Annotated in this window: 107 protein-coding genes, 1 tRNA gene, 2 pseudogenes and 1 riboswitch (1 of these 111 running past the window's edge); of the genes and pseudogenes, 95 read left to right on the forward strand and 15 right to left on the reverse strand. The window is 67.2% G+C overall.

Features of this window, described 5'->3' with window-relative positions:
* On the forward strand, positions 1-132 hold a 132-nt coding region (locus EDL96_RS09570; protein ID WP_148079893.1), incomplete at its 5' end, for an integrase core domain-containing protein.
* On the opposite strand, the gene EDL96_RS09575 is transcribed toward EDL96_RS09570, so the two are convergent.
* Positions 129-821, reverse strand: a complete 693-nt coding sequence (locus EDL96_RS09575; protein WP_123825590.1) for a hypothetical protein — start codon at positions 819-821, stop codon at positions 129-131. The two genes, EDL96_RS09570 and EDL96_RS09575, sit on opposite strands and share 4 nt — an antisense overlap.
* Before the next feature lie 615 nt (positions 822-1,436).
* On the opposite strand from EDL96_RS09575, the gene EDL96_RS09580 reads away from it, so the two are divergent.
* The gene (locus tag EDL96_RS09580) at positions 1,437-3,023 is read left to right on the forward strand and encodes an arylsulfotransferase family protein (RefSeq protein WP_123825592.1); all 1,587 of its coding nucleotides are present in this window, start codon (positions 1,437-1,439) and stop codon (positions 3,021-3,023) included.
* Between the two features lie 16 nt (positions 3,024-3,039).
* On the opposite strand, the gene EDL96_RS09585 is transcribed toward EDL96_RS09580, so the two are convergent.
* The 3 genes from EDL96_RS09585 to EDL96_RS14050 all read right to left on the reverse strand — a co-directional run bounded on the left by EDL96_RS09585 (position 3,040) and on the right by EDL96_RS14050 (position 7,766).
* A complete protein-coding gene (locus tag EDL96_RS09585; protein ID WP_123825594.1) occupies positions 3,040-4,524 on the reverse strand; it encodes an aldehyde dehydrogenase family protein in 1,485 nt (494 codons plus the stop codon).
* Between the two features lie 91 nt (positions 4,525-4,615).
* Complete coding sequence (locus EDL96_RS09590; RefSeq protein ID WP_325049552.1) at positions 4,616-5,989, reverse strand: NAD(P)/FAD-dependent oxidoreductase; 1,374 nt, start codon at positions 5,987-5,989, stop codon at positions 4,616-4,618.
* Between the two features lie 145 nt (positions 5,990-6,134).
* The gene (locus tag EDL96_RS14050) at positions 6,135-7,766 is read right to left on the reverse strand and encodes a transglycosylase family protein (RefSeq protein ID WP_407656948.1); all 1,632 of its coding nucleotides are present in this window, start codon (positions 7,764-7,766) and stop codon (positions 6,135-6,137) included.
* Between the two features lie 429 nt (positions 7,767-8,195).
* Here EDL96_RS14050 and EDL96_RS09615 point away from each other — a divergent pair, with 429 nt between their 5' ends.
* From EDL96_RS09615 to EDL96_RS09630, 4 genes are all read left to right on the forward strand, one after another.
* Positions 8,196-9,044 carry a phage holin family protein gene (locus tag EDL96_RS09615; RefSeq protein ID WP_233568817.1) on the forward strand — a complete coding sequence of 283 codons (849 nt, stop codon included), beginning with the start codon at positions 8,196-8,198 and terminating at the stop codon, positions 9,042-9,044.
* A gap of 227 nt (positions 9,045-9,271) precedes the next feature.
* Positions 9,272-10,225 (forward strand): DMT family transporter, encoded by a 954-nt coding sequence (locus EDL96_RS09620; RefSeq protein ID WP_123825596.1) that lies wholly within the window; start codon positions 9,272-9,274, stop codon positions 10,223-10,225.
* Positions 10,226-10,308: 83 nt separating this feature from the next.
* Positions 10,309-11,568 (forward strand): glycosyltransferase, encoded by a 1,260-nt coding sequence (locus tag EDL96_RS09625; RefSeq protein ID WP_123825598.1) that lies wholly within the window; start codon positions 10,309-10,311, stop codon positions 11,566-11,568.
* Between the two features lie 43 nt (positions 11,569-11,611).
* Positions 11,612-11,685, forward strand: a tRNA-Ile gene (locus EDL96_RS09630).
* Here the strand turns inward: EDL96_RS09630 and EDL96_RS13760 are convergent.
* A complete protein-coding gene (locus EDL96_RS13760; RefSeq protein ID WP_325049554.1) occupies positions 11,645-12,040 on the reverse strand; it encodes an MFS transporter in 396 nt (131 codons plus the stop codon). The two genes, EDL96_RS09630 and EDL96_RS13760, sit on opposite strands and share 41 nt — an antisense overlap.
* On the opposite strand from EDL96_RS13760, the gene EDL96_RS13765 reads away from it, so the two are divergent.
* Positions 11,979-12,134 carry a hypothetical protein gene (locus EDL96_RS13765; RefSeq protein ID WP_233568818.1) on the forward strand — a complete coding sequence of 52 codons (156 nt, stop codon included), beginning with the start codon at positions 11,979-11,981 and terminating at the stop codon, positions 12,132-12,134. The genes EDL96_RS13760 and EDL96_RS13765 overlap by 62 nt on opposite strands.
* Positions 12,135-12,178: 44 nt before the next feature.
* Here EDL96_RS13765 and EDL96_RS13770 read toward each other — a convergent pair.
* A pseudogene (locus tag EDL96_RS13770) lies at positions 12,179-12,949 on the reverse strand (MFS transporter); the annotation flags it as partial.
* A 204-nt stretch (positions 12,950-13,153) separates the two neighbouring features.
* On the opposite strand from EDL96_RS13770, the gene EDL96_RS09640 reads away from it, so the two are divergent.
* Positions 13,154-13,390, forward strand: coding sequence for a metal-sensitive transcriptional regulator (locus tag EDL96_RS09640; RefSeq protein ID WP_167739321.1), 237 nt, complete (start codon positions 13,154-13,156; stop codon positions 13,388-13,390).
* 73 nt (positions 13,391-13,463) lie between these two features.
* On the opposite strand, the gene EDL96_RS09645 is transcribed toward EDL96_RS09640, so the two are convergent.
* Positions 13,464-14,030, reverse strand: a complete 567-nt coding sequence (locus EDL96_RS09645; protein WP_123825602.1) for a M23 family metallopeptidase — start codon at positions 14,028-14,030, stop codon at positions 13,464-13,466.
* Positions 14,031-14,511: 481 nt separating this feature from the next.
* Between EDL96_RS09645 and rpsB the strand changes: the two genes are divergently transcribed.
* The 10 genes from rpsB to dxr all read left to right on the forward strand — a co-directional run bounded on the left by rpsB (position 14,512) and on the right by dxr (position 23,758).
* On the forward strand, positions 14,512-15,405 hold the full coding sequence (rpsB, locus tag EDL96_RS09650) for a 30S ribosomal protein S2 (protein WP_123825603.1): 894 nt from the start codon (positions 14,512-14,514) through the stop codon (positions 15,403-15,405).
* A gap of 171 nt (positions 15,406-15,576) precedes the next feature.
* Positions 15,577-16,407, forward strand: a complete 831-nt coding sequence (gene tsf, locus EDL96_RS09655) for a translation elongation factor Ts (RefSeq protein WP_123825605.1) — start codon at positions 15,577-15,579, stop codon at positions 16,405-16,407.
* Between the two features lie 243 nt (positions 16,408-16,650).
* Positions 16,651-17,424, forward strand: a complete 774-nt coding sequence (gene pyrH / locus EDL96_RS09660) for a UMP kinase (RefSeq protein WP_123825607.1) — start codon at positions 16,651-16,653, stop codon at positions 17,422-17,424.
* Between the two features lie 116 nt (positions 17,425-17,540).
* The gene (frr, locus tag EDL96_RS09665) at positions 17,541-18,098 is read left to right on the forward strand and encodes a ribosome recycling factor (protein WP_123825609.1); all 558 of its coding nucleotides are present in this window, start codon (positions 17,541-17,543) and stop codon (positions 18,096-18,098) included.
* Positions 18,098-18,967 carry a phosphatidate cytidylyltransferase gene (locus EDL96_RS09670; protein ID WP_123825611.1) on the forward strand — a complete coding sequence of 290 codons (870 nt, stop codon included), beginning with the start codon at positions 18,098-18,100 and terminating at the stop codon, positions 18,965-18,967. The genes frr and EDL96_RS09670 overlap by 1 nt, the downstream gene beginning before the upstream one ends.
* Before the next feature lie 32 nt (positions 18,968-18,999).
* On the forward strand, positions 19,000-19,596 hold the full coding sequence (locus EDL96_RS09675) for a DivIVA domain-containing protein (protein WP_123825613.1): 597 nt from the start codon (positions 19,000-19,002) through the stop codon (positions 19,594-19,596).
* A 195-nt stretch (positions 19,597-19,791) separates the two neighbouring features.
* Positions 19,792-20,169 carry a DUF485 domain-containing protein gene (locus EDL96_RS09680; protein ID WP_123825615.1) on the forward strand — a complete coding sequence of 126 codons (378 nt, stop codon included), beginning with the start codon at positions 19,792-19,794 and terminating at the stop codon, positions 20,167-20,169.
* Between the two features lie 12 nt (positions 20,170-20,181).
* Positions 20,182-21,801: a solute symporter family protein gene (locus tag EDL96_RS09685; protein ID WP_407656952.1), complete on the forward strand. Its 1,620-nt coding sequence runs from the start codon at positions 20,182-20,184 to the stop codon at positions 21,799-21,801.
* 236 nt (positions 21,802-22,037) lie between these two features.
* Entirely contained in the window at positions 22,038-22,322 is a 285-nt protein-coding gene (locus EDL96_RS09690) for a GlsB/YeaQ/YmgE family stress response membrane protein (protein WP_123825619.1), read from the forward strand.
* A 185-nt stretch (positions 22,323-22,507) separates the two neighbouring features.
* Entirely contained in the window at positions 22,508-23,758 is a 1,251-nt protein-coding gene (gene dxr, locus EDL96_RS09695) for a 1-deoxy-D-xylulose-5-phosphate reductoisomerase (RefSeq protein WP_123825738.1), read from the forward strand.
* Between the two features lie 95 nt (positions 23,759-23,853).
* On the opposite strand, the gene pflA is transcribed toward dxr, so the two are convergent.
* Positions 23,854-24,816, reverse strand: coding sequence for a pyruvate formate-lyase-activating protein (gene pflA, locus EDL96_RS09700; protein ID WP_123825621.1), 963 nt, complete (start codon positions 24,814-24,816; stop codon positions 23,854-23,856).
* Positions 24,817-24,830: 14 nt separating this feature from the next.
* A complete protein-coding gene (gene pflB / locus EDL96_RS09705) occupies positions 24,831-27,110 on the reverse strand; it encodes a formate C-acetyltransferase (RefSeq protein WP_123825623.1) in 2,280 nt (759 codons plus the stop codon).
* A gap of 321 nt (positions 27,111-27,431) precedes the next feature.
* Positions 27,432-27,545, forward strand: a riboswitch (SAM riboswitch).
* 96 nt (positions 27,546-27,641) lie between these two features.
* Here pflB and EDL96_RS09710 point away from each other — a divergent pair.
* The 24 genes from EDL96_RS09710 to EDL96_RS09835 all read left to right on the forward strand — a co-directional run bounded on the left by EDL96_RS09710 (position 27,642) and on the right by EDL96_RS09835 (position 52,453).
* The gene (locus EDL96_RS09710) at positions 27,642-28,517 is read left to right on the forward strand and encodes a MetQ/NlpA family ABC transporter substrate-binding protein (RefSeq protein ID WP_123825625.1); all 876 of its coding nucleotides are present in this window, start codon (positions 27,642-27,644) and stop codon (positions 28,515-28,517) included.
* On the forward strand, positions 28,514-29,596 hold the full coding sequence (locus EDL96_RS09715) for a methionine ABC transporter ATP-binding protein (RefSeq protein ID WP_233568819.1): 1,083 nt from the start codon (positions 28,514-28,516) through the stop codon (positions 29,594-29,596). The genes EDL96_RS09710 and EDL96_RS09715 overlap by 4 nt, the downstream gene beginning before the upstream one ends.
* Positions 29,593-30,249, forward strand: coding sequence for a methionine ABC transporter permease (locus EDL96_RS09720; protein WP_123825627.1), 657 nt, complete (start codon positions 29,593-29,595; stop codon positions 30,247-30,249). The genes EDL96_RS09715 and EDL96_RS09720 overlap by 4 nt, the downstream gene beginning before the upstream one ends.
* A 225-nt stretch (positions 30,250-30,474) precedes the next feature.
* Positions 30,475-31,827: a M50 family metallopeptidase gene (locus EDL96_RS09725; protein ID WP_123825629.1), complete on the forward strand. Its 1,353-nt coding sequence runs from the start codon at positions 30,475-30,477 to the stop codon at positions 31,825-31,827.
* A gap of 152 nt (positions 31,828-31,979) precedes the next feature.
* Complete coding sequence (ispG, locus tag EDL96_RS09730) at positions 31,980-33,143, forward strand: flavodoxin-dependent (E)-4-hydroxy-3-methylbut-2-enyl-diphosphate synthase (protein WP_123825631.1); 1,164 nt, start codon at positions 31,980-31,982, stop codon at positions 33,141-33,143.
* A complete protein-coding gene (locus tag EDL96_RS09735; RefSeq protein ID WP_123825633.1) occupies positions 33,140-34,021 on the forward strand; it encodes a GNAT family N-acetyltransferase in 882 nt (293 codons plus the stop codon). The genes ispG and EDL96_RS09735 overlap by 4 nt, the downstream gene beginning before the upstream one ends.
* Positions 34,022-34,232: 211 nt before the next feature.
* Positions 34,233-35,093 carry a hypothetical protein gene (locus EDL96_RS09740; RefSeq protein ID WP_123825635.1) on the forward strand — a complete coding sequence of 287 codons (861 nt, stop codon included), beginning with the start codon at positions 34,233-34,235 and terminating at the stop codon, positions 35,091-35,093.
* A gap of 139 nt (positions 35,094-35,232) precedes the next feature.
* Positions 35,233-36,105 (forward strand): hypothetical protein, encoded by an 873-nt coding sequence (locus EDL96_RS09745; protein WP_123825637.1) that lies wholly within the window; start codon positions 35,233-35,235, stop codon positions 36,103-36,105.
* A 66-nt stretch (positions 36,106-36,171) separates the two neighbouring features.
* Positions 36,172-37,044 (forward strand): hypothetical protein, encoded by an 873-nt coding sequence (locus tag EDL96_RS09750; RefSeq protein ID WP_123825639.1) that lies wholly within the window; start codon positions 36,172-36,174, stop codon positions 37,042-37,044.
* 182 nt (positions 37,045-37,226) lie between these two features.
* Complete coding sequence (locus EDL96_RS09755; protein WP_123825641.1) at positions 37,227-39,041, forward strand: proline--tRNA ligase; 1,815 nt, start codon at positions 37,227-37,229, stop codon at positions 39,039-39,041.
* A gap of 2 nt (positions 39,042-39,043) precedes the next feature.
* On the forward strand, positions 39,044-39,574 hold the full coding sequence (locus tag EDL96_RS09760) for a ribosome maturation factor RimP (RefSeq protein ID WP_123825643.1): 531 nt from the start codon (positions 39,044-39,046) through the stop codon (positions 39,572-39,574).
* Between the two features lie 237 nt (positions 39,575-39,811).
* The gene (gene nusA, locus EDL96_RS09765; RefSeq protein ID WP_123825645.1) at positions 39,812-40,786 is read left to right on the forward strand and encodes a transcription termination factor NusA; all 975 of its coding nucleotides are present in this window, start codon (positions 39,812-39,814) and stop codon (positions 40,784-40,786) included.
* Positions 40,787-40,946: 160 nt separating this feature from the next.
* Positions 40,947-41,234 carry a YlxR family protein gene (locus tag EDL96_RS09770; RefSeq protein WP_233568820.1) on the forward strand — a complete coding sequence of 96 codons (288 nt, stop codon included), beginning with the start codon at positions 40,947-40,949 and terminating at the stop codon, positions 41,232-41,234.
* Positions 41,235-41,491: 257 nt separating this feature from the next.
* A complete protein-coding gene (gene infB / locus EDL96_RS09775) occupies positions 41,492-44,386 on the forward strand; it encodes a translation initiation factor IF-2 (RefSeq protein WP_123825649.1) in 2,895 nt (964 codons plus the stop codon).
* Between the two features lie 180 nt (positions 44,387-44,566).
* On the forward strand, positions 44,567-45,070 hold the full coding sequence (gene rbfA / locus EDL96_RS09780; protein WP_123825651.1) for a 30S ribosome-binding factor RbfA: 504 nt from the start codon (positions 44,567-44,569) through the stop codon (positions 45,068-45,070).
* Complete coding sequence (gene truB, locus EDL96_RS09785) at positions 45,067-46,086, forward strand: tRNA pseudouridine(55) synthase TruB (RefSeq protein WP_407656950.1); 1,020 nt, start codon at positions 45,067-45,069, stop codon at positions 46,084-46,086. Before rbfA ends, truB begins: the two co-directional genes overlap by 4 nt.
* Before the next feature lie 52 nt (positions 46,087-46,138).
* Positions 46,139-46,510, forward strand: coding sequence for a hypothetical protein (locus EDL96_RS09790; RefSeq protein ID WP_123825653.1), 372 nt, complete (start codon positions 46,139-46,141; stop codon positions 46,508-46,510).
* A gap of 142 nt (positions 46,511-46,652) precedes the next feature.
* Positions 46,653-46,937: a hypothetical protein gene (locus EDL96_RS09795; RefSeq protein ID WP_123825655.1), complete on the forward strand. Its 285-nt coding sequence runs from the start codon at positions 46,653-46,655 to the stop codon at positions 46,935-46,937.
* 235 nt (positions 46,938-47,172) lie between these two features.
* Positions 47,173-47,889: a DUF3800 domain-containing protein gene (locus tag EDL96_RS09800; protein WP_123825657.1), complete on the forward strand. Its 717-nt coding sequence runs from the start codon at positions 47,173-47,175 to the stop codon at positions 47,887-47,889.
* A gap of 845 nt (positions 47,890-48,734) precedes the next feature.
* Positions 48,735-49,118 (forward strand): hypothetical protein, encoded by a 384-nt coding sequence (locus tag EDL96_RS09805; protein ID WP_123825659.1) that lies wholly within the window; start codon positions 48,735-48,737, stop codon positions 49,116-49,118.
* A 580-nt stretch (positions 49,119-49,698) separates the two neighbouring features.
* Entirely contained in the window at positions 49,699-50,154 is a 456-nt protein-coding gene (locus tag EDL96_RS13775) for a tyrosine-type recombinase/integrase (RefSeq protein WP_267900150.1), read from the forward strand.
* A 106-nt stretch (positions 50,155-50,260) separates the two neighbouring features.
* Positions 50,261-50,800: a hypothetical protein gene (locus tag EDL96_RS09825; protein WP_233568821.1), complete on the forward strand. Its 540-nt coding sequence runs from the start codon at positions 50,261-50,263 to the stop codon at positions 50,798-50,800.
* Positions 50,797-51,387: a GNAT family N-acetyltransferase gene (locus tag EDL96_RS09830; RefSeq protein ID WP_123825663.1), complete on the forward strand. Its 591-nt coding sequence runs from the start codon at positions 50,797-50,799 to the stop codon at positions 51,385-51,387. The genes EDL96_RS09825 and EDL96_RS09830 overlap by 4 nt, the downstream gene beginning before the upstream one ends.
* Positions 51,388-51,484: 97 nt before the next feature.
* On the forward strand, positions 51,485-52,453 hold the full coding sequence (locus tag EDL96_RS09835; protein WP_123825665.1) for a bifunctional riboflavin kinase/FAD synthetase: 969 nt from the start codon (positions 51,485-51,487) through the stop codon (positions 52,451-52,453).
* Between the two features lie 16 nt (positions 52,454-52,469).
* Here the strand turns inward: EDL96_RS09835 and EDL96_RS09840 are convergent, their stop codons facing one another.
* Positions 52,470-53,483, reverse strand: a complete 1,014-nt coding sequence (locus tag EDL96_RS09840; RefSeq protein WP_123825667.1) for an aldo/keto reductase — start codon at positions 53,481-53,483, stop codon at positions 52,470-52,472.
* Between the two features lie 343 nt (positions 53,484-53,826).
* Here EDL96_RS09840 and rpsO point away from each other — a divergent pair, with 343 nt between their 5' ends.
* The 17 genes from rpsO (at position 53,827) to dapF (ending at position 73,692) form a co-directional block, all read left to right on the forward strand.
* Complete coding sequence (gene rpsO / locus EDL96_RS09845) at positions 53,827-54,096, forward strand: 30S ribosomal protein S15 (protein ID WP_123825669.1); 270 nt, start codon at positions 53,827-53,829, stop codon at positions 54,094-54,096.
* A 361-nt stretch (positions 54,097-54,457) separates the two neighbouring features.
* A complete protein-coding gene (locus EDL96_RS09850) occupies positions 54,458-56,734 on the forward strand; it encodes a polyribonucleotide nucleotidyltransferase (RefSeq protein WP_123825671.1) in 2,277 nt (758 codons plus the stop codon).
* 156 nt (positions 56,735-56,890) lie between these two features.
* Complete coding sequence (locus EDL96_RS09855) at positions 56,891-58,288, forward strand: M16 family metallopeptidase (RefSeq protein ID WP_123825673.1); 1,398 nt, start codon at positions 56,891-56,893, stop codon at positions 58,286-58,288.
* Between the two features lie 54 nt (positions 58,289-58,342).
* The gene (gene dapB, locus EDL96_RS09860) at positions 58,343-59,101 is read left to right on the forward strand and encodes a 4-hydroxy-tetrahydrodipicolinate reductase (protein WP_233568830.1); all 759 of its coding nucleotides are present in this window, start codon (positions 58,343-58,345) and stop codon (positions 59,099-59,101) included.
* Positions 59,098-59,799, forward strand: a complete 702-nt coding sequence (locus EDL96_RS13955) for a hypothetical protein (protein WP_325049553.1) — start codon at positions 59,098-59,100, stop codon at positions 59,797-59,799. Before dapB ends, EDL96_RS13955 begins: the two co-directional genes overlap by 4 nt.
* A gap of 10 nt (positions 59,800-59,809) precedes the next feature.
* A complete protein-coding gene (gene dapA / locus EDL96_RS09870) occupies positions 59,810-60,724 on the forward strand; it encodes a 4-hydroxy-tetrahydrodipicolinate synthase (RefSeq protein ID WP_123825677.1) in 915 nt (304 codons plus the stop codon).
* 54 nt (positions 60,725-60,778) lie between these two features.
* Positions 60,779-62,479 (forward strand): ribonuclease J, encoded by a 1,701-nt coding sequence (locus tag EDL96_RS09875; protein WP_123825679.1) that lies wholly within the window; start codon positions 60,779-60,781, stop codon positions 62,477-62,479.
* 215 nt (positions 62,480-62,694) lie between these two features.
* The gene (locus EDL96_RS09880) at positions 62,695-65,697 is read left to right on the forward strand and encodes an FtsK/SpoIIIE family DNA translocase (protein ID WP_123825681.1); all 3,003 of its coding nucleotides are present in this window, start codon (positions 62,695-62,697) and stop codon (positions 65,695-65,697) included.
* A 4-nt stretch (positions 65,698-65,701) separates the two neighbouring features.
* Positions 65,702-66,343 carry a CDP-diacylglycerol--glycerol-3-phosphate 3-phosphatidyltransferase gene (gene pgsA, locus EDL96_RS09885; protein ID WP_233568822.1) on the forward strand — a complete coding sequence of 214 codons (642 nt, stop codon included), beginning with the start codon at positions 65,702-65,704 and terminating at the stop codon, positions 66,341-66,343.
* Positions 66,344-66,347: 4 nt separating this feature from the next.
* On the forward strand, positions 66,348-66,866 hold the full coding sequence (locus EDL96_RS09890; protein ID WP_123825683.1) for a CinA family protein: 519 nt from the start codon (positions 66,348-66,350) through the stop codon (positions 66,864-66,866).
* Positions 66,867-66,978: 112 nt separating this feature from the next.
* Positions 66,979-67,416: a helix-turn-helix domain-containing protein gene (locus tag EDL96_RS09895; RefSeq protein WP_123825685.1), complete on the forward strand. Its 438-nt coding sequence runs from the start codon at positions 66,979-66,981 to the stop codon at positions 67,414-67,416.
* Positions 67,417-67,555: 139 nt separating this feature from the next.
* The gene (locus EDL96_RS09900) at positions 67,556-67,777 is read left to right on the forward strand and encodes a DUF3046 domain-containing protein (RefSeq protein WP_123825687.1); all 222 of its coding nucleotides are present in this window, start codon (positions 67,556-67,558) and stop codon (positions 67,775-67,777) included.
* A 278-nt stretch (positions 67,778-68,055) separates the two neighbouring features.
* Entirely contained in the window at positions 68,056-69,156 is a 1,101-nt protein-coding gene (gene recA, locus EDL96_RS09905; RefSeq protein ID WP_123825689.1) for a recombinase RecA, read from the forward strand.
* A gap of 80 nt (positions 69,157-69,236) precedes the next feature.
* Complete coding sequence (locus EDL96_RS09910) at positions 69,237-69,884, forward strand: regulatory protein RecX (protein ID WP_233568823.1); 648 nt, start codon at positions 69,237-69,239, stop codon at positions 69,882-69,884.
* Between the two features lie 207 nt (positions 69,885-70,091).
* Positions 70,092-71,627: a tRNA (N6-isopentenyl adenosine(37)-C2)-methylthiotransferase MiaB gene (gene miaB, locus EDL96_RS09915; protein ID WP_123825748.1), complete on the forward strand. Its 1,536-nt coding sequence runs from the start codon at positions 70,092-70,094 to the stop codon at positions 71,625-71,627.
* The gene (miaA, locus tag EDL96_RS09920; RefSeq protein ID WP_123825691.1) at positions 71,620-72,585 is read left to right on the forward strand and encodes a tRNA (adenosine(37)-N6)-dimethylallyltransferase MiaA; all 966 of its coding nucleotides are present in this window, start codon (positions 71,620-71,622) and stop codon (positions 72,583-72,585) included. Before miaB ends, miaA begins: the two co-directional genes overlap by 8 nt.
* Before the next feature lie 180 nt (positions 72,586-72,765).
* Positions 72,766-73,692 carry a diaminopimelate epimerase gene (gene dapF / locus EDL96_RS09925; RefSeq protein WP_123825750.1) on the forward strand — a complete coding sequence of 309 codons (927 nt, stop codon included), beginning with the start codon at positions 72,766-72,768 and terminating at the stop codon, positions 73,690-73,692.
* Here the strand turns inward: dapF and EDL96_RS09930 are convergent.
* Complete coding sequence (locus EDL96_RS09930; RefSeq protein ID WP_233568824.1) at positions 73,673-74,311, reverse strand: class I SAM-dependent methyltransferase; 639 nt, start codon at positions 74,309-74,311, stop codon at positions 73,673-73,675. The two genes, dapF and EDL96_RS09930, sit on opposite strands and share 20 nt — an antisense overlap.
* 125 nt (positions 74,312-74,436) lie before the next feature.
* Between EDL96_RS09930 and hflX the strand changes: the two genes are divergently transcribed.
* The 5 genes from hflX to EDL96_RS09955 all read left to right on the forward strand — a co-directional run bounded on the left by hflX (position 74,437) and on the right by EDL96_RS09955 (position 80,636).
* Positions 74,437-76,095, forward strand: coding sequence for a GTPase HflX (gene hflX, locus EDL96_RS09935; RefSeq protein WP_123825693.1), 1,659 nt, complete (start codon positions 74,437-74,439; stop codon positions 76,093-76,095).
* 11 nt (positions 76,096-76,106) lie between these two features.
* Complete coding sequence (locus EDL96_RS09940; RefSeq protein WP_123825695.1) at positions 76,107-78,203, forward strand: ATP-dependent DNA helicase; 2,097 nt, start codon at positions 76,107-76,109, stop codon at positions 78,201-78,203.
* Between the two features lie 155 nt (positions 78,204-78,358).
* Positions 78,359-79,381, forward strand: coding sequence for a zinc-dependent alcohol dehydrogenase family protein (locus tag EDL96_RS09945; RefSeq protein ID WP_123825697.1), 1,023 nt, complete (start codon positions 78,359-78,361; stop codon positions 79,379-79,381).
* Positions 79,382-79,407: 26 nt separating this feature from the next.
* A complete protein-coding gene (locus EDL96_RS09950; RefSeq protein ID WP_123825699.1) occupies positions 79,408-79,836 on the forward strand; it encodes a (R)-mandelonitrile lyase in 429 nt (142 codons plus the stop codon).
* Positions 79,833-80,636 carry a carboxymuconolactone decarboxylase family protein gene (locus tag EDL96_RS09955; RefSeq protein ID WP_123825701.1) on the forward strand — a complete coding sequence of 268 codons (804 nt, stop codon included), beginning with the start codon at positions 79,833-79,835 and terminating at the stop codon, positions 80,634-80,636. The genes EDL96_RS09950 and EDL96_RS09955 overlap by 4 nt, the downstream gene beginning before the upstream one ends.
* A 97-nt stretch (positions 80,637-80,733) precedes the next feature.
* Here the strand turns inward: EDL96_RS09955 and lexA are convergent, their stop codons facing one another.
* Complete coding sequence (gene lexA / locus EDL96_RS09960; RefSeq protein WP_123825703.1) at positions 80,734-81,549, reverse strand: transcriptional repressor LexA; 816 nt, start codon at positions 81,547-81,549, stop codon at positions 80,734-80,736.
* Between the two features lie 374 nt (positions 81,550-81,923).
* On the opposite strand from lexA, the gene EDL96_RS09965 reads away from it, so the two are divergent.
* The 7 genes from EDL96_RS09965 to EDL96_RS09990 all read left to right on the forward strand — a co-directional run bounded on the left by EDL96_RS09965 (position 81,924) and on the right by EDL96_RS09990 (position 87,072).
* A complete protein-coding gene (locus EDL96_RS09965) occupies positions 81,924-82,418 on the forward strand; it encodes a LysM peptidoglycan-binding domain-containing protein (RefSeq protein ID WP_123825705.1) in 495 nt (164 codons plus the stop codon).
* A 110-nt stretch (positions 82,419-82,528) separates the two neighbouring features.
* On the forward strand, positions 82,529-83,671 hold the full coding sequence (locus EDL96_RS09970) for a histidinol-phosphate transaminase (RefSeq protein ID WP_123825707.1): 1,143 nt from the start codon (positions 82,529-82,531) through the stop codon (positions 83,669-83,671).
* Positions 83,668-84,318 carry an imidazoleglycerol-phosphate dehydratase HisB gene (gene hisB, locus EDL96_RS09975; RefSeq protein WP_123825709.1) on the forward strand — a complete coding sequence of 217 codons (651 nt, stop codon included), beginning with the start codon at positions 83,668-83,670 and terminating at the stop codon, positions 84,316-84,318. The genes EDL96_RS09970 and hisB overlap by 4 nt, the downstream gene beginning before the upstream one ends.
* Positions 84,318-85,148, forward strand: coding sequence for an imidazole glycerol phosphate synthase subunit HisH (gene hisH, locus EDL96_RS09980; protein ID WP_123825711.1), 831 nt, complete (start codon positions 84,318-84,320; stop codon positions 85,146-85,148). The genes hisB and hisH overlap by 1 nt, the downstream gene beginning before the upstream one ends.
* The gene (locus EDL96_RS13470) at positions 85,145-85,312 is read left to right on the forward strand and encodes a hypothetical protein (RefSeq protein WP_199732584.1); all 168 of its coding nucleotides are present in this window, start codon (positions 85,145-85,147) and stop codon (positions 85,310-85,312) included. Before hisH ends, EDL96_RS13470 begins: the two co-directional genes overlap by 4 nt.
* A 102-nt stretch (positions 85,313-85,414) precedes the next feature.
* The gene (gene priA, locus EDL96_RS09985) at positions 85,415-86,203 is read left to right on the forward strand and encodes a bifunctional 1-(5-phosphoribosyl)-5-((5-phosphoribosylamino)methylideneamino)imidazole-4-carboxamide isomerase/phosphoribosylanthranilate isomerase PriA (protein ID WP_123825713.1); all 789 of its coding nucleotides are present in this window, start codon (positions 85,415-85,417) and stop codon (positions 86,201-86,203) included.
* Positions 86,203-87,072 carry an SseB family protein gene (locus EDL96_RS09990; protein ID WP_123825714.1) on the forward strand — a complete coding sequence of 290 codons (870 nt, stop codon included), beginning with the start codon at positions 86,203-86,205 and terminating at the stop codon, positions 87,070-87,072. Before priA ends, EDL96_RS09990 begins: the two co-directional genes overlap by 1 nt.
* On the opposite strand, the gene EDL96_RS09995 is transcribed toward EDL96_RS09990, so the two are convergent.
* A complete protein-coding gene (locus EDL96_RS09995; protein WP_123825715.1) occupies positions 87,063-87,497 on the reverse strand; it encodes a DUF1844 domain-containing protein in 435 nt (144 codons plus the stop codon). The genes EDL96_RS09990 and EDL96_RS09995 overlap by 10 nt on opposite strands.
* Before the next feature lie 158 nt (positions 87,498-87,655).
* Between EDL96_RS09995 and EDL96_RS10000 the strand changes: the two genes are divergently transcribed.
* The 9 genes from EDL96_RS10000 (at position 87,656) to EDL96_RS10040 (ending at position 97,234) form a co-directional block, all read left to right on the forward strand.
* A complete protein-coding gene (locus EDL96_RS10000; RefSeq protein WP_233568825.1) occupies positions 87,656-88,576 on the forward strand; it encodes an SDR family NAD(P)-dependent oxidoreductase in 921 nt (306 codons plus the stop codon).
* Between the two features lie 300 nt (positions 88,577-88,876).
* Positions 88,877-90,139 (forward strand): translation initiation factor IF-3, encoded by a 1,263-nt coding sequence (infC, locus tag EDL96_RS10005; protein ID WP_267900151.1) that lies wholly within the window; start codon positions 88,877-88,879, stop codon positions 90,137-90,139.
* A gap of 153 nt (positions 90,140-90,292) precedes the next feature.
* Entirely contained in the window at positions 90,293-90,487 is a 195-nt protein-coding gene (rpmI, locus tag EDL96_RS10010; RefSeq protein WP_047692783.1) for a 50S ribosomal protein L35, read from the forward strand.
* A gap of 103 nt (positions 90,488-90,590) precedes the next feature.
* Positions 90,591-90,977, forward strand: coding sequence for a 50S ribosomal protein L20 (gene rplT / locus EDL96_RS10015; RefSeq protein ID WP_123825717.1), 387 nt, complete (start codon positions 90,591-90,593; stop codon positions 90,975-90,977).
* 23 nt (positions 90,978-91,000) lie between these two features.
* Entirely contained in the window at positions 91,001-91,936 is a 936-nt protein-coding gene (locus EDL96_RS10020; protein ID WP_123825718.1) for a TrmH family RNA methyltransferase, read from the forward strand.
* Positions 91,933-92,403, forward strand: coding sequence for an NUDIX domain-containing protein (locus EDL96_RS10025; RefSeq protein WP_233568827.1), 471 nt, complete (start codon positions 91,933-91,935; stop codon positions 92,401-92,403). The genes EDL96_RS10020 and EDL96_RS10025 overlap by 4 nt, the downstream gene beginning before the upstream one ends.
* A 258-nt stretch (positions 92,404-92,661) precedes the next feature.
* On the forward strand, positions 92,662-93,780 hold the full coding sequence (gene pheS, locus EDL96_RS10030) for a phenylalanine--tRNA ligase subunit alpha (RefSeq protein ID WP_123825719.1): 1,119 nt from the start codon (positions 92,662-92,664) through the stop codon (positions 93,778-93,780).
* 1 nt (position 93,781) lies between these two features.
* Positions 93,782-96,370: a phenylalanine--tRNA ligase subunit beta gene (gene pheT / locus EDL96_RS10035; protein WP_123825720.1), complete on the forward strand. Its 2,589-nt coding sequence runs from the start codon at positions 93,782-93,784 to the stop codon at positions 96,368-96,370.
* A gap of 138 nt (positions 96,371-96,508) precedes the next feature.
* The gene (locus EDL96_RS10040) at positions 96,509-97,234 is read left to right on the forward strand and encodes a hypothetical protein (protein ID WP_123825721.1); all 726 of its coding nucleotides are present in this window, start codon (positions 96,509-96,511) and stop codon (positions 97,232-97,234) included.
* Positions 97,235-97,306: 72 nt separating this feature from the next.
* Here the strand turns inward: EDL96_RS10040 and EDL96_RS10045 are convergent, their stop codons facing one another.
* Positions 97,307-98,266, reverse strand: a complete 960-nt coding sequence (locus EDL96_RS10045) for a quinone oxidoreductase family protein (protein WP_123825722.1) — start codon at positions 98,264-98,266, stop codon at positions 97,307-97,309.
* Positions 98,267-98,401: 135 nt separating this feature from the next.
* Here EDL96_RS10045 and argC point away from each other — a divergent pair, with 135 nt between their 5' ends.
* From argC to EDL96_RS10080, 7 genes are all read left to right on the forward strand, one after another.
* Entirely contained in the window at positions 98,402-99,454 is a 1,053-nt protein-coding gene (gene argC / locus EDL96_RS10050; protein ID WP_123825723.1) for an N-acetyl-gamma-glutamyl-phosphate reductase, read from the forward strand.
* A 56-nt stretch (positions 99,455-99,510) separates the two neighbouring features.
* A complete protein-coding gene (gene argJ, locus EDL96_RS10055) occupies positions 99,511-100,686 on the forward strand; it encodes a bifunctional glutamate N-acetyltransferase/amino-acid acetyltransferase ArgJ (RefSeq protein WP_233568833.1) in 1,176 nt (391 codons plus the stop codon).
* A 118-nt stretch (positions 100,687-100,804) separates the two neighbouring features.
* On the forward strand, positions 100,805-101,824 hold the full coding sequence (gene argB / locus EDL96_RS10060; RefSeq protein WP_123825724.1) for an acetylglutamate kinase: 1,020 nt from the start codon (positions 100,805-100,807) through the stop codon (positions 101,822-101,824).
* The gene (locus EDL96_RS10065) at positions 101,821-103,122 is read left to right on the forward strand and encodes an acetylornithine transaminase (RefSeq protein WP_123825725.1); all 1,302 of its coding nucleotides are present in this window, start codon (positions 101,821-101,823) and stop codon (positions 103,120-103,122) included. The genes argB and EDL96_RS10065 overlap by 4 nt, the downstream gene beginning before the upstream one ends.
* Before the next feature lie 52 nt (positions 103,123-103,174).
* Entirely contained in the window at positions 103,175-104,134 is a 960-nt protein-coding gene (argF, locus tag EDL96_RS10070; protein WP_123825726.1) for an ornithine carbamoyltransferase, read from the forward strand.
* Positions 104,131-104,634, forward strand: coding sequence for an arginine repressor (locus EDL96_RS10075; protein WP_123825727.1), 504 nt, complete (start codon positions 104,131-104,133; stop codon positions 104,632-104,634). Before argF ends, EDL96_RS10075 begins: the two co-directional genes overlap by 4 nt.
* Positions 104,635-104,796: 162 nt before the next feature.
* Positions 104,797-106,299 carry a long-chain-fatty-acid--CoA ligase gene (locus EDL96_RS10080; RefSeq protein ID WP_123825728.1) on the forward strand — a complete coding sequence of 501 codons (1,503 nt, stop codon included), beginning with the start codon at positions 104,797-104,799 and terminating at the stop codon, positions 106,297-106,299.
* Positions 106,300-106,319: 20 nt separating this feature from the next.
* Here the strand turns inward: EDL96_RS10080 and EDL96_RS10085 are convergent, their stop codons facing one another.
* A complete protein-coding gene (locus EDL96_RS10085; RefSeq protein WP_233568828.1) occupies positions 106,320-106,745 on the reverse strand; it encodes an ankyrin repeat domain-containing protein in 426 nt (141 codons plus the stop codon).
* 148 nt (positions 106,746-106,893) lie between these two features.
* Here EDL96_RS10085 and EDL96_RS10090 point away from each other — a divergent pair.
* From EDL96_RS10090 to tyrS, 8 genes and pseudogenes are all read left to right on the forward strand, one after another.
* Positions 106,894-107,955, forward strand: a pseudogene (locus EDL96_RS10090) (AMP-binding protein); the annotation flags it as partial.
* 123 nt (positions 107,956-108,078) lie between these two features.
* A complete protein-coding gene (locus tag EDL96_RS13960; RefSeq protein WP_325049555.1) occupies positions 108,079-108,411 on the forward strand; it encodes an AMP-binding enzyme in 333 nt (110 codons plus the stop codon).
* A gap of 62 nt (positions 108,412-108,473) precedes the next feature.
* Positions 108,474-109,685, forward strand: a complete 1,212-nt coding sequence (locus EDL96_RS10095; protein WP_123825729.1) for an argininosuccinate synthase — start codon at positions 108,474-108,476, stop codon at positions 109,683-109,685.
* Between the two features lie 153 nt (positions 109,686-109,838).
* Positions 109,839-111,287, forward strand: coding sequence for an argininosuccinate lyase (gene argH, locus EDL96_RS10100; RefSeq protein WP_123825730.1), 1,449 nt, complete (start codon positions 109,839-109,841; stop codon positions 111,285-111,287).
* 8 nt (positions 111,288-111,295) lie between these two features.
* Positions 111,296-112,000, forward strand: a complete 705-nt coding sequence (locus EDL96_RS10105; protein WP_123825731.1) for a DNA-3-methyladenine glycosylase — start codon at positions 111,296-111,298, stop codon at positions 111,998-112,000.
* 15 nt (positions 112,001-112,015) lie between these two features.
* Positions 112,016-112,576 (forward strand): adenine phosphoribosyltransferase, encoded by a 561-nt coding sequence (locus EDL96_RS10110; RefSeq protein WP_123825732.1) that lies wholly within the window; start codon positions 112,016-112,018, stop codon positions 112,574-112,576.
* Between the two features lie 100 nt (positions 112,577-112,676).
* Positions 112,677-114,998, forward strand: a complete 2,322-nt coding sequence (locus tag EDL96_RS10115) for a HelD family protein (protein WP_123825733.1) — start codon at positions 112,677-112,679, stop codon at positions 114,996-114,998.
* Positions 114,999-115,094: 96 nt separating this feature from the next.
* Positions 115,095-115,343, forward strand: the beginning of a protein-coding gene (tyrS, locus tag EDL96_RS10120) for a tyrosine--tRNA ligase (RefSeq protein ID WP_123825734.1). Its footprint extends 1,062 nt past the window's final position; 249 of the gene's 1,311 nt are visible here — the first part of the coding sequence; the start codon lies at positions 115,095-115,097; the stop codon falls past the right edge of the window.

Below are 115,343 nucleotides of genomic sequence, written 5' to 3' on the forward strand. Positions count from 1 at the left end.
ACCAGTGAGGCCGAACGAGAAGCCGCCTACACGCGGTGGCTCCATCACTACAATCACCACAGACCCCACACCGGCATCGGCGGCCAAACACCCTCACAACGCGTTCACAACGTCACGGGGAAGTACACCTAGGCCGTCTCAGGAGGCTTCGTGCCGAGCTTCCATTCGAGGCCCGTTGACTCGAGACGCTGCACTCGCTTCCTCTCAGCTTGACGGAGGTCCCTGATCCGGCGGTTGAAGTCGACCTTTGCCTCGATGCGGAATTCCTTGATGTGTTCGTGAGCAGCCAGGTCATAGCAGGCGCTTGAGATTGCGGGGGCAAGGACCAGCGATAGGTAACGTCGGACCTCGTAGTGCTCAGATTCCCTGGACGACACGTAGAGCGTCATGATGGCCGAGCCAAGTGCCTTCATAAGTTCAGAGTTCTCATCGTCTCTGGTCCAGAGCCGGGTGATCCTGGGGCCGTAGTCCTCGCGGACCACCGAATCGACGTGCAGCATGTAGTCGAAAGTCGACTGTTCTGCTGGTACGGCGGCGACTTCCCTCATGAAGTCACCGAGTTCTGTCGTCAGCCGGATACGCTCCTGCGATAGCGCATGTTTACGATCTATGCGTCGTGAGAGTTGAAGTACCAGGACAGCGGAAGCGCCACCGATAGCGGCAGCGACAACGGAGCCGTACAGGGCGACCCACACGTCAGGTGCGATTGTCTCGTCGTGGAGTATCCCGGCCTGGGGGAGCCGGTCGCTGGCGAGATTCCCGGCCCAGTTAAGTAGTGAGAGACCCAGGGCAAGCAGCCCGCCGACCGAGAGAACGGCCACCGGTGCAGCCAGCACAGTCAGGCCCCATTGCCAGGGTCTCAGTGGACCCCATCGGCGGGGAGGTGTCTCCGCAGGGCGCCACCCGGAGGTTTGAGGATCGTCAGGCCGATCGGTTGCCGTCATGCCTTGGAAGTCTAGGGAGCCCAGGGTGCCACGGTGCTAAGCCTGGCCGTATTCCAACTGGATCTCTGCCACATGGCGACGTGGCAGATTGGCTCCATGCCAGTGAACGAGAGCGCCCCGCAGTCTGGCTGGACATCACAGCTAGACGGCTGAACGTGGCTCCACAGCACTCGATGTGGATCGGTCGTCCCTCTCCTGATCCTCCGCTCTGACCGGCCGTGATCGCGCACAGCGGCGGTCACAATCGGCAGAACACACCACGACACGAGGTACCACGAAGTGCCACGGGACAGAGTGTGATCCGCACCAGGACGCACGAGCAGTTCTGAGATAGCACAGTCCCAGTCCTCTGTTAATCGAAGTGTCACTGGTTCGAGCCCAGTCGGGGGAGCCACCCGGAAGCCCCGCGATGACCTGGTCGTCGCGGGGCTTTTCCGTGTGCCGGCGTCACGCGTTTTGCATTTGCGCAGTGAATCTGGTGAATTCATTCGCATGCTGCACATCGACACACCCCACAGGCGACTGTTTCGGCTGACCATGGGGGCGGTGGTGTCGGCGTGGGTGGTCCTGACCGCGACGGCCTGCGGCGGCTCGCCGTCGGAGTCGGGTGCTGACCAGAGCTCGACGGCGACGGCTGCCGAAGGGGCGTCCCCGAGCGAGACCGCCCAGCAGGAAACACCCGAGAGCTTCGTGAGCCGGCCTGACCTGGCCCCGCCGGAGGTCGCGGTCGACGAGGGCGAGGCCTGGTCCGACGAACAGGCCACCACCGACGATCTCACGTTCGTGACCCCCGGCTTCGACGGAAACAAACCCACGACCGGGGCCATGATCCTGGATGCCACCGGTGAACCGGTGTGGATGCTCGCCTCCGACAAGGAGGACCCGAACGGCAACTACTTCGACCTGCGTGTGCAGCAGTACCAGGGTGAGCCCGTTCTGACGTACTACCTGGGCTCCAGCGGCCCCGGGTACGGTGCCGGAAGTTTCCACGTCCTGGACCAGAACTACCAGGAGATCACCCAGGTCACCACGGGCGGATCTCTGGGGGCGGGCAAGGCCGACTTCCACGACTCCACGATCACTGACCGGGGCACCATGCTGCTCATGGCCTACGTGCCCACTCGCGTCGATCTCAGCAAGGTCGGCGGGCCGAAGGACGGCTGGGCCATGGACGGAGTCATCCAGGAGGTCGACATCGCCACGGGTGAAGTCCTCTTCGAGTGGAGCGCCATGGACCACGTCCCGCTCACGGACACCGAGAAGGACTTCGCCAAGGCCAAGTCCGAGAAGGAGAAGACCGGAACGGAGGAGCTGCCGTTCGATTACTTCCACATCAACTCGGTCAGGGAGGACGACGACGGTTCCCTCCTGGTCTCCGCCCGCAACACCCACGCCGTGTACCGGCTCGACCGCGAGACGGGCGAGGTGGACTGGACCTTGGGCGGCTCGTCGAGCGATTTCGAGCTGGGAGACGGCGCCGAGTTCCAATGGCAGCACGACGCCCAGCGGGCGGAGGACGGGACGCTCACGCTGTTCGACAACCACAACGACACCGGCGACGGTGATTCCTCACGAGGCCTGCGGTTGGAGCTGGACGAGGAAGCCATGACCGCGGAGGTCGTCACCGAATACGCGCCACCGGAGGACCGGCCCGCGGGTGCCATGGGCAACATGCAGCACCTGGACAACGGCAACCTGCTGGTGGGGTGGGGGACCAGGCCGTTCTTCTCGGAATACACGGACGACGGCGAACTGGTCGCTGACGCCACGCACGGCGGCAACGGCAGTTATCGCGCCTACGAGCAACAGTGGGATGGCACGCCTGCCACGGACCCCGACGTCAAGCTCCGGGACGAGGACGGTCAGCGTACGGCCCACGTGTCCTGGAACGGGGCCACCGAGGTCGAGCAGTGGCGCTTGGTGACGGGCAGCAGCGAACAGGACGCCACGGCCCAGGAGCCCGTGGACCGCAAGGGTTTCGAGACGGAATTGTCCGTCACAGACGATGCCCAGTACGTCGCCGTCGAAGCCCTGGACAAGGACGGCAACGTACTGGGCACCGGAGTGGCGCAGGACTGAAACCAGGGGGCTGCGATCAGAGGCGCTTGACGCCGATCGTGTGATCGGTGGTGAACTCCTCGATGATCCACTCGCCGTTGAAGCGGCCCAGACCGGAGTTGCGCTCGCCGCCGAAAGCCACGTGCGCCTCGTCCTGGACGGTCATCTCGTTGACGAACGTCATGCCCGCTTTGACCCGGTGCGCGAAGCGCACGCCGCGATCCAGGTCCTGGGTGAACACGGCGGAGGAGAGTCCGAAGGCGTGGTCATTGGCCAGCTCGAGGGCATGGTCCTCGTCCTCGGCGCGCAGGATCGAGACCATGGGGCCGAAGATTTCTTCGCGGACGATCTCCATGTCCGGGGTCACGTCGGTGAACACGTGCGGGGGAACCACACGGCCCTCGATGTCGCCACCCACGGCGATGGTGGCACCGGCGGCCTTGGCACCGTCGATCTTTCCGCGCAGTGAATCGAGCTGTTCGTCGTTGACCACGGGTCCCACCAGTGTGTCCTCCTTGGTCGGATCGCCCACGGGCAGGGACCGGGCGGCTGCGGTGAACTTCTCCACGAACTCGTCGTAGCGCGGGGCCTGCACGATGATCCGGTTGACGGACATGCAGATCTGTCCCGAGTGCAGGAACGTGCCGGACACGGCCTGTTCGACCGCGGTGTCCAGGTCGGCGTCGTCGAGCACCACGAACGGCGCATTGCCACCGAGCTCCAACGAGACCTTCTTGAGGTGCTCACCACTGGTGGCCACCGTCCCCACGTTCTGGCCCACGGGGGTGGAGCCGGTGAAGGAGATCAGGCGCGGCACCGGATGCGAGACGAAGTCGTCACCGATCTCCGACCCGGCACCGACGACGACGGACAGGACCCCCGCGGGCAGCCCGGCTTCTTCGAAGATGCGCGCAACCATGAGCCCACCCGTGACCGGGGTGGAGGAGGCGGGCTTGATCACGACCGCGTTGCCGAGGGCAAGTGCCGGTGCGACGGAACGCTGGGAGAGGTGCAGCGGGAAGTTCCACGGGCTGATCACGCCCACCACGCCCACGGGCTTCTTGTAGACCCGCATCTCCCGGTTCGGGGTATTGGACGGGTGGATGGTGCCGTGCATTCGGGTGGGGAAGGACGTGGCTTCTCGGGTGATCCCGATGGCCAGGGAGACCTCCACGTTGGCCTTGATCCTGGTCGAGCCGGACTCTTTGACGATCCAGTCGACGATCTCCTGTCGGCGGTCCTCTAGGATGTCGGCGGCCTTGCGCAGCACGGCGGCCCGGTCGTTCGGGGCGGCCGCGGCCCATTCCTCTTGAGCCTTTTCGGCAGCCCGGTACGCCTCGTCCAGGTCCTCGACAGAGGCTTGCCGGATCGTCGTCACGGGGGAGTCGTCGAAGGGGTTGGTGTCCTCGAGGACCTTCTCGGAGCGACCCTCCCGCCACTGACCTGCGATGAACTGCGTGTCCACCGGCTGTCCGGCGAAGGTGGACTGCGTGGCGCGGGGTGTTTCCTGGGTGGTCGTCATCGTCTACTCCTGGAACGTTCGGGGGTCGCGGGCGTCGTCGCCCGGACCCCCATCATGTCCCTTTGCGCCCGGGCTTAGGAACCCGACGGGTTCAGCCCGCGTGACCCGGTCCGAACTTCCGTCGATCGGCGGAGTCCCCGAACGTGCGGGCCGCGGCCAGCGAATCGACGTCGCCCGTGGCGGGGTTCGGGTGCCTGTGCTTGCCGAAGCCCGCGTAGAGCGACATGAGGTTGATCGCGACTGCGCGCTGGTTGCGCCCCCCCATGAGCTTCATGATGTGCACGCCGAGCCAGGCCAGCCAGCCACTCGTGCCGGTCAAGGCCTGTCCGCCCGGCATGACCATGATGGCGGCGCGGCGCCCGATGGTCGCCGCCGAGCCGAGGTTCTTGTAGTGGAAGGGCCGACGTTGCTCGCCGGCGAGCTCCGCGCGAATCATGGCGGCCGCGTGGCGTCCGGTCTGGATGGCGGGCTGGGCCAGCTGTTCCAGCTCCTCGGCCTGACCGGCGATGTCCCCGGCGGCGTACACACCGGGCAGGCCCTCGACCTGCAGGGTGTAGTCCACCGCAATCCGCCCGGATTCGCGGAGAGGCAGCCCCCACTCCGGAACGGCGCTGTCCGTGGTGACACCGGCCGCCCAGATGGTGATGTCCGACTCGCGGATCGACCCGTCGTCGAGCTCCACGTGGTCGTAGCCCACACGGGTCACCCCGTGTCCCAGCTCCAGGGTCACGCCGCGGTCCTGGAGCTCCTTGGCGGCGTAGGTGCGCAGTTCGGCGGGGAAGGCCTTCAGGATCTCCTTGCCGCGCTGGATGATGCGTACCTGCAGCACGGCCTGGTCCATCTCCGGGTAGAGCAGGCCCAGTCCGTCCCTACGGAAATCGGCCAGGGCACCGGCGATCTCCACGCCGCTGGCCCCGCCTCCCACCACGGAGATGTGCAGCGGATCGAAGTCCCCGGCGCGGCTCGTGCGTTCGAGTTCGGCGAAGATACGGTCCCGGATGGCCGTGGCATCGTGCCGCGTGTACATCGGCATCGAATGCTCCTCGGCGCCCTCCGTGCCGAAGTAATTGGTGGTCAGCCCGTTGGCCAGGATCAGGTGATCGTAGGAGATCTCCGTGGGGGAGTCACCGCCGTCGTCCACCCGCACGATCTTGCGCTGCGGATCCAGTCCCAGGACCAGGCCCTGACGGAAACGCATGTTGGGTGCCTTGGCGGTCAGCCCACGCAGGAACATCGTGACGTCACCCGGGTTCAGACCCGCGGTGGCCACCTGGTAGAGCAACGGTTGGAAGGTCTTGAAGACGTTGCGGTCGATCAGGGTCACCCGCACGGGCGCATCAGCGAGTTCCAGGACGGCATTGGCCCCGGCGAATCCGCCGCCGATCACCACGACGTGCGGTTGATCCTGCTGTGCTGGCATCGCCTGAGTGGTGTGGTTGCGGCGGTGGAACAGAGAATCGAACACGGGACTCCTCGAACCGTTGGACTGCGAATCTGGGTCAGTCATACCAGAGCCCCGACGCGCACGGTGACGCGCCGGGGCTTCCGGGGATGAAGATGTGTCTCAGCGGACCGGATCACCGGCCGCAGGGACCCTCAGAGGTAGGCGCTCAAAGGTAGGTGTAGAACCCGTCCACCTGCATGGCGTCCACGGAGTGGATGATCGTGCCCTGCTGGGGGTTCAATGCCGAGATCATCTGGCCGTCGCCCAGGTAGATGCCCACGTGCGACCCGTTGTTCTGGGACACCAGGTCACCCGGCTGAGGGTTGCTCGTCGGCGTGGCCGCAGCGAACTGGTCCCAGGTGACGCGAGGGATCTGGATGCCGTGCTGGGCGTAGACCCACTGGGTGAAGCCGGAGCAGTCCCAGCTCATGAAGTCGGTGCCGCCCCAGACGTAGCTGCCACCCAGACCCTGCAGCGCGGTCGACACGATGGCGTCGCCGGAGGCGGTGCCTCCGCCGTCGACCACGGTTTGCACGTCCACGGAGGTCCCGGTGCCGCCGGCCGCAGCAGCCTGCTGCTGGGCCTGCTCGGAGGTCTGGATCGCCGGCTCGGCGGCGGGCTCGGCTGCGGTTTCGGTCGTGGTCTCGGCCGCCGGGACGGCGGCGGGCTCGACGGCCGCCTCGGTCGCGGCTTCGGCCTCGGTGGGGGCCTCGACCGTGGTGGTCTCGGTGTTCTCGGTGCTGAAGTTGGCCACCACGCCGCCGTTGGAGGCAGCGTGCAGGGCGGAGGTCATGTCACCGCGGGTGATTCCGCCGGACAGCCCCAGGGCACCGCCGTTGGAGGACAGCACTCCGCTCTGGACCAGGTAGTCCAGCTCCGTGTATCCGGGCATCGACGCCGGTGCGTCGGTGTAGGGGGAGGTCGCAGGAGCTTCGTGGGCGGGGGAGCCGGCGCTGCGGTGCAGGACGATGCCCACTGCCGAGGCGTCCACGGCGGCGTCGGGTCGGAAGGTGCCGTCGTCCCAGCCCTTGAAGAGGCCTGCCTCGGTGGCCCAGGAGATCGCCTTGATGTAGACGCTGTCCGCGGGGACATCCGAGTAGCGCGTGGTGGCTACGGAGGTGTCCGTGGCGGGCTCGCCGGCCATGCGGTAGAGCATCAGTGCGAAGTCGCGGCGCTTGAGGTTCGCGTCCGGGCGGAAGGTGCCGTCGGTGAACGCGTGAACCACGCCTTCGTCCTCGGCCCATTCGATGTCGGCCTGGGCATAGTGCCCCTCGATGTCCGAAATCTCCTTGGGGCCGGTGGCCCGCGGGGCCGGGTCGGCCGGGGTGGTCTGGGTGGCGGTCTCGGCCTGGCCCTGATCGGCGGCAGAACCCGACCAGGGCGCGTCCGTGGAGTCGTTGGACTGGGTCTCGACGGCGGTCTGGAGAGCGGTTGCGCCCATCGGGTTGGCGACGGGTTCGGCGGCGCTGTTCAGGCCGAGGGCGGAGGAGCAGGCGGGCCAGGCGCCCCATCCCTGCTCGGCCAGAACGTTTTCGGCCACGGCGATCTGCTGTTCGCGGGTGGCGTCCTGCGGCATACCGGTGCCGCCAAAGGCCTGCCACGTGGACTGGGTGAATTGGAGGCCGCCGAAGAATCCGTTGCCGGTGTTGATGGACCAGTCGCCGCTGGACTCGCACTGAGCCAGTGCGTCCCAGTCGGACTCGGGTGCGGCCTGCGCGGGAGTGGCGCCAACAGCGGCGAGGGTGCCGCCGCCGACCGCCACGGTCATTGCAGCGCTGAGAAAACGGGGGTTCTTCATCCGTGTTTGCTTCCTGATGGGAGACAGGTGTCAATGGACCATCTGGAGTCCGCGCACAACTCAGGCCCGGGCCGGGGAGAGAGGGCCACAGGCAGCACAAAGTGAACGGAACAGGATCCGTGGGGAAGCGTGGGAACCGGAATGGGGGAGGGACAATCACGGTTCCATAACGGTGCAACGGTAAAGGACTTGTCACGGAAGAATCAAGGCCGGGTCTGACTTGGGCGGAAATCGCCCAGAGGTTCTCAGTGCCTGAGAAGTGTGGCAAGACCCCGCAGTGGCGTCTGCGGTCCTTCTTGTAGAACCTGTCGTGTTGCGCCGGAACACACGGTGCGACGCGGCGTTTTGATCAGCCCGGTGATACTTTGGTGCCAGAATCGAAGGCGACCATCAGGTTGCTGCTTATCGAATACGCTCACGGAGGTAGGAATGTCCACGCCCGTTGATTCGCACGCGGATCGCGCAATGAACGGTGGGTCCACTCGGGCCGACCGCTCGTCGAGCGTGGCCGCGAACCGTACGTCCCAGGCAGGCGCGGCCTCCCTGCCCGACGTCGTCAAGGTCTTCTCCAAGCTGGTTCCGCGTCAGCTTCAGGACGAAGTCGCCCTGGCCAAGCTCGAACTCAAGGACAAGGGCGTCAAGGCCGGCAAGGGCGTGGCCCTGATCGTCGTCGGCCTGGTGTTCCTGCTGCTGGCCACCATCGCACTCGTGGTGGCGGCCGTGGCGGGTCTGGCCCAGGTCATGCCGTTCTGGTTGGCGGCGCTGATCGTTGCGGCGTTCTTCCTGCTGATCCTGATCATCCTGGCGGCCGTCGGCGCCATGCTCATCAAGCGGGCCATGCCGTTGAACCCGATCCGCGCCGTGCGCGGTCTCAAGTACGACCTCGGCGTCGTCAAGGAAGGCTCCGCCTACACGGAGGCTCGTGTCCGCCGCGAAGAAGCTGAGGCCAAGGAACGCAAGGCCCAGGAGAAGAGCGAGAAGAAGGCGCAGTCCGCCCACCAGCCTCCGGCTCCCACGGAAGCTCAGTTGCGTCAGCGCCTCAGTGTTCGCCGCGACAAGCTCAAGGAGCTGCGCGACGACGCCGAGAACCGCAAGAACACGGTGCAGAACTCGGCACTCGGGTTCGTGGACCGGACCCGCAACACCGTGTCCAACGCGAACCTCAAGGCTTCTGCCGCATCCCAGGCCGGCGAACGCATGGGCCCGATCGCCGTCGCCGCGGCGGCCGGAACGGCCTTCCTGGTCTTCCTGGTCAAGCTGATCCGCCGTTCGCGCTGACCCAGCGCAACACCCCAGAACCCCCGGGACCCGCTGCAGCGGCCCGGGGGTTCTGCTTGCCTCCGAAAATTTCCAGGCTTGTCCCCTAGCATGGCGACTGGTGGGCCGATCCGTCTCCCTTGGCGGAGAGGTATGTCCGCAGGTGCCGCCATGACCGGTTGCGCGACGTGTGCCGTTGTGCGAGGCACCGGACTCTTCACGTCATACAGACCCTGGGAGTAGACCGCATGCTCTGGATTGCCGTCGGCCTGGCCGTTCTGTCTGCGGTTGGCCTGGCCTGCGGTACGCACCTCCAGTCCTTGGCCGTGGTCAGCAAGAGCGAAGGTCGTCTCTCCCTGCGAGAGTTCAGCAGGGTCCTGCGCTCGCCGCGATGGATGGCGGGCCTGGCGCTGCTGGGAGCCGGAACCGTGTGCAACGTTCTGGCCTTGAGCCTGGCTCCCGTGACCGTGGTGCAGCCAATCGGAGTACTCGGCCTGGTGATCACCACGATCCTGCATTCCCGGCACGTGAGGATCCCCATCAACACCCACACCTGGCTGGCCATCGCTCTGTGCATCGGGGGTGGAACGCTCTTCGTCCTGGCCGCGGTCCGATACACGAATCCGGCGCTGGCCATCACGGAGCGGGCAACCGATGTCGTCACCTACCTGCTCGCGGCGGTGGTCGCCGTCGTGAGCATCGGCCTGCTGGTCCTCAAGGACCATCAGCTCAGCCTCTTCTACCTGTTCGCGGCCGGCACCCTGTACGGATTCGTCGCGGTTGAAGTGAAAGTCGTGACCGTCCAGTTGCATGCGGGTGCGGGATCGTGGTGGCAGAACGTGGATCTGATCAACGTTCTCGGCCTGCTCGTGGCCGCCGTCCTCGGCGGATGGCTGGTCCAGAGTGCCTACGCGTCGGGCCCACCCGAACTGGTCATGGCCGGACTGACCGTCGTGGATCCCATGGTGGGGGTGCTCGTCGGGCTCACAGTCCTCGGTGAAGCCGCCACCGACTTCGGCTGGGTCGCGGGAATCACCCTGGCGGCCTGCGGTGCCGTGTCCATCACCGGAGTCCGGTTATTGTCGAGGTACCACCCGGAAGTTTTGACGGCGCTCGCGGCCTCTAGGGCCCCCCGCACCGGAGAACTCGGCATCGTGCCCGGGTCGCGCAGACCCGTACCCCAGCAGCCCTCGGAGGATTGAAACCTGTGTCACGTCATGACCATCAGCATGGCCACGGTGTCGAAACAGATTCGGATCCCAGAGGTGAGATCCACGACGACTACATGCTCCCCCCGGTCGATGTGGACGACCGACCCGTTCCCGACGGTGGCGCGCTGACGGTCCTGGTGGTCGCCGAGACCTACCCTCCGGACGTCAACGGGTCCTCACAGTTCTCCCGCCGCCTTGCGCAGGCGATGGCCGGGCGCGGGCATCGGGTGCACGTGGCCGCGCCGCGGCCGGGTCGCGGCCACTCGATCCGCCGCATGGACGGCCACGTGACGGAACACCGGTTCCGCTCGCACACGGCCTTCACCTACACGACCTTCAACTTCTGCTTCCCCTGGGAGATTCGCGGTGAGGTCAATCGTCTGCTGGACGAGGTGCAGCCGGACGTCGTTCACGTCGAATGCCACTACATCCTGGGCCGCTTCATGGCCACGGAGGCCCGGAAGCGCGGCATCCGCCTGATCGGGACCAACCACTTCATCCCGGAGAACATCGAGCAGTACCTGCCGCTGCCCTCACTCATCCGGCGGATGTACCGTCGCATCTCCTGGCGGGACATGGCAGGCGTTTTCCGGAACTGCGACGTCGTCACCGCACCCACGCCCCTGGCCGTGGAGTCCATGAAACGCCACGGGTTCGACTTCCCCGTGTACGCCCTCTCCAACGGGATCCAGGCTGAGAACTACGAACTGCGGGAGGGAGAGGCTCCGCCGCATTCGGATCGTCCCACCATCCTGTTCGTCGGGCGACTCGATCCGGAGAAGCACGTGGACGTCCTGATCAAGGCGTTGGCCCGGATCAAGGACGACACGGACGCGGTGCTGGAGGTGGTCGGTCAGGGCGGTGAGTTCGAGAAACTGGCGGGCCTGGCAGAGCAGCTGGGCCTGGGGGATCGCGTGCGGTTCCGCGGGTTCGTCTCCGACGAGGACCTGCGTCTGGCCTATCTGGGTGCGGACATTTTTTCCCAGCCGGGTACGGCCGAACTGCAATCGCTCGTGACCCTTGAAGCCATGGCGGCGTCCTGTCCCGTGCTCCTGGCCAATGCCCGCGCATTGCCCCACCTCGTAGACCCGGGCGTCAACGGCTGGCTGTTCACCCCGGGCGACGACGCCGAGGTGGCGGACAAGCTGCTGGCCTTCCTGCATTTGCCGGAGGATCGCCGTCGTGACATGGGGCTCGCGAGTCACAAGCTCGTGGAGGAACACAGTTTCGACGCCACGGTGGAAGCCTTCGAGCGCATGTACCGAGGGGCCGATCCCGAGCGGTTGTTGGCCAACTGGCCGATGCTCGAACCGCTCGAGACTCCGTTAGGCTAGGGGCCGCTGTGACGTCGTCGGCCCAAGCCGTCGACGCTCGCCTGGGGCGGTAGCTCAGCTGGTCAGAGCAGAGGACTCATAATCCTTTGGTCGTGGGTTCAAGCCCCACCCGCCCTACCCAGATGCCGGCCGCCACCACGACGACGCCGACCACCGCACTGATTCCCGAGTAGTCGGCCCAGCCCATTGCCGGTCCGGCCAGGGCGCTGCCCAACGCGCCGGCCAGGGACATGGTGGCGTCCGAGAAGCCCTGCGCGGGGACTGCCTGATCCGGTTCGAGGGAGCTCACCAGAAGGGTGGCCCCGGCGATCGTCGCCGCCGACCAACCGAGCCCCAGGAGCACCAGGCCGACGGTCACCATGGTCATGTTCGCTGCGCCGAACCCCGTCAGCAGGACGGCGGCAAGCAGCGTGAGCAGCCCCAGGAGCACGACCTTTGCGGGTCCCAGACGATCGGCCGACCACCCCATGATCGGCGAGGCGGCGTACATGCCTGCGATGTGCAAGGAGATCGTGAATCCGATCAGCGCGATCGTGTCAGGGCTTCCGGCCGAGGCTCCCGCGTGATGCTGCATGTGCAGCGGGGTGATCGACATGACCGCGACCATGACGGCGTGCGCCGCGACCACGCTGACGACGGCCGCGAGCGCCTTGGGACGGTGCCTGACGATCGACCACCCGTGGAGCCAGGCCCCCGTAGCGCGCCGACGCGGTGCCGTCGTGGCGGCCTGAGGCGAATGTGCAAGCCGTGCGAGCAGCGGGTCCGGGCGCAGGAACGTCCACACGATGGTGGCGCCGATCAGCATGCCGACGGCCGAGATGAGGAAGGGTCCGGCCTGGGCCGGAATCCCCAGCGCCTCACCCAGCACGGCACCGGGCCCCACCATGTTGGGGCCGGTCACCGCACCGATGGTGATCGCCCACACCACCAGCGACAGGTCGCGCCCACGTCGGTCAGGGCGTGCCATGTCCGTGACGGCGAACCGGGCCTGCAGATTGGCGGCGAAGGCCAGTCCGACCAGAAAGGCACCCGCGAGCAGTACGGGGAAGAGCCGCGTCATGACGGCCGCGACCATGAGTGTCGTGCCGAGGATGGCGGCGGCCAACCCGCCGGCCAGCGCCCATCGTCGTCCCCTGGCCACGGCCAGCCCGGCCAGCGGCATGGCGGTCACGGCCGTGCCCAGGGTCATGGCGGTGTTCACGGAGCCCGCCCAGGCCTCGGAACCCGAGAGGTCAACGGCCAGGATCGAACCGAGTGCCAGCGTGGAACCGGTCCCCAACGCCGAGAACACCTGACCGATGCACAGGGTGCGCACGATTCTTCCCTGTGGGAACGGGGTCTCTGGTGACCCCTGCGGTCCGGACATGGCCTGGGAGGTCATGGGTTCCCTTCGTCTGGGTTCAGGAAGAACACACCGGTTGAAGCGGGATGATGCACACCCTCACCATTAAACCCCGTGGGGTATAGGATCAGGGCCTGTTCTTCCACGTCGGGTTCCAACGGTAGCCGGGGTCTGTGTGACCCACACCGCACACGTCCCTGACACCCCGTCCAGGAGGTTGCCGTGCAACTCGACGCATCTGCCATGACACCGGTCGTGAATCGACTCAAGCGGGCCCAAGGTCAGCTGGCCGCCGTGACGCGCATGCTCGAAGAGGGGCAGGACTGCAAGGACGTCGTGACCCAACTCGCCGCCGTCTCGAAGGCCCTGGATCGGGCCGGATTCGTGATCATCGCGTCGGGTCTGCAGCAGTGCGTGAACGACCCGGACGAATCCCTGGATCAGAAGGAATTGGAAAAGCTCTTCTTGTCCTTGGCCTGATCGGAGTACGTTTCCCGGCCTAATGCGTGGCCGTTGCGAGGCCGGCTGTCGCTGTACCCGATCGGGCCGAGCCTCAGTCGGGAACCGGAAGCAGCACGGAGGGCAGGAATGCCCCCACGAACTGCAGCGGGTTGACGTATTCGTCACCCAACCGCACACCCCAGTGCACGCACGCGTGCAGGTCCAGCGCGCAGTGGTTGCCGTTGGACAGCGTTCCGATGATCTGCCCCTTTCGGACACGGTCACCCCGCTTCAAATTGCTGTCTACGGGCTCGAAACTCGAGCGCAGTCCGTTTCCGTGGTCGATAGTGATCGTGTCGCGGTCCACAACCTTGCCCACGTGGGACACTGTTCCCGCCTCCGGGGCGCGGACCTTTCCGTCGAGGTGCACGCTCAGATCCACGCCGCGGTGACCGGACAACCACTTTTCGGCCGGTGGCTGGAAGTCGCGGGCCACCTTCGGGGCGCCACCAGTCGGCGACTCCCAGGTTCCGCGCTCCTGCGCGAGCAAGGCCTCATCGGCCGCGCTCAGCACCACTCGCGGCGGGGCGGGCAGCGACGTGGCGGGGGAGAGGTACCCGGATGCGACCAGCAGTACGGCGCCCACGGCAGCGATTGTCGCGCGGTGATGTGTTCTCATGCCGACAGCCTGGCTGAGGTGCCCTTGGCCGCAGTGGGGCACAAGGCAACTGGGGAGGGGAGTACCCGACCTGTCGGTGTCCCGCCGCCTGTGGAGGATCTCGGTCACGGTCGGCCACGGACGGGCACCGGATACGCGCCGAATGTAGTAACGTTGAGCACCGCAGTGTCTGAACTGCGCCGTTCGTGATGCCCTCAAGTGTGACGCCGGACCGTTCAGCGCTGACTTCGCGCACGTCGTCGTCGTCGGCATCGCATCCTCGCCGGTTATCCGGTGAACTGCGGTTCGGCGACCCGTTCGCCCCGGTCCCGCAACCGTCCGCCAGGAGGCTGTGGGTCGCGGACGGAAACTGACCTGAATCCTTGGGTCGGTGGCCGTGACGTGCCAGGGGTCCTTCCACCGGAAGCGACCGACAACCGCCAACCGTGCTCCGCACGCCCGGACCAGGGGTGCGCGAGCACATCTCATCAAGGAGAACGACATGTCCGTCGTCACCATGCGCCAGCTGCTCGACAGCGGCGTCCACTTCGGCCACCAGACCCGCCGCTGGAACCCGAAGATGAAGCGCTTCATCCTGACCGAGCGCAACGGCATCTACATCATCGACCTGCAGAACTCGCTGTCCTACATCGACCGCGCGTTCGAGGCCGTCAAGTCCACCGTGGCCCACGGCGGCACCGTCCTGTTCGTCGGCACCAAGAAGCAGGCGCAGGAAGCCATCGCCGAGCAGGCCACCCGCGTGAACATGCCCTACGTCAACCACCGTTGGCTCGGTGGCATGCTGACCAACTTCCAGACCGTCTCCAAGCGCATCGACCGCATGAAGGAACTGGAAGAGATCGACTTCGACGACGTCGCCGGCTCGCAGTACACCAAGAAGGAACTGCTGCTGCTGCGCCGCGAGAAGGAGAAGCTGGAGCGCACCCTGGGCGGTATCCGCAACCTCAACCGCACCCCCTCCATGGTGTGGATCGTGGACACCAAGAAGGAGCACCTGGCCATCGACGAGGCTCAGAAGCTGGGCATCCCCGTCGTCGCCATCCTGGACACCAACTGCGATCCGGACGAGGTCACCTTCCCGATCCCGGGCAACGACGACGCCATCCGCTCGGTCAACCTGTTGACCCGCGTGGTGGCCGACGCCGTGGCCGAGGGCCTGCTGGCCCGTTCCGGCAAGGGCGGTTCCGAAGGCGCTGCCGAGGAGCCCATGGCCGAGTGGGAGCGCGAGCTGCTGGAGCAGCACAACGCCGAGCAGGCTGCCGCTGCCAAGGACGAGACCACTGCCGAGGCCGTCGAGGCCGAGGAAGCCACCGAGGCCTCCGAGCAGGCCGCTGACGCCGCAGAGGTCACCACCGAGGCCACCTCCGCCGAATGATCCAGGTCCGAAGGGTCCTCCCTCCGCCCCTGTCGGGCGCGGGGGAGGCCTTCGGGGCACGGGACGTGAGATCACGTCCCCTTCCGTTCAACTTTTCTTCGTCTCGGGCAGGCACCATGCCTCCCGAGACCTCCGCCTGATCGGCGGGACCCGAACGATCAAGGAGCTGACATGGCGAACTACACCGCCAAGGACATCAAGGAACTGCGCGAGCGCACCGGCGCCGGCATGCTCGACGTCAAGAAGGCGCTCGACGAGGCCGACGGCGATCAGCAGAAGGCCATGGAGATCATCCGCGTCAAGGGCCTCAAGGGCGTGACCAAGCGCGAGGGTCGCACCACCGCCGAGGGCATCGTCGTGGGCCGTGTCGAGGGTGGCAAGGGCTACCTGGTCGAGGTCAACTCCGAGACCGACTTCGTCGCCAAGTCCGACCCCTTCATCGCCTTCGGCGAGAAGGTCATGGATGCCGCTGTGGCCGGTGACGTCGCCGATCTTGACGCCCTGCTGGCCGCCGAGGTGGACGGCAAGAAGGTCTCCGACCTGGTGACCGAGACCGGCGCGCTGCTGGGCGAGAAGGTCGTCGTCCGCCGTATCGCACGCGTCGAGGGCAACAACGTCGAGCTCTACCTCCACCGCACCTCCAAGGACCTCCCCGCTCAGGTGGGCGTTCTCCTGGCCGTCGACGGTGAGAACGTCACGGAGGCCGCTCACGACGTGGCCGTGCACATCGCCGCCATGTCTCCGTCCTTCCTCTCCCGCGAGGAGGTCGACGCGGAGACCGTTGCCAACGAGCAGCGCGTTGCCGAGGAGACCGCCAAGGCCGAGGGCAAGCCGGAGAAGATCATCCCCAAGATCGTCGAAGGCCGCATGAACGGCTTCTACAAGGAGTCCGTGCTGGTGGACCAGGACTTCGCCAAGGACTCCAAGGTGTCCGTCGGTGAGTTCCTCTCCGGTGCCGGTGCCACCGCAACCGGGTTCGCCCGGTTCCGCGTGGGCGCCTGACCCCCCAGGACGCAGCCAGCGCCTCCGACAGCGCCCCGCCTGCCGTGTCTCGAACACGGGCGGCGGGGCGCTGTTGCGTGTTCGTGGGCGGAGCGTTCTGCGACCACGCACACACCGGTTCACGTGCTGGTCAGCCACGGGCTGCCGCTATGCTGAGTCCAACTCGCTCGGTGGCGGGCGCGACGTCGTACCCACCGTGAGCCCGGGCCGAAGCACAGCCGGAACCAAGCGTTGGGAGCACTCATGCCGACCACCACCCACACGGAAGTCAAGGACGACAACCTGCGCGCCAGCCGCGGTCCCCGGCACGAGGGCGGACGACGTCGCATTCTCCTGAAGCTCTCGGGTGAGGTGTTCGGCGGCGGCAAGGTCGGTCTGGACACCGCGGTGGTCCGCGACATCGCCGAGCAGATCGCGGCAACCGTCGGGCAGGTCGAGACTTCGATCGTCGTGGGCGGTGGCAACTTCTTCCGCGGTGCCGAACTGTCCACGGCGGGCATGGACCGTTCGCGCGCCGACTACATGGGCATGCTCGGGACGGTCATGAACTGCCTGGCCTTGCAGGACTTCCTGGAACAGTGCGGCGTGGACACCCGTGTCCAGTCCGCGATCTCCATGGAGCAGGTCGCCGAGGCATACATCCCGCGGCGAGCCATCCGACACATGGAGAAGGACCGCGTGGTCATCTTCGGTGCCGGTGCCGGTCTGCCCTACTTCTCGACGGACACGGTGGCCGCCCAGCGCGCCCTGGAAGTGCACGCCGACGAGGTCCTGGTCGGCAAGAACGGTGTGGACGGCGTCTACACCGACGACCCCAAGACCAACCCCCAGGCCAAGAAGTTGGACGCCCTGACCTACGACGACGCCCTGACGCAGAACATCCGGGTCATGGACCAGACAGCGTTCTCCCTGTGCCGCGACAACAACGTGACCATGCGGGTCTTCGGCATGCAGGAGCCGGGCAACGTGACCCGGGCGCTGCTGGGCGAGAACCTGGGGACGCTCATCACCGTGTGATCTCGCGCGGCCCAGCCGCGCGGCTAGACTAGTTGCCAGTGTCCGTCCGCCGTGACGCCGTCGTGGTGGCTCGGACGAGACGGACGTGCCAGCCTGCCCCCAGCAAGGAGATCACAGTGATTGCTGACATCCAGTCGGACGCGACCAGCCGCATGGCCAAGGCGGTGGAGAACGCATCGGAGGAATTCGCAGCCGTTCGCACCGGCCGCGCCAACCCGTCCCTGTTCTCCGGGCTGGTGGTCGAGTACTACGGCGCTCCCACGCCCCTGCAGCAGCTGGCCTCCTTCCAGAACCCGGAGGCACGCACGCTCCTGATCACCCCGTACGACCGTGCCGCACTGGGGGACATCGAAAAGGCGCTGCGCGACTCGGACATCGGTGCCAACCCCGCCAACGACGGCAACGTCATCCGCGTGGTCATGCCCGAACTGACGGAGGAACGCCGCAAGGAATACGTCAAGGTGGTCCACGGCAAGGCCGAGGACGCCCGCGTCTCCGTACGCAACGTCCGGCGCCACGCCAAGGACGCCATCGAGAAGCTCGTCAAGGACGGCGAGATCGGCGAGGACGAAGGCAAGCGGGCCGAGAAGGACCTGGACGCGGCCACCAAGAAGCACGTGGAGCAGGTCGACGCCATGCTCAAGAACAAGGAAGCCGAGCTCCTGCAGGTCTGATGCCCACGGTGCAGAGCCCGGGGCAGGCCGGAGTCGGAGGCGCATCGGCGCCCAAGCAGTCACGAGCGGGACGGGACCTTCCTGCGGCCATTGCAGTGGGCGTCGGCCTCCTGGTGGTCCTGGGTCTGGGTCTGTTCGTCATTCACCCGCTGTTGGCGATGTTGGCCGCGGCGGCTGCAGCCCTCGGCGTTTACGAGGTGTGCCGGTCCCTGGCCCACGCAGGCATCCGTATTCCCGTCGTCCCGGCGGCGTTCGGGGCCGCGATCATGCCGGTGGCGGCGTACTACGGAGGCGCTCAGGCGCTGATCGTCGCCACCGTCCTGGCATCCTTCGGTGTGGTCGGGGTACGCGTTTTCGGTCCCCGGCAGGGAATGCTGCTCTCCGTGATGGGATCACTGTTCGCGCTGACCTGGGTGGCCTTGTGCGTGTCCCTGCTGGTGCTCCTGTTCGGAACGCACCAGGGTGCCGTCAAGGTCCTGATCGTGATCCTCATGGCGGTCGGTAACGACACCTTCGGGTACGTCGCGGGGGTCCTTTTCGGCAAACACCCCATGGCACCCAGGATCAGTCCCAAGAAGACCTGGGAAGGATTCGCGGGCTCCATGCTCGGGTCCATGGCCCTGGCCTCCGTTCTGGTGGCCTTCCTGCTCGGTGATCCGTGGTGGCACGGGCTGGTGCTCGCGTTCTGCCTGGTCTGGGTTGCCGCCCTCGGGGACTTCGCCGAATCCATGGTCAAACGCGAGATCGGGGTCAAGGACATGGGGACCATGCTCCCGGGGCACGGGGGAGTGATGGACCGCATCGATTCCATCGTGTTTGTGGCTCCGGTCGGCTACGTGGTCTTCGAATTGTTGGCCCTGGCACAGTGATGCCCCGACCGGACCCAAGGCAGGAGTGAGCATTGACCTCCCGTGACGACGCAGCGGCCGCCCCCAACCGGTTCGCCAGGACCGAAGGCCGCACCTGGGGGTACGACCCGAAGGCCGTGGATGCATTCTTCGATCGTGTCGAGGCCACCCTGCAGGGGCAGCCTTCGGGCGAAATCCCCGACGACGCCGTCCGTGCCCAGGACGTGCGGGATGTCGCCTTCGGGCGGGCCCACGGGGGATATGACCCCTCAGAGGTGGATCCGGCTCTGGACCGCGCCGAGGACGACCTGGTCGAACGCGAGGGCCAACAGTTCCTCCGGCAGCACGGTCGGGAAGCGTGGGAGGAACGGATCACCGAACTCACCGATCTCGTGTTCGGTCGCCTCCAACGCTCCGACGGCGAACGTTTCCGTACTCCCGCCGGAGCCAGTACGCGCGGCTACGCGCGTGCCGACGTCGACGCCCTGTGTCACGAAATCGTCGAAGACCTGAGCCGTCACGAGACCGTCGATCCGGATCGGATCCGGACGGCGGTGTTCGGGCCGGCGGTGGGCGCAGACTCCTACGAAGAGCAACAGGTGGATGCGTTCCTGGACCGCACCGTGGAGCTCCTTCTGACTCTGCGCTGAGGGCGAGTCGCACAGAAATTTTTCACCTGTCTAGAAATGGTGTTTGACCCTGTCAGAAAGGGGTTGAGCACCATTTTTCGTGACGCATTCCAATGATTGTGTCGGCAAAAGGGTTGGTGGGGGACTGTCCTGCGGTTACTGTAAGCGAGTCCACACTGTGACACCTGTCACACAAGCTCGTACGAGAGGTATCCCGTGTCAGAGCAACCCTCACCCGCCGAACCGACGGCCGAGGACTTTCAGGTGGCCCAAAGGTCGCCGGAATTCCAATCCCTCCGGTCCACCCACCGCAAATTTGTGGTGCCCATGACCATCTTCTTCCTGGTCTGGTTCATGCTCTACGTCCTGCTGTCGATCTACGCCACGGACTTCATGTCCACCAAGGTGATCGGCGACGTCAACCTGGGCATCATCCTTGGGCTCCTGCAGTTCGTCACCACGTTCGGAATCACCGCCCTCTACGTGGTCTTCGCCAACAAGAGCCTGGACCCGCAGGCGCAGGATCTGCGTGAGGCCCTCGAATCGGGCGATTACGCCCGCACCCGCGGCCCCGTCGTCGGCAAGGAGGCCTGACAGATGAACGTAATGCTTCCCGCTGCCGAAAAGGCGGCAACCACCACGGAGACCGTGGGCACGCCATGGCTCAACATGGCGATCTTCGCGGCATTCGTCGCCGTGACCATGGTCGTGGTGCTCCGTGCCTCCAAGAGCACCACCACGGCCGCTGACTACTACGCCGGTGGCCGTTCGTTCTCCGGTACCCAGAACGGGCTGGCGATCGCGGGCGACTACCTGTCCGCGGCTTCCTTCCTGGGCATCGTCGGGGCCATCGCCCTGCAGGGCTACGACGGATTCCTGTACTCCATCGGCTTCCTGGTGGCCTGGCTGGTCGCGCTGCTGCTCATCGCCGAGCCGCTGCGGAACACCGGCAAGTTCACGATGGCCGACGTGCTGTCCTTCCGGCTCCGGCAGCGCCCCGTGCGCATTGCCGCCGCCACCTCCACGCTGTGCGTGACCTTCTTCTACCTGCTGGCTCAGATGGCCGGCGCGGGCGCTCTGGTCTCCCTGCTCTTGGGTATCCATTCCCGGGTGGGGCAGTCCCTGGTCATCATCATCGTGGGTGCGTTGATGATCGCCTACGTGCTCATCGGTGGCATGAAGGGCACCACCTGGGTGCAGATCATCAAGGCCGTCCTGCTGGTCAGTGGTGTGGCCGTCATGACCCTGTGGTCCCTCGCCCTGTTCGGCTTCAACTTCTCCGACATGCTCGGCGAGGCCGTGTCCGTGGCCAAGGACCCGGCGATCCTGGAACCGGGGCTCAAGTACGGGTTGTCGGACGTGACCAAGATCGACTTCATCTCCCTGGGCCTCGCTTTGGTCTTCGGCGCAGCCGGCCTTCCCCACGTTCTGATGCGCTTCTACACCGTGCCCACCGCCAAGGAAGCTCGCAAGTCCGTGGTCTGGGCCATCGTGCTCATCGGCCTGTTCTACCTGTTCACCCTGGTGCTCGGCTTCGGTGCCGCCGCGCTGATCGGTGGCGAGCGGATCATGGCCGCCCCGGGCGGTGTGAACTCAGCGGCGCCGCTGCTGGCCTACGAGCTGGGTGGGTCCGTCCTGCTGGGCATCATCTCCGCCGTGGCCTTCGCGACCATCCTGGCCGTGGTGGCCGGTCTGGCGATCACCGCCTCGGCCTCCTTCGCTCACGACATCTACTCGAACGTGATCAAGAAGGGGAAGTCCACGGGCAAGGAGGAGTTGAAGGTCGCCAAGATCACCGTGGTGGTCATCGGCATCGTCTCCATCCTGGGCGGCATCGGCGCCCAGGGGCAGAACGTGGCCTTCCTGGTGGCGCTGGCCTTCGCCGTCGCTGCCTCGGCCAACTTGCCGACCATCCTCTACTCGCTCTACTGGCGCGGATTCACCACGCGCGGAGCCGTGTGGTCGATGTACGGCGGCTTGATCATCTCCGTGGGACTCATTGCCTTCTCGCCGGTCATGTCCGGTGCGGAGACCTCCATGATTCCGGGCGCGGACTTCGCGGTGTTCCCGCTGAGCAACCCGGGCCTGATCTCGATTCCCGCGTCCTTCCTGCTGGGCTTCATCGGTTCCAAGACCGATCCCTACAAGGAGAGCGTGGAGAAGCAGGCCGAGATGGAAGTTCGCTCCATGACCGGTGTGGGTGCGGAGGCTCCCGTCCAGCACTGATCAACCGAGCACCTCCGGACAGCGAAACCCGCTGGGTGTGCCCCTCCAACGGGGACACGCAGCGGGTTTCGTCGTGTCAGGGCGTCGTGGTGGGCATGAGCCAGATCTCATCCGGGTTACGGGAATTGCAGGCGGAGTTCTTGTAACCTTGCTTTAAGCGTCAGCAATCAGCATACTGACGGAACTGTCCCCCACCACGGTCCCTCACGGCGCCGGGAACAGAAAGAGAGGCTCTCATGATTGGCTCAATTATCGCCTGGATCGTCCTGGGCTTGATCGCCGGTGCGCTGGCAAAGCTCATCATGCCCGGCAAGCAGGGCGGCGGCATCATCGCCACCATTCTGCTCGGCATCGTCGGCGCCTTCGTCGGCGGTTTGATCTCCATGGCCATCCCCGGCCTGAGCGGAGACGGATCGGTGATCTCCATCGGTTCGATCATCCTGGCAATCATCGGCGCACTGCTGGTGCTGTTCATCTGGGGCCTGATCGCAGGCCGCGGAAACCGCGCACCGCGCCGCTGATCGCACAGTGAATCGGTGCCCCAGGGCGCGCCCGTCGGAAGCTTCCGGCGGGCGCGCCCCTTTTTCGTGCACCCTTCGTGCACCGCGGCGGTGGTCCCGAGCCCCTGGATTGAAGGCGGTCCGAGTAGACGCGGCATACTGAACCCATGCCTCCTGTCACCCCGTCCCGCGCTGCCTCTCCGTCGATGCCAGCTGCCCAGGGGCAGTGGGAGGCGTTGTTGTCCGACGGCGTACGCCGGGTCAGCATCCTGGGATCTACGGGATCGATCGGGACGCAGGCGCTCGACGTCGTCCGCAAGGCTCGCAAGGACGCGGGACAAGAGGTATTCCGGGTCGTGGCCTTGGCCGCCGGCGCCTCGAACCTCAAGCTTCTGGCACGTCAGGCCGTGGAGACCCGAGCGGAGCTGGTCGCCACCAGCGGGGACGCCGATGCGGCGGCCCAGCTGGCGGACTCGATCTCCAACCTGGCGGGGATACTTGATGCCGGGCATTACCGCCCGCGCATCATTCACGGCCCGGAGGCTGCGACCCGAGCGGCCGCCGTCGAGGATGCCGACCTGGTCCTCAACGGCATCACGGGGTCCATCGGGTTGGCTCCGACGCTGGCGGCCCTGGAATCGAACAAGCTCCTGGCCCTGGCCAACAAGGAATCCTTGATTGCCGGTGGCGCGCTGATTCATCAAGCGGTCGCGGCGTCGACGCATGAAGACCCTCTGATTCCCGTGGACTCGGAGCATTCGGCTCTGGCACAGGCCCTGCGCTCCGGCAGCGCCACCGAGGTGGACCGGCTGATCCTCACGGCTTCCGGGGGCCCCTTCCGGGGCCGGACGCGGGAACAGCTGCGGGGTGTGAAACCTGCCGATGCCCTGGCCCATCCCACGTGGGACATGGGACTCATGGTCACCACCAACTCGGCGACCATGGTCAACAAGGCCCTGGAGGTGCTTGAAGCGCACCTGCTGTTCGGCGTGGAACTGGACCGGATCGACGTCGTCGTGCATCCCCAGTCCGTGGTGCATTCCATGGTGCAGTTCACGGACGGCTCCACCATGGCCCAGGCCTCCCCGCCGGACATGCGGTTGCCGATCGCGTTGGGACTGGGGTGGCCCCATCGAGTGCCGGGGGCGGCCACCCCGTGCGACTGGTCCCGGGCAACGCAATGGACCTTCGAGCCGCTGGACGAAGACGCGTTTCCCGCCGTGCGGCTCATCAAGGAGGCCGCCGCACGCGGAGCCACGGCGCCCGCGGTCTACAACGCGGCCAATGAACAGGCCGTGCTCGCCTTCCACGCGGGCCGCATCGGTTTCCTGGACATCGTGGACACGGTGGCCCGAGTGGTGGAGGAACACCAGGTGGCCGACGACCTCACGGTCAAGGCGGTCCTGGAGGCTGAACGATGGGCTCGGACTCGCGCGGACCAACTCCTGATCGACTGACCCTGAAGCACCTACTCCTCATGTCGAGTGTGCAGTTTGATCGCCCCGGAGGGAGTCAGGGGCGATCAAACTGCACACTCGACGCGGGGGACGGCTCAGTACACGGTCAGCCCGCGGGCGCGGAACACTTCGCGCGCGGCCTCCGTCTGCTCCGACGACGGCGGCTGGACTCCCTTGAGCGAGTAGTCCAGGCCCAGTGAGGCCCACTTGTCCTCACCCATGTTGTGGAAGGGCAGAACCTCCACGCGTTCCACCGAGCCCCAGTTCTGCACGATGTCGGCCACGCCTCGAATGTTCTCCGGGGCATCCGTGAGCCCCGGGACCAGGACGAACCGGACCCAGATCGGCTTGTTCAGGGCGGTCAAACGATCACCGAACGCGATCGTCGGGGCCAAGGACCGGCCGGTCGTCTCGTGGTACGTCGCCTCGTTGCCCGACTTGACGTCCAACAGCACCAAGTCGACGTCGGCGAGCAGTTCGTCGTCGGCAACCCGTCCCAGGAATCCGGAGGTGTCCAGCGCCGTGTGGACGCCCATCTCCTTCGTCCCGCGCAGGATCCGGCGCACGAACTTGTGCTGGAACAGCGGCTCACCACCTGAAATGGTCAGCCCACCGCCGGAGGCGGAAAAGACCTTCCGGTAGCGCCTGATCCGTTTGAGCACCTCCTCGGCGGACTGCAGGGTTCCGTTCTTGAGCTGCATGGTGTCCGGGTTGTGGCAGTACTGACACTGCAACGGGCAGCCGGAGAGGAACAGCGTCATCCGGGTTCCTGGCCCGTCCACCGCCGTGACCAGTTCCCACGAATGGATCGAGCCCATGAGGCCGGCGTGCAGGGCCTGGACCTTTTCGTGGTGTAGGGGGCGTCCGTCCGCGTCCAGAGGCAGGAGTTCTCGGTGCAGGTCGCCCAGGGTCTCGGGCAACCCCGACGCTGTGCCGCGGCGTCGGGGGAGCGGGAGATCCTGGGCCGCCCGCGGGGTCACGGCGTCGGTGGGGCGCAGTGCTGTGACCGAGCCCTCCGACGGCGTGAACCGGGGGTGGGTGGTACGGGTTCCGGGCATCTACGGAATCCTGATCAGACGCGGTCGTGGAACGTGCGCGACAGGACGTCCAACTGCTGCTCACGGGTCAGGCGAACGAAGTTCACGGCGTACCCGGAGACCCGCACCGTCAGCTGCGGGTAGTTCTCCGGGTGAGCCATGGCGTCCTCCAGGGTCTCCCGGTTCAATACGTTGACGTTCATGTGGTAGCCGTCGGAAACGTTCTGGGCATCCAGCAGACCCACCAGGTTGGTGATCTGCTCGTCCTTGGTGCGGCCCAAACCGGAGGGAACCACCGTGTTGGTCAGGGAAATGCCGTCCATGGCCTCGGCGAAGGGCAGTTTGGCCACCGACAGTGCAGAGGCCAACATCCCGTGAGTGTCCCGCCCGTTGGAGGGGTTGGCACCCGGAGCGAACGGCTCGCCCGCGCGTCGACCGTCCGGGGTGTTACCGGTCTTCTTGCCGTAGACCACGTTGGAGGTGATTGTCAGGACCGACTGGGTGTGCACCGCGTCCCGGTAGGTGGGGTGACGGCGCACGCGCTCCATGAACTCGTGCACGATCTTGACCGCGATCTCGTCCACCCGGTCGTCGTCGTTGCCGTAGGCCGGGAACTCGCCGTCGATCTGGTAGTCGGTGACCAAACCGGACTGGTCACGGACCGGTCGAACCGTTGCGTACTTGATGGCGGACAGCGAATCCGCGGTCACGGAGAGCCCGGCAATGCCGCAGGCCATGGTGCGCAGCACGTTGCGGTCGTGCAGCGCCATCTCCAGGCGCTCGTAGGCGTACTTGTCGTGCATGTAGTGGATGCAGTTCAGGGCCTCCACGTACGTCGCGGCGAGCCAGTCCAACGTGACCAGGAACTTCTCCCACACGTCGTCGAACTCCAGCACCTCACCGACGACGGCGGGGGACTCCGGAGCGATCTGCTTCCCGGAGATCTCGTCGCGGCCACCGTTGATCGCGTACAGCAGGGACTTGGCCACGTTCACGCGGGCTCCGAAGAACTGCATCTGCTTGCCCACGGTCATGGGGGAGACGCAGCAGGCGATGGCGGCGTCGTCACCGCAGGCACCGCGGATCAGCTCGTCCGATTCGAACTGGATGGCGGACGTGTCGATCGAAACCTGGGCGCAGTAGCGCTTGAAGCCTTCCGGAAGGTCCGCGGACCAGAAGACCGTCAGATTCGGTTCCGGGGCGGGTCCCAGGTTGTAGAGGGTCTGCAGGAACCGGAAAGAGGTCTTGGTGACCAGGGTCCGCCCGTCGGCACCCATGCCGCCGATGGATTCGGTGACCCAGGTGGGGTCCCCCGAGAACAGCTGGTCGTACTCCGGGGTCCGCAGGAAGCGCACGATCCGCAGCTTGATCACCAGGTCGTCCACGATCTCCTGGACTTCCGATTCCGTCAGCACCCCGTCAGCCAGGTCGCGGGAGAAGTACACGTCCAGGAACGCCGTGTTGCGCCCGAAGGACATGGCCGCGCCGTTCTGCTCCTTGACCGCGCCCAGGTAGGCGAAGTACAGCCACTGCACGGCTTCTGTCGCGTTGGTTGCGGGCTTGGAGATGTCGAACCCGTAGGAGGCTGCCATCTCCTGGAGCTCACGCAGCGCGCGGATCTGCTCCGCGTTCTCCTCGCGCTCGCGGATGACCTTCTCGTCCGCGGCGTAGAGGTCGAGTTCGGCGCGTTCGCGCTGCTTGCCCTCCACCAGCGCGTCCACGCCGTACAGAGCCACGCGCCGGTAGTCGCCGATGATGCGACCGCGGCCGTAGGCATCCGGCAGGCCGGTCACCACGTGGGAGGACCGTGCTGCGCGCACGTTGGGGGAGTAGACGTCGAAGACCCCGTCGTTGTGGGTCTTGCGATAGGTCGAGTAGATCTTCTCGAGCGTGGGATCCACGGGGTAGCCGTAGGTCTCCAGGGAATTCTTGGCCATGCGCCACCCGCCGTTGGGCATGATCGCGCGCTTGAGGGGAGCATCGGTCTGCAGGCCGACGACGATCTCCTGCTCGGCGTCGATGTAACCGGGCTTGTGGGAGGTGATGGTCGAGGGCGTGGTGGCATCGACGTCGTAGACGCCCTTCTCGCGCTCGGCCGGGAACATCTCCAGCAGCTTCTGCCAGATGCCGGTGGTCCGAGCCGTGGCACCTTCCAGGAAAGCGGAGTCGCCGTCGTAGGGTGTGTAGTTGCGCTGGATGAAGTCGCGGACGTCGATCGAGTCCTGCCACGGACCTGCCTGGAAACCCCGCCAGGCTTGCGCGGCGGGGTCGAAACCCTCGTCGTGAACGGGGCGGTCTGTGGTCTGGGCGGTCATGTGGTCCTCCTCCGTGGGCAGGGGCCCGGATCCGGTGCCCGTGCAATCCGTGTGAGGCCACTTCTCGGGTCAGACGCGTCCTCACGTTCACTTTCGAAGCTACGGAATCTCCTGCTGTGGTTCACCCGGGTTGCAGACGGTTTCCTTGGGTATTTCTGTGTTCATTTGTGTTTCAACTGTGCGCATGGCGTACATCCAGGTCGGTCGGTCTTTCCCGGCCGCAGCCCGAAGATGGATTCGTGTGTGAGGTTGCCCACGTTGTGTCGATCATTGCTGTGCGCAACGGCCACGGGCCGCACGATGTTAAGATTTCGCGCAATGGATGACGAGTCCCGGCGAAAAGCTCTGGCTGACCGGGCGGCAACCCTCTGACGTGGTGGGGTGCCCCAGATGAACATCCGGCTCCGGTCAACGGACCTGCGGCAAGCACGAACATCGAGAAATGAGCCTTCCTCGGGCGCCTTCTGATCATCCTTCGTGCATGCGGCACGGTCCCGGACCCCTGCATCACGAATGAAAGGCATACCCTCCATGCGCGCTTACCGAGTTTCCGCATTGGCTCTGACCTCCGTCCTGGGCCTCACCCTGGCCGGCTGCGGTGGTTCCAACAGCAACGAAGGCCCCTACGACGACGAAGTCGTCACCCTGGGCGTGATCGGGTCCTCCCCGGTGGACGAGGCCATCGTCGAAGCCGCCGCCGAAGAAGGCATCACCGTGGAACTGCGCGAGTTCGGTGACTACAGCCAGGTCAACCCTGCCACCGCCAACGGCGACATCGACATGGCCCGGTTCCAGCACATCGCCTACCTGGCGGATTACAACAACAGCGCAGGGGACGACATCACGCCGATCGTTTCCACGTCGATCTACCCGATGGGCCTGTACTCCAACCAGTACGACTCCTTGGACCAGATCAAGGACGGCGACGAGATCGCCATCCCCAACGACTCCATCAACCAGACCCGCGCCCTGCTCCTGCTGGAATCCAAGGGCCTGGTCGAGTTCACCTCCGACACGACGGCGCCCGCCGAGACCGACGTCGACACCGAGAAGTCGAAGGTCAAGGTCACGCCGGTCTCCGCCGAGCAGACCGTCCTGTCCCTCGACTCGGTGGCCGCGTCCGTGGTCAACAACGACTTCCTGGAGCGCGCCGACCTCAACCCCGAGGAAGCGCTCGCGGAGGACGGCGTCGGTGAGGAGAGCTCCTACCCCTACGTCAACCTGTTCACCACCACGGCCGAGAACGCCGACGACGAGACCCTGAACAAGGTTGCCGAACTCTTCCACTCGGACGCCGTTCTGGAGGCCGAGGCCAAGGAGTCCAAGGACACCGCCGTGTCCCTGGACCTGCCGCGCGAAGAGCTGGACCAGATCCTCGCCGACTACCAGAAGGACCTCCAGAAGTGAGTTCTGCGGCGACGGCTACTCCCCGCGTGCGGCCCGGTGAGGACGCCGAGGTGATCGTCCGGTTCGAGGACGCCATCAAGACGTTCGAAACGGGCAAGGGCAAACTGCGCCGAGAGGTCACGGCGGTGGACGGCGTCACGCTGTCGATCCGTCGCGGTGAGATCTACGGGGTCATCGGGTACTCCGGTGCGGGCAAGTCGACGCTGGTGCGCCTGATCAACGGCCTGGAGCCCGTCACCGGGGGTGTCGTGGAGGTCGACGGGCAGCGCGTCGACGGGCGGACTGAGGAACAACTGGCCCCGATTCGCCGGGAGATCGGCATGATTTTCCAGCAGTTCAACCTCTTTACCTCCCGGACGGTCGCGGGCAACGTCGAGTACCCGTTGGTGCGCGCGGGGTGGTCCAAGGACAAGCGCAAGGCGCGGGTTGAGGAACTGCTCCGCTTCGTCGGACTGTCCGAACGTGCGGGAAACTACCCCGAGCAGCTCTCGGGCGGACAGAAGCAGCGCGTGGGAATCGCCCGCGCGCTGGCCGCCCAGCCCAAGATCCTGCTGGCGGACGAATCCACCTCCGCGCTGGACCCCGAAACCACGCAGGAGGTCCTGAACCTGCTGCGCCGGGCCAACCGTGAGTTCGGCATCACCGTGGTGCTGATCACCCACGAAATGGACGTGGTGCGCTCGATCGCCGACCGGGTCGCCGTCATGGACAGCGGTCGTGTGGTCGAAGAAGGACCCACGGCGCGGGTGTTCTCCGCACCGGAAACGGACACCGCCCGAAAGTTCGTGGCCACGGTGAGCCACGACGAACCCGACAGCGAAGAACTGAGCTACCTGAGCGAACAGAGCAAGGGGCGGCTGGTCGTCGTCGACGTTCGTGAAGGCGTGGACGTCGGGTCCGTCCTGTCCGCTGCCGCCGCCCGTGGGGTGCAGTTCCAGATCGTGTTCGGGGGAGTCTCCGTCCTGCAGCGTCAGTCCTTCGGGTCCCTGACCGTGGACCTCACCGGTGAGCGGCACGAGGTCGACCGGACGATCGACGAACTCTCCCAGCTGACAACCGTGAAGGAGGTTTCGGCATGAACTGGTCCGTCCTCGGCCCCCAACTGCTGACCGCCATCGGCGAGACCCTCTACATGGTCGCGCTGACCATGGTGATCGCCGGCCTGATCGGTCTTTTCTTTGGCGTTGCCCTGTACGTGACGCGCCCCGGCAACCTCTACGCGAGCCGGGCCGTGAACACCGCGATCAACCTGGTGGTCAACTTCGTCCGCCCCATCCCCTTCATCATCCTGTTGGCCGCCCTGGGGCCGCTGACGGACGCGGTGGTCGGAACCCGCCTGGGGCAGAACGCGGCGATCTTCGCCATGTCGATCGCCGCGGTGTTCGCCGTCGCCCGCATCGTGGAACAGAACCTCATGTCCGTGGACCCCGGCGTCGTAGAAGCGGCCCGCTCCATGGGTGTCTCGCGCCCCAAGATCATCACCACGGTGATCCTGCCGGAAGCCCTTGGTCCCCTGGTCCTGGGGTACACCTTCCTGGTGATCGGCGTGACCGACATGTCCGCCATGGCCGGCGCGATCGGTGCCGGTGGTCTGGGTGACTTCGCCCTGCGCCTGGGCTACCAGCGGTTCAACGACCAGATCACCTGGGCAGCCGTGGCCGTCATCATCGTCATGGTTCAGCTGGTGCAGTTCTTCGGCAACTCCATGGCGCGCAAGATCATGCGGCGCTGAGCCGCTGATCGAGTCGCGACGACGACGGGCCCCTTCCTTGGACTGCTTCGCTTGTGGTCCGCTGCGGAGGGGCTTTGTCGTACCCGAGTTGAACTGTGGCACCCGGACCTGGGCGCCTTCCGTAGGACGTCAAGCGAAGCAGTCCGAGGAAGGCGCCCAGGTCCGGGTGGATCGCAGCCGAGATCGGGGGCACGGCACGGAAAGTTCTGAGCTGAGTGTGGTTGCATGTCGGCCGTGACGGTTCTGCTCTATGTCCTCGGCGTGCTCCTGGCAGCCGTGGCTTTCATCTTCTCGATCGCCCTGCACGAGGTCGGGCATCTGGTGCCCGCCAAGCTCTTCAAGGTGCGCGTCCGCCAGTACATGGTGGGTTTCGGACCCACCGTGTTCTCGCGGCGCCGTGGGGAGACAGAGTACGGGCTCAAAGCCGTCCCGTTGGGCGGCTACGTGGCGATGATCGGCATGTACCCGCCGGCTGAGGGTTACGCCGCCGGAGTGGATTCGACCGGACTGTTCCAACAAGCCGTGGCGGAAACCCGCAGCCTGGAGGATGAGCATCGCCAGCCGGGCGACGAGGACCGCGCGTTCTACAAGCTCCCCGTGTACAAACGGGTCATCATCATGCTCGGTGGCCCGCTCATGAACTTCCTGATCGCGGTGATGTGCATCACCGTGCTCGTCACGGGATTCGGCACGCAGTCGCCGACCACCCAGGTCTCCACGGTCAACGAATGCGTCGTCGAAGTCCGCGCGGGCGACGCCTCCGCTGACGGCCAGTCACAGACCAGTTGCGACAAGACCACCCCGGAGGCACCCGCACACGCTGCGGGACTGGAACCCGGGGACACAATCGTGTCCATCAACGGCCAGGACGTGGACACCTGGGACCAACTGACCTCGATCATCCGCGACCAGGGCGGCAAGGAGGTGCCCCTGGTCTACGAGCGTGACGGGCAGGAGACCAGCACGGTCATCACGCCGATCCTCACCGAGCGTCCCGTTCAGGACGACGACGGGGAACCCGTCCTGGACAACGGGGACTACGTCTTGGAAGAAGTGGGCTTCATCGGCGTCTCGCCCCGCTTCGACACCGTCCCTCAGCCCGTGACGGAGGTCCCCGGCGTCGTCGTCGATTCGCTGAACTCCGTGTTCGGCGTGCTGTGGCGCTTGCCCGTGAACGTCTGGAACACCGCCGTGTCCACGTTTACGGAGGCACCCCGGGATCCCGAGGGGCCGATGTCGGTGGTCGGCGTGGGACGGATCTCCGGAGAAGTGGCCATGACGGACCGGCTGGAGGTCAAAGACAAGGCCGCCACCCTGGTGGGACTGATCGGCTCCGTCAATCTCGCCCTGTTCGCCTTCAACCTGTTGCCGCTGCTGCCGCTGGACGGTGGACACATCGCCGGGGCGCTGTGGGAGAAGGTGCGGCGTGGTTTCGCCAAGCTCACCGGCCGCGCCGACCCCGGACCGTTCGACCCCCTCAAGCTCCTGCCGCTGACGTACGTGGTGGTCGGCGCGTTCCTGGTGATGACGGTGGTGCTCGTGCTGGCCGACATCATGGAACCGGTCCAGGTGTTCTGACTCGGCGCCCGGTTGCCAGTGCCTGGAAGTGTGCCCAGGACAACCATGAATCGGTGTCCCCGGTCGTGGGAACTGGGGCACAATGGGTGGTCGGCGTGTCGTGGTGATCCCGCGGCATCGCGAATTCCATCGCCAACGTGTCAGGAGCCCCCGTGAGTCCGGTCAGCCTCGGTATGCCCGCAGCGCCTCAGCCCGTCCTCTCGCCCCGTCGCAAGACCCGGCAGATCCGTGTGGGGGCCGTCGGCGTCGGTTCCGATTCGCCCGTGAGCGTGCAGTCGATGACGACGACGCCGACCACGGACATCAACGCGACCCTGCAGCAGATCGCCGAACTCAACGCCGCCGGCTGCGACATCGTGCGCGTGGCCTGCCCGTCCCAGGACGACGCCGACGCACTGCCGATCATTGCCAAGAAATCGCCCATCCCGGTGATCGCCGACATCCACTTCCAGCCCAAGTACGTGTTCGCCGCGATCGACGCCGGGTGCGCCGGTGTCCGCGTGAACCCGGGCAACATCCGGAAGTTCGACGACCAGGTGGGAGCCATCGCCAAGGCGGCGCAGGACGCGGGGGTTTCGATCCGCATCGGCGTGAACGCGGGCTCCCTGGACAAGCGGCTCATGGAGAAGTACGGCAAGGCCACTCCGGAGGCACTCATGGAGTCGGCCAAGTGGGAAGCCTCCCTTTTCGAGGAGCACGACTTCCACGACTTCAAGATCTCCGTCAAGCACAACGACCCCGTGACCATGGTCCGGGCCTACCAGCTCCTTGCCGCGGAAGGTGACTGGCCGTTGCACCTGGGGGTCACGGAAGCCGGGCCCGCGTTCCAGGGCACCATCAAGTCGGCGACGGCGTTCGGTGCCTTGCTCTCCCAGGGCATCGGGGACACGATCCGCGTGTCCCTCTCCGCCCCGCCGGTTGAAGAGGTCAAGGTCGGCAGCCAGATCCTGCAGTCCTTGGGGCTGCGGCCCAAGAAGCTGGAAATCGTGTCCTGCCCGTCCTGCGGCCGGGCCCAGGTGGACGTGTACAAGCTGGCGGATGACGTCACGGAGGGGCTCAAGGACCTGACCGTGCCGCTGCGCGTTGCCGTCATGGGCTGCGTGGTCAACGGACCGGGCGAGGCCCGTGAAGCCGACCTGGGTGTTGCCTCCGGCAACGGCAAGGGCCAGATCTTCGTCAAGGGCGAGGTCATTCGCACCGTGCCCGAGGACCAGATCGTGGAGACCCTGATCACCGAGGCGAATCGCCTTGCCGAAGACATGGACATCGAAGGCTCGGAGGAGTCGGGCGCGCCCAGCGTGACCGTCGCCGGATGAGATTCTTCGCCGGGTCCGGGCCGCGTCTGGTCCCCCCGCACGCCGTCCCCGCAGGGGCGCTGGAGGACTTGCTGGCCACCAGAAAGGTGGCCTCGGCCTTCGTGACCGAGAACGTGGCCACCTTCCGTACCGCGACCTCCGGGCAGTCGGCCCCCGTGGTGGGCGTGACCGACGGCGGCAGGGGACTACCCGGACGACGCTCGACTCCGGTGCAGCTCACGGGCGCGTGTTGGGTCGGCAGCAATGTGGTCCCGGTGGTCCTCGACGACGCCGGAATCCGGCTCGTGGCCGACCATCTGCTGGCGCAACGTCGCCCCCGGGCTTCGTTCTTCGGCCCACAGCGTGAGGTGCTCGCGCTGTGGAACGCGGTGCAGCCCCGGTGGTTCGAGCCGTTTGCCGTGCGCGAGGAGCAGCCCCTCATGGTGGCCAAACGGCACTCCGATTCCGCACCGCACCCGGAGGTTCGGCCCGCCGACCCGTCGGAGGTCGCCGAAGTGTTGCCGGCCAGTGCCGCCATGTTCGAAGAAGAGGTCGGCTACTCACCGTTCGTGGCCGGTGACAACGGGTACGTCCGCCGTGTCTCCAGGCTGATCGAGGACCAGCGCACGTTCGTGGTCATGCGCGACGGTCGGGTCGTGTTCAAGGCGGACATCGGTGCCGCTGCGGGTGACGTATGCCAGATCCAAGGCGTGTGGGTGGCACCCGAGCATCGCGGTCAGGGATGGGCCGTCCCGTGCATGACCGCGGTGGTGGAAGCGGCTCGACGTCGATGGCCCCTTGTCAGCCTTTACGTGAACTCGTACAACCGGGCGGCGCTGCGCACCTACCACCGCGCAGGATTCAACCGAGTCGGCACGTTCGCCACGGTCCTGTTCTGACCCGTGGGCCGATCCAGGTGGCTGGACAGGTCCCCAGCCACGGGACCGGTCGACCGCCGTCATCTCCTGTCATAGTGCGCCGCGTTACCTGAACACGAACGCAACGCTGGCGTTCGCATGTGCACATCACTAAAGTGATTTGCACAACCAACCGGCGTGATGTGGCCCTCTCGACCAGTGCGGGCGTCGTCGGGTGACGAAGGGGAGATCGATGGCTGACAAGTCCAAGTTTCTACTGGCCACCGGCGCCGTGTGCGTCCTGGCGCTGACCGGTTGCGGTGGCGGCGGGGGCGGAGGCGGTGGCGGGGAAGAGACCAGCGCCGCGCCCGTGGAGGCCCCGGACGACTACACGCTGGACACGGCCGAATCCACCCTGGCAGCCACCAAGGTCGGCGACGAGCAGGTCTCCGAGGTCGAACCGGCCGGTGAGGCCATGGCCAGTGGCGGGGAGGAAGTTGATTCCGCGACCTCGATGATCGACGCCATGATGGCGATGATCGAGACGGATCCCGAGGCCTGCAAGGACCCGTTGTTCACCGTGGTCTCCGCCGGGGTCATCGACGGGGAAGGCATGAGCCCCGAACTCGAACAGATGGTCGGCGGCACCACGGACAGCGACCTCACGATCTCCGTCCGGGTCACCGACTCGCGCGATGCAGCCGACCAAGCCGTCAAGGACCTCAACTCCGGGCTCGGCGACTGCGGCGAAGTGACCCTGAGCGCCATGGGCGACGAACAGTCCATGACCGCCGAGACCACGTCGCCCGAGGTCGAGGGGGCCGGCGAGACCCTGATCCTCACCGGTAGCTCCGCTTCCTCCACGAGCTCGGCGAGCCCGAGTGGCGACACCACCTACTCCGCGTCGGCGATGAGCGTCGGCAACCTGGTCATCATGGCCAGCCAGGGCGACGGCCTGTCCGCAGTCGAGGGTGGATCGGGCTCCGACGCCTCGGAACCGGCATCCGAAGAGGATCTGGAGTCCGCCATGAACGACGTCGCCAAGTCCTTCGTCGATGGCCCGGTCGAGTCGACCGAAGGTGCGAGCGAGAGCGCCAGCCCCTCCGAGTCCTGACGCTGTGTCCCAGCGGGTGGTGCTGCGGTTCTGAGCGAGCCCCGCGGCCCACAGGGTGACCTGGCCCGGCCTGTCAAGGGCCGGGCCAGGTCATCGTCCCATCGATCCTCGGCTCCCCTCGGATTGCGTGGAGGTACCCATGACGAGCACACGCCACCTTCGATCGGCTGCGGTGGGCGCCGTCGCTGCCTCATTGCTTCTGACCGGGTGTTCCTACGGCACGGGGCCGGCCAGGGAGGCCTCAGAGCCCTCGGGCTCCGAAGCCGAGACGTCCTCCTTGCCGGCGGAGGAACCGAGCAGCGAGGAGTCGAGCAGCGAGCCGGAGAGCACTGCCTCCGACGACTCCGGGAGTGACGCCGCAGAAGAGGCCCCCACCGACCTCACGGATGACGACGTCCTGACGGCGCTGAACGGCGCCGAGATCGACGGCGTCACGCTCAACGCAGTCGCCGGTTCCGTCCTGCCCGATCTGGACCTGGCCCCGGATCAACTGCTCGAAGACCAATTCGGAACCCTGGAGATCACCCCGGAGGACTGCGTGGAGCCGGTGCGCAGCGCCCTGGTGCCCGGATGGGTGGAGCCCTCCGTGGACGAGGCGACCGTTGCCGCCGATCGCGTGGACACGGTGCTCGTGAGCGTCCGACCGCTGGAAGACCAGGAGCAGGCCGAGACCGCAATGGACGACTACGTCGACTCGGTCGAGGGCTGTGACGGCGGTGAGATGACGGTTGACAGTGAAGGCCCCCTGGACGTGGAGCTCGCGGTCGACGACATCTCCGTCCCCGGGGCATCCCAGGCCGTGACAGTGACGTATTCGGATGATCCCTACACCACCAAGGACGACATCCGGTCGGGGCGAATGGTCTACGGCAACAGCGTGGTCACGATCATTCACAACATCGAGTACCAGGTGCCCGCCGACGGTGAGCGGGCCGACTACGAGCAGTTGCTCACCGAGATGACGGGGATCCTCTCGGGTGAGCCGGTCGCCGGTCCCGGTTCGGAAGTCTGAGCCCACCAGGTTTCCCCGGAACCATCTGACACAACACACGGACCCTTACAAAACAAGGAGAATCACATGGAACGTCGTCGACGAATCACCGTGGCGGCTGCCACCTCGGTCGCGGCAGCGCTGACACTGTCCGGTTGCGGGCTCTTCGGTGGGGGAGAGCCGAAGGAACGGTCGGAGGAGTCCACCCAGGAGCAGAGCACCGAGGCCACAGGAGGCACCGAGGAGCAGAGCTCGCAGGCAACCTCCGAAGAGACCACGGAGTCCTCGGATTCCGCCTCGCCCACGGAGAGCGACGACGAATCCGCCTCGCCCAGTGCCTCCGAGTCGGGCGGCGGTTCCGACGGTGAGCTTTCCGATTCCTCCGTGATGGGCGCTCTCAACGGTGAGAAGGTCGGCGGGTTCGAGATCAACGCCGTGCCCGTGTCACTCATGTCTGCCTCCGGCTACGACATACCCAGCATGCTGGAGGAGTCCGTCGGCGTGGTGACCGTGGATCCGACGTCGTGCGGGGACCCCGTCAAGGGATCGTTCATGGGCGGGATCATGCAGTCCGACATGGACGAAGGTGTGGTCGGCTCCGACGAAGAAGGCAACCTGATCGTCACCGTCCACATGTACGACTCGACCTCGGAGGCCGAGGACGCCCTGGACGACTTCGAGACCGGCGTCAAGGACTGCTCCGAAGCCACCATGTCCGTGGACGACCAGCCGGTCGACGTCCAGCTCGAGAACGAGGACATCACGGTCGACTCCGCGGACACTGCCATCCGCACCACGTTGTCCGCCGGTGGTCCTGGGGGCAGCATGGACATCCACACGGGCCGCATGGTGTACGAGAACTCGATGATCTCCGTGATCGCTTCCGAGGAGTACGAAGGCAAACAAGCCGACTACGAGGAACTGTTGACCGAAATCGCGGATCTGCTGGCCACGGCCTGATCCGGAACCGGTGCGCAGGGGCCGGACCTCGGGGCGATAGGATGGCCCGGGTCCGGCCCTTCGTCGTCGTCAGCGGTGTGTCCGCCACCCATCCGCGGGTGCCCTGACGACCAATGGCCGGGGCCCCGAGAACCAATCCCCGCCGACGCCCGTCCGTCGACCGTTCCGAAAGGCAGTGCTCCGTGGCCCTGCGACTCTCCACCCTGTTCCTGCGCACCCTCCGCGAGGATCCCGTCGATGCCGAGGTGGCCAGCCATCGGCTCCTGGTGCGCGGCGGGTACATCCGGCGCGCAGCCCCGGGCGGATTCACGTGGCTGCCGCTGGGGATGATCGTGCTGCGCAAGATCGAGGCGATCGTGCGCGAGGAGATGGACGCGATCGGAGGGCAGGAAGTGCTGTTTCCCGCGCTGCTTCCGCGCGAACCCTACGAGGCCACCGGCCGCTGGGAGGAATACGGCGACGCGCTGTTCCGGGTCAAGGACCGCAAGGAGGCCGATCACCTCCTGGCCCCCACGCACGAGGAAGTCTTCACGCTGCTGGTCAAGGACCTCTACTCCTCCTACAAGGACCTCCCCGCGATCCTCTACCAGGTGCAGACCAAGTACCGTGACGAGGCGCGGCCGCGCGCGGGTTTGATCCGTTCGCGCGAGTTCATCATGAAGGACTCCTATTCTTTCGACGTCGACGACGAAGGCCTGGCCGAGTCCTACCGCCTCCACCGGGAGGCGTACCTACGGATCTTCAAGCGTCTGGGACTCGAGGTCGTGGCCGTGTCCGCCGATTCCGGTGCCATGGGTGGCTCCCAGTCCGAGGAATTCCTGTTCCCCACGGCCATTGGCGAGGACACCTTCGTTCGTTCCCCCGGTGGGTACGCCGCCAACGTCGAGGCCGTGACCACCGTGGTCCCCGAGGCGGTGCCCTACGACGACGCCCCGGACCCCGTGGTCCATGACACCCCGGACTCGCCCACGATAGAGACCCTGGTCAGTGAGTCGCAGGCGCTGCACCCCCGGGAGGACCGCCCCTGGACCGCGGCTGACACGCTCAAGAACGTGGTCCTCAAGGTCACCCACCCGGACGGCGAACACACCATGGCGGTGATCGGTCTGCCCGGTGATCGCAACGTGGACCTCAAGCGCGTGGAAGTCAGCATCGGCAAGGTCCTCGGCATCTCCGGTGAAGTGGGTGTGGAGCAGGCGACCGACGACGACCTCAAGACCCAGCCCCTGATCGTGAAGGGCTACCTGGGGCCGGGGCTGGCACTGGATGAACCTTTGCTCGGCGAGAAGTCGGCCACCGGGCTGCCCTATTTCGTGGACCCCCGCGTGGTCGAAGGCACCCGGTGGGTGACCGGCGCGAACGTTGCCGGTCAGCACGTCTACGACCTCGTGGCCGGCCGCGACTTCACCTGGGACGGAACCATCGAGTGCGCCCAGGTGCTCCCGGGTGACCCCGCGCCGGACGGATCCGGCCCGCTCGAAGCCGCGCGCGGTATCGAGATGGGGCACGTGTTCGCACTCGGGCGCAAGTACGCCGACGTCCTGGGGCTCAAGGTCCTGGACCAGAACGGTAAGCAGGTCGTGGTGACCATGGGGTCCTACGGTTTCGGTGTGACCCGCGCCGTCGCCGCCCTGGCGGAGGCCAACCACGACGACAAGGGGCTGATCTGGCCCCGAGCCGTGGCACCCGCGGACGTCCACGTGGTGGCGACGGGCAAGGGCCCGGAATTCATGGCCGAGGCCGAGAAGGTTGTCGCGGAACTCGAGGCGGAGGGCCTGTCGGTACTCTTCGACGACCGCCCCAAGGTTTCACCGGGTGTGCGCTTCGGTGACTTCGAACTGCTGGGCGTGCCCACCATGGTGGTGGTCGGACGTGGCCTGGCCGACGGGCTCCTGGAGTTGAAGGACCGAGCCACGGGAGAGTCGCGGAACATCACCCGTGACGGCGTGGGCCAGACCGTGGTCGAGTCGATCCGCAACGCAACGTCAGGAGACTGATCGTGAACCAGCCGGAATCCCAGGACACCACCGCGGCTCTGCGTGAGTTGCTGACTCCCGTCGTGGAGGGCGAAGGGCTGTTCCTCGAGGAGATCAACGTCATCGGCGCCGGTGCGAACCGGATCGTCCAGGTCCTGGTGGACCTGCCCGACGAGAGTACCGAAGGGGTCGAGCTCGACGACATCGCACGGGTGTCGCGGGCTGTCTCGGACACACTCGACGAGAGCGACGCCGTCGACGGCCCCGCCTACGAACTCGAGGTCTCCTCCCCGGGGGCCACGCGCGAACTCAAAGCGCTGCGGCACTGGAAACGCTCCGTCGGGCGCCACGTGTCCGTGACCCCCGTGAACACCTCCGAGCAACCGAAGTTCACCGCCCGGCTCCTGTCCGTGCAGGACGCGGAGGGCGACGACGCCACCGTCACCCTGCAGCGCAGTGAGCAGGTCAAGAAGGGGATGCCCGTCAAGCTCCTGGACCCGGAGACCTGGCCCCTCGGCTCGATCCGACGCGCCAAGGTGCAGGTTCAGGACTGATCACCGGGCTCCGCGCCGCCGGGGTCGAACCACCCGCCCGGGGGAGAAGACCACATCCGTGTAGGATCGAAACTCGATACCGGAAGCTCACTGGATCACCCACACCCTTCGGGTGGTGGGACTAGCGGCGGCCGTCATGTAACTCACCAGGACAGCGTTCCGCCCGCCCGGGCGGTGCGCTGTTGTCAATCACGGGGCGCTGATTCTCGAAAGCGCGCCAGAACGGAAAGGCTCGACATGGACATCGACATGAGTGCCCTGCGGATGCTCGAACGAGAGCGTGAGATCCCCGTGGACCTGCTCGTACCCACGATCGAGCAGGCTCTGGTTCTGGCCTACATGCGCTCTCCCGGTGCCATCAAGGACGCCCGGGCCGAGATCGACATCAAGACCGGGCACGTGACCATCTGGGCACCCGAGGTCGACGAGGACGGGTCGAAGATCGGCGAGTTCGACGACACCCCGGAGGGATTCGGCCGCATCGCTGCCTCCACCGCACGTCAAGTCATCCTGCAGCGCCTGCGCGACGTCGAGGACGACAACGTCCTCGGCCACTTCAAGGGGCGCGAAGGTGAGGTGGTCTCCGGGCAGATCCAGCAGGGCCGCAACCCGCAGATGGTTCAGGTGGACCTTGGCACCGTGGAAGCACTGCTGCCGCCGCACGAGCAGGTGCCGGGGGAGAAGTACCCGCACGGCGGACGGATCCGCGCCTACATCGTGGAAGCGCGCCGCGGGCCCAAGGGCCCGTCCATCACCCTGTCCCGGTCCCACCCCGAGCTGGTCCGGCGCCTCTTCGAATTCGAGGTCCCCGAGATCGCCGACGGTGACGTCGAGATCATGGCCATTGCACGCGAGGCCGGGCACCGGTCCAAGATCGCGGTGGCCGCGAACACCTCGGGCGTCAACGCCAAGGGCTCCTGCATCGGTGAAATGGGGACTCGTGTGCGCGCCGTGATGAATGAACTGGGTGGGGAGAACATCGACATCGTTGACTGGTCCAACGATCCCGCCGTGTTCATCAGCAACGCCCTCTCCCCGGCAAAGACGATCAGCGTGGAGGTGCTCGACGAGCGCGGCAAGAGCGCCCGCGCCGTGGTGCCCGACAACAAGCTGTCCCTGGCCATCGGCAAGGAGGGGCAGAACGCACGCCTGGCCGCCAAGCTGACCGGTTGGAAGATCGACATCGTCCCGGAGTCCCGCACCGGAGCCTGAACCGCGGTCCTGAGCGTGGCGAAGGCCTCAAATTCGGATGAAGTTCTGCCGAGGGGCTAGACTTGTCCGCGGTCGAAAAGTCGATGGTTCACGCCCTCGCGCACCTGGCGCTGTCCAGCGGATGCGGGGGAATTATCCAAACCAGGGGTGCGTTCATTTCGTGGAACACGTTGTGCGCCGGACCTGTATCGGATGCCGGACCGTCGACGAACCCGACCACCTCCTGCGCTTGACGTTGAGCGCCGTGGAAACCGAGCCCGTCGTCGTCGTTGACGAGGACCGCGTGCTCGGAGGCCGCGGTGCGTGGGTGCATCCGGACGAACGATGCGTTCAGACCGCGGTGAAACGGGGAGCCTTCAACCGGGCCTTTCGACGCCGCGTGGACGCCACGGCGGCCGTGCACCAGATCGAGCGGGTGACCCGAACAGCGGGCACCGCACAGGAGTGAGCCGACCACGGCTGCCCGACGCGGGCGGTCGAGTCCGTTCCGGCTGACCCATCACCGCGGTGGGCAGTGATTCCCGGCCCGGACCACCATGGAAAGCGAGTCAGAAGCTGATGGAAACCCGATGAGTGCCGAACGATGAGTACTTCGCAGTGCTCTGAACACGGTGTTCCCGCGCGCCTGAACGGTGCGCTGGGAGACCCCCACGGCAAGTAGTCGGTCCGCCTCCTGTCACGGATGCGGACCGGGACAGGAGAGAAGTGGCTAAGCAACGAGTACACGAGCTGGCCAAGGAGCTCGGCATGACCTCCAAGGAGGCCATCGCCAAGCTGCAAGACCTCGGCGAATTCGTCCGGGGTGCGTCCTCGACGGTCGAACCGCCGGTCGCAAAGAAGCTGAAGGACGCCGTCGGCACGAAGCCCGCGGCATCCACCGAAACCGCCAAGACCACCAAGGCGCAGGACAAGGCAGAGCCCGCCACGGGTAAGCCCTCGCCGGCCAAGCCCTCCGGTGCCGCAAAGCCGGGTGCCAAGCCGGGCCCCAAGCCGGCGGCAGCGAAGGCTGAAACCGAGACCAAGGACGAGGCACCGGAAGCCACCCCGGCACCGACGGCGACTGAGCCGACGACCGAATCTGCTCCTGAGCGCACCGAGAAGCCTGCACCGGCTGAAGAAGCACCGGCTTCCAAGTCCGCCGGCGGCCCGACTCCCGGTCCCAAGCCGGGTGGAGCGGCACCGCGTCCGGGCAACAACCCGTTCGCTTCCCAGCAGGGCATGTCCCGTCCCGGTCCCCGCCCGCAGGGTGGCGGCCAGGGTGGCCCCCGTCCGGGTGGCCCGCGTCCGGGCAACAACCCGTTCGCTTCCCAGCAGGGCATGTCCCGACCCGGTTCGCGCCCGCAGGGTGGCGGCCAGGGCGGTCCGCGTCCTGCCGCACCGCGTCCCGGCCAGGGACAGGGCGGTGGCCAAGGCGGTCCGCGCCCCGCAGCACCACGTCCGGGTCAGGCTCCCCGTGGGCCCCGTCCCGCGGGGCCGCGTCCCAGCCCGAACATGATGCCGGGCCACACCACCAACGTCGCACCCGTGGGCTCGCGCCCCGGCGGTCGCGGCGGGGCAGGTGGTGGCCAGGGCGGCCCGCGTCGTGGTGGCGGCGGTGGCGCTCCCGGTGCCGGTGGCGGCGGGTTCCGCCCCGGTGGCGGACCGGGTCGTGGCGGCCGCGGTGCCACCCAGGGTGCCTTCGGTCGTGGCGGTCCGTCCCGCAAGGGACGCAAGTCACGTCGTGCGAAGCGCCAGGAACTGGAGCAGATGAATGCACCGAAGATCGGCGGCGTCTCCGTTCCGCACGGTGACGGCTCGACCGAGGTGCGTCTGCGCCGCGGTGCGTCCCTGATGGACTTCGCCGAGAAGATCGAGGCGAACCCAGCCTCGCTGGTGCAGGTGCTCATCCACCTGGGCGAGATGGCCACGCAGACCCAGTCCCTGGACCAAGAGACCTTCGAGCTGCTGGGTGCCGAGCTGGGTTACGTCATCAACATCGTCTCCCCGGAGGACGAGGAGCGCGAGCTGTTCGAGTCCTTCGACATCGACCTGGCCGCCGAATCGGCTGCCGAGGACGACGAGGTGCTGGAGCCGCGTCCCGCCGTGGTGACCGTCATGGGTCACGTCGACCACGGTAAGACCCGCCTGCTGGACGCCATCCGGAACACCCGCGTGATCGAGGGCGAGGCCGGTGGCATCACCCAGCACATCGGTGCGTACCAGATCTCCACGGAGGTCGAGGGCGAGGACCGGAAGCTGACCTTCATCGACACCCCGGGTCACGAGGCGTTCACCGCCATGCGTGCCCGTGGTGCGCAGGTCACCGACATCGCCCTGCTCGTGGTCGCGGCCGACGACGGCGTGATGCCGCAGACCGTCGAGGCGTTGAACCACGCCCAGGCGGCCAACGTGCCGATCGTCGTGGCGGTCAACAAGATCGACAAGCCCGAGGCGAACCCGGAGAAGATCCGTGGCCAGCTCACCGAGTACGGACTCGTGCCCGAGGAATACGGTGGCGACACCATGTTCGTGGACGTCTCCGCGCGTGCCGGTCAGAACATCGAGGGTCTGCTGGAAGCGGTTGTCCTGACCGCTGACGGCACGCTGGAGCTGCAGGCGAACCCCAACAAGGAAGCCCGCGGTGTGGCCATCGAAGCCAACCTGGACAAGGGCCGCGGCGCCGTGTGCACCGTGCTGGTCCAGTCCGGCACGCTGCGCGTGGGCGACTCGATGGTGGTCGGCGGCTCGCACGGACGCGTCCGTGCGATGTTCGACGAGGACGGCAAGGCCGTGGAGGAAGCAATGCCTTCGCGTCCCGTGCAGGTGCTCGGTCTGAACTCCGTCCCGCGCGCCGGTGACACCTTCCTGGTGACCGCCGAGGAGCGGACGGCCCGTCAGATCGCCGAGAAGCGTCAGGCTGCCGACCGCAACGCGTTGCTGGCCAAGCGCCGCAAGCGCGTGACCTTGGAGTCCTTCGACGCGGCCGTGGCCGAGGGCAAGATCGACACCCTGAACCTGATCATCAAGGGCGACGTCTCCGGTGCCGTGGAGGCGCTGGAAGACTCGCTCATGAAGATCGAGGTCGCCTCCGACGAGGTTCAGCTGCGCGTGATTCACCGCGGCGTGGGTGCCATCACCCAGAACGACGTCAACCTGGCCACCGTGGACAACGCCATCATCATCGGCTTCAACGTTCGCCCCGCCGAGCGTGTCTCCGAGTTGGCCGACCGCGAGGGCGTGGAGATGAAGTTCTACTCGGTCATCTACAACGCGTTGGACGACGTCGAGGCTGCGCTCAAGGGCATGCTCAAGCCCGAGTACGAGGAAGTCGAACTCGGCAAGGCAGAGGTCCGCGAGGTCTTCCGTTCCTCCAAGTGGGGCAACATCGCCGGTTCCTACGTGACCGAGGGCCTGATCAAGCGCAACGCCAATGCGCGCCTGGTCCGCGACGGCAACGTGGTGCAGGACAAGTTGAAGATCGAGTCGCTGCGTCGCTTCAAGGACGACGCCGTCGAGGTCCGCGACGGATACGAGTGCGGTATCGGGCTCGGCTCCTTCAACGACATCAAGGAAGGCGACATCATCGAGACCTGGGAGCTTCAGGAGAAGCCCCGCGCCTGATCTCGAACCTTCGAGTCCGTGAGCCCCCGGCGCACCGCTCGAAAGCAACGGCCCGTACCGTGAGTCCTGAACGGACGGGTACGGGCCGTTGCCACCCCGGGTGAACCAACCGACCGCGCCATCGTGGATCGCGGACGGTGCGCACCGGAGACCGAAGAACCTGTAACAAGAGGAGTGACCATGGCCGACGCACAGCGCGCATCCCGCTTGGCCGACCGCATCAAGGTGATCGTGGCCCAGGCACTGGAACGTCGCGTCAAGGACCCGCGGCTGGGCTTCGTGACCGTCACCGACGCCCGCGTGACCAACGATCTCCAACACGCGACCGTGTACTACACCGTGTACGGGACCGCCGAGGAGAAGGCCGATTCCGCGCGTGCGCTGGAGTCCGCCAAGGGCATCCTGCGCGCGGAGGTGGGCAAGAACATCACGGCTCGGCTGACCCCCACGCTCGAGTTCGTGGCCGACGAGATCCCCGAGGCCGCTTCGCACCTCGAGGACGTCCTGCGCCGCGCCAAGGAGAAGGACGCCGAGGTGGCCGCGGCCGCCGTCGGCGCCCAGTACGCCTCCGGGGAGAACCCCTACCGAACCCCGGACGAGGAGGAGGACGTCGACGACGTAGAGACTCCCCGCGACGCCGGAACCACGGCTCCGGACGAGACCTCCGAACCGACCGAGCGGTGACAACCGAACCCACACCATCGGCATCCTCCCGGAACGACCGCCCCGCGCGAGCGCCCCGGGAAGATGTTCCGCGCCCGGATCCGGCGCTGCCCGTGCCGGAGGGCCTGGTGGTGGTGGACAAGCCGCAGGGCTGGACCAGCCACGACGTCGTCGGTCGGCTGCGCCGTCTCTGCGGAACCAAGAAGGTGGGCCACGCGGGCACCCTGGACCCCATGGCCACGGGTGTGCTCGTGGTGGGCGTGGGGCGCGGAACCAAGCTGCTGACCTACCTGGTGGGCGCGGACAAGACCTACGACGCTGTGATCCGGCTCGGAATCAGCACCGTCACAGAGGACGCGGAGGGCGAGGTCACGGCGGTCGCCGACGGCGATGCCGTCCGGGCCGTCACGGATCAGGGCATTTCCCACGCCATCGCGGGACTCACGGGTGAGATCCAGCAGGTGCCGTCGGCGGTGTCCGCGATCAAGATCGACGGTCGGCGCTCCTACGCGCGCGTGCGCGCAGGTGAGGACGTGGAACTGGCCGCGCGGACCGTGACGGTTTCAGGATTCGACGTCCGCTCCGTCGAGCGTCAGACCCTGGCGGACGGCACGTTCGTCGTCGACCTGGCCGTGACGGTGGATGTTTCCTCCGGCACCTACGTCCGTGCGTTGGCCCGCGATCTGGGCGACGCCCTGGGCGTTGGCGGGCACCTGACCTACCTGCGCCGCACCCGGGTGGGCTCGTTGGACCTGACGCACGCCCAGGACCTGGACGGACTCCGCGCCGTCGTCGCCGAAGGGGGCACCGTGCCCGTGACGTCCCTGGACGACGCCGCGCGCGCCATGTTCCCCGCTCGGGAACTGAGCGATCAGGAGACCACGGACCTGGGCCACGGAAAACGCATCCCGGCCACGGGCAGCGCGGAACTGACCGCCGGCTTTGCCCCTGACGGGGGAGTGGTCGCGCTGCTCGAGGACCGCGGAAACCCCGGTGAGCGCACCGCCAAACCGGTCCTGGTCCTGAGAGCGCAATGACCGGCGCGCCGGCACGCGCGCAGCGACGGACGCAACGTGAAGGAGAACGGTGATGTTGTGGGGTTATGACGGCTGGTTCTGGGCCAGTGTGGTCCTGGGCGCGCTGTCGTTCCTGGTCTGCGCCGTCCAGGCGCTGCGCGGCAAGGCCCCGGGCGACCTCACACAGGGTTCGGTGCTGCTCCTGGAAGCGTTCCTGGTGGTCTACCTGGTGGGCTCGATCGTGCTGTTGTTCGTGGGGCCCAAGGCCTCCGGGAGCGTGGTCGAGTACTGGGGCTACCTGCTGACCGCGTTGGTGGTCCCGGCGGGGACGTTCATCTGGTCGCTGGTCGAACGCTCCAGTTGGTCCAACTGGATCCTGGCCGCCACCGGGCCCACGATCATCGTGATGGTCTACCGCATGAACTTCATCTGGTACTACCAGTAGGTGTTAGCACATGATCGCCAGGTGTCAACTTCCGCGTAATCACAGGGTTTATGTGGTTGCTGGTGGTTGACCGATTTAGCCCTCTTGCGGACTTGTTGCGGACTCTCTGCGGACCGGCTTGCCCTCCTGGCACACTGAACGCATGACAACGCGTACCAAGCCCCTTGCCGACTCCGAGCCCGAGCGGACGTTCGACATGCTGCAGCACATCGGAAACAACGGGTGGGCCAGAAATAGCCAGAGCGAGAGCCTGTGCCCGGTCTACCTGCAGACACTTGCCGACCAAGGTGTGAGCATCCAAGACACCCTCAACGAGATGCGCAGTCGTGGGTTCTCAGGTCACGCGCTCCGGCAGCTGCAACGGTGGGAGAACAAGCGCGTGTACGGAGTATTCGACCCAAAGCCCCACCAGCGCCGGAGGGTCTGACTTCTGGCGAGGAAGGCCCCGGCGTCTCGCGACCCGGCGGGGTCCGACTGCGGAGTACACACTCACCTCAAACACCAACGGACTGCCCTAGGTGCTAGGTCAACAGTGCCTAAACAACGAATGCAAGGACTGAGAACTGGCGCGGCGACGGCCTCGCATGTGTTGTTGCTAGATGCATCATTCCGGTGTTCTCGGAATGCCACATACTGTCGGTGACTCCGTCTAGGCTCCTACCATGTCGAGCACCCAGCGCAGCAGCCGCCCGCTACACCTTCCAGCAGGTACGCGCACGTCAACCTTATTCATGGACGAGAGCGGCTCCAAAGGATCTGGAGGAAATTTCTTCGTTCTGGCAGCCATCAAAACTGGGGACCCAGACGCCCTGTCGCGAAACATGAAGTCAATACGCGACGAATTCAGATTTCATAAGGAAGAGTTTAAGTTCAACGCGGTTAGCAAGAACACCTTTGGAGCTTATAAGGCGATTATTGACATGCTCGAAGCCTCCGGGGCTCAGATCGGTGCGTCCATCATCGACAAGGATGTCCATGACCCATTCAATGGCCGCGACCAATGGGAAGGGCATGCGTGGATTTCAGCCGCCCTCATCAAGGGGTTAGCAACCAGGAATGAGCTGTTGACCGTGTTGTGTGATGGCATATCAGTCCCGAAAGGCATTTCCTACGGTAACGAGGTGCAGCGCAAAGTGAATGGCAGTTTCAGAAACACCCGGCTTGCATCCGTAGTCAGTCTCGACTCATGCACTTGCGATGGTCTCCAACTCGCCGACATCGTAGCTGGTGCGATCCACCACAGCCGGCGCGGAACCAGCGTCGACAATTTCAAGGCGCAACTGAGCCGCTATGTACGGCGAACCTTCGATCTAGACAACTTCAATGACCAGCGATCGTCCAGAGTAAATATCAGGACGATCCTGGCACCTCAGGTGTGACGGCCACCCCGGGGATCTCCTCTTGCTGAGGGCCGAGGTTCGGTGCATACTAGAAGCCAAGTGGTGCCCTAGCTTCGCGCTTACAGCTCCACTTCCTGGCCCTAGCTTCGCGCTTCCAGCCAGGTATAGCTAGTTCATCGTCTAGCGCCCACAGATGACTTCGCTGCGCCCCCGAAACCTTTGAACAGGTTCGGGGGCGCAGCCCCTTCGACGTTGCTTCCGCGACAGGCTCATAGCCAGGTGTCGTGGTGTGATCCTAGGATGGGTGCGCTGGTCGCCATGGACATGCCCGCTCCGGATAACTTCGCTTGCCAGCTCTCGCGTTCAGCGGTCGCGGTAGTCGTCCACGGCCCGCAGGCTCAACGTGACGTGTCGGACTTGATCGCGTTTCCAAGGCACCGGTCTACTGAGTCGGTCGCACTGAAGAGTCCCAGACATGACTTTCTCACTATCCTTCTGGGCGTCCTGGCTCCGCTGCCTGGAAGCGAGAACATCCTCCGCTGCTGCCAACCCCTGCGTCCTCGACCGAAGTAGCACTACGTGCAGACCTGCCAGCGACAGCATGAGCATCACCCACAGGCCAGCTTGAACAAACGATGTGGAGCCGGGGGCTGCGACCGTCAAGATGCCCACGAATACGGCGATACTGAGGCCAGCGAGTGTCATCATTCCCTGCGTTGCGTGGAGTTCGCCGCGGCGTACTGCGACGCGCTCTTGTAATTCACGGATACTCGTCTCAGGTTCAAGGCGTGCGCGTTCAATCGCGTAGACACTTTTCTTGTTCTTCCTAGTCATGTGGGTATCTAACCGCTCAAGTTCTCGCCATGCCAGTGAGCGGCGCGGCAGTGCCCACCACGATTCAGAAGGCTGAGACGGCTCTCAGTGATGCCCAACAGGCAGTCGAGACCTGGGAAGGGCAAGCCCGAGACGCCCAGCAGCGGATAGCGCAGCTTGAGGCGGACGGCGGGGCCGCGATCCTCGCTGCGCAGTCCGCCAGCGACATCGCTGCTCAGATCAACACCGCCACGATTGAGGCCAACGCACTCGAATCGGCAGCGGCGGAAGCTCGCAAGCAAGTCACTGTGAAGGCCCGAGAGTTGCTTGGACTCTTTGCCGATGATGCCGAGAAGCGAGCCAGTTCGGCCCGTGACGCTGCACTCGCCCACGAGCAGGACGCCGTCGCTGACTTGGACAAGAGCATGCTCGCGGAAATCGAGCGTGGTAAGTAGTGGCCTCCATCAAGAAGCGTCCGAATGGCTCCTGGCGGGCACGGTACAGGGACCAGGATGGCAAAGAACACGCCAAGCACTCCCAGCGGAAAATTGACGTTCAACGGTGGCTCGATGGCATCGTCGTGGATACCGCGACCGGCCGCTATGTTGACCCGGCAAACGACGAACTCACGCTCCGTACCTATTACCAGGGGTACAGGGCGTGGCAACTTTGGTCCACCGGACAACGGCCGCCGTCGATCAAGCCGTGTACTCAACCACCTTCCTGGATGTGCCATTCGGCCGACTCCCGGTGTCCCACGTCGAACAATGGGTCAGGGAGCAGTCCGAGACGCTGGCACCCTCGACGGTGCGTGTGCGGCTCACACAGGTGCGTGGGGTGCTCCGTGGCGCGGTCGCTGACCGGAAACTGCGAGAGGACATCACCGCCGGGGTGAAACCACCGAAGGCGCCGGAAACAACACACCATGACGATCCTCACGGCGGGAGAGGTTGCCGCTCTGCTGGTGGCTATCGAACCGCCCTATGCCCCGATATTCGCCTTGTGCGCCTACGCCGGACTCCGAATCTCGGAGGCGTGCGCCGTCCAGGTGGACGACCTCGACCTAAAGGCAATGACCCTGCACGTTCAGCGGCAGGTGGGGGATCGGAGTTATCGGCACCCAAGGCGGAATCCGAACGAGTGGTGTACCTCCCGCCGGCCCTGGTGAACATGCTCCGCGAGCACATCGAGACGTACGGGGTAGAACGTGACCTGTTCTGGGCCGCTGGGCGGAAGCTGATGACGGGCAGCACGGCGGACTTCCGGTGGAGGCAAGCGCGGCAACGGGCCGGGGTTGAGTGCAAGATCCACGACCTCAGATACTTCTACGCCTCGGGGTTGATCGCGGCCGGGTGTGATGTGGTGACCGTGCAGCGGGCTCTCGGACACTCGTCAGCCACGGTCACGTTGAACTACTACGCACACCTGTGGCCGTCCGCGGAGGACAAGACGAGGGAGGCTGCGGCTACCCTGATGCAGGTCGCTTCTTGAACCTCCTGCGGGCTATCTGCGGACTCAGGGGCGTCATTGACCTTTCTGAGAAGGGATAACGCGCCAGGTGGTGACTTCATCTGGCACTACCAGTAAGGACGTACGTATGAGGCAAGACGCCACCACTCCGCCAGAGGCGACGGAACCCCGTGACCGCACCGACGGCGTGCTCCAGCGCCGGTTCGGTCCCAAGGGCGACGACGGCGCGCGGCGCCCCGACGCCAAGAGCACCGGATTCGGGCGGGTCATCATTGCGATCTACGGGATCTTCGCCCTGTCCGCCGGGGTGCGTTCGGCCTACCAGATCGCCATGCAGTTCGGTGTGGCACCTCTGGCCTATCTGCTCTCCCTGTTCTCCGCGGTGGTCTACGTCCTGGCCGCCGTTGCCCTGACCAGACGTGGAGCCGCCTGGCACCGGGTGGCTTCCGCGGCCGTCGTCGTCGAACTGGCGGGCGTGCTGGGGATCGGGCTCTGGACGTACCTGGCGCCGGACCTGTTCGCGGACGAGACGGTCTGGTCGCACTTCGGTCAGGGGTACGGCTTCATCCCGCTGGTCCTGCCCGTCGTCGGGCTCCTCTGGCTGTGGCGCACCCGCCCGAACCGGGAGCCTGCCGTGCTGCACCCGGAAGACAAGGAACACGCATGAACGCGCTGCAACTGCCCACCGAACCGCCCACGCTGAGCGACGAGAAGGTGACGCTCGCGGCGTTGTCCGAGGCCGACGTGGATCAACTGGTGCTCAACTGCACCGATCCCACGGCGGTCAAGTGGACCACCGTCCCCACCCCGTACACGGAGCAGGACGCCCGGGGGTACATCCTGGAATACGTGCCCAAGGCTTGGCAGGAAGGCTCCGCGCTCAACTGGGCCGTCCACGACCACGACGGCCAGCTCCTGGGCACCATCGAACTGGCCCGGGTTCGGGCATCGGCGGCGGACATCGGCCTGAACTTCGGCCCCCATGCCCGTGGCACCGGTGCCGCCGTCGCCGCGTGTCGACTGCTGATCGACTACGCCTTCGACGAGCTGGGCCTGACCCACCTGCACTGGATCGCCTTCGACGGGAACTGGGCCTCGGTCAAGCTCTCCTGGAAGGTCGGGTTCCAGGAGCCCGTGTTCATCCCGGGGTTCCTGGAACAACGGGGGGAGTTGTGGGACTGCTGGCACGCCACACTGCTCGCGTCATCACCCAGGACCGCCGAGCGCGATTGGCGGGTTCCGACGTCGTCCTGAACCGAAGCAACCCGGGGAAACCGCTAACCTGTGGGCGGGGCACATCGCGCCCCACCCCTGAACCGTCCGATCACTCGCACCGCCGTCAAGGAGCACTGTGCACCGCTTCCACAGCCTCACCGAAGTCCCCGAGGACTTCGGGCCCTCCATCGTGACGGTCGGTAATTTCGACGGCGTCCACCGGGGTCATCAGGAAGTGCTGCGCAAGCTGGCGGACAAGGCACGGGAGGCCGGCTGTCAAGCCGTGGTCCTGACCTTCGACCCCCACCCGGCGGAGGTGCACCGGCCGGAGAAACACCGCGGCAAGATCATGGGCACCCAGGACAAGCTGGACGCCATGGAGAAGCTCGGACTGGACGCGGTACTGGTGCAGCACTACGACCTGGACTTTGCCGCGCAGTCCGCCGAGGAGTTCGTGGTCGACTACCTCCGCAAGGGCCTCCGTGCCCAGTGCGTGGTGGTGGGGGCGGACACCCGATTCGGTCACGGCAACAGCGGGGACGTCAACGTCCTCCGACAGCTGGGGCAGGACCACGGGTTCGACGTCGTCGTGGTCGAGGACCTGGAAGGTGTGTTGCCCGGGGAAGGCACGGACCGGCGGGTGTCCTCGACCTGGATCCGGGAACTGCTGGCCGACGGCCAGGTGGCCCAGGCCGCCTCCATGTTGGGCCGCCCCCACCGGGTCCGCGGCACCGTGGTCCACGGCGCGGCCCGCGGGCGGGAACTGGGATTCCCCACCGCCAACCTGGATTCACAGGCCGACGGGTACGTCCCGGCCGACGGCGTGTACGCCGGATGGCTCCTGGACGAGCACGAACACCGCTGGCCCGTCGCCGTCTCGGTCGGCTCCAACCCCACGTTCGAGGGTGTCGCCCGCGTCGTCGAAGCACACGTGATCGACCGTCCCGTGGAGCGCGTGGAGGACTTCGACCTCTACGGGCAGGAAGTCGTGGTCGAGTTCGTGGAGCGGCTACGCGGAATGGTCGCCTACGAAGGCGTGGAGAAACTCGTCGAGCAGATGCGTAGGGATGTGGACCAGACCCGCGACATCCTTCGCGGGGCCTGATCCCACCCGCCCCGCTTCAGAGCTCTTCGTGCTCCAACGGGTTGAATCCCGACGCCGAGAGACCCGTGTGCATGAGCTTGATGCGGTGCATCTGCTCTGGGGTGAGTTCCCAACCGAAGACGTCCAGGTTCTCCGCCATCCGCTTGGTCTTGGAGGTCTTGGGGATCGGCACCACCCCGTTCTGGATGTGCCAGCGCAGGACCACCTGGGCTGGGGTGTGTCCCTGATCCGAGGCGATCTCCCGGATCCATTCGTGCTCCAGCACCTTGGAGTCATACCCCAAGGGCGCCCAGGCCTCGACGAAGATGCGGTGCGCATGGTGGTGCGCGCGTAACGCTTCCTGTTGGTACTGCGGCTGCAGCTCCACCTGGTTGACGGCCGGCGCCTCACCGGTCTTGGCGATCAGTTCATCCACCATTTCCGGGGTGAAGTTGGAAACACCCACGGAGCCCACCAGCCCCTCCTCCCGCAGTTCGAGCATGGTGCGGAAGGAGTCCACGTACAGCCCCCGCTCGGGATTCGGCCAGTGGATGAGGTACAGGTCCACCTTGTCCAGGTGGAGGCGACGGAGGGAGCCTTCCAAGGAACGACGCACGGAGTCGGTGCCGTGGTCGCGGCCGGGGAGCTTGGTGGTGACGAACACGTCCTCGCGGGGGAGCCGAGAGTCCTTGAGGGCCCGGCCCACCCCCGCTTCGTTCTCGTAGTTCGCCGCGGTGTCGATCAGGCGGAAACCTGCGTTGAGGGCCTCGTACACGGCCACTTCCGCCGCGGCGTCGTTCAGTCGAGCGGTGCCCAGGCCGATCGGGGGGATCGCGTTGCCGTCGTTGAGCGTGTAGCGACGTCCGGCGACGCCCACCTGGTCGGCCAGGTCACGGTCGAAGTCGTGCTGGTCGAAGAAGTCGTCCTGGTTCTCTGCGTCGTCACCGGCTGCGGCAATCCTGGCCTCGTCGTATTCAATGGCCGGCTGCTGGTCGTCCGAGCCGCCGTCTTCGGGAGAGCCGGGCGCGGGGTGCTTGGTGCTGAAACTCATGGTTCCACCTTCCGAGAGGCTGGGTCGGGCCAAGGCCCGACGCGTGCGGATCCATTCTGCCCATCAGGGACCTGTTGATGGGAGGGAACACGGCACCTTGACTCGTCATGATCTCCCCGGCCTCCGGTCGCGGCCGGATGTCTGGACCATTCCACGGCGAGGTGTCCGAGGTCGCGGCGACAACCATGGGCGTCGAAAGCTCCGGTTTGCTAGCATGGTCGGCGGTCCGCCTGCAGTCCGTGGTGGACGGACCCCCGGAAGGCCCGCGAAGGTGTGGCCGCAAGGGACCCGGCACGCATCCTCGTGCCCGGGCCGCACGGCACTGAACTTAAAGGAGTTCACCATGGCCCTTGACGCAGCAGTCAAGCAGGAAATCATCAAGGAATACGCGACTCACGAGGGCGACACCGGTTCGCCCGAGGTCCAGATCGCTGTTCTGTCCCGTCGCATCTCGGATCTCACCGAGCACCTGAAGATGCACAAGCACGACCACCACACCCGCCGCGGCCTGATGGCCCTGGTCGGTCGCCGTCGTCGCATGCTGACCTACCTGCACGACACCGACATCGCCCGCTACCGTGCGCTCATCGAGCGTCTCGGCCTGCGCCGCTGATCACCGTCTTGAGCCGGGGCGGGGTCGAGCCCGTTCCATGGGCCCGGCCCCGCCCCGACCACATTCCATCCCACTTTCCACCGATTCCCCACCCTCAAATCCCCGCGCACACGCCGAGTACCTGACAGGGTGGAGACGCAAGACCCGTTCACGCCGTGAGGCGCGAACAACGACGGCGCCCAATGGGCCCGTCCCGCACGGAAGTGCCACCGAGATCCGGGTGACGGTCCTCGACAGTGGCTCACGGAAATGCCCGCCCAGACGTGGGCACGGTCCGTGGGCTTCGATCGAAGGCCGAACGCGGAAACGGTGGCTTCTGTGCGAAAGAACAGAAGAAACCCACACGAAATGGAGGTGACCCGTGGAGGGTCCCGAGATTCAGTTCGCAGAGGCCGTCATCGACAACGGCCGCTACGGCAAGCGCGTCGTGCGCTTCGAAACCGGTCTGCTGGCACAGCAGGCAGCCGGTTCCACCCTGGTGTCCATCGACGACGACACCACGCTGCTGTCCACCACCGCGATCGGCAAGAAGCCGCGCGACGGCTTCGACTTCTTCCCGCTGACGGTCGACGTCGAAGAGCGCATGTACGCCGACGGCCGTATCCCCGGCTCGTTCTTCCGCCGCGAAGGCCGCCCGTCCACGGACGCGATCCTGGCCTGCCGCCTGATCGACCGCCCGCTGCGCCCCGGTTTCGACAAGGGCATCCGTAACGAGGTCCAGGTGGTCGTGACCGTCCTGGCCATCGACCCGGACGAGATCTACAACACCGTGGCCATCAACGCCGCGTCCATGTCCACCACCCTCTCCGGTGCCCCGTTCGGCGGCCCCGTGGGTGGTGTGCGCCTGGCCCTGATCGCCCAGTCCGACGGCACCCACCAGTGGGTGTGCTTCCCCAAGCACTCCCAGCTGGAGAACGCGGTCTTCGACATGGCCGTCGCCGGCCGCGTGGTCACCGCAGCTGACGGCTCCGAGGACGTCGCGATCATGATGGTCGAGGCCGAAGCCACCGACAACTCGTGGGATCTCATCCAGAGCGGAGCCGTGGCGCCGTCGGAGGAGATCGTCGCCGAGGGTCTGGAAGCCGCCAAGCCGTTCATCAAGGCCCTGTGCGAAGCCCAGTCGGACCTCAAGGCCCGCGCGGGCAAGCCCGCCATGGACCTGCCGTACTTCGGCGGCCACGGCGACGACGTCGCAGCGGCCGTCAAGGAGGCCGCCGGCACCCGCCTGGCCGAGGTCTACGCGATCGCCGGCAAGCAGGAGCGCGAGGACGCGACGGACGAACTGCACCAGTCGGTGCTGGCCGAGCTGACAGGAGAGGGCAAGCCGTTCGCGGATCGCCTCAACGAGGTCAACGACGCCTACCAGAAGCTCACGAAGGAGACCGTGCGCCAGCGCATCCTCCGCGACGGTGTGCGCATCGACGGCCGCGGGCCCAAGGACATCCGTGAGCTGACCGCCATGGTGGAGATCCTGCCCCGCGTCCACGGCTCCGCGATCTTCCAGCGCGGCGAGACCCAGATCATGGGCGTGACCACGCTGAACATGCTCAAGCTCGAGCAGCAGATCGACTCCCTGTCCCCGGTGAAGTCCAAGCGGTACATGCACCACTACAACTTCCCGCCTTACTCCACCGGCGAGACCGGCCGCGTGGGTTCCCCCAAGCGCCGCGAGATCGGACACGGTGCCCTGGCCGAGCGTGCCCTGGCCCCGGTCATCCCCTCGCGCGAGGAATTCCCGTACGCCATCCGTCAGGTCTCCGAGGCCCTGGGCTCCAACGGCTCGACCTCCATGGGTTCCGTGTGCGCCTCGACCCTGTCGATGCTCAACGCCGGTGTGCCGCTGCGCGCCCCGGTCGCGGGCATCGCCATGGGCCTGGTCACCGGCCAGGTCGACGGGAAGGACGCCCACGTGGCCCTGACCGACATCCTGGGTGCCGAGGACGCCCTGGGCGACATGGACTTCAAGGTCGCGGGCACCAAGGACTTCGTGACCGCGATCCAGCTGGACACCAAGCTCGACGGCATCCCCGCCGACGTCCTGGCCGCGGCCCTGACCCAGGCCCGTGAGGCCCGTCTGGCGATCCTGGACGTGCTGAACTCCGCGATCGACGCCCCGGACGAGATGTCCGAGCACGCACCGCGGATCATCACCGTCAACGTCCCCGTGTCCAAGATCGGTGAGGTCATCGGCCCCAAGGGCAAGATGATCAACCAGATCCAGGAGGACACCGGAGCGGACATCTCCATCGAGGACGACGGCACGGTCTACATCGGCGCCGTCGACGGCCCGTCGGCCGAAGCCGCACGGTCGGCGATCAACGCCATCGCCAACCCGCAGGTTCCGGAAGTCGGCGAGCGTTACCTGGGTACGGTCGTCAAGACCACCACCTTCGGTGCGTTCGTGTCCCTGACCCCGGGCCGTGACGGTCTGCTGCACGTGACCGAGCTGCGCAAGCTCAACGACGGCAAGCGCGTGAACGACGTCGACGACGTCGTGTCCGTCGGCCAGCAGGTCCAGGTCGAGATCACCAAGGTCGACGACCGCGGAAAGCTCTCGCTCTCCCCGGTGGCTGCCGAGGACGAGTCGGCCGGGTCCGATGACTCCGCCGAGGCCCCCGAGGTTGCCGAGGAGAACTGATCCTCCGCGCCGTCCCGCGGGACGGCAGCCGATGGCCGTCATCCCCGGTGCTCCTTCGAGCCCCGGGGATGACGGCCATCACGGGCCTCCGGGCTCGCCGTGATCCGCGCGTCGGATCCCCGTGAAACTCACCCGACAGGAGTCGTTGGTTCTCGCATGACCGTTGTTGATCTGCCCCTGCTGGCCACCACCGCGGCCTCCGCGCTGGACGCGGGGGGACGTGGAACCGGGAGCGGCCAGGGAGGCGTTGTCGGCGGGTTCACGCACGTCGTCCACGACGGCGACGGCGGCGCCGTCGTCACGCGCACCGTCCTGCCCTGCGGAACCCGCGTCCTCACGGAATCCATGCCGGGGTTGCTCTCGGCCACCGTGGGATTCTGGGTGGGCGTGGGTTCGCGCGACGAACAGCCGGGTCACCTGGGCTCGACGCACTTCCTGGAACACCTGCTCTTCAAAGGCACCACCAAGCGCAACGCTTTGCAGATCGCGGAGGCCTTCGACGCGGTCGGTGGGGAGTCCAACGCGATCACCGCCAAGGAACACACCTGCTACTACGCCCGGGTGCTCTCCGAACAGCTGCCCATGGCCGTTGACGTGCTCATGGACATGGTGGCCGACGCCGTCCTGGACCCGGAGGAACTCGAACGCGAACGCGGGGTGATCCTGGAAGAACTGGCGATGGACCAGGACGACCCCACGGACGTGGCCTTCGAGCACTTCACCGAGCACGTGTTCCGTGGCAACCCCCTGTCGCGCCCGATCGGCGGTACACCGGAGGAGATCCTCGCGGTCCCGCGCGCACGCGTGTGGGAGCACTTCCGCGAGTTCTACCGGCCGGAGGGCCTGGTGGTCACGGCCGCGGGCGGGCTGGAGCACGCAGAGGTCGTGGACATGGTGGTGCGGTCCATGGCCGATGCCGGGTGGGACGCCTACGCGCCCGCCACACCGCGCGAGCGTCGGACCCGCGGATCCCTGGACGCGACCACACCGCAGCCCGACTGGGGCCGCCACGTGCTGCACCGCCCGGTGGAGCAGTCGAACGTCGTGGTGGGGCGCCCCGGGCTGGTGGCCGGGGACGACCGTCGGTACCACATGACCGTTCTCAACGCTGCCCTGGGCGGTGGAATGTCCTCGCGGCTGTTCCAGGAGATCCGGGAGAAGCGCGGGCTGGCATACAACACGTTCTCCTTCGGCGGTTCCTACTCGGACGCCGGGTACTTCGGCATGTACGCCGGGTGCACGCCCGCCAAGACCGACGAGGTCCTGCGGCTCATGGTCGAGGAGCTCGACAAGCTGGCCCAGGACGGAATCGGCGAGGTGGAACTGGCCAAGGTCGTGGGGCAGCTGGCCGGCGGCACTGTGCTCGCGCTCGAGGACACCGGCTCACGCATGTCCCGGCTGGGGTCGGCGGAACTGACCACGGGGGAGTTCTACGACCTCGAAGAAACCATGGGGCGCGTCCGGGCCGTGACCCCCGAACAAGTTCAGGCGCTCGCCCAGGAACTGGCCGAAGGGCCCACCGTGGTGCAGATCGTGGCAGCCGAGCAGAATTGACAGACAGCACACCCGCCGATGAACGCAGGAGAAGACGTGAGTGAGAACAGCACCGTGAACGAACCCGTCAAGGTGGCCGTCCTGGGCGCCCACGGCCGCATGGGCTCGGAAGCGGTCCGCGCCGTGGACAACGCCAAGGACGCGGACTTGGTCTGCACCCTGGACCACCGCGATTCGCTCCAGCAGTTGGTGGTGTCCGGCGCCCAGGTGGCGATCGACCTGACGGTCCCGAGTGCCACTGAGGACAACGTCCGGTTCTGTGTGGCGCACGGCATCCACTGCGTCGTGGGCACCACGGGATGGGACGACGAGCGGTTGGCCCGCCTCGAACAACTGCTGTCCGAGCACCCCGGGGTGGGGGTGCTGATCGCCCCCAACTTCTCGATCGGGGCCGTGCTGGCCATGCGGTTCTCGGCCGTGGCCGCCAAGTTCTTTGAATCGGCTGAGGTCATCGAGCTGCACCACCCGAACAAGGTCGATGCGCCCTCCGGGACTGCAGCGCGGACTGCCGCCTTGATCGCCCAGGCCCGTCAGGACGCAGGACTCGGCCCGTCGCCGGACTCCACGGAAACCGACCCCGACGGCGCCCGGGGCGCCAAGGTCGACGGTGTCTCCGTGCACTCCGTCCGCCTGCGCGGACTGGTCGCGCACCAGGAGACCCTGCTGGGCAACGAAGGCGAGATGCTGACCATCAAGCACGACTCCTTCGACCGGATCTCCTTCATGTCCGGTGTGCTGTTGGGCGTGCGCACGGTCGGTTCCCGGCCGGGTCTCACCCACGGCCTGGAACACTTCATGGACCTGGACGCGTGAGCCGGTCGCCGTCGTCGGGAACCACCCCGCCGTCCGGGCCGTCGTCGGATCGCAACTCAGACGGGCACCGGCGTTCGCCGGGGTCGCTACGGCTGTTGGGCTGGGTGGTGCTCCTGGCGGGGCTGATCACGCTGTGGCTGCTGCCGCTGCCGGCGGGGTCCAAGCCGACGATTCTGGTGATTGCCGCCTTCGCCGGGGTCTTCACCCTGCTCGAGTCGACCAACCGCGGCAAGGCCCTGGCAGCGGTCATGGTGGCGCTGCTCGTGTTCTACCTGGGTGTCACGTTGCAGCGAGCTTGGGTCCTGGTGAACTCGGAGGTCTGGGTCAGCAAGGCTCTGGGTGTCGCGATCGTCGTCATCCCCGTCCTCGGGGTGTGGGCGTTGGCCAGGGAACTGCTGTTCGGCGTGCGGATCGAACAGTTGGGGCGCCGTCTCGCGGAAGAGGGTGGACTGCCCGAGGATGACCTCCCGCGGCACCCCTCGGGGCGGATCGTGCGGGAAGCCGCCGATGCCCAGTTCCCCAGGTGGCAGGCCGAAGCCGAACAGGCACCCGAGGACTGGCGGTCCTGGTACCGGCTGTCCCTGGCCTACAGTGCCTCCGGCGACACCCGCCGCGCGCGGGCCGCCATGCGTGATGCCGTGCGACTTTCTCGGGGACAGACGGACACGGGGCCGGAGCCCGCGGGCCGGGCAAGTTAGGGTTAGCACCATGACTGCGCACCGAGATAAGCCATTGTTCGGGACCCTGCTCACCGCCATGGTCACGCCGTTCAAGGACGACGGCTCCGTCGATCTGGCCGCAACGGAAGCGCTGGCCGTCCGGCTGGTCGACCAGGGCTGTGACGGCCTGGTGGTCGGCGGGACCACGGGCGAGTACTCGACCATGACCGACGACGAGCACGAAGCCGTGTTCCGCACCGTCAAGGACGCCGTGGGAGACCGCGTGGCGTTGGTGGCCGGTGCCGGGTCCAACGACACGCAGCACACGCTGCACCTGTCGGCGCAGGCGCAGAAGGCGGGCATGGACGGTCTGCTGATCGTCACCCCGTACTACAACAAGCCCACGCAGACCGGTGTGGTCGCGCATTTCGAGACCGTGGCCGATTCCGTCGAGCTGCCGATCATGCTCTACGACATCCCCGGTCGCACCGGGATCCCGCTGTCCGTGGACACGCTGATCCGGTTGGCCGAGCACGAGAAGATCGTGGCCGTCAAGGACGCCAAGGCCAACCTGGCCGAAGGCATGCGGGTCATCACGGAAACCGACCTGCTCTACTACTCCGGCGACGACGGCCTCACCCTGCCGTGGATGTCCATCGGCGCGGTGGGCCTGGTGGGTGTCACGAGCCACGTGGACACCCCGCGCTTCCGTCGTCTGATCGACGCCATGCGCGCCGAGGACCTGCACGAGGCGTTGCAGATCGCCCACGAACTCGAGCCCGTGGTGCGCGCGACCATGACCCACGTCCCCGGAGCGGTGGCTGCAAAGCAGATCCTGCACTGGCAGGGGGCCCTGCAGAATCACCGCGTACGGCTGCCGTACGTCGACGCGACGGACACCGAGCTGGCGGCCATCAAGGCCGATCTCGAAGGATCCGTGGTGTCGGAAACCTTGCAGTTCTAAAAGAGATTTATTTCAACGCTCTCGTGGAGAGCAGCTATTTCAGAGAGGGGTCGCATGACCCATTGGATTGAAGACTTGAGCGAACCGCCCGCCCTGGGCAAGGACACCCTGCGGGTCACCCCGCTGGGCGGCCTGGGTGAGGTCGGTCGCAACATGACCGTGTTCGAGATCAACGGTCAGTTGCTCGTCGTGGACTGCGGCGTGCTCTTCCCGGAGGAGAACCAGCCCGGCGTGGACCTGATCCTGCCGGACATCTCCCACATCGAGGACCGCTTGGACGACATCGTGGCGATCGTGCTCACCCACGGGCACGAGGACCACATCGGTGCCGTCCCGTACCTGCTCAAGCGCCGCAACGACATCCCCGTGCTGGGGTCTCAGCTGACGTTGGCGCTGGTCGAGGCCAAGCTGCGTGAGCACCGGATCAAGCCGTACACGCTGGCCGTCCGCGAAGGACAGGTGGAGAAGCTCGGCGAGTTCGAATGTGAATTCGTGGCCGTGAACCACTCGATCCCGGACGCCCTGGCCGTGTTCGTGCGCACCAAGGCGGGCACTGTCCTGCACACGGGTGACTTCAAGATGGACCAGTTGCCCCTGGACGGCCGCATCACGGACCTGCGGCACTTCGCCCGGCTGGGCGAGGAAGGCGTGGACCTGTTCCTGACGGACTCGACCAACGCCGAGGTCCCGGGTTTCACCCCCACGGAGAAGGACATCGGGGGAGTCCTCACCGACGTCATCCAGAAGTCGAGCCAGAAGGTCGTCGTCGCCTCCTTCTCCTCGCACGTGCACCGCGTGCAGCAGGTTCTGGACGCCGCTGTGGCCGCCGGGCGCAAGGTGGCCCTGATGGGCCGTTCGATGGAACGCAACATGGGCATCGCCGCGGAACTGGGCTACCTGGACGTCCCGGAAGGCGTGCTGGTGGACCAGAAGAAGGTCGAGCAGTTCCGTGACGACGAACTGGTCATCATGTGCACCGGTTCCCAGGGCGAGCCCATGGCCGCACTGTCGCGCATGGCACGCGGGGATCACCGCGTACAGGTGCGTGAAGGCGACACCGTGATCCTGGCCTCCTCCCTGATCCCGGGCAACGAGAACTCCGTGTTCCGCATCATCAACGGGCTCATGCGCCTGGGTGCTCACGTGGTGCACAAGTCCAACGCCAAGGTGCACGTCTCCGGACACGCCTCGGCCGGCGAGTTGCTGTACTGCTACAACATCGTGGAGCCCGAGCACGTCATGCCCGTCCACGGCGAGATCCGGCACCTCATGGCCAACGGCGAACTCGCCGAGGCCACGGGCGTGCCCCCGGAGAACGTCCTGCTGACGGAGAACGGCACGTGCGTGGACATGAAGGACCACAAGGCGCGGATCGTGGGTGCCCACGAGATCAAGTTCGTCTACGTGGACGGCTCCTCCGTCGGTGAGATCACGGAGGAGGACCTCAAGGACCGCATCGTGCTGGGGGAGGAGGGCTTCGTCTCGGTGGTCACGGTGATCGACCGCAAGAACAAGCGCGTGGTCAACGGCCCCGACATCCACGCTCGGGGCGTTGCCGAGGACGATCGCGTCTTCGACGACATCATCCCCAAGGTCACCGGTGCACTCGAGGACGCCCTGCACGAGCCCAAGCAGTACACGACGCACCAGTTGCAGCAGATCGTGCGCCGCACCATCGGCCCGTGGGTGGGGCGCAAGCTGCGCCGCAAGCCCATGATCGTGCCCGTGGTGATCGAGGTCGGCTCCGACAGCTGACCCCGGACAACCGCATGAGCGCAAGCTCGGACCGGCCCGTTCACCGTCACGGTGAACGGGCCGGTCCGTTCCCAGGGGCCGTACGGCAACTGTGTCCAGCTGTACGGGCATGCGGCGCCGTGTTTTTTTTGGGGGGGCGGCACGTGAGGGCCGTCAACCGCGTCCAAGGTGCGCCGGTCTGAGCCTGTTTTGCGGCGTCGTTTACCCTAGAAGGTATGGCGACTCGTACTTCCCCCGCCCGCAAGGGTGCCTCGACGTCGCGCGGATCAACCACCTCGAAGGCCAAGAAGGGCACTTCGAAGCCCCCCACCACGGGATTCGGTGAACGCGCGGTCGAAGCACTCGTCGGCACCTGGCTCTGGTTCGCGCACCTGATCGGTGGCGCGGTCCGACGCATCGGCACCCTCCGCACCGACCTCGACCCCGAGGACCGTCGCGACGGTGGGGCGCTCGTCGTGCTCTGCGCGGGTCTGGTCATCGCGCTGGTCGAGTGGTGGAGCCTCTACGACGCCGGCATTCCCGGCGTGTCCACGGTCGCCTCCGGTGTTCACTGGCTCGTGGCGGGCCTGATCGGCTGGGCCGCGCTCGTCCTGCCGCTGGCCCTGATCGGTTTCGCGCTGCACGTCTTCCGCCGGCCGGTCCCGACGACGACGAACAACCGCATCGCCCTGGGCTCGGCCGTCGCCGTCCTGGCGGGCTCGGGTCTTGCCCACGTGATCGGCGGCGCCCCGGGCGTCACCGAGAGCTTCCAGGCCCGACTCACCGCCGGTGGCGCCTTCGGCTACCTGGTCGCCGGTCCGTTGGGGTCCGTGATCACCCCGCTGGGCGCAGGTGTCCTGTGCGCCGCCGTGTTGGCCTTGAGCGTCCTGATCATCACCGGGACGCCGTTCGCCCAGATCGGCCCCCGACTCGCCCACACCTGGGACGTCATGGTCGGTGCCCAACCCCGCGAGCACCACACCGATCGCCTGGGTGCAGAGGAACACGACCGTTCCTACCTGGACGACCGCGACCCGCAGCCCGTGAACGATCGGGCTGCCCGACGTGCCGCGCGCAAGCAGGCCAAGAGGGAGAAGCAGGAGGCCGCCGAGCGCGCCCGCCTGGACCGGTACGACGGCGACGAGGCCTTCGAAACCGCCGTCATCGGCGAACCCACCGACGAGGTGCCCGTGGTCGCGGATCAGCGCACCGGGCGTGCCGGTGGGCGCTCGTCGACCGATTCAGGGTCCAACCGCCACGCGGTGCCCGTCTTCGACATCGAATCCGGGGACGAGGCCCGCGGCAGCTCCCGGCACGACGACGAATCGACGCCCTCGGCTGCACCTGCTGCCGCCCCCGCGTCCTCCTTGCGCCCGGGACAGAAGCGCCCCACGCGCGATCAGCTCGCCGCGCAGGAACTGCGTCGCGAGCAGGGGCTCGAAGCCTCCACGAGCGGCGCCGCAGACACCGCAGCGGGATCCGGTGCCGCCGCCCTGATCGGCGACGACGGAGCCGACGGCGAGGCACTCTCCGGACAGGTCGTCGCCCCGGCAGCGCAGAGCACACCGATCCCCGAACGCACCGAACAGTTGCAGCTGGACGGGGACGTGGCGTACTCGCTGCCGTCGTCGTCGTCGCTCATCCAGGGTGCTCCCGCCAAGGAACGCTCCGAGGCCAATGACGCCGTGGTGCGTGCCCTGACCGAAACCCTGCAGCAGTTCAAGGTGGACGCGGAGGTCACGGGCTTCTCCCGCGGCCCCACGGTGACCCGGTACGAAATCGAACTGGCGCCCGGGACCAAGGTCGAGAAGGTCACGGCCCTGTCCAAGAACATCTCCTACGCGGTGGCCTCCTCCGACGTCCGCATCCTCTCGCCCATCCCGGGGAAGTCCGCGATCGGCATCGAGATCCCCAACACGGACCGTGAAACCGTGGTGCTGGGTGACGTGCTGCGCTCGCAGGCCGCGCGGAAGAACGACCACCCCATGGTCATGGGCGTGGGCAAGGACGTCGAAGGCGGTTTCGTGGTGGCCAACCTGGCCAAGATGCCGCACATGCTGGTGGCGGGCGCCACCGGTGCCGGTAAGTCCTCGTTCGTGAACTCGATGATCGTCTCGCTGCTCATGCGCGCGACCCCGGACGAGGTCCGCATGGTCATGGTCGACCCCAAGCGCGTGGAACTCACCGCGTACGAGGGCGTCCCGCACCTGATCACGCCCATCATCACCAACCCCAAGAAGGCCGCCGAGGCCTTGCAGTGGGTGGTCCGGGAGATGGACGCACGCTACGACGACCTGTCGCACTACGGCTACAAGCACATCGATGACTTCAACAAGGGCGTGCGCAACGGCAAGGTGCAGCCCGAACCGGGGTCCAAGCGGAAGATCAAGCCGTACCCGTACCTGTTGGTGATCGTGGACGAGCTGGCCGACCTCATGATGGTCGCCCCGCGCGACGTTGAGGACGCGATCGTGCGCATCACCCAGCTGGCCCGCGCGGCCGGCATCCACCTGGTGCTGGCAACGCAGCGCCCGTCCGTGGATGTGGTGACCGGTCTGATCAAGGCCAACGTGCCCTCCCGCATGGCGTTCGCCACCTCCTCCGTCACGGACTCCCGCGTGGTCCTGGACCAACCCGGTGCCGAGAAGCTGATCGGCCAGGGTGACGCCCTCTTCCTGCCCATGGGCGCTTCCAAGCCCATGCGTGTCCAGGGCGCCTGGGTGGCCGAGTCCGAGATCCACGAGGTCGTGGAGCACGTCAAGTCCCAGATGAAGGCCAATTACCGCGAGGACGTGGTCCAGGAGGCCCCCAAGAAGGAGATCGACGAGGACATTGGGGACGACCTGGACGTGCTGCTGCAGGCCGTGGAGTTGGTGGTCACCACGCAGTTCGGCTCGACCTCCATGCTGCAGCGCAAGCTCCGGGTGGGCTTCGCGAAGGCCGGCCGACTCATGGACCTCATGGAGTCCCGCGGTGTCGTCGGGCCTTCCGAGGGTTCCAAGGCCCGTGACGTCCTGGTGCGCCCGGACGACCTTGCCGCGACCCTGGCCGTGATCCGCGGCGAGGAGCCGCCCACCGCCGTCGTCGTGGGTGCCCAGGAGCACGCCGGCACCGGCGGAACCGCGGGCGACTCCGGGACCGACCCACTCGCCGAGCCCACGGGCCCGGCCGCCACCGACTACTACGACGACGCCGAGGAGCCCGAGTCCGAGGACGCCTGGCAGCTGACGGGACGCTGATCCGATGATGACAACCACTGATTCCCAGACTCCGTCGCAACCGGCGAAGACCTCCAACTGGAACCTGCCCAACGCCCTGACCACCCTGCGGATCCTCATGGTTCCTTTCTTCGTGTGGTTCCTGGTGGCCGGTGGGGCGTTCGGTGAGGCGTCCTTGGGGATGCGATGGGCCGCGTTCGTCGTGTTCGGGCTCGCGATGCTCACGGACAAGCTCGACGGTGACATCGCCCGCGCCCGCGGTCTGATCACGTCTTTCGGAAAGATCGCCGACCCCATCGCGGACAAGCTGCTCACGGGATCGGCGTTCGTGGTGCTGTCCCTGCTGGGTGAACTGTGGTGGTGGGTCACGATCGTGATCCTGGTCCGCGAATGGGGCATCACCCTCATGCGTTTCGTGGTGATTCGCTACGGCGTAATGGCCGCGGGCAAGGGCGGCAAGCTCAAAACCGTGCTGCAGACCATCGCGTTGCTGGTCATGCTGCTTCCGCTCGTGCCCGTCGTGGGTACCTGGTGGGCGTGGTTGGGCTGGTTCTTCATGACGCTGGCCTTGATCCTCACCGTGGTGACCGGCATCGACTACGTCATCAAGGCCTGGAAGCTGCGCCGGGACGCATTGGCCGCCGGTCGGCCCGTGGACCACAGCTGACGTCATGGAACGTCACGAAGGAACGAACGATTCCGACCAGATTGCCGCGGCCCGGCAGGCCATCGTGGCAGCGGTCGATCGCGGACTGACCCTCGGCACCGCGGAGTCCCTGACCGGCGGCTCGGTGGCTGCCGCGCTCGTGTCGGTCCCCGGCGCTTCGGAAGCCTTCGAAGGTGCCGTGGTGTCCTACTCCCACGCCGTGAAGACGCGCACCCTGGGGGTTCCGGCCGAGTTGTTGGAGCGCGTGGGCGCCGTGGATGCGCAGGTCGCCGAGGAAATGGCGCGAGGTGCGCGGCGCGCGCTCGGGGTCGACGTCGCCGTCGCGACGACGGGTGTGGCCGGTCCAGAACCCCACGACGGCAAGCCCGTGGGGACCGTGTTCGTGGCGGTCGCCGGACCCGGAGGCACCAGTTCCACAGAACTGCACCTGGACGGGGACCGCGCAGAGATCCGTGAACAGAGCGTGCTCGCCGCCCTGCGCGACGTGACCACGCATTGCCGGCACTCAGAAACCTCCCAGTAAATCCCTGCTTCCGTGGGGAACAATCAAGACTCAGTCGGCGGTTGTACCCGTCGACGGCCCAGCAAAGGGCCATCCGGGAGCTGCTCACCGCAGCCTCCGGGCCACGCGGATCATGATCCGCACGATTGAGGAGCCAACCATCACGACGACCAAGACCCCCGTGTCCGTCAACGGAGTCATCCGCTGGAAGGACGTCGAGACCACCACCGCCACCGAGTCTGCCCACGCAGAACCCAAGCCGGTCGTGCTGCGTCAGGAAATTGGCGAGGTACTGCGTTCCGTCCGTCAGCGTCAGGGCCGCACCCTGCGCGAGGTCTCCCACTCCGCCCGAGTCTCGCTCGGCTACCTGAGCGAGGTGGAGCGTGGACAGAAGGAAGCCTCTTCGGAGCTGCTGGCCTCGATCTGCGCCGCACTCGATGTCCCCGTGTCCGCCATGCTGCGTGAAGTCGCCGATCGCGTGGCGGAAGCCGAGGGCAACCTGGCACCGGACACCGTTCCGGCCGAGCTGCGGGAGCAGTACCACCGTGAGTTCGGTGCCCGCGCGCACTGATCTTCACCTGACTTGAACAATCGGGTCCAACACGTTCATCGCGTGCGACCCGTGAGAGCATCGGGACCCGACGGCCACGGCCGTCGGGTCCCGATGCCGTTGGATCGGCGATCATGGTTCTGACCATGGGAGGAGTGGCATGCGGTTGAGCAGGTTCCACGAGATGCTCGAGCACGAGTTCGGGTCGGGTCAGGGGCGGCTCCTGGCACAGGACGTCGTCCTTGGCGAACTGGGGCACCGCACGGCCCAGCAGGCACTCGACGACGGCGAGGACCCCAAGACCGTGTGGTTCGCCCTGTGCAAGAACCAGGACGTCCCACGTGAGCGCTGGTGGGGACCGGACCAGGAACCCAAGAGATGACACGCCGCGGGAACGCATCCGAACATGTGTTCGAAAAACCTGTATTGTCTTCGACGTGCTCGCGGTAAGTCCTTTGGGCTCCACAGCGCGGAACATTGCCCTGCGGTCGAGTTCTTCCCCCTCGGCCCCGGGACCCGTGCTTGTGTTGTCCGAGCCTCTGCCTAGCGTTGTCGGTGACAGCTCAGGCGGGAGCTGAGGATTGTTCCTCGAGCACCACAGTCATTCCGCGCCACCACGGCGGCCACAGTGGCCGTACCACGATGTACACGAGGTGAACCATGGCCCCCAAGACCAATTCGGCGAACACCGGTTCCGACCGGGAGAAGGCACTCGACACGGTGCTGGCCCAGATCGACAAGAACTACGGCAAGGGTTCCGTGATGCGTCTGGGCGAACGGCCCGCGCAGAAGGTGGAAGTCATCCCCACGGGCTCCATCGCCCTGGACGTGGCACTGGGCACCGGTGGTTTCCCGCGCGGTCGTGTGGTCGAGATCTACGGGCCGGAGTCCTCCGGTAAGACCACCGTTGCCCTGCACGCCGTGGCCAATGTCCAGAAGGCCGGTGGCATCGCCGCGTTCATCGACGCCGAGCACGCCCTGGACCCGGTCTACGCCCAGAAGCTCGGTGTGGACATCGACAACCTGCTGGTTTCCCAGCCGGACACCGGTGAGCAGGCGCTGGAGATCATGGACATGCTGGTGGGCTCCGGGTCCATCGACATCGTTGTCATCGACTCCGTGGCCGCCTTGGTTCCCAAGGCGGAGATCGAAGGCGAGATGGGTGACTCCCACGTGGGTCTGCAGGCACGTCTGATGTCCCAGGCGCTGCGCAAGATCACGGGTCGACTGTCGCACTCCCAGACCACCGCGATCTTCATCAACCAGCTGCGCGAGAAGATCGGCGTGTTCTTCGGCTCTCCGGAGACCACCACGGGCGGTAAGGCGCTGAAGTTCTACGCCTCCGTCCGCGTGGACGTCCGTCGCATCGAAACCCTCAAGGACGGCGCGAACCCGGTGGGTAACCGAACCCGGGCCAAGATCGTCAAGAACAAGATGGCTCCGCCCTTCAAGCAGGCCGAGTTCGACATCCTGTACGGCCACGGGATTTCCACGGAGGGTGGCCTGATCGACCTGGGTGTCGAACAGGGCATCGTCAAGAAGTCCGGTGCCTGGTTCACCTACGAAGGTGACCAGCTCGGGCAGGGCAAGGAGAATGCCCGCCGGTTCCTCAAGGACAACCCGGAGATGGCCATGGAGATCGAGCACAAGATCCTGACCAAGCTGGGCATCCTCGAGGAGGACACGCCGGAGGTCGACGACGACGGCGTGATCGCCGACTTCGGCGAGACGGACAACGCCTCCGCCAAAGCTGCCTTCTGAGCCCAGCCCACACCCCAACAGCGTCCCGGCCCCGAAAGTGATGATTCCTTTCGGGGCTGTGGAGTACCCGGAGGCCTCGCGTGACTGAGTCCACGTCCATGAACGAATCGCCGTACGAGAAGCGCCGACGGCGAGCACAGGAACGTCACCGCCGTTCGGGCAAGGCGGAGGAGCCGTCGTCGTCCGCTGTGGCGGCTGACCAGGATGCCGAGGTTCACGAATCCGCCCGGAACATCGTGTTGCGTCAGCTCACGGCCTCCGCCAAGTCCCGTCGGCAGCTCGAGGACAAACTTGCCGACCGGGGTGTTCCCGAGGACGTGGCCATGAGCGTCCTGGACCGTTTCGAGGACGTCGGGCTCGTGGACGACGCCGCGTTCGCGGAGACTTTCGTGCGCTCCCGGGCCGAGACCCGCAAACTGGCCCGCCCCGCACTGCGTCGGGACCTGCAGGCCAAGGGCATCGACCCGGAACTGGCCGAGCAGGCGCTCGAGCAACGTACCGACGAGGACGAGCAGGCAGACGCCCTGGACCTGGTGCGGCGCAAGGCGCCGTCGGGGGAGCAGCTGGCCGAACAGTTGGCGGATCGGAAGACCCGGGACAAGCTGACCCGGCGACTCGTGTCCATGCTGGCCCGCAAGGGCTACGCCCCGGGCATGGCCTTCGACGTCGTCAAACAGGTGCTGGGGGAATCGGAAGACGACCTGCCCGGAGAACTGGGCAGCCCGTAACCGGAGTGTCGTCCTGTTCGAGATCATGCTTTCCTACCGATCCACACGCGAAAACGTGCGGGAAAGCATGTTCTGGAGCTCGGGGGCAGCGGGCCGCGGCTGATTTGACCCCGCCACTATCCTTGTCGCGTGAGTGCGAGCCCCGTTGACCTGACAAAGAACGCCGATGTGCATGCCGGTACCGACGACGCCCGAGCGTCCCGCGCCGTGACCAGGCAGGCGCCCTCGACCGAGGCCCCCGAGATTCCGGTCCTGGACTCGCCGCGCTCCTACGACGTTCGAACCTTCGGGTGCCAGATGAACGTCCACGACTCCGAACGCATCACGGGTCTGCTGGAGACCGCCGGATACGTTCCCGTGCAGAACGGGGAGGACCCGGACCTGGTGGTGTTCAACACCTGCGCGGTCCGTGAGAACGCGGACAACAAGCTCTACGGGCACCTCTCCCAGCTGGTCCCCACCAAGCAGAAGAACAAGGACTTCCAGGTGGCCGTGGGTGGCTGCCTGGCCCAGAAGGACCAGGACACGATCCTCAAGAAGTCTCCCGTGGTGGACGTGGTGTTCGGGACGCACAACATCGGATCCCTGCCGGTCCTGTTGGAACGTGCGCGGCACAACGAACAGGCCGAGATCGAGATCCTGGAATCCCTGGAGACCTTCCCGTCTGCCCTGCCCACCAAGCGCGACCAGGCCTACGCGGGCTGGGTCTCGATCTCCGTGGGCTGCAACAACACGTGCACGTTCTGCATCGTCCCGTCCCTGCGCGGCAAGGAAGAGGACCGGCGCCCCGGTGACATCCTGGCCGAGGTCCAGGCCCTGGTGGACCAGGGTGCCGTGGAGGTCACGCTTCTGGGCCAGAACGTCAACTCCTACGGTGTCTCCTTCGGGGACCGTTTCGCGTTCTCCAAGCTCCTGCGCGCCTGCGGGGAGATCGAGGGTCTGGAGCGGGTGCGTTTCACCTCACCGCACCCGGCCGCCTTCACCGACGACGTCATCGACGCGATGGCCGAGACTCCCAACGTCATGCCACAGCTGCACATGCCGCTGCAGTCCGGCAGCGACAAGGTCCTGCGCGAGATGCGGCGTTCCTACCGGTCCAAGAAGTTCCTGGGCATCCTGGAGAAGGTGCGTGAGCGCATCCCGCACGCGGCGATCACCACCGACATCATCGTGGGCTTCCCTGGGGAGACGGACGAGGACTTCGAGGACACCATGCGAGTGGTCGAGGCCTCCCGGTTCTCCTCGGCTTTCACCTTCCAGTACTCGGTGCGGCCCGGAACCCCGGCGGGGGAGCGCGAGGACCAGCTGCCCAAGGCAGTCGTCCAGGAACGCTTCGAACGACTGGTGGCTCTGCAGGATCGCATCGCGGCGGAGGAGAACGCCGCGATCGTCGGGCGCACCGTGGAACTGCTGGTGACTGCCGACGCGGGCAAGAAGAGCGGCGAGACCCATCGCCTCTCCGGGCGCGCGCAGGACCAGCGGCTCGTGCATTTCTCCGTTCCCGACGGCGCCGAGGCCCCGCGTCCCGGTGACTTCGTGACCGTTCCCGTGACACAGGCGGCGGCCTACCACCTGATCGCGGACCCGACCGCGGAGCAGTACGAGCTGCGTCGCTCCCGCGGCGGCGACGCCTGGGAGCGCGAACAGGCGGCTTCCTGCGGAACGGGCAGCGGCGCGACCGGCCAGGTCAGCCTGGGCATGCCCACGATCCTCGCGGGCTCGCCGTCGGCACCCCGTGGCTGACGCAACCGGCGCGCTCGACCCCGATGAATCCTCCGGAGGCGGTGGTGCGGAAACGCCGATCGTAGCGCTGGTCGGCCCCACGGGGACGGGCAAGACGGCGCTGAGCATCGCCCTGGCCCAGCAGCTCGGCGGCGAGGTGGTCAATGCCGACTCGATGCAGTTCTACCGGGGCATGGACATCGGCACCGCCAAGGCCACGGTCGACGAACGCCAGGGCGTGCCCCACCACCTCCTGGACATCATGGAGGTCACGGAGGAAGCCTCCGTGGCCCGGTTCCAAGAGCAGGCCCGCACCTGCTTCGCCGAGATCCGCTCGCGCGGTCGGGTCCCGATCCTGGTCGGTGGCTCGGGGCTCTACGTGCGGGCGGCCTTGGACCGTATCGAGTTCCCCGGAACGGACGCCGTCGTCCGGGGGCGTCTGGAACAGGAGCTGCACGACGGCGGCCCCGGGCCACTTCGTGCCCGCCTGCGCCAGATCGACCCCGCCGCGGAGGAACGGATCCGGGACGACCGGCGACTGGTGCGTGCGTTGGAGGTCCATGAGCTGACGGGGCGGCCCTTCACCGCGTTCATGCCGGAACGCACCCACGTGGCACCCGCCGTGCAGATCGCACTGGACCTCGACCGTACCGTGCTCCACGAACGCCTGGAACGTCGCGTGCACGCGATGGTGCGGGGCGGACTCGAGGACGAGGTCCGCGGGCTCATTCCGCATGGTTTGCGGGAGGGCCGAACCGCGTCCCAGGCCCTGGGCTACGGCCAGTTCCTGGCCGTCGTCGACGGGACCATGACGGTGGACCGGGCGATCGAATCCACCGTGGTGGGAACCCGACAGTTCGCCAAGCGGCAACTCACCTGGTTCTGCGCCGATCCGCGCGTGCACTGGCTGCCGGCCGAGGATCCGCTGCTGGTGAATCGCGCGCTGGAGCTGGTCCGCTCCGGAACACATGCGGATTAGCATGGTCCGGTGACCAGCAACCAGCCTGAAGCCCTTCCCCAGGACACCACCGCGGAGGACTCCGCACCGGACACCAATGCACCAGACGCCCCGACCGCTGACGAATCCGTGCGAGCTGATACCACGCCTGGTTCGACGTCGGATGCCAGGTCGGCGGGCAACGTCCTGGACGGGTCCCTGATGGACAGCGTTTTCGGTGAACTGACCGGTGTCCCTTTCCTGAAGGGCCACGGGACAGGCAACGACTTCGTCGTCGTCGTCGACCCGGAGGGCCGCCTCCTGTTGTCCGATGACACCGTCCGGCTGGCCTGCGACCGACACCAGGGCATCGGGGGTGACGGTTTCATCCGGGTGATCCGGTCGGCCAACCTGCCCGAGGGCCAGGAACTGCTCGAGCACACCCCGGATGCTGAATGGTTCATGGACTACCGCAACGGTGACGGGTCGATCGCCGAGATGTGCGGCAACGGGGTCCGGGTCTTCGTCCACGTGCTGGTCGGCCAGGGACTCGTGGACCTGGCGCACGGGGAGACCGTGCGGATCGGAACGCGGGCGGGGGTCAAGACCGTGGCCCGCACCGCAGACGGATACGCCGTGGACATGGGCCCCTGGGGGTTCATCGACGGCGACGGCGCCCGTTCCCGCGGATCGGATGCCGTGGTGACGGCCAAAGGACTGCGCGTCCCGCGACCCGCCGTGTCCATCACCATGGGCAACCCCCACACCGTGGTGGCCCTGGCGGAAGGCGAGAAGCTCGACGCGCTGCAACTACACGCCGCGCCGCAGGTTCGACCCACCCCGCCCGACGGGACGAACGTGGAGTTCGTGGTCCCGATCGACGAGGAAGGTCAGGGCTCGGAGGAGATCGGCCGCATCCGGATGCGCGTCCACGAACGTGGCGTGGGGGAGACCCAGTCCTGCGGCACCGGTGCGTGCGCGGCGGCCGCCGCCACCCGCTTCTGGGCGGGGGAATCCGCACCGGACGAATGGGTCGTGGAAGTCCCGGGTGGAGCCGTCTCGGCCACGTTCGTGGAAGGGCCGCACGGTGCCGAGCACGTGGTGCTCGCGGGTCCCGCGACCGTCGTGGCTAGCGGGACGTTCGGCTGACGCGCAGGACCCTGAAGCCCTTCGACGTCGAATCCCGGGTCACCGACCACGGTTCCCCGGTCGCTTCCGGCAACGCACGGGTCAGCCAGGTCTGCAGCGAATCCGCCCCCAGATTCTTCTGGACCACCAGCCACGCCTCGCCCCCCGGGGTGAGTCTCGGCAACCACAGGAGCAACAGTTCGCGCAGGGCCTCCTTGCCGATGCGGATGGGCGGGTTCGACCAGATCACGTCGAATCGCCGGTCCTCCGGGACCTCCTGCGGCAGGTAGGCCTCTGCGGTGACCGAGTACGCGGCCGCGTTGTCCCGGGTCAGGGCCAGAGACCGCTCGTTGACGTCCACCGAGGTGACGCGCGGACGCGCGTCGTCCCGCTCGCCGTCCGCCCGCCCCGAGAAGCCGAGGGCCAGTGTGACGGGCCCCCAGCCGCAGCCGAGGTCCAGGAACTCGGCACCCAAGGGATCCGGGACGGCGTCCAGGAGAACCGCGGTGCCTTTGTCCAGAGCACCCGGGGAGAAGACACCGGCGGCAGTGACCACTCGTACCCGGCGCCCGCGAATCTCGACCTCGAGCTCCGAGCGGTTCTCGGGACCATCGGGTGTGGTGAAGTAGTGCGCCATCATGCCCGCTAGCCTAGGGGGAACCAGCCCGGTTCCGGTGCCGTAACCGATTGGAACAACCGGGCATCGGCCGTCGTTGTGTTCTGGACGGCAGAAGCCGTGCCATCAGTACCTTCCGAAAAGGATTCATGACCAACACCCACACCCAACCCGAACAGCCCGTCGGCGGCGACCGCCGCGGACACTCGCCCTCTGCGCAGGAACTCGAGGACGTCGTCGAACGTGTCCTGTCCCGAGCGCGTGCGGGACGTTCGGCCGCCGAACGCGACGCCGACGGCGCAGCGGCACCCGCCGAGGACTCCGGCCACGTACTCGGAGGCAGGGCCCGCGAACTCTCCGAGCGCACGGTCCACACCGGAGCCGACGGCGACCAGTACGACCTCGCCGCCCGCCAGTCCCTGCGGCGCGTGGCCAACCTGTCCACCGAACTCGAGGACATCACCGAGGTCGAGTACCGCGAACTGCGCCTGGAGAAGGTGGTCCTGGCCGGCCTGTGGACCTCGGGCCGCATTGAGGACGCCGAGAACTCCCTGCGCGAGCTCGCCGCGCTGGCCGAGACAGCGGGCTCCGAAGTCCTGGATGGCGTGATCCAACGCCGCGCCACACCGGACCCGGCCACCTACCTGGGCTCGGGCAAGGCACTGGAACTCAAGGACATCGTCGCTGCGACCGGGGCGGACACGGTGATCGTGGACGAAGAACTCGCACCCTCCCAGCGCCGCGCGCTGGAAGACGTGGTCAAGGTCAAGGTCATCGACCGCACCGGTCTGATCCTGGACATCTTCGCCCAGCACGCCAAGTCCAAGGAGGGCAAGGCACAGGTCGAACTGGCCCAGCTCGAGTACATGCTGCCGCGCCTGCGTGGTTGGGGTGGCAACCTGTCCCGTCAGGCCGGTGGACGCGCCGCCTCGGGTGAAGGCATCGGCTCCCGCGGTCCGGGTGAGACCAAGATCGAACTGGACCGCCGTCGGATCCGTGCCCGGATGGCCAAGCTCAAGCGCGAGATCGCGGCCATGAAGCCCGCCCGTGAGGCCAAGCGACTGAACCGGCGACGCAACGCCGTGCCCTCCGTCGCGATCGCGGGGTACACGAACGCCGGGAAGTCCTCGCTGCTGAACCGCTTGACGGACGCCGGGGTGCTCGTGGAGAACGCGCTCTTCGCCACGCTGGACCCGACGGTCCGCAAGGCCACGACGCCCGACGGCATCGGCTACACGCTCTCGGACACCGTGGGTTTCGTGCGTTCGCTGCCCACGCAACTGGTCGAGGCCTTCCGCTCCACGCTCGAGGAAGTGGCCGACGCCGACCTCATCCTGCATGTGGTGGACGGTGCCCACCCGGATCCGGAGGGACAGATCCACGCGGTTCGCGAGGTGCTGGCCGACATCGAGGCGAGCCAGCTGCCGGAAATCATCGTGGTCAACAAGGCCGACGCCGCGGACCCGTTCGTGATCGAGCGGTTGCGCAACACGCACAAGAACGTGGCGGTCGTGTCCGCCCACACGGGCCAGGGCATCGAGGAACTCAAGGAACTCATTTCGCAGTCGATCCCGCGACCCGACCACGTCCTGGACCTGGTGGTGCCCTACAGCGACGGCGACGTCGTCTCCCGCCTCCACGGGTGGGACGCGGAGATCCTGCGCACCGAGTACCTGGCGGAGGGCACGCACCTGCTGGTCAAGGTCCGCGAGGACCTGGCCGGTGAACTCGCACCGTTCGTCCCGGAGCACCCGCCGGAGTTCGCTGAGGCTGACACGACTCAGACCGACTCGCCGGAACCCCGGTAGGAGCACGTCCGATGCCGACCACCACAGCACCGGGAACCGGTGTCCGTGACGCCGAGGGACGCCCGATCACGGATCGTCCCGAGACCTTCCCCGGGGCACTGGATGCCTTGAACCTGCTCGACACTGCGGTGGAAGCCCTGGGCGGGCAACGCCGCGACGGGCAACGCTTCATGGCCGCCAAGGTGGCCGAGGCCCTGGACACCGGCCGTCACCTGCTGGTGCAGGCCGGCACCGGGACCGGCAAGTCCCTGGCCTACCTGACCCCGGCGCTGCACCACGCCGCCGGGCGACGCGGTGCGGGGGCGGGGCCGGTCGTCGTCGCCACGGCCACACTCGCGCTGCAGTCCCAGGTGGTCGGCCGTGACGTCCCTCGTCTGCTCTCGGCCCTGGAGGGTGAGCTGCCGGAAGGGATGGACGTCGCCCTGCTCAAGGGGCGCAGCAACTATGCGTGCCTGCACAAGCTGGAAGGCGGCTACCCCCAGGACGACGACGGTGCGCTGTTCGCGGCCCCCGGCGAGGGAAACCACCCCGGCGGTGGGCAGGTGTCGGCGCTGGGACGCGAGGTCCAACGGCTCCGGGACTGGGCCCAGACCACGGACACGGGGGACCGGGACGAAGTCCTGCCCGGTGTCACCGACACCGCCTGGCGGCAGATCTCCGTGACCGCACGCGAGTGCCTGGGTCGGTCCTGCCCGTTCGTGGAGGAGTGCTTCGGGGAATTGGCTAAGGCCCGCGCCGCCGATGCCGACGTGGTGATCACCAACCACGCCCTCCTGGCGATCAACGCGTTCGAGGACGTGCAGGTGTTGCCCGAACACGACGTGGTGATCATCGACGAGGCGCACGAACTGCGGGACCGCGTCACCGGAGCCGTGACGGGAGCGCTGTCCGCAGCCGCCGTACGGGCCGCCGCAACCTCCATCCGCAAACACACCTCCGCGAAGTCGGACGATCTCTCCGCCGGGGCCGACGATCTGGAACGGGCCCTCGAAGGGGTCCCGGCCGAGTTGTTGGCCCGGGGACTCACGGACCGCATGGGCGCCTCCGTCGTGCGGATCCGCGACGCCGCGCGCCAGGCCCTCACGGACTCGAAGCCGGAGAAGGGTGCGGGGTCGGCGGATGCCGATGCCGACGGCGGACGCCAGATGGCGCGCTCGCGGGTCACGGAGATCCTGGAGCTGTGCGAACGCATGACCGAAGCCGACGACGCCCGCGAGGTCCTGTGGCTCTCCCGCACCGGCGGGTGGGAACCGGGCCGCGGCTACGTCCCGGCGGAGGACACGGACCCCGCCGTGCTGAACATCGCCCCGCTGTCCGTGGCTGGGCGGTTGCGCGAAGGCCTCTTCGACGGACGGACCGTGGTCATGACCTCCGCGACCCTGTCCGTGGGGGCGTCCTTCGACGCCGTGGCGGGCGACCTGGGGCTCCAGGGACCCGGTGCCCCGCGGTGGGAAGGGGTGGACGTCGGCAGCCCGTTCGACTACCCCCGGCAGGGCATTCTCTACACGGCTCGGCACCTGGAGAAGCCCGGGCGTCAGCTGGCTCCTGCGATGCTGGAGGAAACCGTTGACCTGATCGAGGCCTCCGGGGGCGGCGCACTGGGACTGTTCTCCTCCCGCCGGGCCGCGGAGGAAGCCGCAGAGTACGTGCGCGAACGCACGGAACACCCGATCCTCTGCCAGGGCGATGCCTCCCTCAACTCACTGGTCAAAGAATTCACGGAGGATCCCGCCACGTGCCTGTTCGGAACCATGAGCCTCTGGCAGGGCGTCGACGTCCCGGGGGATGCGTGTCGGCTGGTCCTGATCGACCGGATCCCGTTCCCGCGCCCCGACGACCCCCTGGCCACGGCACGCGCGAAGGCCATCGCGGAGGCGGGGGGCAACGGATTCATGGGCGTTTCCGCAACCCACGCCGCCGTGCGCCTGGCACAGGGCGCGGGCCGGCTCATCCGCAGCGCGTCCGACAAGGGCGTGGTGGCGATCCTGGACTCACGCCTGGCAACGGCCCGGTACGGGGGGTTCCTGCGCTCGAGTCTGCCGCCCATGTGGGCCACACAGGACCGTGACGTGGTGCTCGCGGCGCTGCGCCGCCTCAACAACGACTGACCCGCCACTGACCTTCGGCAGGACTGCGGCTGATTCGCGCGCTCTCCCATACGAGGGCACTGACGGTACCTGCCCCGCCTCCGTCCACGGCGCTAGTCTCAGACGTGGACGGCGTCGACCGACGCGCCATACGTTCGGCACGAGGAGCAGCAACCATGCGTGGAGCCATCATTCACGGACCCGGCGACGTACGGGTCGAGGACCGTGAGGAACCGCAGATCGAGAAGCCCACGGACGCCGTCCTCCAGGTCAGCGCGGCTTGCGTGTGTGGATCGGACATGTGGCCGTGGCGGGGCATCGACGAGACCAAGGACCCGAGCCCGATGGGTCACGAGTACGTGGGCGTGGTTGAACAGATCGGCGCGGAGGTCACGAACGTCAAGGTCGGCGACTTCGTCGTCGGTTCCTTCATGGCCTCCGACAACACGTGCGAGATCTGCCAGGACGGGTACCAGTCCCGGTGCCTGCACGGAGAGTTCGCCTGCCCCACCGGAGCGCAGTCGGAACTCATGCGGGTTCCGCTGGCCGACGGGACGCTCGTCGCCACGCCGGGGCAGCCGGACGATGACCTGATCCCGTCCCTGCTGACCGCCTCCGACGTGCTGGGAACCGGTTGGTTCGCCGCCGTGGCCGCGGAAGCGGGTCCCGGCAAGACCGTGGCAGTCGTGGGCGACGGCGCCGTCGGGTTGCTGGGGATCCTGGCCGCCAAGCAGCTCGGAGCCGAGCGGATCATCGCCATGAGCCGGCACGAATCGCGGCAGAAGCTGGCCCGCGAGTTCGGCGCCACGGACATCGTGGAGGAGCGAGGCGACGACGGTGTGGCCCGGATCAAGGAGATGACCGGCGGCTACGGGGCCCATTCCGTGATCGAAGCGGTCGGCACCCAGGAGTCCATGCTGCAGGCCATCCACTCCACCCGCCCCGGCGGGCACGTCGGCTTCGTCGGCGTGGCGCACGACGTCGCCCTGCCCGGAGACGCGCTGTTCGGCGCGGAGGTCCACCTGCTCGGCGGACCGGCACCGGTACGGCGCTTCCTGCCCGAGCTGATCGATCTGATCCTGAAGCGCGAGATCAACCCCGGCAAGGTCTTCGACCTGGAAGTCCCGTTGGAGGAGATCGCGGAAGGCTACAAGGCCATGGACGAACGCCGCGCCATCAAGGCGCTCGTTCGCATGTGAGATCAGAGGTCCAGAAGGAGAACACCATGGAACGGTTCAACAACCATCAGACCGGCCAGGGCCCTGCAGAGCGGTTCGTCGGAGACGTCTACGTCGACGGCATCGTGTCCGAACCGGGTACCTCCAAGCTCACCGCAGCGCACGTGCGTTTTGCCCCGGGCGCTCGCACCAACTGGCACACCCACACGCTCGGGCAGAGCCTCTACTGCACGGACGGCGTGGGCGTCGTCGTCAACCGGGCCGGTGAGGTCATGGTCTTGCGCGCGGGGGAGACCGTGTGGGCGGCCGAAGACGAGGAGCACTGGCACGGGGCCCTGGACGACCGGTTCATGGCTCACGTGGCCATGCTCGAATCAGTCGACGACACGGACCCGACCACGTGGCTCGAGCCCGTTGACGACGACGAGTACGCCCGCGCGATGGCCGTGGCCAAGAAGGAACTGGGGTGGGCATGAGCGAGAACGCCGCCGGGCCCGGTCCTGCCCCGGAGGATCCGGGGCAGGACCGTGTCGAACGATCGGAAGAGGTCTTCGAACGGCTCTTCGGGGTGCGGGACCGGCACGCCCCGGAGAAGCACCCGGAGTTCATGCAGATCCTGCGTTCCGTCATCTTCGGTGACGTGTTCGCCACCGGTGACTTGGACGACCGGACGAGGGAACTGGTCACGGTGAGTGTCCTGGGCGCGTTGCAGACCCTTCCGCAGTTGCGGGCACATTCGGCGGCGGCACTCAACGTGGGAGTGAAACCCGTCGAACTCCTGGAGACCGTCTATCAGCTGGCGCCTCTCATCGGGTTTCCCCGGGCTCTCAACGCCATAGGCGTGGTCTCCGAGGTTCTCACCGAGCGTGGCCACACGCTTCCGTTGCCGACGCAAGGGACGGTCGACGACGACGACCGTCACGCCCGCGGGCTCGAGATCCAGCGCGAGTTGTACGGGGACGAGATTGCAGAGTCGACGGAGGGGCTGCCCGGGGAGTTTGCCTCCGCGGTCCCCGGATTCCTCACGGATTTCCATTTCGGTGACTTCTGGACCAGAGGGGGCCTGGACGTCGCCACCCGGGAGTTGCTTTTGCTCGTGGCGATCGCCGCAGCCGGTCTGACCCCGCAACTCGAGCCCCACGTGGCCGCCGCCGTCCGTGCCGGCAACGACGTCGAGACGGTCCTTGCGGCGCTGGTTCAGGGTTTCCCCTACATGGGCTACCCGGTGGCGTTGAACGCCATCCGCCAGGTCCAGGCCTACCTTCGCGAAGTCTGAACCGGAACAGCCAGAACCCCGGATATCGGGGAAACCCAGGAACCACGATCCATCCGGACCGTGGTTCCGTCATGACGGTTCCGGATGCGCGGGGCCGTCAGAGGCTGCGGAGCACGGAGACCACCTTGCCCATGACGGTTGCGTGGTCACCCAGGATGGGTTCGTACATCGTGTTCTGCGGCAACAGCCACGTGTGACCGTCGCGCTGTCGGAATGTCTTGACCGTGGCCTCGTCGTCCAGCAGCGCTGCCACGACGTCACCGTTCTCGGCCGTGTTCTGCTGTCGCACGACCACCCAGTCGCCGTCGCAGATGGCGGCGTCGATCATCGAATCACCGCGGACCTTGAGCATGAACAGCTCACCGCGGCCGGTGAGCTGACGCGGCAGCGCCACGGTGTCCTCGACCTGCTGGTCCGCGGTGATGGGCACACCCGCTGCGATATGACCGACCAGGGGGACCAAGGCGACGTCGTCGGAGGACGAATCGGAGGACCGTGACACCGTACCGGTGCGCGTGCTTGCCGTGCTCGACGACGAGTCGCCGATGGACCGCGCGGACGTGAACCGTGGGCGGAACTCCACGGTGTTCGAATCCGTCGCCTCCGTCCCGGTGTTCGATTCCTGGGCGGTCAACGGTGAGGTCGGGTCGAGGACCTCCATGGCTCGAGGCCGCTTCGGGTCCCGCCGGATACACCCCAGGCGCTCGAGTTGGTTGAGCTGGTGGGTCACGCTGGACAGCGAGGCGAGGCCCGCGAGGTCGCCGATCTCGCGCATCGACGGCGGGTAGCCGTGCTCCGCGATCGAGCGGCGGATGACGTCGAGGATCTTCTGCTGCCGCGCGGACAAGGGACGTCGCCCGGACAGGTCTTGCGGCTGCCCCGGATCAGAGGTCTTGCGGTCGCTGGGTGCCATGGCCGTCCTTTGGATGCGCTGCGGGATTCCTTGTGTTGTCCGACCCCCTGCGTTGACTGGTCCACGGTGAACCTCCCAACGCGGAGTTCCGTTGTCCGGAGCCGGTGAGGTGTTCGATCCCGACTCGATCTCGACGGGCCAACACCCCCTCAGGATATGGGAGTTTACTCACGTGATCAAACAAATGTTCGAAAGCGTGTCGACGCCGTTCGTACATACGTGCTAGAAATGTTCGAAACGGAATCGAACACCTGTTCGAGCCCCCAGGGTGATCTGTCGGGGGAACCGCAGTGGTTCACGGACCGGCGCCTCGGGTGAGGAACGGTCAGGACCTCGGAGGTCAGGCAGACCCCGGCAAGAAGGAGTGCATTCCAATGTCAGCCATCAGTTTCGGACCGCGTATCCAGCTCGGCTCGTCCGCACGTGTGGGCGGGGCGCCCGTCGTGCGGGGCCTACGCTCTGGCTGCCGTGCGTTCGCGGGCGAGGTCGCGGCGTCGGTGCCCGTGCTGCAGCGCAAGGAACGTGCGGATGCCACCAGCACCCGGAGCCGGGAAAGCGGCTCGGTGCACCTGACGCGACGGGGCCGCCTGCTCTTCATCGGCCTTCCCGTGATGCTGGCCACCGTGGCCGTCGCAGTGGCCCTGCTGGTCATCGTCGCCCCGGCCACGGTCACCGCGAGCACCGAACCCGCCGAGGGCAACGGGACTGAAATCGTGACCGTGGACCCCGGCCAGAGCATGTGGGAAATCGCCGGCAGCGTGGATTCCTCACGGGACACCCGCGCGGTGATCTCCGAGATCATGGAACTCAACGACCTGGAGTCCCAGTCCGTGACCACCGGGCAGCAGCTCCTGGTCCCCGCCAACTGAGGGACGCAAGGGGAGGGTGGCTCCCGAACGGACCGTTGCCGCGCCGCGCGGTCGCACGGTCGTCGTCGTTGTGAATCGCGGCCCGGGCCCGTGCCTCGTAGACTGGCCCGGTGACTGAGCCCAACGACCGCACCGAACTTCTCAACGCCCTGCCCCTGCGTGACGACCTGCGTGACAAGAGCCCGTACGGGGCCCCGCAGCTCGACGTGGCGGTCACGCTCAACACCAACGAGAACACCCATCCGGTCCCCGCTGACGTCCAGCAGGCGATCGTGGAGGAGGTCTCCCGCGCCGCGCGCGGGCTGAACCGTTACCCGGACCGAGAGTTCACTCAACTGCGTCAGGAGCTGGCCCAGTACCTGGGCCACGGGCTGTCGGCCGAGAACCTGTGGGCCGCCAACGGGTCCAACGAGATCCTGCAGCAACTCATGCAGGCCTTCGGGGGCCCAGGACGCGCGGTCCTCTCGTTCGTCCCGACCTACTCGATGTACCCGATCCTGGCGGCGGGCACGAACACCGAATTCATTGCCGGTCAGCGGGCAACCGACTTCACACTGACCCCGGAATCGGCGGCGGACCAGGTGCGCGAACACCGCCCCAGCATCGTGATCCTCTGTTCCCCGAACAACCCCACCGGTACAGCGCTTGACGACGACGTCGTGGAGGCCGTGTACCAGGCAGGGGAGGAGAGCAACACGATCGTCGTCGTGGACGAGGCCTACGCCGAGTTCGCCCGCAATCCCGCGGCCACCGCCCTGCGATTACTGCCCGGTCGCCCCCGTCTGGTGGTGACCCGGACCATGTCCAAGGCCTTCGCCCTGGCCGGTGCTCGGATCGGTTACTTCGCCGCCGCGCCGGAGGTCAGTGACGCCGTGCGTTTGGTGCGCCTGCCCTATCACCTGTCCGCGGTCACCCAGGCGACGGCGCTGGCTGCCCTGCGGCACCGTGAAACGCTCATGGCCGACGTCGAAGACATCAAGATGCAGCGCGACCGGATCGTGGACGAGCTCAAACGCATGGGGCTCGAACCGGCCCATTCCGATTCCAACTTCGTGTTCTTCGGCGGCGATTTCGACTCCGGGGACATGTGGCGCCACCTCCTGGAACGTGGCGTTCTCATCCGCGACGTCGGAATCCCGAGCCACTTGCGGGTGACGTCCGGGACCGAGCAGGAGACCACCGCCTTCCTGGACGCCGTCGAGGCATTTCTGGACCGCAAGACCGACACCGAGCACCCCACGGAGACCGTGTGAGCACCACCGACCAGCCCACCGAAACCACCGCCCGTGACGGCGCAGCCCGTGGCCGCACGGCCCGCGTGGAGCGCAAGACCAACGAATCGCAGATTGCCGTGGAGGTGAGTCTGGACGGCACGGGGGAGAACCAGATCTCCACCACCGTCCCGTTCTACGACCACATGCTCACCGCGCTGTCCAAGCACTCCCTGATCGACCTCAAGGTCGAAGCCACGGGGGACACCCACATCGACGTGCACCACGTCGTGGAGGACACGGCCATCGTGATCGGCGAAGCCATCAAGGAGGCGCTGGGGGACAAGCGCGGCATCCGGCGTTTCGGGGAAGCCTCCGTCCCGTTGGACGAGGCGCTGGCCCGCGCCGTCGTCGACGTGTCCGGCCGCCCGTACTGTGTCCACGTCGGCGAGCCCGAAGGCCAGCAGTACCACCTGATCGGCGGGCACTTCACGGGATCGATGGTCCAACACGTGTTCGAGTCGTTGACCTTCCACGCGGAGATCTGCCTGCACATGGAACTCGTGCGCGGCCGGGATCCCCACCACATCGCGGAAGCACAGTTCAAGGCGCTGGCCCGCGCCCTGCGATCCGCCGTCGAACCGGACTCGCGGGTCACCGGAGTGCCTTCGACCAAGGGCGCCCTGTGATGCGGGAGGCCTCGGACGGTGTGACCCCCGAAGGCAAGACCATCCCGGCCCCTGAGACCGTCGGCGCCGGGCCCACGGGCTCCACCCACGCGGAACCGGTCGTCGTCGTGCTCGACTACGGGGCCGGGAACGTCCGCTCCGCCGTACGGGCCCTCGAGGCGGCCGGTGCTCGCGTCCTGTTGACGCGCGACAAGCAGGCCGTCCTGGACGCCGACGGCCTGGTGGTCCCCGGCGTCGGAGCGTTTCGGGCCGTGGTCGACGGCCTCCGCGAGGTCGGCGCCGTCCCGCTGATCGAACGCCGCCTGATGGGTGGCCGTCCGGTCCTCGGGATCTGCGTGGGGCTGCAGGTGCTCTTCGACCGCGGGGTCGAGCACGGGGAGGAAACCGAGGGGCTGGGGAAATGGCCCGGCACGGTCGAGCGGCTTCGCGCCCCCGTGGTCCCGCACATGGGGTGGAACACGGTTCGGACGCCGCCGGAAACCGAGCTGTTCAAGGGCATCGAGGACCAGCGGTTCTACTTCGTGCACTCCTACGGGGTGCAGGACTGGAACTTCGAGGCCGGGAGCAGCCACATGGTCCCGCCGCAGGTCACCTGGTCGGAGCACGGTGCACCGTTCGTGGCTGCGGTCGAGAACGGGGCTCTGTGCGCCACCCAGTTCCACCCGGAGAAATCCGGTGAGGCCGGCCTGCAGTTGCTCCGCAACTGGATCGCCACCCTGCCGACCACGGGCCGCCTTGATGCCCTCCTCGATCAGCGCCATGACGACGACGGCCTGCCGGAGGCCACCTCCCAGGCTCAGGCCGAGGCTGCTGCCGGGAGAGAAGCATGAGCTGGTCCGTGATTCTGATGGTCCTGGGCGCCTTCCTGGCCGGAGGCGTCATCTCGTTCCACCAGCAGGGGTTCCCCAAGTGGGTCGTGGGCCTGCTGGCCCTGGCCTCGGCAGCGCTGATCGTCTACGGCGGCTGGTCCTGGCTGGTCGGCCTGAACGCCTGAGAATTCACGTGCCCCACCCGGCCCGGAACCGGCCCCAACCGGCCCAGAACCGCCACTGTGGTCACCGCGAGAACCAAACCGAGAACATTCGTGAGGAAACACATGACTGAGAACACCGCTGAACGCGTGGCAGAACTCGCCGCTCAGGGACAGGGCCTGCCGCGCCTGGAGCTGCTGCCTGCCGTCGACGTGCGCGACGGCCAGGCCGTCCGCCTGGTTCAGGGGGAGTCCGGCTCGGAGACCGGTTACGGCGACCCGCTCGAGGCGGCGCAGGCCTGGCAGGACGCGGGAGCCGAGTGGCTGCACCTGGTCGACCTGGACGCTGCGTTCGGCACGGGCGAGAACATCGACGTCCTGACCCGGGTGGCCCAGGCCCTGGACCTCAAGGTCGAGATGTCCGGCGGCATCCGCGACGACGAATCACTGAAACGCGCTCTGTCCCTGACCCCGGCGCGGGTGAACCTCGGCACGGCGGCCCTCGAGAACCCCGAATGGACCCGGAAGGTCCTCGCCGAGCACGGTGACAAGATCGCCGTCGGGCTGGACGTCCGCGGAACCACCCTGGCCGCGCGCGGCTGGACCAAGGAGGGCGGCGACCTCTGGGAGGTGCTCGACCGCCTGGAAGCGGATGGTTGCTCGCGCTACGTCGTGACGGACGTGACCAAGGACGGCACGCTCAAGGGCCCCAACGTGGAGTTGCTCAAGGACGTTGCGCAGCGGACCAACAAGCCCGTCGTGGCCTCCGGTGGCATCGCCACCCTCGAGGACATCGCGCAGCTGCGACAGCTGGTTCCCGCCGGCGTGGAGGGCGCCATCATGGGCAAGGCGCTCTACGCGGGCCGCTTCACGTTGGAACAGGCCCTCGACGTCGCCGGCCGTCCCACCGCCTGATGGCCTCCGAACAGACCCCGGGTGGACGGCAGCTGCCCCCGCACATCGCGGCTCAGCTGCGCAGTGCCGGAGGCGAAACGGACACAGGTGGTCAGGCATGGGCCGGGCGCGACCTGGCGCACGGGCACACCCACCAGTTCGCCGACGACGACGGGGCCGCCGACCGTGCCCTGGCCCGCGTCCTTGAGCGCTGGGAAGTCGGGGAGGCCGACGAGACCGACGTGGTGGCCGCCTTGGCGGACACCAGGCTCTTCGTCCCGGTGTTCGCGGAGGTCAGCCACGCCGAGATCACGGAGGACGGACTCGTGGCGGACAAGGAAGCCGACATGTCGTTGGTGACCCTGCAGGCCGCTGACGGGCGCAAGGCGCAACCCGTCTTCACCTCGGACCGCCTCATCGGGCAGTGGCACAAGGAAGCCCGTCCGGTCGCCGCGCAGGTCCGCAAGATCGCGCTCGCTGCGGTCAAGGACGGCACGGAATTACTGGTCCTGAACCCGGGGTCCGCCCAGCCCTTCGTGGTAAGGCGCCCCGCGCTGTGGGCCGTGGCCAAGGCGGAGACCTGGCGTCCGTCGTACGCCGATGCCGACGTGTCCCGCGCCGTGCTCGACGCCGCCCTGGGGCTGACGGGGGTGGCCGGAGCTCACGTCCGCCCCGGCCGTGGCGCCAACGCGGTGGCACCCAACGGCAACCCTCTGCGCGGCGGAGGGCCGGGGCCCGAACTCAACGTGGTCCTTCAGCTGCTCCCCGGTCTGGACCGTGACCGGTTGAACGCGGTTCTGGAGGTCTTTCAACTGCGGATCGCCAGGGAACCGGCGTTGGCCGACGGCGTCGATTCCCTGGAGATCACGCTGGAGACCGCTCAGCTGTAGACCGGGCCGGTGAACTTCTCGCCCGGTCCCTGCCCCGGCTGATCGGGATAGGGGGAGGCCTCGCGGAAGGCCAACTGCAGGGAGCGCAGGCCGTCGCGCAACGGTGCTGCGTGTTGGGAACCGATTTCCGGGGCGGCCGCGGTCACGAACCCCGCCAGGGCCGTGATGAGCTTGCGTGCCTCGTCCAGGTCCTTGAGGTCATCCGCGTCGGGGGAGTCGGCCAGGCCGCACTTCACGGCGGCCGCAGACATCAGGTGCACCGCCGACGTGGTGATCACCTCGATCGCGGGAACCTCCGCGATGTCACGCATCTGTTCGTCCACGGCCGCCTTCGTCTCGGGTTCCAATCCACCGACGGCGGAACCCTGGTCGTGCGGGTCGGAAGGGGCGTCGTCGTCGAAGCGGAAGGTGTTCTCGGAAGTCATACGCGCAAGCCTAAGGGGCGACCGGTACCGGTGTTGCATGCTGGTGGTGCAACGAAGTGACAGTGCAACGGGCAGCGCCGTGGAGGTGCTGCCGTTCGCGACGTACGTCATCCCCGGGAGGTGGATCGCGGAACATGATGGCGGAACAAACTGTGTTGATGACCGGCGCTACTCGCGGTATCGGTCACGTGGCGGCGCGTCGAGTCCTGGCCGAGAGCCCGCAGTCGCACCTGCTCGTCCTGGCTCGTCCCGGGACCCCTGACGTGGTGCGTTCCTTCGGGGCGGATCCTGCGCGGGTTTCCGTGATCGACGCCGATCTGGCGTCCATGGGCAGTATGCAAGCGGCTGCTTTCCATGTGGCGGCACTGGTCTCCGACGGTGTTGTCCCTCCCATCCGTGTCATGGCCCTCAACGGGGGAGTGCAACACACCAACGCGCTGACCGTGACCGAAGACGGATTCGAATCGACTTTTGCTGTCAATGTCCTGGCCAACCACGTCTTGATCCGACTGCTCCGAGAAGACGCTGCACCGGCCGCGCACACGGTGGTGACCGTCAGCGACACGCACTTCGGCGACCTCCGGCACAACCTCGGGATGGTGCCGGGCCCGCGGTGGGCTGATCCGCAGACCCTGGTCCGTCCCGGAGCCTTCCCCCGCCCTGCGCGCGCCAGCGCTGGGCGCATGGCCTATTCGACCAGCAAACTGGCTGGGATCTACCTGGTTCACGCCTACTCCCGACACTTTGCCGGTGACGGCACGTTCCACGCGTACAACCCTGGTTTCGTGCCGGCGACGGGCCTGGCTCGAGAAGCCGCGGCACCGGCGAGGTACGTGATGAGACGCATCATGCCCCTGCTCACCCTGTCGCCGCTGGCCACATCGGCGCAACGTGCCGGCGAGTTGCTGACGGACGCCATGTTCGCCGGGAACGCAGCGCCCAATGGCGCCTACATCGACCGTGGGCGCGTCGTGGATTCCTCCCCTGAGTCTTATGACATCGGCCGCGAGACTGAACTCTGGGACGCCGTCGAATCTCTCACGGCACCCTTTCTGGGACCTGATTCCGCTAGGCAGTGACCACGGCCCCGCCCGGTGCCTACGACGGGAGACGGATCACGTCGCGGCCCCTGCCCGTCCCGCGGCTCCCCGTGTATGATGGTCGGCAGTGCGCAAGTGGAGGTGACTCCCACCCGCGCGGACACAGCGGCAGAAGGACCTGCTCGCAGCAGTCCCCGGGTAAGAGACGAAGAATCGTCCGCCGAACGGTCTCGACAGACCGACGATCGCAGCAACGGTTGCGATGGTGGAACCCCGGTGGTTCCGTGGCGACGTTCACCGTGACCTCCGCTTGGCCCTCATGGCAGCGGAGGTTTTTTGTTGCCATCGCACTCGAAGAGCACCAGGACGCCGGGGTGGAACCCGGCTCTAGATCAGGAGTCAAGCATCAGCGATCCACGCATCAACGACAGAATCCGAGTCCCCGAGGTCCGTCTTGTGGGCCCCGGTGGTGAGCAGGTTGGCATCGTCCGAGTTGAGGACGCCATGCGACTTGCCCGCGAATCGGACCTGGATCTGGTCGAGGTGGCTCCCAACGCTAAGCCGCCTGTGGCCAAGCTCATGGACTTCGGCAAGTACAAGTACGAAGCCGCGGTCAAGGCCCGTGAGTCCCGCAAGAACCAGACCAACACCAACCTCAAAGAGGTCCGTTTCCGTCTGAAGATCGACGACCACGACTACGAGACCAAGGTCGGTCACGCTCGTCGCTTCCTGGGCGAGGGCGACAAGGTCAAGGCCATGATCCAGTTCCGCGGCCGTGAGCAGTCCCGCCCGGAAATGGGCGTCCGCCTGCTGCAGAAGCTCGCGGAGGACCTGGAGGAGTTCGGCCAGGTCGAATCCAGTCCGCGCCAGGACGGCCGCAACATGGTCATGGTGCTGGGCCCGCTCAAGAACAAGTCGGAGGCCCGTGCGGCCGCCCGTCGTGCGAAGGACTCGGAGGAAACCGAGTCGCGCGTGCCGCTCAAGACCAAGTCCTCGCGGCGTGACCGTGAGCGTGAAGCCCGCGCGGCCGGGATGATCGACACCGAGTCCGCGCTGCCGGTTGGTGGAAACAGCATCGGGGAAGCCATCCCCGATGAGCTGCGGAAGATGGCCGAGCAGAAGTTCGAGGTGCCGGAAGGTGCCCCGCCGCTGAAGGTCTCCGAGGACCAGCCGCCTGTGATGGCTCCCAAGGAGGAGCGTCGCGAGCGTGGTGCTGGTGGTCGCGGCCGCAGCGGTGAACGTGGCGGACCCCGCGGGGGAGATCGTCCCGATCGCGGGTCGGACCGCGGCGACCGCCCGGAGCGCAGCTCCGATCGCGGCGGCCGCCCCGGTGGGCGTCCGTCCTCCGCTCCCCGCACCGAGGGCAGCCGTCCGTCGTCGGGCCCGCGGACCGGTGCACCGGCCCGCTCGGCAGGCCCGCGTCCGGCGTCGTCGGCCCCGCGTCCCGCCAACGCACCGCGCCCCGCCGCACGACCCGCACCCGCACCGGGCGCGGCACCCAAGCCAGGAGGCGCGCCCAAGCCGGGTGCCTCCGCCAAGCCCGCACCGAAGCCCGGTGCCGGCCCGCGTCCCGGCCCCAAGCCGGGGCCTAGCCAGGGCTGAGACAGACTCAACCGTCGCACCCGGGACCGGGAGACGACGGAGCGAGCACAACAGGCGGTGTCGCACCGAACACGTGCGGCACCGCGCAGACCAGGTCACCACACCGGTGACGCACCGTGAACGACGGTGAAATTCAACAAGGAGACGGCTGACATGCCGAAGATGAAGACCCACTCGGGTGCCAAGAAGCGCTTCAAGATCACGGGTTCGGGCAAGGTCAAGCGCCAGCAGGCCAACCGCCGCCACTACCTGGAGCACAAGTCCTCCCGCCTGACCCGCCGCCTTGCCGGCGACAAGATCGTCACCCCGGGCGAGGCCAAGGTCGTCAAGAAGATGCTGGGTAAGTGACCCCGGCTCTCTGAGCTCCCGCGGGCGCCACGGCGTCCCGCACCCGAACGTGCAAGCCAACAACCGGTGCCCCAACCGGTGAGAACATCGAAGGAGTACACACGTGGCACGTGTGAAGCGGGCGGTCAACGCCCACAAGAAGCGTCGGACTACTCTGGAAGCCGCCTCCGGCTACCGCGGACAGCGCTCGCGCCTGTACCGCAAGGCCAAGGAACAGGTCATCCACTCGTACGTCTACAACTACGACCACCGTCGCGCCCGCAAGGGTGACTTCCGTCGTCTGTGGATCCAGCGCATCAACGCCGCTGCCCGCGCCAACGGCCTGACCTACAACCGCTTCATCCAGGGCCTCAAGCTGGCTGAGGTCGAGGTCGACCGCCGTATGCTCGCCGAGCTCGCCGTGACCGACGAGGCCGCTTTCGTGGCCCTGGTCGAGGTGGCCAAGAAGGCTCTGCCGGCTGACACCTCCGCTCCGCGCGACGCTGCCTGATTTCCTTTCTGGCGCGCACTGACGTGAGCATTCCGGAACGCCTCGCCGAATCCGTTCTGTCCAACCCCCGAGCCGATCGGGTCCGGACCGTAGCGGGTTTGGCGAGGCGTTCCGCGCGTTCCAAGCACGGACTGTTCCTGGCCGAGGGGCCGCAGAACGTCCGGGAGGCTTTGGCTGCCCACCTGGACCGCAGCACGGGGACGACGGCGATCGACGTCCCCGAACTGGACGCCCTGTACGTGACGGAAGACTGCCTGCAACACCACCCCGACATCGCGGAACTGGTGAGCCGGGCGGTCTCCGACGGGGCCTCGGATGTCCCTGGTGGGCAGCGGGTCTTCGTCCGCCTGGTGACGGACGAGGTGCTGCGTGCCATGTCCGATGCGCAGTCACCCCAGGGGGCGATCGCGGTGTGCCGCGTAGCTGCCCAGGTTCTCCCCGACGTCCTGGGCGGCGCTCGCCTCACGGCCGTCCTGTGCCGCGTCCAGGATCCCGGAAATGCGGGGACGATCATCCGGGCGGCGGATGCCGCCGGCGCCGACGCCGTCGTGCTGACCACCGGGTCCGTCGACCTCTTCAACCCCAAGACCGTGCGCTCGACCGCCGGTTCGCTGTTCCACCTGCCCGTGGTGTCGGGTGTTGAGTTCGGTGACCTCGTGGAGGTTGTCGGTGTCTCCGGGGCCCAACTGCTGGCCGCGGACGGATACGCGCCGCTTGATCTGGACACCCTCCAGGATGCCTCCGTGTCCGGTGCTGCCGCGCCGTGTGACCTCTCGGCGCCGACCGCCTGGCTGTTCGGCAACGAGGCGCAGGGCTTGTCCGAACAAGAGAAAGCCGCCGCAGCCCATCGCGTGGCCGTGCCCCTGTACGGGCGGGCCGAATCGCTCAACGTGGGGACCGCTGCCACGCTGTGCCTCTACGCATCCGCCAGGGCTCAGCGGAGAGGGGCGTCGTCGTGACCGAAGAGATCGGGCCGGAGCACGTCTTCCGGACACAGGTGGTGGGCGCCGCCGTCCTCGATGACGCGGAGAACCCCACCCATTTCCTGGCCGCCCAGCGGGCGTACCCGGAGACCCTGCGAGGCATGTGGGAGTTCCCCGGGGGCAAAGCGGACCCCGATGATGCCTCCTGCGAAGCCGCGTTGATCCGAGAGTGTTCCGAGGAACTCGACGTCCAGTTGCGCCTGCTGGACGAAATCCCCGGACCGCACGCCCAGGGCTGGCCGCTCAAGGAGTCCTCGGCCATGCGGGTCTGGACCGCCGTGGTCACCGGCGGCGAACTGATGCTCGGCCCCCAGTACGACGGCGCCGACCACCTGGATCTGCGCTGGATCCCGCTGCACGACGACGGCGCAGCCGCCCGGGACCTCGAATGGATCCCGGCCGACCGTCCGATCGTGGAAGCCTTGCTCGCCCGGCTCCGCTGAGCCCTTTCCTCCCCGTCGACCACACCGCTGGTTGCGACCACACCGCGTGTCCGGGGTGCGGTCGACGGGAAACGGTGTGGTCGGCGGAAGGAACGGGAACTCGGTAGACTGTGTCCGGCCCGTGGCAGGAGTGACCTCGGGTCATTCCGCGCGTGGTGCGCCCTGCCAACGGGGACTCCGGTGAATCGACCCGGCCTCTGACGGCCGAGGCGGCTCCACCCGGAGCGCGCGTACCGAAAGCAGAGGTCAAGAAGCCGCATGTCCCAGAGCACGCCAGAACCGACACCGGAGAAGGACCCGGCCGAACCCCAGTCCGTCCAGACCGACGCCCCAGCGGATCCCGCCGTCGATCCCACGGACGAAGCAGCGGTGAACGCGGCGGTCGATCAGGCTCTGGCCGCCATCGACGCCGCCACGGACCTGGACCAGCTCAAGGTCGCCCGGCTGGCGCACACGGGGGAGAAGTCCCCGCTGGCCCTGGGCAACCGCGCGATCGGCAAGCTCCCCAAGGACCAGAAGGCCGTTGCGGGCAAGCTCATGGGACAGGCCCGCGGCCGCGTGAACAAGGCCGTTGCCGCCCGCCAGGAAGTCCTGGAGGCGGAGCACGCCGAACGGATCCTGGTCGAAGAGGCCGTGGACGTCACGGCCGCCGGACGACGACGTCGCATCGGCGGCCGTCACCCCATCAGCATGCTCATGGACCGTGCGGCGGAGATCTTCGTCGGCATGGGCTGGGAAGTGGCCGAAGGCCCCGAGGTCGAGTCCGAGTGGTACAACTTCGACTCCCTGAACTTCAAGCCCGATCACCCCGCCCGCCAGCTGCAGGACACGTTCTTCGTGGATCCGCCGGAATCGCACCTGGTCCTGCGCACCCACACCTCTCCGGTGCAGATGCGCTCGCTGCTCTCGCGCGAAGTCCCGATCTACGTGGTGGCCCCGGGCCGTGTGTTCCGTACCGATGAACTCGATGCCACGCACACGCCGGTGTTCCACCAGATCGAGGGCCTGGCCGTGGACAAGGGCCTGGCCATGTCCGATCTCAAGGGCACGCTGGAGCACTTCGCGCGCCAGATGCTCGGCCCAGAGGCCGAGATCCGGCTGCGTCCCAACTACTTCCCGTTCACTGAACCCTCCGCCGAGATGGACGTCTGGCACCCGAACGCCAAGGGCGGCCCCCGGTGGATCGAATGGGGCGGTTGCGGCATGGTCCACCCCAACGTGTTGCGTTCGGCCGGCGTTGACCCGGAGGTCTACTCGGGCTTCGCGTTCGGCATGGGGATCGACCGCACCCTGATGTTCCGTAACAACGTCCCCGACATGCACGACATCGTCGAGGGCGACATCCGCTTCAGCCAGCACTTCGGAATGGAGGTCTGAGATGCGCATTCCTTTGTCATGGCTGCGTGAGTACGCGCCGGTCCCGCAGGAGGCCACCGCCGAGCAGGTGCTCGAAACCATGGTTTCGATCGGCTTCGAGGAAGAAGAGGTCCACCGGCCCACGGACGAGATCTCCGGCCCCGTCGTCGTGGGTCAGGTCCTGAGCCGCGAGCCGGAGGAACACTCCAATGGCAAGACCATCAACTGGTGCCAGGTCCGCGTGGTCCCGGAAGGCCAGGAGCAGACGCTCACCGGCAAGGGCATCGACCCGTCCGGTGTGCAGGGCATCGTGTGCGGCGCGCACAACTTCGAGGTCGGGGACAAGGTGGTCGTCACCCTGCCCGGTGCCGTCCTGCCCGGTGACTTCCGCATCACCCCGCGCAAGACCTACGGCCACACCTCGGCCGGCATGATCGCCTCCGTTCGGGAGTTGGGCATCGGCGACGACCACGACGGCATCCTGGTGCTCTCCCGAATCGGACTCGATCCCGAACTCGGCACGGATGCGCTCGATCTGCTGGGGCTCTACGACGAGGCCGCCGAGATCAACGTGACCCCCGACCGCGGGTACGGCTTCTCGATCCGTGGCGTGGCCCGCGAGTACTGCCACGCCGTGAATGAACCCTTCCACGACTTCGTCCTCGACGCCGCAGAGCGCGCACCGGAGGCCACCGACGACGGCGGACACCCCGTTGAGCTGGCCGACCAGGCACCGATCAACGGCGTGTCCGGATGCGACCGGTTCGTCACCCGCGTGGTCAAGGGCATCGATCCCTCCCGTCCCACGCCGACCTGGATGGCCTCGCGCCTGCGCCTGGCCGGCATCCGCTCGCTGAGCCTGCCCGTGGACATCTCCAACTACGTCATGCTCGAATTCGGGCAGCCGCTGCACTTCTACGACCGTGCCAAGGTGGACGGAGCGATCGTGGTGCGCCGGGCACAGGCGGGCGAGAGCCTGACCACGCTGGACGACAAGCAGCGCACCCTGGACACCGAGGACCTGCTCATCACCGATGCCTCCGGTCCGATCGGCATCGCCGGCGTCATGGGAGGGGCCTCCACCGAGGTGGGGGCGGAGACCACCGACGTCCTGGTCGAGGCCGCCCGCTTCGACCCCATCACGATCGCTCGCTCCGCGCGTCGGCACCGACTGCCCTCGGAGGCCTCCAAGCGTTTCGAGCGGTCGGTGGACCCGGAGATCCAGGCTGCGGCGGCCCAGCGCGCCGTCGAACTCCTGGTGGAACTGGCCGGCGGAACGGCCGAGCCGGGTGCGGGTGACGTTCGTGTCGAGCGCCCCCGGACCGAAGTCGTCCGTCTCCCGGCCGACTACGTCTCCGAGCGCGTGGGGGTGGACTACACCCCGGAGCGCGTCGAGCAACTGCTGACCCGCATCGGGTGCACCGTGCACCGTGCGGCGGCCACCGGCTCGACCGGCAACGACGACGCAGCCGCCTGGCTGGTCACCCCGCCGTCCTGGCGTGCCGACCTGATCGCACCCGAGGACCTGGCGGAGGAGGTCGCCCGGCTGGACGGGTACGACAAGATCCCGTCCCGCCTGCCCATCGCCCCTCCCGGACGCGGTCTGACCCGCCGTCAGATCGGGCGCAAGCGCGTGCTGACCAGCCTGGCCGCAGCCGGCCTGACCGAGGTGCTGAGCTATCCGTTCGCCGCCGAGGAGGAGAACACCCTGTGGGGCACTCCGTCCGCCGAACAGGCCATCGCGGGCGTCCAGCTGCACAACCCGATCTCCGAGGCCAAGGGGCGGCTGCGTGTCTCCGTGCTTCCCGGCCTGTTGGACACGCTGCGGCGCAATCACGCCCGCGGCTTCAGGGACCTTGCCCTGTTCGAAGCCGGGCTGGTGTTCCTGCCGGGCGAGCAGCTTGGCTCCGCCCACGTGCCCCCGGGGGCGGTCAAGCTCGAGCAGTCCGTCCTGGACGAGATCAACGCCGGGATTCCGGACCAACCGCTGCGCGTCGGCATCGTGTTGGCGGGCAACGACGCCGCGGCGGCCCCCGGTGTCAGCGCCCGTGCCTTCGACTGGCAGGACGCGCTGGACGACGCCCTCCTGGTGGGGCAGGCCCTCGGCGTCCGGCTGACCGTCGCTCAGGGCAAGCACCAGGCCTTCCACCCCGGGCGGACCGCAGAGTTGACCACCCCGGATGGTCAGCACGTCGGGTGGGCCGGTGAACTGCACCCGCAGGTGGTTCAACAGCTGAACCTGCCCGAACGGACGTGTGCGGCGGAACTGGACCTCGACGTCGTCCTGGCGGCCCAAGCAGAGGGTGTTCAGGCCCAGAGCCTGTCGGTCCAGACCGCCGCCACCCAGGACGTCGCGTTGTTGGTTGACGCAGAGCTTCCCGCCGCCGCGCTGGTGGACACTCTCACCGAAGGCGCGGGGGACCTCCTCGAGGAGGTCCGGGTGTTCGACGTCTACGAAGGTGACCGGATCGAATCGGGCAAGAAGTCCGTGGCACTCGCCATGCGCTTCCGTGCCCCGGACCGCACTCTCACGGCGGACGAGGCATCGGCCTCACGGCAGGCGGCGGTCGACCTGACGGCACAGCGCCACGGTGCGGTCCTGCGCGGCTGAGGCTCACCGCCCACACTTCGCGCGATACCGTGGGGTGCAATGCGGGTCCCCCATCGACCACCCAGGTCCCGGCGGGCGGGAGCCGAGCGAACCCTGAGGTATCGGGCCACGTCCACAAGACCCCGGCAGGAGCACTGAATGGAAAAGCACAATCTCTTCGACGACGGCAGCGAGGAATCCGACCTGCTGGGGGGAGAGGCCGTGCCGGAGCGCGAGGAAAGCCCGGAGGCCGACGCCGCGGAGAGCAGGGAGTCCCAGGACGGGGACTCCCGCGGGGACGACCCCCTGCAGGGCTTTTCAAGGCTTGACGCGGACAATGCCTCGGATTCTTCCGTGACCTGGTCCTCCGTCGCTGTGGCCGTGGCGGGACTGTTGCTGGCGGTCCTGCTCATCGCCTTTTCCTACAACGCGTTCCAGCGTGCCGATCAGTTGCGGGGCTGGGCCAACCAGACCTGGGTGGTCAGCGGCCAGTACTCGAACATGACCAATGCCCTGGAGGGCACCGGCTACAACCCCGTCTACCAGATCACCCTTCCCCAGGACGACGAGATCGGTGACCAGCGGTTCGACTCCGGTATGGCCGACCCGTACATCCCGCGTCCGGGTGAGGCGGTCGAGGTCCGCGGTGAAGGCACGGGCGAGGTCACGGACGACTTCGAACAGAGCGCCGACATCGTGCTGGGCGTCGAGGACGACACGCTCCAGGTGCTGGCCACGGAGAAGGACGGGAAGCTCGACGGCGGAGTCACCGATCGCTCCGTGACCCAACAGCAGGTCAAGGGCTGGCTGTGGGCGGTGGCCGGTGTGGCGACTCTGGGCCTCGGCATTGCCGGCGCGATGTGGATGCGCCGTCGGAATCGCTGACGAGCAGGCTTGAACGCCGAGGGGGTGTCCGGTTCCCGCGGGAACCGGACACCCCCTCGGCGTTCAGTGCTGTCAGGGCACCAGCAGGAGCTTCCCCTGGGTGTTGCGCGACTCCAGGTCGGTGTGGGCGGAGGCCGCGTCGGCCAACGAATAGCTGCCACCCACGCGGACCCGCAGACCGGCGTCGACGGCCTCGAAGAGCTCCCGAGCGCGCCACTGCAGTTCCTCGGGTGTGCGCAGGTAGGCGTTCAGGGAGGGGCGGGTGACGTAGAGCGACCCCATGGCGTTCAACCGTTGCAGGTCGAACGGCGGGACCTGCCCGGAGGCACCACCGAAGAGCACCACGGTGCCGCGGGTCTTGACCGCCGCCAACGATTCGTCGAAGGTCGTTCGGCCCACGGAGTCGTACGCCACGTCGGCCCCTTCTCCGTCGGTGAGTTCCAGGACCGCGTCGGCAAAGCCTTCGTAGGGCAGGACGTGATCGGCACCCAGCTGCCGAGCGGTCTCCGCCTTCTCCGGGGAGGAGGTCAAACCGATCACGGTGGCGCCCAGCTGCTTCATGAGCTGGATCGCGAGACCGCCCACACCACCGGCTGCTGCCGTGATGACGGCTGTGGTCTCCGGGCCGACCTCGTAGGTGGACCGGGTCAGGTAGTGCGCCGTGAAGCCCTGCAACGGGAGGGCCCCGGCGTCGTCGTCGCTGATCGTGTCGGGAACCAGCACGGCCTGATCCGCGTTGACCAGGAACTGTTCCGCGTAGGTGCCGGAGCCCTGGGAGGTCATGACGCGCTGCCCCACGGCCAACGATTCCACGCCCTCGCCCACGGCCGCGACCACTCCGGCTCCCTCGGAGCCGGGCAGGAACGGGAGATCGACGTCGTAGACGCCTTCGCGCTGGTAGGTCTCGATGAAATTGACGCCCGTGCGTGACGTCGTGACCAGGATCTGACCCGGTCCCGGCGTGGGGGCGTCGGTGTCCTCGAAGGTCAGGACCTCCGGGCCACCGTGATCGTGAATTCGGATTGCGCGCATCGATCCACTCCTAACGGGCTGCTGCCACGTGTCGTACGTCGTCGTGACTCGAGCCTATCCCCGTTGACGGAGCGGCACACGGTGGGGATTGTATAAATATCGACAGCAATGCATAACTTTGCGTATGGTGGGTCCATGACGATTTCCGTTGCTGTTTCCGGCGCCACCGGCTACGCGGGAGGGGAAGTCCTCCGGCTGCTCACGGCCCACCCCGACGTGCAGATCGGTGCGGTGGCCGCCCACTCCAAGGCGGGTCAGCGCCTCGGCGACCTGCAGCCGCACCTGCACGAGCTCGCCGATCGTGTGCTCACGGATTCCAGCGTGGAGTCCCTGGCCGGTCACGACGTCGTCTTCCTCGCGTTGCCGCACGGGGCCTCGGGGGAGATCGCGGCTCAACTGCCGGCGGAGACCGTGGTGATCGACGCTGCCGCCGACCACCGACTGGAATCCGCCCGGGCCTGGCAGCAGTTCTACGGGTCCGAGCATGCCGGGACCTGGCCCTACGGCCTTCCCGAGATGATCGTGGACCCCTCCGGAACTCGCCAACGCAGCAGGCTCGAGGGCCAGTCGAGGATCGCCGTTCCGGGGTGCTACCCCACGGGCTCGCAGTTGGCTCTGGCACCCGCGGTGGCAGCGGGGGCGGTCGAACCCACCGACATCGTGATCGTGGCCGCGTCCGGAACCTCCGGTGCGGGGAAATCCCTCAAGCCCCATCTGCTGGGTTCGGAGGTCATGGGCAACATGACCGCCTACGGCGTGGGCGGCGTGCACCGACACACTCCCGAGATCGAACAGGGTCTCGGCTGGGCCTCCGGGGGCAAGCAGGTCACGGTTTCCTTCACCCCCACCCTGGCCCCCATGCCGCGCGGCATACTGACGACGGCGACGGCGCGGCTCACCGGGGACGTCTCGGCAGCCGCGGTGCGCGAGCTCTACCTGGAGGCCTACGCGGACGAAGCCTTCGTGCACGTCCTGCCCGAGGGCCAGATCCCCACCACCAAGGCCACGGTGGGGTCCAACCACGTGCAACTCCAGGTGGTCGTGGACGAACGCGCGGGCCGGCTGATCATGGTCGCAGCGTTGGACAACCTCACCAAGGGCACCGCCGGCGGTGCCCTCCAATCCATGAACATCGCGCTCGGCCTGCCCGAACAGGCGGGGCTGACGCAGCAGGGAGTCGCACCGTGACCGCAGCCGAGCAAGCACCCCAGTACTCCTCCCAGAACCCGGGCCACGGCGTGGCGGTGGACACCGACCGCGGCGTGACGGCTGCCGGGGGCTTCCGTGCAGCCGGTGTCACCGCGGGTTTCAAGCCGTCCGGCAAACCGGATTTCGCGCTCGTGGTCAATGACGGTCCGCAGTCCGCCGCGGCTGCCGTGTTCACCTCCAACCGGGTGGCCGCCGCGCCGGTGCACTGGTCGCGCCAGGTCGTTGCCGACGGGGCAGCGCGCGCCGTGATCCTGAACTCCGGCGGCGCCAACGCGTGCACGGGCCCGCAGGGCTTCCAGACCTCCCACACCACCGCCGAACTGGTCGGCGAAGCCTTGGAGGTCGGGGCGGGTGACGTCGTCGTGTGTTCCACCGGCCTGATCGGGGAACAGTTGCCGCTGCAGACCATCCGGGATGGCGTTCCGCTCGTCGTGGCGGCCCTGGCGGAGGGCGAGGCCGCGGGACTGGCCGCTGCCACGGCCATCATGACCACGGACACCGTGCCCAAACAGGCAACCCACCGCAGTGCCGAGGGGTGGGGCGTTGGCGGAATGGCCAAAGGGGCCGGGATGCTGGCCCCGGGGCTGGCGACCATGCTGGTGGTCATCACCACGGATGCCGAGCTCCCGGCCACCGTGCTGCAACGCTGCCTGGCCGAAGCCTGCGCGAGCACATTCGACCGCACCGATTCCGACGGTTGCATGTCCACGAACGACACCGTGGTCCTCATGGGTTCCGGGGCCTCGGGAGTGGCCCCCGAGGAGGCCGAATTCGTCCGCGCGCTGACGGCCGTGTGCCACAGCCTGGCCCAGCAACTCATCCGCGACGCCGAGGGAGCCTCCCACGACATCGCTGTCACCACGGTCAACGCCGTGAGTGCGGAGGAGGCCGAAGAGGTCTCCCGCAGCGTGGCCCGCTCCAACCTGTTCAAGACCGCCATCTTCGGCAACGACCCCAACTGGGGCCGCGTGCTCTCCGCGGTGGGCACCACCTCGTCCGTGTTCGATCCGGACGAGCTGGACGTGAGCATCAACGGTGTGACCGTGTGCCGCGACGGCATGATCGGGGACTCGCGCGACGGCGTGGACCTGGCGGCGGCCCGTGAGGTCGAGGTCGTGATCGATCTGAAGGTCGGCGTGCACGAGGCGACCATCTGGACCAACGACCTCACCCACGACTACGTCGAGGAGAACAGCGCCTACTCGACCTGATCGGCCTCCTCGGTCTCAGGCTGACCGGCCACACCGGCCACACGATCAGCCCCGCCCATCGTCGTACGCCCATCGTCGTCCGTGCATCGCCACCCCGGTGCCGACAACAGGAGAGAACATGCCCTCACCCATCGACCGGTTCGAAACCGCCCAGGTCAAGGCCGGTGTGCTCATGGAGGCGCTGCCCTGGATCACCCGGTACTCGGGCAGCACCATGGTCTTCAAGTACGGCGGCAACGCCATGGTGTCCGACGAACTCCGGCGCGCGTTCGCCGCGGACATGGTGTTCCTGCGCTCCGTGGCGATCCAACCCGTCGTCGTGCACGGTGGGGGTCCGCAGATCAACGCGATGCTCGACCGGCTGGGCATCGAATCCGAGTTCCGCGGCGGGCTCCGCGTGACCTCGGGGGAAGCGATCGACGTCATCCGCATGGTCCTCACCGGCCAGGTCCAGCGTGAGCTCGTGCACCTGATCAACGCGACCGGCCCGTTCGCGGTCGGGCTCTCCGGCGAGGACGCATCACTGCTCAACGCGGTGCGGCGCGGCACGGTCGTCGACGGCGAGGAGGTGGACCTGGGGCACGTGGGCGAGGTGGTTTCCGTGAATCCCGAGCCCCTCAAACGGCTCATCGCCAACGGGAACATTCCCGTGATCTCCTCCGTCGCCCCGGAGGTGGATACGAACGGCAGGGTGACCGGGGAGGTGCTCAACATCAACGCCGACACGGCGGCGGCCGCGGTTGCCGTGGCCCTTGGGGCGGAGAAGTTCGTGGCCCTGACCGACGTCGAAGGTCTGTACGCGAACTGGCCGGACCGGGGCTCGCTGATCGACTCCCTGACCGCCTCGGAACTGCGGGATCTCCTGCCGTCGCTTCAATCGGGAATGATCCCCAAGATGGAGGCCGCTCTGGCGGCCGTCGACGGCGGAGCGGGCCGGGCCACGATCGTGGACGGGCGGGAAGCGCACTCCGTCCTGCTGGAGATCTTCACCGACCGCGGCATCGGCACGGAGGTCCGTCCCGACGGCGCCGCACCCAGCCAGCCGCCCACGGTGGTTCCGCCCGAGGGCCGGGAACCACAGGATGCGGGAGAACAGCACCAGGCACTCGACGACGCAGCAGCGAAAGGCCTCTCATGAGCACCGGAAACGACACCACGAACGGCGGCGACTCCCAGGCCGCCCCCACCCAGAGTGAGCTGCTCACCAGTTACCGGGACCACCTGTTGGGGGTCTTCGGCGCTCCGCAGGCCGTGCTCGTCCGCGGCCAGGGCGTGCACGTCTGGGACGCCGACGGCAACGGCCTGGTCGACCTGCTGGGCGGCATCGCCGTCAACGCCCTGGGGCATGCCCACCCGGCGTGGGTGAAGGCCGTCGCCGATCAGGCCGCCACGCTCGGCCACGTCTCCAACTTCTTCACCACCCCGCAGCAGATCGGCCTGGCCGAAAAGCTGCTCGAACTCGCGGCGGCCCCTGACGGCTCCAAGGTCTTCTTCGCCAACTCGGGGTCGGAGGCCAACGAGGCGGCCTTCAAACTGGCCCGCCGCAGCGGCCACGAGAACCCTGGGCCCAACGGGCCCCGCACCACGGTCGTTGCCGTGGACGGGGCCTTCCACGGACGGACCATGGGATCCCTCGCGCTCACCGCCAAGAAGGCCTACCGCGAGCCGTTCGAGCCCCTGCCGGGCGGCGTGGTCCACATCGCGCCCACGCTGGAATCTCTCGAAGCAGTCATCGACGACTCGGTCTCCGCGCTGATCGTGGAACCGATCCGCGGGGAACAGGGTGTCTTCGCTCTGCCCGACGGCTGGCTCCAGCGGGCGCGGGAACTCACCCGGGAGCACGGTGCGCTGCTGATCGTGGACGAGGTCCAGACCGGCATCGGCCGTACCGGGGAATGGTTCGCCTACACGGCACAGCTGGATGCCGGAGAACTCCCGGACGCGATCACGCTGGCCAAGGGGCTCGGTGCAGGCTTTCCCGTGGGCGCGCTCATCACCTTCGGCGACGCCGTGTCCCAGCTGCTCACGGCGGGCCAGCACGGTACGACCTTCGGCGGCAATCCGTTGGCCACCGCCGCCGGGTTGGCCACGCTCGCGACCATCGAACACGACGACCTGTTGGCGAACGCCCGTTCGGTGGGGAAGGTTGTGACGGACGGTCTCACCGCCCTCGAACGAGTCCAGGAGGTCCGCTCCCACGGGCTGCTCATCGGATTCGACCTCGACGATCCGCGTCAGGACCCCGATTCCGCCGAGCCGCTCGGGGCCGCCGTCGTGGCCGCCGCGCGCGCGGCCGGGTACATCGTCAACGCGACCGGCCCCACCACGATCAGGCTGGCCCCACCGTTGATCCTGACCCAAGCGCAGGCCGAAGACTTCCTAGCGGTTCTGCCGTCGATCCTGGACCGGGCCGACGCCGCGCTCGCCGCCCACTGACCTCACCCCCCAGCCCCGCTGTTCCCGACGGCGGTACCGAAAGGACCACCACGTGCCACGCCACTTCCTGCGCGACACCGATCTGACTCCCGCCGAACAGTCCGAGGTCCTGGACCTGGCCGCGGCCGTCAAGGCCGACCGCTGGGCCCACAAGCCTCTGGCCGGCCCGCAGACGGCGACGGTCATCTTCGACAAGACCTCGACCCGGACGCGGTTCTCGTTCGCCGCCGGAATCGCCGACATGGGGGGCCAACCCCTGGTCGTGAATCCGGGGGAGGCGCAGATGGGTGTCAAGGAATCCATCGCCGACACCGCACAGGTGCTTTCCCGCATGGTGTCCCTGATCGTCTGGCGGACCTACGCGCAAGCGGGCGTGGACGAGATGGCCCAGCACGCGAGCGTTCCCGTGATCAATGCGCTCTCTGACGAGTACCACCCCTGCCAGATCCTGGCGGACCTGCAAACCATCCGGGAGCACAAGGGGCAGACCCAAGGCCTGTCCTTCGCCTACCTCGGAGATGCCGCCAACAACATGGCCAACTCATACCTGCTGGGCATGGTCACCGCCGGAATGGACGTTCGCATTGCGGGGCCGGAGGGGTACCTGCCGGATCCCGCGGTCGTCGCGGGTGCCGAGGAGCGCGCGCGGGAAACCGGCGCCACCGTGCTGGTGACCACCGACCCCGACGTCGCCCTGGCCGGGGCCGACGTGGTGTGCACGGACACCTGGATCTCCATGGGGCAGGAAGCGGAGAAGGCCGTCCGGGCGGAGGTGTTCCGGGCCTACAGCGTCGATCAGGCGGCCATGGACAAGGCGGAACCCGACGCCGTCTTCATGCACTGCCTCCCCGCCTACCGCGGTTCCGAAGTCACCGCCGAAGTCATCGACGGGCCCCGTTCCGTGGTTTTCGACGAGGCGGAGAACCGCCTCCACGCGCAAAAAGCCCTGATGATCTGGCTGCTGGCGCAGTCCGGCAGTTATGACCTGGAGACGGGCGAGGTCCTCCGATGAGCATCCCGGCGACCAAGACCGCCCGCCAGGCGCGCATCGTCGCGTTGGTGGGATCCGGTGCCGTCCATTCCCAGGCCGAACTGGCTGACCTGCTGGGTGCGGACGGACTGCAGGTCACCCAGGCCACGCTGTCCAGGGACCTCGTGGAGCTCGGGGCGGTGCGCGTCCGGGACGCGGAAGGATCGCTGGTCTACGCAATTCCTCAGCCGGGTGCAGGTGATGGGCTCGCGGGCGGGGAACACCCGACGGAGGCCCTGGACGCGCGGTTGGCGGGTTTGTGCAAGGAACTGCTGGTCACGGCGGAGGCTTCCGCCAATCTGGTCATGCTGCGTACACCACCGGGTGCGGCGCAGTACTTCGCCTCCGTGATCGACCACTCGACCCTGCCGGAGGTCCTGGGCACCATCGCGGGGGACGACACGATCATGGTCGTGACCCGTGACCCCCTGGGGGGACAGGACCTGGCGGACAAGTTCTTGGCCCTGACCATCCGCGAGTAGGCGGACGTACGGCATGGCCGGTTCTGTCAGGCCGCCGTCCTGTGCGGCCCTGATCCTGTGATGCAATAGGGGACGCTTTCGGCGTCACCGGGGGAACGAACGTCAACCGTGTCCGATTCCGGCCCGGTGGAAGCCTGCCTCTGCTGACCCAAGGACCTACCCGTGACGAATCTCGCGACCCTGCTCTCCGACACCGCTGCGCGTGACCCGCAGAACGTGGCCGTCCGGGCGGATGCCGCAGCCATCGACTACCGCACCCTCAACGCCTTGGCCGACGCGTTCCTCCAACGCTTGGCCGACCTGGGGGTGCAGCCCGGGGACCGCGTGGCGTTGATCTCCCCGAACGTGCCCCACATGCCCGTGGCCTACTACGGCATCCTCAAGGCCGGTGCGGTCGTGGTGCCGTTGAACCCGTTGCTCACGGAACGCGAACTGGAGGGTCTCTTCCGGGACGCGGGCGTGCGCGCCGTCGTGGCCTTCGACGCCGTCGCCGATCGTGCTGAGCACGTGGTCGCGGAGATGACCGCCGACGGCACAACCCAGGTCGCCTTCGTCAGGCTCGCGGGGGACGCGTTGAGCCCGGAGGCATTGGGAGAGCCTCCGGAGACGGTCGAGCGCGCCGACGACGACCTGGCTGTCCTGCTCTACACGTCCGGGACCACGGGTGAGCCCAAGGGCGCGATGCTGACCCATCACAACCTGGCGTCCAACGCATGGATGACCACCCGCATGTTCGACTACCGCCCCGATGACGTCTTCCTGGGGGCGTTGCCGTTCTTTCACGTGTTCGGTCAGACCGTGGTGCTCAACGCCGTCGTCGCCGTGGGGGCCTGTGTGAGCACGGTGGCCTCCTTCCAGCCGCGTGCCGTACTGCACCAAGTCAACGACCACGGGGTGACCCGGTTCGTGGGCGTCCCGTCGATGTTCGTGGCCGTCAACAGCCTCCAGCGCGCGGATCGGGTCGAGTACCCGTCGCTGGTCAACGCCATCTCGGGTGGTGCCTCCATCCCCGTCGAGGTGCTCAAGGAGTTCGAGCAGCTGTTCGGTGTGACCCTCTACGAGGGGTACGGCCTGTCCGAGACCTCACCCGTGGTCTGCTTCAACCACCCCGTCAACGACCGAGTCCCGGGCTCGATCGGCACGGCGTGCGAGGGTGCGGACGTGCGGGTTCTCGACGACGCCGGCCGTGACGTCGCGCGCGGAGAGGTCGGGGAGATCGCGGTGCGCGGGCAGTACGTCATGGCCGGTTACTGGAACCAGCCGGAGGTCACTGCCGCGGCGTTCACGGGCGAGTTCTTCCGCACGGGTGATCTGGGACGGCAGGACGAATCTGGCCGGTTCTTCATCGTGGACCGCAAGAAGGACATGATCCTCCACAACGGATACAACGTGTACCCGCGCGAAATCGAAGAACTGCTCTACGAACACCCGGCTGTCCACGAGGCCGCGGTGGTGGGCGAAGGGGACATCACCGTCGGTCAGGACGTCGTCGCCTGCCTGGTGCTCAACCCCGGTCACGACGCGGACGCGGTGGTCGCGGAACTGCGCGACGCCGCCCGTCACGGACTGGCCGTCTACAAGCGGCCCCGGCACTACCGGGTTCTGGATGCCTTGCCCAAGGGCCCCACGGGCAAGATCCTCAAGCGGGAGATCGTCCTGGACTGATTGTCCAGCGGGTGTGAACCTCAGGCGTACCGCTCCAGCAGCGGGAGGACGCCTGTCCGCCCGAATTCCTCGGCGACGGCCCGCGCCGGCTGGAAGCCCGTGTCCTGTCCTGCACCTGCCTCCAGCAGCAGTCGAGTGATTTCTTCGTTCCCGCGGAACACCGCGCAGATCAGCGCGGTGAAGCCCATGTCGGACACCCGTTCCGTGTCCGCACCGCGGTCCAGGAGCATGCCGACGGTCTGCGGGTGTTCGTGGTAGGCCGCGAGATTGAGCAGGGTGTCTCCTTTGCTGTTGGTCAGGTTCACGGGCAGGCCCTGGTCGATGGCCGTAGCCAGGGACTCCGTCCTGCCCTCGCGGGCGGCGTCGAACATGGACTGCAACAGTTCCAGTTCGGCCTCGGTGAGTTCGGGGCGCCGGGGTTCACCGGGCGTGGTCGGCTCGGTCAAGGGAAGTCTCCTGACGGGTAGGGAGTGGAGTGGGCGCGGTCGTCGTCGCGAATGGCCTGCCCGGCCATTGTGTCGCACGTCCCGTGGGTGGCGAGAGAACGCCTAGACTGTGGCGCACGTCACGTCCATGTCGAGGGAAGGATCACCAGTGACCAACCTGGCGACTCTGCTGACCACCACCGCTCAGGCCCACCCGGAGCGGGTGATGGTGCACCTTGACGACGACGGACTGACCTACGCGCAGGTGGACGATCTCAGTTCACGCTTTGCCGGACACCTGCAGTCGCTTGGCGTCGAGGTGGGGGACCGGGTGGCCATCGTGCTGCCCAACCTGCCCCACGTCCCGGTGGTGTACTACGCGATCCTCAGGCTCGGTGCCGTGGTGGTCCCGCTGAACCCACTCCTGACGGCTCGGGAGGTGGCCTACCACCTCGACGACTCCGAGGCCAAGGTCGTCGTGGTCTGGGAAGCGGTGGCCGACGCAACGCGAGAGGCTGCCGGTGAGCGCCAGGTGGTCGAGCTCTCGGCGTCGTCGCTGGCCGAGATCTCGGGGCAGACGCCGGTCGAGGGTGTGGTGGAGCGGGAGGAGTCGGACACTGCGGTCCTGCTGTACACCTCCGGCACGACGGGCCGGCCCAAGGGTGCGATGCTGACCCACCGGAACATGCGGACCAACGCGGAACTCGTGGTGGAGCTGTTCTCCATCACGGAGGAGGACGTCCTGTTCGGCGGCCTGCCGTTCTTCCATGTCTTCGGCCAGACCGTGGCCATGAACGCCGTGGCCGCAGCGGGTGCCTCCGTCACGCTGTTGGGCCGGTTCGAGCCGGTCAAGGCCGTGGACGTGCTGGAACGCGATTCAGTCAGTCTGGTGGCCGCCGTTCCGTCCATGCACATCGCCATGCTGTAGGAGGTCGTCAAGCGTGGCGGCATGGACTTCCCTCGCCTCCGGGGTCTCATCTCGGGCGGCTCGCCGCTGCCCGTGGAGATCCTGACCCGAGCCGAACAAGTCTTCGGGGCGACGGTTCTTGAGGGCTACGGCCTGTCGGAGACCTCACCCGTGGTCTGCTTCAACCAGTTCGACGGGCCGCGCAAGGCGGGTTCGATCGGCACTCCCGTCCGCGGCGCGGAACTGCGCGTGGTGGATGCCATGGGTGAGGAAGTGACCGTCGGCGAGGTCGGTGAAATCGCCATCGCGGGTCAGTACGTCATGGCCGGCTACTGGCGACGTGAGGATGCCACGGCGGAGGCGATCCGTGACGGTTGGTTCCATTCCGGGGACCTCGGGTACAAGGACGACGACGGCTGCTTCTACATCGTGGACCGCATGAAGGACATGATCATCCGCGGTGGCTACAACGTCTATCCGCGTGAGGTCGAGGAGATCCTCTTCGAGTTCGACGGCGTGGCCGAGTGCGCGGTGCTCGGAGTGGACGAAGACCGGCTCGGGCAGGAGGTGGCCGCCGTCGTCGCCTTCCTGGAATCGCCCGCCGATCGGGAGGCGACGGCCCGTGAACTGGATGCGTTCGTGCGCGAACGCTTGGCGAACTACAAGGTCCCGCGGGTCTGGCAGCTCGTGGCAGAACTGCCCAAGGGTCCGACCGGCAAGATCCTCAAGCGCACGATCGAGCTGTCGGACGACGCGGTGCGAACGGGCAGCGATGCATAAATACACCGTGGTGTGTATAGTCATGCATGAGTTTTGACCTGACGACTGCAAGGAGAACTTTCGTGACTGAGCGCGTTGTGCTCGCCTACTCGGGCGGCCTGGACACTTCCGTGGCGATCGGCTGGATCGGCGAGGCCACCGGCGCAGAGGTCATCGCCTGCGCCGTCGACGTCGGACAGGGCGGCGAGGACCTGGAATCCATCCGTCAGCGCGCGCTGGACTGCGGCGCCGTGGAGGCCGTGGTGGCCGATGCACGCGACGAGTTCGCCAACGACTACTGCATGCCGGCGCTCAAGGCCAACGGTCTCTACATGGATTCCTACCCGTTGGTCTCCGCGGTTTCCCGTCCGGTGATCGTCAAGCACCTGGTGGACGCGGCCAAGAAGTACGGTGCCACCACCGTGGCCCACGGCTGCACCGGCAAGGGCAACGACCAGGTTCGCTTCGAGGTCGGCATCCAGACCCTCGGCCCGGACCTCAAGTGCATCGCACCCGTCCGCGATCTGGCGCTGACCCGCGAGAAGGCCATCGACTACGCCGAGCGCAACGACCTGCCGATCGCGACCACCAAGAAGAACCCGTTCTCGATCGACCAGAACGTGTGGGGTCGCGCCATCGAGACGGGCTTCCTGGAGGACATCTGGAACGCCCCCACCAAGGACGTCTACGACTACACCGACGATCCCGCCTTCGCCCCGGCACCCGACGAGGTGGTTCTGACCTTCCAGCAGGGCATTCCCGTGGCCATCGACGGCCGCCCCGTGACCCCGTTGGAAGCCATCCAGGAGATGAACCGCCGCGCCGGTGCCCAGGGTGTCGGCCGGATCGACATCGTCGAGGACCGCCTGGTGGGCATCAAGTCACGTGAGATCTACGAGGCCCCCGGTGCCATGGCCCTGATCGCCGCCCACCAGGAACTTGAGAACGTGACCATCGAGCGCGAGCAGGCCCGGTTCAAGAAGACCGTGGGTCAGCGCTGGACCGAACTGGTCTACGACGGTCAGTGGTTCTCCCCGCTCAAGAAGTCCCTGGACGTGTTCCTGGACGACACGCAGCGCTACGTCAACGGTGACATCCGCATGACGCTGCACGCGGGCAAGGCCACTGTGACCGGTCGCCGTTCGGACACCTCCCTGTACGACTTCAACCTGGCGACCTACGACGAAGGGGATTCCTTCGACCAGTCCCAGGCCCGCGGGTTCATCGAACTGTTCGGCATGTCCTCCAAGGTCGCCTCCGCCCGCGACCAGCGGTTGGCCGCCGAAGGTCTCTGATCGTTCCGACACCGAACGACGACGACGGGCGCCCTCCTTGACCTGCTTCGCTTGACGGTCCGCGGAGGGCGCCCGTCGTCGTCTCCTGTCAGCGCAAATGTGACGGGACCGTATTCTGGTTCCAGTACTTCTGGACGCAACACGAGGGGAAGCATGACCGAGCACGTCAAGCACGGGACGAACGAGGGTGCGCTGTGGGGAGGGCGCTTCGCGGGCGGCCCGGACCAGGCGCTCGCCGCGCTGTCCAAGTCCACGCAGTTCGACTGGCGGTTGGCGCCGTACGACATTGCGGGCTCCCGTGCCCACGCTCGGGTCTTGCACCGCGCGGGCCTGCTCGACGACGCCGAACTCGCGGGGATGATTGATGCCCTGGACCGGCTGGAGGCCGACGTGCGGTCCGGCGAGTACGTCCCCGCAGAGTCCGACGAGGACGTGCACGGCTCCCTGGAACGTGGACTGATCGAACGCGCCGGAACCGAGCTGGGCGGCAAGCTGCGCGCGGGACGTTCCCGCAACGACCAGATCGCGACCCTGGGCCGGATGTATCTGCGGGATCATGCCTCGATCATCGCCAAGAACCTGTTGGACGTCGTGCGCGCCCTGATCGCTCAGGCCGAGGCCCACCCGTATGCACCCATGCCGGGGCGTACGCACCTGCAGCACGCGCAGCCGATCCTGCTGTCCCACCATCTCCTGGCACACGCCTGGGCCATGGTCCGTGACGTCGAACGCTTCGTGGACTGGGACGCCCGCGCGGCGGTCTCCCCGTACGGGTCAGGTGCTCTGGCCGGCTCCACGCTCGGATTGGACCCCAACGCCGTCGCGGAGGAACTCGGCTTCGACTCGGCCGTGTTCAACTCGATCGACGGCACGGCCTCGCGCGACGTGTACGCCGAATTCGCGTGGGTCTGCGCCATGCTCTCCGTGGACGTGTCGCGGATCTCCGAGGAGATCACCACCTGGGCCACCAAGGAGTTCTCCTTCGCCACGTTGGACGACGCGTTCTCCACGGGGTCCTCGATCATGCCGCAGAAGAAGAACCCGGACGTCGCCGAGTTGGCTCGCGGCAAGGCGGGTCGTCTGATCGGTGACCTCACGGGTCTGCTGGCCACGCTCAAGGCACTGCCGTTGGCCTACAACCGTGATCTGCAGGAGGACAAGGAGCCGGTCTTCGACGCGATCGACCAGCTCGAGGTCCTGCTGCCGGCCGTCTCCGGCATGGTCGCCACGCTCACCTTCAACACGGAACGCATGGCCGAAATCGCCCCGCAGGGCTTCGCCCTGGCCACGGACATCGCCGAGTGGCTGGTGCGGGAAGGCGTCCCGTTCCGCGACGCCCATGAAATCGCCGGCGACGCCGTGCGGGTCTGCGAGCAGCGCGGTATCGAGCTGTGGGACCTCACCGACGCGGACTTCACCGCAATTGATGCCCGACTCACACAGGAGGTCCGCCAGGTCCTGACGCTCGAAGGTTCGCTCAACTCCCGGTCCTCGCAGGGCGGAACCGGCCCCGACGCCGTCGCGCAGCAGCTGGCGGAACTCAAGAAGCGGGTGGCCGCCATGGCCGACTTCGAGAACCGGACCCCGGTGGTCTCGGCCTGAGCGGCGAGATGCAGCTGGGCAAACAGGGGCGCCCGGAGCCGTGCGTGGAGCCGGGGCTGGACCGCGACCTGCTGGGCGTCCTCGAACTGCCAGCGCCGCAGGCGGCTCCTCTGCTGTTGGGGTCGTTGCTGTCGCACACCGGCCCGGAGGGGACCGTGACGCTGCGTCTGACCGAGATCGAGGCCTACGGCGGCCCCGCCGATTCCGACCTCCCGGACCCGGGCGCACACACCTTCAACGGGCGGACGGCGCGCAATGCCTCCATGTTCGGGCCGGCCGGTCGCGTGTACGTGTACTTCACCTACGGCATGCACCACGCCGTCAACCTGGTCTGCCGGCCCGCCGGAACCGCGGGCGGCTGTCTGATCCGCGCCGGCGAGGTCCTGGAGGGAACGGAACTGGCCCGGCAGCGGCGCAGCGTGCGTCGTCGCACCCCGGTTCCCGACCTCGCCCTGGCCCGTGGTCCCGGCAATGTCGCACAGGCACTCTCCCTGACACTGGCCGACGACGGCGCGCTCCTCACCTCGGACCTGGCGGCCACGGGGCTGACCCTCCGTCGTGGGGGCCCCGTTGCCGAGATCGTCACAACTGCACGCACCGGAGTCTCCGGTCCCGGCGGCGGCCCCGAGTATCCGTGGCGGTTCGCGGTGGCGGGGGACCCCACGGTGTCACCGTACAGAGCCGCGGTCACTCGCAATCGTCGTCGTGGATGACCGCCACCGGCTACGATGTCGCGTGTGAATCAGCAGCAGCCCGCGCAACCCACCGAGTCCATCGAACAGGTGATCGACCGCTTGTGCGTGAAGATCCCCGACCACCCGGACCCGGGGATCCTGTTCAGGGACCTGACGCCGTTGTTTGCGGACTCGCAGGGGTTCACCCGCACCGTCGATTCCTTGGCGGAGGCCTTCGAAGGCCAGTTCGACTGTGTGGCGGGCGTCGAGGCCCGCGGCTTCATCCTGGCCGGTGCCGTCGCACGCTCGGCGGGCTGCGGCGTGTTGCCCGTACGCAAGGAGGGCAAGCTTCCGCGCGAGACCTACCGGCAGAGCTACCAGCTCGAATACGGCTCCGCCACCCTGGAGATCCACACCGATGACCTGGCCCGCGGCTCCCGCGTGTTGGTCGTCGACGACCTCCTGGCCACGGGTGGAACCCTCGAGGCGACCGGGCAACTGCTGCACCGGGCAGGACTCCACATCGCCGGATTCGGTCTCATCATGGAACTGACCGACCTCCGCGGGCGGGCCAAGCTCGGCGGTCACCGCGTGCGCGCTCTCTACCGCGTCTGAGCCGCGCCGCGGGGACCAGTCCCGTCACCCGAGGTCACCTCACGTTCACCCCGAGCCGTCTACCATGGTGGGTCTGGAATCAGCGGAGGAGAACGATCGCATGACGGAACTCGCCAACGGTGCGGTGCAGCGCGTGGAGCGCCAGTTGGAGCTGGAACGTGAGTACGTGCGCCTGTTGTACGCGCGTCTGGACCAGCTCCGGGAGGAGAAGTCCGCGGAGCTGGACAAGGTGCGTCGCGTGGATGCGGGGAGCAATCATCAGAGCCGCTCCGAGCGTGATGCTTTCGCCACGCACTACGAGGACCGGCTCGCCCAGTTGAACTCCGTGGACAACCGCCTGGTCTTCGGTCGCCTGGACAGCTCAGACGACGACGGCGAACACACCCGCTACATCGGCCGTATCGGCCTGGCCACGGAGAACCACCGGCGGTTGATGGTGGACTGGCGCGCCCGTGAAGCGGCTGCGTTCTACCAGGCCACCGGCCGCCACCCCATGGGGGTCCGGCGCCGTCGCCATCTCATCCTGGACGGCCGCGACGTGACCGCGATCGAGGACGACGTCCTTGACCCCGAGATGCTCGACGACGACGGTGTGCTCCAGGGCGAAGGTGCCCTGCTGGCCGCGTTGAACTCGAAGCGCACCGGCCGGATGACGGACATCGTTTCGACCATTCAGGCCGAACAGGATCGGATCATCCGCGCACCGCTTGCCGGGGTGCACGTGGTCCAGGGCGGACCGGGCACGGGCAAGACCGCGGTTGCACTGCACCGAGCCGCATATCTGCTCTACGAACACCGTGAGCGGCTCCGCAAGTCAGGCGTCCTGATCGTCGGCCCGTCGTCGTCGTTCCTGTGGTACATCGACCGTGTCCTTCCGTCGCTGGGGGAGACGGGCGTGGTCATGTCCTCGCTGGCCGACCTGTACCCGGGAGTCCACGGGGTCCCCGAACGGAATCGTGACGTTGCCCGGATCAAGGCGGGGCTGGACATGGCCGACGTCATGCAGCAGGCCGTCCGGGACCGCCAGAAGGTCCCCGCGAAGGATCAGACACTGCGAGCCGACTCGTACACCGTGCGTTTGCCACGGAAGCTGATTCGTCGAGCCCGCGACAAGGCGCGAGCCACGGGCAAGCCGCACAACGAGGCGCGCGCGACGTTCGTCAAGATCGTGCTGCGGGAGCTGGCGGAAACCCTGGGCGATGACCTGAACAAGCGTTCGGGCAATTCGATCGATCGTTCGTACCTGGTCGAGGACCTGCGCCAGGCACCGGAGATCCGCAAGGCGCTCAACCTGTGCTGGCTCCCGCTGTCACCCGAAACCCTGGTGCGGCACCTCTTTGCCAAGCGGCATTACCTGGACTCCGCCTTCCGGTCGTATTCGAGGGCCGAACGGGATCTGCTGCAGCGCGACGCCGATGCCCCACTCACCGTCTCCGACGTTCCTCTCCTGGACGAGGCAGCCGAGTTGCTCGGGGATCTGGAAGAAGCGGGCGTACGCCTGCGGACCTCCGAGGCCGAGCGGGCCAAGGCCACGGAGAACGCCGAGAAGGCGCTGTACAACATGCACCAGTCCCTCGAGGACGTCGGGGTGGACGGGGTGGTGACGGCGGCCGACCTCACCGCCTTCAACGAGGAGTCCGAGCACCGGATGACGGCTGCCGAGGCCGCTCACGCGGACCGGACCTGGGCCTACGGCCACGTGGTGGTCGACGAGGCGCAGGAACTCACCCCCATGCAGTGGCGCGTGCTCATGCGCCGCTGCCCGATGAAGTCCTTCACCGTGGTGGGCGACATCGCCCAGGGCGGTTCGGCCTCCGCGGCATCGTCCTGGTCCGCGGCCCTGGACCCCTTTGTCCAGGACCGGTTCGAACTCGACGAGTTGACCGTCAACTACCGCACCCCCGCGGCCATCGCGGACGCCGCCGTCGCCGTCGCCCGCGCGGCTGGCCTCGAGATACCGGCGCCCAAGGCGGTGCGCGACGGGGTGCCGCCCATCCTCACCGTGTTGCCTTGCACGGCGGATCCGATCGAGGCCTCCGCCGAATCCACATCGGATCACGACGACGCCCTGACCCGCGCCGTTGCCGAACAGACCCTGGAGGAGATCGATGCGGTCGAAGGCGGCCTGGTCGCCGTGATCGCACCGGAGCACAGGGTTCACCACCTGGGGACTGAATTGTCCCGTTTGATTCCGGGCAAGGTCGGTGCTGGTATGCGGCGGGTCGACAACCAGGTCGTCGTTCTCTCGACCTGGGACGCCAAGGGGCTGGAGTTCGACTCCGTGATCCTGGTGGAGCCCTCGGAGATCGTGACCGAGTACGACGGTGTGGGATCGCTCTACGTCGCCATGACCCGTCCGACCCAGCGCCTTCGCGTCATCGGCACGGGTGACCTGCCCGCGGGGATGACCCCGGTCTCCTGAGTCAGTCCGTTGCGTCTCGGGTGCGGCATCGTGGCCAGGACGGCACCGCTCGGCACAGCGTCCGGGTGACGGGCACGCCCTGGTATTTTTGTGCGAGTGACGGAAAGCATCGACTTTGAGCAGCAGCACAACGACCCCTCCTTCCCCAACATCTGGCAGGAACTCAAATGGCGGGGCCTGGTCTACGTCTCCACGGACGAGGATGCGCTTGAAGAAGCACTCTCCGGTGACCCGATCACGTACTACTGCGGATTCGATCCCACAGCCTCCTCTCTGCACCTGGGCCACCTGGTCCAGCTGCTGACACTGCGCCGTCTTCAGCTCGCGGGCCACAAGCCGCTCGGA

The organism is Kocuria soli, from assembly GCF_003797835.1.
GTDB classification, from domain to species: Bacteria; Actinomycetota; Actinomycetes; order Actinomycetales; family Micrococcaceae; genus Kocuria; species Kocuria soli.

Excerpts from the sequence above, each read along its gene's own strand:
- EDL96_RS10110 (WP_123825732.1), top strand. The coding sequence starts at position 112,016 with ATGTCGCGTGTGAATCAGCAGCAGCCCGCGCAACCCACCGAGTCCATC.
- EDL96_RS10115 (WP_123825733.1), top strand. The coding sequence starts at position 112,677 with ATGACGGAACTCGCCAACGGTGCGGTGCAGCGCGTGGAGCGCCAGTTG.
- EDL96_RS10075 (WP_123825727.1), top strand. The coding sequence starts at position 104,131 with ATGAGCATCCCGGCGACCAAGACCGCCCGCCAGGCGCGCATCGTCGCG.
- EDL96_RS09795 (WP_123825655.1), top strand. The coding sequence starts at position 46,653 with ATGACAACGCGTACCAAGCCCCTTGCCGACTCCGAGCCCGAGCGGACG.
- EDL96_RS09895 (WP_123825685.1), top strand. The coding sequence starts at position 66,979 with ATGATCCGCACGATTGAGGAGCCAACCATCACGACGACCAAGACCCCC.
- EDL96_RS09880 (WP_123825681.1), top strand. The coding sequence starts at position 62,695 with ATGGCGACTCGTACTTCCCCCGCCCGCAAGGGTGCCTCGACGTCGCGC.
- EDL96_RS09685 (WP_407656952.1), top strand. The coding sequence starts at position 20,182 with ATGCTTCCCGCTGCCGAAAAGGCGGCAACCACCACGGAGACCGTGGGC.
- EDL96_RS09580 (WP_123825592.1), top strand. The coding sequence starts at position 1,437 with ATGCTGCACATCGACACACCCCACAGGCGACTGTTTCGGCTGACCATG.
- EDL96_RS09940 (WP_123825695.1), top strand. The coding sequence starts at position 76,107 with ATGCCGACCACCACAGCACCGGGAACCGGTGTCCGTGACGCCGAGGGA.
- pflA (WP_123825621.1), bottom strand. The coding sequence starts at position 24,816 with ATGCCCGGAACCCGTACCACCCACCCCCGGTTCACGCCGTCGGAGGGC.
- lexA (WP_123825703.1), bottom strand. The coding sequence starts at position 81,549 with ATGGCACCCAGCGACCGCAAGACCTCTGATCCGGGGCAGCCGCAAGAC.
- EDL96_RS09670 (WP_123825611.1), top strand. The coding sequence starts at position 18,098 with ATGCCCACGGTGCAGAGCCCGGGGCAGGCCGGAGTCGGAGGCGCATCG.
- priA (WP_123825713.1), top strand. The coding sequence starts at position 85,415 with ATGACTGAGAACACCGCTGAACGCGTGGCAGAACTCGCCGCTCAGGGA.
- recA (WP_123825689.1), top strand. The coding sequence starts at position 68,056 with ATGGCCCCCAAGACCAATTCGGCGAACACCGGTTCCGACCGGGAGAAG.
- argC (WP_123825723.1), top strand. The coding sequence starts at position 98,402 with ATGACGATTTCCGTTGCTGTTTCCGGCGCCACCGGCTACGCGGGAGGG.
- pyrH (WP_123825607.1), top strand. The coding sequence starts at position 16,651 with ATGCCGACCACCACCCACACGGAAGTCAAGGACGACAACCTGCGCGCC.
- EDL96_RS09990 (WP_123825714.1), top strand. The coding sequence starts at position 86,203 with ATGGCCTCCGAACAGACCCCGGGTGGACGGCAGCTGCCCCCGCACATC.
- EDL96_RS09965 (WP_123825705.1), top strand. The coding sequence starts at position 81,924 with ATGTCAGCCATCAGTTTCGGACCGCGTATCCAGCTCGGCTCGTCCGCA.
- EDL96_RS09930 (WP_233568824.1), bottom strand. The coding sequence starts at position 74,311 with ATGATGGCGCACTACTTCACCACACCCGATGGTCCCGAGAACCGCTCG.
- EDL96_RS09735 (WP_123825633.1), top strand. The coding sequence starts at position 33,140 with ATGAGATTCTTCGCCGGGTCCGGGCCGCGTCTGGTCCCCCCGCACGCC.
- rbfA (WP_123825651.1), top strand. The coding sequence starts at position 44,567 with ATGGCCGACGCACAGCGCGCATCCCGCTTGGCCGACCGCATCAAGGTG.
- dapF (WP_123825750.1), top strand. The coding sequence starts at position 72,766 with ATGGACAGCGTTTTCGGTGAACTGACCGGTGTCCCTTTCCTGAAGGGC.
- EDL96_RS09790 (WP_123825653.1), top strand. The coding sequence starts at position 46,139 with ATGTTGTGGGGTTATGACGGCTGGTTCTGGGCCAGTGTGGTCCTGGGC.
- EDL96_RS09840 (WP_123825667.1), bottom strand. The coding sequence starts at position 53,483 with ATGAGTTTCAGCACCAAGCACCCCGCGCCCGGCTCTCCCGAAGACGGC.
- dapA (WP_123825677.1), top strand. The coding sequence starts at position 59,810 with ATGACTGCGCACCGAGATAAGCCATTGTTCGGGACCCTGCTCACCGCC.
- argH (WP_123825730.1), top strand. The coding sequence starts at position 109,839 with ATGACCGAGCACGTCAAGCACGGGACGAACGAGGGTGCGCTGTGGGGA.
- EDL96_RS09800 (WP_123825657.1), top strand. The coding sequence starts at position 47,173 with ATGTCGAGCACCCAGCGCAGCAGCCGCCCGCTACACCTTCCAGCAGGT.
- EDL96_RS09620 (WP_123825596.1), top strand. The coding sequence starts at position 9,272 with ATGCTCTGGATTGCCGTCGGCCTGGCCGTTCTGTCTGCGGTTGGCCTG.
- EDL96_RS10105 (WP_123825731.1), top strand. The coding sequence starts at position 111,296 with ATGCAGCTGGGCAAACAGGGGCGCCCGGAGCCGTGCGTGGAGCCGGGG.
- EDL96_RS09720 (WP_123825627.1), top strand. The coding sequence starts at position 29,593 with ATGAACTGGTCCGTCCTCGGCCCCCAACTGCTGACCGCCATCGGCGAG.
- EDL96_RS14050 (WP_407656948.1), bottom strand. The coding sequence starts at position 7,766 with ATGAAGAACCCCCGTTTTCTCAGCGCTGCAATGACCGTGGCGGTCGGC.
- argB (WP_123825724.1), top strand. The coding sequence starts at position 100,805 with ATGCCCTCACCCATCGACCGGTTCGAAACCGCCCAGGTCAAGGCCGGT.
- EDL96_RS09830 (WP_123825663.1), top strand. The coding sequence starts at position 50,797 with ATGAACGCGCTGCAACTGCCCACCGAACCGCCCACGCTGAGCGACGAG.
- EDL96_RS13470 (WP_199732584.1), top strand. The coding sequence starts at position 85,145 with ATGAGCTGGTCCGTGATTCTGATGGTCCTGGGCGCCTTCCTGGCCGGA.
- rpsO (WP_123825669.1), top strand. The coding sequence starts at position 53,827 with ATGGCCCTTGACGCAGCAGTCAAGCAGGAAATCATCAAGGAATACGCG.
- EDL96_RS10040 (WP_123825721.1), top strand. The coding sequence starts at position 96,509 with ATGGAAAAGCACAATCTCTTCGACGACGGCAGCGAGGAATCCGACCTG.
- EDL96_RS09750 (WP_123825639.1), top strand. The coding sequence starts at position 36,172 with ATGGAACGTCGTCGACGAATCACCGTGGCGGCTGCCACCTCGGTCGCG.
- EDL96_RS09710 (WP_123825625.1), top strand. The coding sequence starts at position 27,642 with ATGCGCGCTTACCGAGTTTCCGCATTGGCTCTGACCTCCGTCCTGGGC.
- EDL96_RS09890 (WP_123825683.1), top strand. The coding sequence starts at position 66,348 with ATGGAACGTCACGAAGGAACGAACGATTCCGACCAGATTGCCGCGGCC.
- EDL96_RS10065 (WP_123825725.1), top strand. The coding sequence starts at position 101,821 with ATGAGCACCGGAAACGACACCACGAACGGCGGCGACTCCCAGGCCGCC.
- EDL96_RS09615 (WP_233568817.1), top strand. The coding sequence starts at position 8,196 with ATGTCCACGCCCGTTGATTCGCACGCGGATCGCGCAATGAACGGTGGG.
- EDL96_RS10000 (WP_233568825.1), top strand. The coding sequence starts at position 87,656 with ATGACCGGCGCTACTCGCGGTATCGGTCACGTGGCGGCGCGTCGAGTC.
- rpsB (WP_123825603.1), top strand. The coding sequence starts at position 14,512 with ATGTCCGTCGTCACCATGCGCCAGCTGCTCGACAGCGGCGTCCACTTC.
- EDL96_RS09640 (WP_167739321.1), top strand. The coding sequence starts at position 13,154 with ATGACACCGGTCGTGAATCGACTCAAGCGGGCCCAAGGTCAGCTGGCC.
- rpmI (WP_047692783.1), top strand. The coding sequence starts at position 90,293 with ATGCCGAAGATGAAGACCCACTCGGGTGCCAAGAAGCGCTTCAAGATC.
- EDL96_RS09855 (WP_123825673.1), top strand. The coding sequence starts at position 56,891 with ATGACCGTTGTTGATCTGCCCCTGCTGGCCACCACCGCGGCCTCCGCG.
- EDL96_RS09740 (WP_123825635.1), top strand. The coding sequence starts at position 34,233 with ATGGCTGACAAGTCCAAGTTTCTACTGGCCACCGGCGCCGTGTGCGTC.
- EDL96_RS09690 (WP_123825619.1), top strand. The coding sequence starts at position 22,038 with ATGATTGGCTCAATTATCGCCTGGATCGTCCTGGGCTTGATCGCCGGT.
- pflB (WP_123825623.1), bottom strand. The coding sequence starts at position 27,110 with ATGACCGCCCAGACCACAGACCGCCCCGTTCACGACGAGGGTTTCGAC.
- EDL96_RS09585 (WP_123825594.1), bottom strand. The coding sequence starts at position 4,524 with ATGACGACCACCCAGGAAACACCCCGCGCCACGCAGTCCACCTTCGCC.
- pheS (WP_123825719.1), top strand. The coding sequence starts at position 92,662 with ATGTCCCAGAGCACGCCAGAACCGACACCGGAGAAGGACCCGGCCGAA.
- EDL96_RS09945 (WP_123825697.1), top strand. The coding sequence starts at position 78,359 with ATGCGTGGAGCCATCATTCACGGACCCGGCGACGTACGGGTCGAGGAC.
- EDL96_RS10045 (WP_123825722.1), bottom strand. The coding sequence starts at position 98,266 with ATGCGCGCAATCCGAATTCACGATCACGGTGGCCCGGAGGTCCTGACC.
- EDL96_RS09725 (WP_123825629.1), top strand. The coding sequence starts at position 30,475 with ATGTCGGCCGTGACGGTTCTGCTCTATGTCCTCGGCGTGCTCCTGGCA.
- pheT (WP_123825720.1), top strand. The coding sequence starts at position 93,782 with ATGCGCATTCCTTTGTCATGGCTGCGTGAGTACGCGCCGGTCCCGCAG.
- EDL96_RS09645 (WP_123825602.1), bottom strand. The coding sequence starts at position 14,030 with ATGAGAACACATCACCGCGCGACAATCGCTGCCGTGGGCGCCGTACTG.
- EDL96_RS09955 (WP_123825701.1), top strand. The coding sequence starts at position 79,833 with ATGAGCGAGAACGCCGCCGGGCCCGGTCCTGCCCCGGAGGATCCGGGG.
- EDL96_RS09625 (WP_123825598.1), top strand. The coding sequence starts at position 10,309 with ATGCTCCCCCCGGTCGATGTGGACGACCGACCCGTTCCCGACGGTGGC.
- nusA (WP_123825645.1), top strand. The coding sequence starts at position 39,812 with ATGGACATCGACATGAGTGCCCTGCGGATGCTCGAACGAGAGCGTGAG.
- EDL96_RS09745 (WP_123825637.1), top strand. The coding sequence starts at position 35,233 with ATGACGAGCACACGCCACCTTCGATCGGCTGCGGTGGGCGCCGTCGCT.
- pgsA (WP_233568822.1), top strand. The coding sequence starts at position 65,702 with ATGATGACAACCACTGATTCCCAGACTCCGTCGCAACCGGCGAAGACC.
- dxr (WP_123825738.1), top strand. The coding sequence starts at position 22,508 with ATGCCAGCTGCCCAGGGGCAGTGGGAGGCGTTGTTGTCCGACGGCGTA.
- EDL96_RS09950 (WP_123825699.1), top strand. The coding sequence starts at position 79,408 with ATGGAACGGTTCAACAACCATCAGACCGGCCAGGGCCCTGCAGAGCGG.
- hisH (WP_123825711.1), top strand. The coding sequence starts at position 84,318 with ATGCGGGAGGCCTCGGACGGTGTGACCCCCGAAGGCAAGACCATCCCG.
- hflX (WP_123825693.1), top strand. The coding sequence starts at position 74,437 with ATGACCAACACCCACACCCAACCCGAACAGCCCGTCGGCGGCGACCGC.
- tsf (WP_123825605.1), top strand. The coding sequence starts at position 15,577 with ATGGCGAACTACACCGCCAAGGACATCAAGGAACTGCGCGAGCGCACC.
- EDL96_RS09825 (WP_233568821.1), top strand. The coding sequence starts at position 50,261 with ATGAGGCAAGACGCCACCACTCCGCCAGAGGCGACGGAACCCCGTGAC.
- EDL96_RS09900 (WP_123825687.1), top strand. The coding sequence starts at position 67,556 with ATGCGGTTGAGCAGGTTCCACGAGATGCTCGAGCACGAGTTCGGGTCG.
- EDL96_RS13960 (WP_325049555.1), top strand. The coding sequence starts at position 108,079 with ATGATCATCCGCGGTGGCTACAACGTCTATCCGCGTGAGGTCGAGGAG.
- EDL96_RS09995 (WP_123825715.1), bottom strand. The coding sequence starts at position 87,497 with ATGACTTCCGAGAACACCTTCCGCTTCGACGACGACGCCCCTTCCGAC.
- EDL96_RS09875 (WP_123825679.1), top strand. The coding sequence starts at position 60,779 with ATGACCCATTGGATTGAAGACTTGAGCGAACCGCCCGCCCTGGGCAAG.